This is a genomic window from Rheinheimera sp. EpRS3, from assembly GCF_001513785.1.
GTDB lineage: Bacteria > Pseudomonadota > Gammaproteobacteria > Enterobacterales > Alteromonadaceae > Alishewanella.
In genome coordinates this window covers 980,418-1,093,137 of record NZ_LNQS01000001.1, presented here as the reverse complement: position 1 = coordinate 1,093,137, position 112,720 = coordinate 980,418, and the positions used below count along the sequence as shown (strand labels likewise).

Sequence of the window (112,720 nt, the reverse complement as noted above, 5' to 3'; positions counted from 1 at the left end):
GTTTTCATACGACAGGAACCAGTCAAAGTTGTCATTCGGTTGCCACAAGGCACTAAAACGTGCAGCGGCTAAATCGGTAGAGCCGTATTTTTTGCCCATTGCAGAGCCCGGTGCCATATCCACCACGCCGTCAGATTTATCCACCGCAGCCGCTACACGGATAGCCAGTGTATCTGTCAGCGGTAAATTAACCATTGCGCGGGTGGCACGCCGATCGTAATTACCCAGAGTAAATTCGGCATTAGCTTCAAAGTAGTCCAGCTTAGGTTTGGCAGTGTGCAGGTTAACCACACCGCCGGTGGCGTTGCGGCCAAACAAGGTGCCTTGTGGCCCGCGCAGAATTTCAGCGCCTTCTAAATCAAACATCAGCGCTGATGCGCCCTGCGAACGGGCAGAATAAACGCCGTCAACGTGAAAGGCCACTGCCGGGTCGCCACTTTCAGTTTGATCCGACGAGCCGATACCGCGCAAGTACACCATAGGCGTATTTTGTGTGCCGTTTTGCGCAATATGCAAACTGGGTACCGTACCTTGTAAATCATCCAGTTGCAGTACGTGGTTATCATCAAGCGCATTTTGGTCAAAAGCGGTAACCGCCAGTGGTGTTTCACGGATAGTGGTTACCCGCTTAGTGGCTGTAACCTGGATAACTTCTATCGCCCGCGCTTCGCTACTGGTGCTTGGCGCTAGCTCAGTGCTTTGTGCATAGGCATTGCCTGCCCCTGCCGCGAGCATCGCAGCAGAGATCAGAAGATAGCTTTTTCTTAATTTATTAACAGGTCTTAAATTACTAACTGGTTTTAGTTTGCTGATTGGCATAATTGTTTCTCCCCCCGGAGTTATTGTCGTTACTGCAGCTCAAGCACTTACACAGGGCTCAGTTATTTTTATCAAACAAATGTTTGCGCTACCATTTAGCTGCAAGTTATGCAAAAAAAACCTACAACAGGCCAATTAAATACAGCAACTTATTGACGTAAGCATCGCCAAAACTGTCATTGACACAAAATGATTGCGCAACCATATTTCAATAATTGTGCTAAATTAGAGCGAAAGCAGGTGGCTTGTCAAGGAAAAAAGCCGCTATTGCACCAGCAACTGTCACACTACGCTGATAGCGGCTGCAGGATTACTGTGATAATGCAGTGTCTGAAGATAAAACTTTCAAAATAAACTCAATAGCTTGCGGTGACTGGTAAGAGTTATGTTGTGAGGCAACCACATATTCTGCCTGCGCTTGTGGTAAATGTGCACTGCTATAGGGCACCACGCTATCGTTCAGCGCCGGGCAACTGGCAAAATCAGCACAGCGACCCACGTTGTTATTACCGATCACGGAATACACCGGCACCTGCAGTGGTAGTAATGTTAGTTGCTGCACCAAAGGGTGCTTTGGCGATAGCACATCAACACTGTTCGGGCCAGAGCCGCTCATATAGCCGCGCATCGCCGGTTTAATATCGTCATTGGTTAACGCCAGCCACATCTTGCCAAACACGTTTTTCATTGTTACAGGCAGGGTTATCATCATCGATGCCAGCCGGCCAATCCAGCTATCGGCAGTAGCAGCACCGCGATGCGGCGTATCAATAAACACTACGCCTTTTACATAGGGTTTGGCGCTAAAGATAAAAATATCTTCCAAGGTGCGGCGGGTATCAGCGTCGACCCGCAGTTCAGCTGCTGGCCGGTAAAAAGTGGTATCCCACAACGCTGTACCGCTGTTTTGCATAAAGGTTTTACTGATAATACCACCCATGCTATGCCCCACCAGTACCATATTATTGGCGGCCACAGCCTGCAGATCAGGCGAAATATGCTGTAGTAAATCATCGGCATGTTTTCTTAAACGCATGGCGTTAAAAAACGGTGGCGGGCCGGAGGGATAAAATGCATGCCACACCTGATACCGTGCCGACAACTGCGGGTTAGAGAATATCGCCCAGCTTAAACGGCGCCATATTAACGGGCTGGAATTTAAACCGTGGATCATCAGGACAGGAATTTTATCTTCGCTTAGCGGCTCTAAAGCATAAATACCGAGCTTTTCCTCTACTTTGTCAGCATTAAACAGGCCAGTTTTTTCCAGTTGATCGATCACCGCTACTTCTACCAAACACAGAAGGGCCGAAGCGGGATCGTAGTTCAGCGCATACTGCTGCTGTGCTAACGGCCACTGTTGCTGCTGTTGCATATAAACGCCACGTAATGTCAGCACCGGCAACACCGGGTTGCTAAAATCCAGCTTAACGGGCATCACAGTAAGTGGCCGGAAAATGCCTTCCGGCGGAAAATAACGATCCCGTTCAGAGCCGGTATTTTCACGCTGTCCCACAACAGCAATGCCTAAGCCATTGTCCTGCTGGCGCAACATATAAGGGTCGTAGGCTTGCAGGTCAGCAGCCAGAAAAAACTGCTCAAACGCCAGGCCACTTTCATCCTTGTCTACCTGTAGTTTAAGCTGCAAATTTAACGGCCTGGTATCCTGCCCGGTTATGGCTGCCCTGACCAGCGGCATTAAAGCCCGGTTGTAGTAGCCCATGGCCTGTTGGCGCTGCTCAGCCGTCAGTGACTGTGCCAGCCAGCGCTCTGCACAACTTAGCTGCAACAAAAACAGCTGGTACCCCGGCGAGCGCTGTGTAGTAAGCTGCAGGCAGTAATCGGCCACGGCTTCATCAGCAACCTGATTTAAGCCTATATACTGATAGGCCAGAAAGCCGGTTACAGCTTCTTCCGGCAGCGGTGCAGGTTTTTTCCAGTAGATATATTTGCCCTGGCTGCAGCCTTGCAGTGCCACAACCAGCAGCAAAATTAACAGTTGTGATAAACGGTAACGCTGTAACATTATTACCCCTGAGATTTAAAAACAGGCTGAATTTCCGCTATGCTGTATTACTATAGCATTGTTATGTGTCAGGTTTTTTCAGTATGGAAAACTCATTTAAACACTTTGCCGGCCAGCTGGCTGAATTTATTAATGTCAGTCGCGATGGTTATGCCATTTTTTCTGCTGACGATATTCTGCTCTGTACTAATAAAGCCTTTATGGAAGTGTTTTTCCGCCCCGAAGCTGAACTGATTGGCCAAAGCTTTGCCGACATTATGCACACCGCCTTTCGCACGCAAAAAGGCCCGCGTATTGATGCCGACAATATCGACAACTGGCTCAGCCGGGTGCAGCAACTGCGCCGCATACGTGATTTTCGCCTGTTTGAAGTCGATTTAGTAGATGGCCGCTGGTTTTTGTTCTCAGAGCAAACCTTGCCTGGTGGCGAAATGCTGATACAAGCTAAAGACATTACCAAGCAAAAAATTGTTGAACAGCATTTAAACGAGCATACCCGCAAATTAACTGATTTAGCGCTCACCGACGAGCTGACACAAATTGCCAACCGGCGCAGTTTTGTTGCCTCGGTGCAAGCTGAAATTACCCGCTGTAGCCGCCAGCACAGTGCCATGGCGTTCTTTTTGCTGGATATCGACCACTTTAAACACGTGAACGACACCTACGGCCATCAGGCCGGTGACGAAGTACTGCGCCAGGTAGCCCGCTTAATAAAAAGCACCTTGCGCGAATACGATATTTTTGGCCGTATTGGCGGCGAGGAGTTTGGTATTTTTTTGGCACAAACCGATCGCGATACCGCTGTCGACGTCGCCGAGCGCCTGCGCCAGCAAATCGCTGATGAAAAACTGTATATTGATGGCAGGGAACTACGCATTACGCTGTCGGTCGGTATCGCGCTGGCGCGCAACAAAACCAGCTTTGAGCAGTTATACGCCGATGCCGATGCGGCGTTGTATCAGGCTAAACACAGTGGTCGTAATAAAGTTGTGGTAGCCGAGTACTGTGTTATTTTATAACCTCAGGCCGGTATACCGCTGTGAAATTTAAAATCAGCATCCGGCGAGCTGATAAGCTCCGCTTCAATTGCCGCAAAAAACGCGATGCGCTCACTGATATCCTGTCCGGCTATTTCTGTCGCTAGTGTCAGATAATCCTGATAGTGCCGGGCTTCGGAGCGCAGTAAAGAAATATAAAAATCGGCAATAGGCTTTGGCAAAAGCGGAGCTAACTTTGCAAAACGCTCACAGGAGCGCGCTTCAATAAAAGCACCGCAGATCAGCTTGTCTACCATTGCCTCTGGCTCATAGGTACGTACATGGCGCAGCAGCCCACGGGCATACCGGCTGGAGGTAATTTTTTCGTACTCAATCCCATTTGCAGCCATCACCTCCAACACCTGATAAAAATGATGCAGCTCTTCTTTGATCAGCAGCACCATTTTATCAATCAGATCCTGTGCGTAGCCGGAGTTAGCCTTAGGCAACATCGACTTTTTCAGGCTAAGCCCGGCCAGTGCTTTCCAGTCGCCGTGCTGACGGTAGGTAAAATCTTCATAGGGTTTAAGCCATTGCAGTAAAGCCTCACCACTTTGCTCATCGCTGGCGTAACGGCGGATCAGGTACATAGCTGATTGCGCCGCTTTTAATTCACAAATCAGGTGATCCTGCAACAGTAGCGGCAAGTTTTGTGGTTTAGCGGCCACCACCAGCCACTGTGCAGGGGTTTCACATTGCAAAAACTGTTTTACCGGGCTTAATAACTGCGTAATTTCGGCGCTGAGCATGCTGTTTGTTCGTCGTTCACAGATGGCGCGCATTATAGCGGATAGCCCTCTGGCTACCAAGCGATGATAGTTGCCGGAGCTGCTTGGTCAAATTTCAACCAGAATGCTTGACGAAGCGCATTATATTGGTCATAACTGATGTAACGGCTATTACAAATAGCCCGATAATACAGACGTAGTGACAAGGATAATAATTATGATATTGAATCACTTATGGGGACTGTATGCTCATCCGAAAGAAGAATGGCATACAATAGATGCACGACATGAAAGTTTTCGTTATAGCCTGATCCACATTCTGCTGGTTGCACTGATACCCTCTGTTTGCGCTTATTATTCCGCCGTATATCTGGGCTGGAGTATAGGTGTAGGTAACCGTATTATGCTAACCCCCGACAGCGCGCTGATGATGTCGGTAGCCATGTACATTGCACTTATTGCCGGTGTATTTGCACTGGCACTGCTGGCGCACTGGATGGCACATACCTTTGGCGCAGAACCCACTTACACCCAAACTCTGGAACTGGCTGCCTATACATCAACGCCGTTGTTTATGGTAGGTTTTGCCGGTTTGTATCCGGAGCTTTGGGTAGTAATGGTGATAGGCCTGATTGGTTTAGCTTATTCAGTATATTTGCTGTATGTCGGCGTACCCATACTGATGCATATCCCGGAAGAGCGTGGTTTTATCTACGCCAGTTCGGTGGTTACCTGTGGTTTGGTGCTGCTGGTGTGTATTCTTACTGCCACAGCAATATTGTGGAGTTCCGGCTTCGGCCCGGCATTTACGCATTAAACGGTTACTAAAGCAGAAACAACGAAGGGAGCTTAACGCTCCCTTTATGTTATGGCCCCTGCTTAACCTTCGTTATAGGTTTCCAGATTTGTTGCCATCGCTGCGCCGGATTTTTCCTTAGCGCCATCGCTGCGCATTTGGTCCAGCCGGTTCAGGTATTCCTGATCAATATCATTGGTAACGTAGTTACCGTCAAATACCGAGGTTTCAAAACGTTTAATTTCCGGGTTTTCCAGCCGTACAGCTTCAATCAGATCTGGCAGTGACTGAAAAATCAGGCCGTCAGCGCCAATAATATTGCAGATGCTTTCCACATCATGGCCATGTGCAATCAGCTCATTGGCCGATGGCATATCAATACCATACACATTAGGAAAGCGGATTTCCGGTGCCGCCGAGGCAAAATACACTTTTTTCGCACCGGCTTCACGTGCCATATCAATAATTTGCTGTGATGTCGTGCCCCGTACTATAGAGTCATCGACCAGCAGTACGTTTTTGCCTTTAAACTCCTGCTTAATGGCATTGAGTTTGCGTTTAACCGATTTTTTCCGCGCTTCCTGGCCAGGCATGATAAAGGTGCGGCCAATATAACGGTTTTTCACATAACCCTGACGGTATGGCAGGCCAAGCACAGTGGCTATTTGCAATGCCGCATCGTTACTGGTTTCAGGAATAGGAATAACCACATCAATATCCAGGTTAGCCCATTCGCGTTTTATCTTCTGCCCCAGCATAGTGCCCATCGCCACGCGGGAGGCATATACCGAAATATTGTCGATGGTTGAATCTGGCCGGGCAAAATAGACATATTCGAAAATACACGGCGTGTAGCTTGGGTTTTCAGCGCACTGAAAGCTGTGTAACTCGCCCTGCTCGGTGATATACACTGCTTCGCCCGGAGATACATCCCGCAGTACGGCAAAGCCGTCAGCATCCAGTGCAACGCTTTCAGATGCCACCATATACTCAGTGCCAAGATCCGTTTCGCGCTTACCCATCACTAACGGGCGGATACCGTTTGGATCGCGAAACGCCAGTAAACCGTGGCCGATAATCAGCGCCACAACAGCATAGCCACCTTTAACTTTGCGATGTACATTGGCTACAGCGCGGAAAATATGCTCAGCTTGCAACTCCATTACACCGCTATTGTGCAGCTCATGGGCCAGCACATTTAACAACACTTCAGAGTCAGATGTAGTGTTTACATGGCGGCGGGCCACCCGGAAAATATCTTCTTTAAGAATATGCGAGTTAGTCAGGTTGCCGTTGTGCGCCAGCGCTATGCCAAAGGGGCTATTGACATAAAACGGCTGAGCTTCAGCTGTACTCGAAGAACCCGCTGTCGGATAACGCACATGGCCAATACCAATATTTCCCGCCAGCCGTTGCATATGGCGGGCTTCAAACACATCTTTTACCAGCCCGTTCGCCTTGCGCAAGCGCAGCGTGTTGTGGTCAACGGTAACGATACCCGCAGCATCCTGCCCGCGATGCTGCAACACAGTTAAACCATCATAAAGTGCCTGATTAACCGGATATTTCCCAACGATACCAACAATACCACACATGGATTTTCTTCCTCGCCAGCGTTAAGGCTTTTGCATAAAACTGGAATGGTTCTGCAAATATTCGAAGAACCATTCAATAATAAAACCGAATTCAGGGATCAGAGTTGATTGCTGCCACCAGTCGGCACTTGCCACCGGGGTAAAAGCGTCCATAAAAAACAATACCGCGCTGACAACCAATACACCGCGCAGCGCGCCAAATACCAGGCCCAATACTCTGTCTGTGCCGGACAAACCGGTAGACTGCACCAGTTTGCCAATAAGAAAATTAACTAAAGCGCCAACAATCAGGCTGCAGATAAACAAAATAGCGATAGCACAGGCATTACGCAGGGTTTCATCCTGCATGGAGGTAAATAAACCGGCCAGATGGGGGTAATATTGGCTGGCAACAAAAAATGCCAGGATCCAGACAGCCAGTGAAATAGCTTCTTTAACAAAGCCACGTACCAAGCTGATAACTGCAGATAACGCTATGATTGCCAGAATGGCAAAATCAACCCAGACCATTTGCTACCAAAGGTTGTTTGATGACGGCGCGCATTCTACCAAAGACAGCGACTGCTTGGCTAATTATTTTCGGTTGGCTGATAACTCATTACTGATAACCGCTCAATGCCGGTTAATTGCTGCAGTTTAGGCAGTTGCTGCTCCAGCCGCTCTTTTCGCAGTTCCGGGCCTACCAGTACACTGGTCAGTTTTACGCCCTGCGCATTGCTGATATCGCGGGTAAAGGTAACAAAACCCGCCTGGCGTAATTTGGCTACCAACGCATTGGCATTTTGCGGTTTGCTGAAACTACCCACCCTTACCACCCAGCCAGCCTGAGCCAGCGCTTCATTCACCGGCCGTGTTGTTGCGGGTCTGTCTGCTGAAGGGGCTGTTACCTGAGTATAACGCTGCGACGGTAAGCCATTGTCATCTTTTGGTGTTTGCTCTTCGGTATCTAACGCAAGCTCATCCACCGGCTCAGGTGTTACCTCTGTGCGCGCCTGTTCAAATGCTTGCTGATCAAAAGCTTGCTGCTGTGGTACGCCTTTAAATTCAGGACGATTTGGGATGACTTTAAAATCGTCTTTCACAACCTGTTTTTCACCATCAAGTAAATCAGGCAGAAAAATGATACCGGCCAGTACCAGGATCACTGTACCGAGTAAACGATGTTTAAATGCGGGTGTCACTTTGCCTCCTGATGGCATGACAGCACTGCTGACACTGTAATAAACGAACCAAACACAACCAATAACTCATCATTTTGCAGCCCTTGCTGCAACTGCTGATAAGCGCTTTGCGTATCATCATGCAGTTGGGTTACCACACCATGCGGTGCCAGCACCTTATCAAGTTGCTCTGCAGTTGCGCCCCTTACCCCTTTGAGGCTGACAAGATGCCATTGTTCAAACAATGGCGTCAAGGGCAGCAATGTCTGCTCAATATCTTTATCTTTTAACATACCCACGAGCGCCAGTATACGCCGGAAACGTGGTTTAAGCAGCAGCAGTTGCTGGGCCAGGTAACGAGCCGACTGCGGATTGTGTGCTACATCGACAATAATAGCAGGCTGTTGTTGCAGCCATTGCATCCTGCCAGCCAGAGTCAGATTAGCCAAAACGCTGCTTAATTGCTGTGCTGAGGGCAGCATATTAAGCTGCTCCAGCACAGCCAGGCTACAGGCTGCATTTTGCACCGGCAACGCCGGTACCGGCAAGTTATCAAACTGCTGACTTACACCTTGCCACTGCCAACTTTCGCCCTGTTGCTGATAATCGTACTGGTAATGATAGTCGTGCTGTACCAATACCGTTTTACAAGCCAGCTCTGCCGCTTTATGCAATACAGATGGTGGCGGGTTAAGCTCACCAATAATGGCGATACCATCGGCTCTGAACACACCGGCTTTTTCACGGCCAATGCTGTCGCGATCATTACCCAGCCAGTCCTGATGATCCAAATCTATCGTGGTAATTACGCTGATATCCGGTGAAATAATATTGGTCGCGTCCAGCCGCCCGCCTAACCCGACTTCGATCAGGCAGTACTCTGGTTGCTGTTGTTGTAACAAACGAAATGCAACCAGCGTGGTAAATTCAAAATACGTCAGGGCAATGTCCTGGCGCAGAGCTTCAACAAAAGCAAAAGCACTGATCCAGTCAGCGTCAGCGACATCCTGGCCATTAATGCGTAAACGCTCGTTAAATTGCAGCAGATGCGGCGAGCTGTATACGCCAACCGTTTTGCCCTGCGCCAGCAGCAGTTGTTCAATACAGCAGGCGGTGGTGCCTTTGCCGTTAGTACCGGCGATAAGCACTTTTTTACCCGGCAGATGTTGCAGGTCAGCTCTGGCCGCAACAGCGTATACCCGATCCAACCCCAGCTCTATCTGGTGCACAGGATGGCTTTGCTCAATATAACAAAGCCAATCGGCCAGGCTTTGGCACGATTGGCTGTTCAGTACTGTTGTAGTTGACATAACACCTTAAGCGGCGTTGTGCTCCGATACCGGAGCAGGCAGCTGCATAAACTTCGCGACTAATCGCGCAATTGTATCGCGCATTTTGCGCCGGTCAACAATCATATCAATAGCACCGTGTTCCAGCAGGAATTCACTGCGCTGGAAACCTTCCGGCAGCTTTTCACGTACCGTTTGTTCAATAACCCGTGGGCCGGCAAAGCCGATTAATGCTTTGGGTTCGCCAATGTTTACGTCACCCAGCATAGCCAGGCTGGCCGATACACCGCCCATAGTCGGGTCGGTTAACACTGAAATATATGGCAGGCCGGCTTCGCTCATTTTTGCCAGTGCGGCGCTGGTTTTTGCCATCTGCATCAGAGAAAACAGTGCTTCCTGCATACGGGCACCACCGCTGGCAGAGAAACAAACAAAAGGTACTTTGTGCTGTAATGCGTGTTCAACACCGGCGACAAACTTGGCCCCCACGACTGACGCCATAGAGCCGCCCATAAACTCAAATTCAAATGATGCAGCGACAATCGGCATACCTTTTAAGGTGCCGTGCATTACAACCATGGCATCTTTTTCATTGGTGTCTTTTTGTGCTGCCGCAATACGATCTTTGTAGCGCTTGCTGTCTTTAAATTTGAGTAAATCCTGCGGTTCAAGCTCGGCTGCCAGCTCTTTAGTGGTGTTTGCATCGAAAAAGCTGGTTAAGCGTGAGCGGGCCGATACCCGCATATGATGATCACACTTGGGGCATACGCCAAGATTACGATCTAAATCTGCTTTATATAGTACGGCTTCACAGGATGTGCATTTGGTCCAGACACCTTCCGGGATATTTCGACGCGCGGAAGAAGAGGATGTTCTGGGCAGGATTTTTTCTAACCAACTCATAAATGTTTCCTATAGGTAACAGCACCGCGTACTCGCCATGCCGTAAATACGTTAAAAAACGCCGAAATTCAGTAAACCGGCGCTATTAAAGCACAAAACTGACGCTACATAATATAAAAAACTGGTCTTAGTAGTACAAGCCGCAAGGCAGTCAAATAGCCTTTAGTCTGGTAAAAACAGCGGACCGGTTACCGCCTTGGGTAAGGCAAAGTGCGCAGGATAATCTACATCTACCAGATAAAGCCCACCGGGTTTGGCCGTTGCTGCTGCCAGATTACGATCTTTGGCCGCCAATAGCTCAGCAATCCACTGTGGCGGGCGGTTCTTCATGCCGACTTCCAGCAAACTACCGGTAATATTACGTACCATATGATGCAAAAACGCATTGGCTTTAATATCCAGAATAATATAGTCGCCCTGCCTGCTAATACGTAAGTGATGCACATTACGAAACGGGCTGTGCGACTGGCATTGCATCGCCCGAAACGAGCTGAAATCCTGCTCACCCAGCAAATATTCGCCAGCCTGCTGCATCAAATCTGTATCCAGGCTTTGATGATAATGGCTTAAACCAGCGCGTAAAATGGCCGGGCGGAATTTATGGTTATAAATAATATAGCGGTAACGGCGGGCTGTGGCGCTAAAACGAGCATGAAAATCATCGGGTACTGCTTTGGCCCAACGCACTGCGATTGCATCAGGTAACTGGGCATTAGTCCCCATTACCCAGGCTTTATCATCGCGTACAGCAGTGGTATCAAAATGCACGACTTGCCCGGTGGCATGTACACCAGCATCAGTGCGTCCGGCACAAAACAATTCTACCGGCTGGTTGGCCACTTTAGACAGTGCCGTTTCCAGTTCCTGCTGTACGCTGTTTACTTCACGCTGACGCTGCCAGCCATAAAACCCAGACCCGTCGTACTCAATACCTAACGCAATGCGCATGCCATCCCCCTGTTAAACGGCGGCTATTATACCGCAACCGCCATTAATATGCAGTGTTGGCGGTTATTCGGCTTGCTTTAGTTTGGCCGCTTCGGTTTTAACATTATCCGGCGCGTCAGAGCCAAGAATGTCATCCAGTAATATAGCGGCGCTTTCTTTGTCATCAATTTCGATATAAGCCCGCACTAAGTCAAGCTTGGCTGCGTAGCCGTTATCTTCTCTGTCAACATCGCGCTGCTCATGCTCGCCGATAATATCGGCAAACTCGTCCAGCCCTACATCAACATTGAGCTTGTTAAACCGCTCCGGGTCCAGCTCTTGCTGGTCGGCACTGGCCAGCAACTTGTCAATTTCAACAAAATCGTCATCGGCAAAATCAAAATCTTCAACCACGGGTGCAGCTATTACATCAGTGTCATCTGTCAGGTTGAAATCTGCTACATCCTCTGCAGTAGCATCCGTCAGTTCAAGATTATCAGCCATCGCTTCCAGTTCGGTCATCAGTGTATCAAACTGTGCCTCTGGCAGCGGATCCAGCTCTATTTCAACAGCTTCGTCGGGCAGCGGCCCGTCAGGGTCGGACAACTCAAAAGCCGAGTCAAACTCACCTAGCAAATCATCATCAGCCATCTCCAGTTCAGGATATTGCTCAAGCATCTTGCTGGGGTTTTCTACCGATAATGCCGCCTCTGTCGGCCGGCTGACAGAAGTGTCATCCAGTGCCGTCAGATCAAGGTTCTGCAAGGTTTTATTTTCGGCCTTTAAGGCCTCAGCATCATCAATCAGCGCATCATCCAGCTCACTCAGCCCGCTATCTATTGCTGCAATATCAAGTGATGCAGTATCAAGTGGCGTCGCATCCAGTGGTGTAGTGTCAAGCTCGTCAGCCAGTTCGCTGTCCGGCTCTGATGGCAATGGCTCAAGCCCGATATCCTGCGGCGTAACGGTATTAGTAGTAGCATCTTCAGCTGCCACATCGTCAAGCGTGTCTACCTGGTCCAGCAGTTCACTCAATTCTGCATTTAACAGCGCTTCATCATCATCTGTCAGTTCATACTCTGGTATCACTTCAAGCTGCGCAGCTTCGCTTTCCGCTACCAGGCTTTCGGCAAACTCTTCCAGCTCTGAACTGTCAAAGCTTTGCTCTGGCTCTGCCAGCAGAGCGTCATCCAGGGTGATTTCTGCTTCAGTTGCAGCAACGCTGGTTTCAGTATCAGCCTCCGGTTCGGTTGGTGCCGGAGTCGGCCGTGCCAACGCTGCCAGCATATCCTGCTCTTGTCCGGCTAATTCAACCAGTTCGTCGTCTTCATCCAGTGCAACTTCTTCTATCAGATCATCAATATCAAATTCGTCAAACGTTTCTTCATCTGGCGTAATATCGCCGCCCATGTCCGGCTGAGTGCCAGGCTCGCTTAATATATCGTCCAGACCATCGTCGTTATCAGCCAGCTCAACAATAGCGTCGTCGTCATCATCTGCAGCAAAAAGGGCCGCCAAATCATTGTCAGACAAAATATTATCGGCATCAAATGTCTCATCCGGCTTTGTTGGCTGCTCTGTTGATTTGCTCTCTGCCGTTGGTAACAAACTGTCATCTTCAAAAGTCAGTGCATCGTCAAACTGCAACAGATCGCTGTCAGCACTGCTGTCTGCCGTTAATATGGTGTCATCTACAAAGGCATCTTCGAGCAGCGCATCATCAATTTCGAACAGGCTTTCATCCAAATCATCATTTTCTTCCAGCGGCGGCAGTGGTGAATGATAAGTAGGATCTGCCTGAGGTTCTGTGCGGGCTGCGTTAATGACTTCTTCAGTTTTTTGGCCGCGTTTTTTTACCCACATCAGCACACTGAACAACACCAGCAATGCCGGTATACAGGCGGCGAGGATCCAGCTTAGCGGGTTTTGCAGCAGGCTTTGCCAGTCAAAACTTTGCTCTGCCGCCACTTTTGCCGCGGCTTCTTCATCAGCTTTAGCTTGCAGCAGCTGTGCTTGTTGTTGCACTAGAAGCTCAATTTGCTGCTGAATTTCACTATCCTCACCCAGCTGTACTTTGAGCAATTCCAGTTCTTGCTGTAACTTGGTTAAACTGGTTTTTAGCTGCAAATTCTCCTGCACCATGGTTTCAACCAGTTGCGTTGAATCAGCAAACTGGCTGCGTAAGCCATCAAGCTGCTGGCGTTGCTGTTCATCCAACCGTTTTAACTCTGCCTGCCATTGCGGCGGTGTCGCACTGACAGCTGCACTTTCGGTACTTGCGGTAGCCACTGGCTTTGGCGCGGCAGCTTTTTGCCGCTGTGCCCAGATTTTGTCGTCCTGTTCGGCTTTTTGCCTGGCAATAGCAACATCAACCTGCTGAATTTCCTGCAGCGATGGCAGCACCAGAATTGCGCCGGGTTTTAAATGATTAAGATTATCCTCAAGAAAAGCATCAGGGTTTTTCAGGTATAGCGCGTACATCACCTGATACAGGCTGATATTGCCAGCAGGTTTAACCCGTTCAGCCACCCGCCATAAGGTGTCGGCCGGGCTTAACGGGCCAATTTGCTCAGCTGGTGCGACGGTATCGGAATTACGCGGCCCGCGGATTTGCGAAGGAGTAACCGCATCTGAACCTCGCGGCCCACGAATTTGGGTTGTATTTTCCTGTGCCTGCAAGGATGACGAAAAATTGACAAGCACAGTAATCAGTAAAACAAATAACCAAGGCATTAATGTCCCCTACCCCAAAATCAGGCGCATTTACAGAAGAAATCGGCAGCAGCTACAGTAATCTTTAGCGCTAACTGCAAACGACCTGCAAACACTGTTCCAACTATATGTGGTAACTAAATGCTGAAAATATAAAGCAAGGCGGCCATTCTGACCAGTGTTAAAAAAACGTAGTGAAACTAACCGGGCATAAAAAACAACAAGGCCCCATACGGGGCCTTCCATGCTGGGCCTTAATACAACTAGAGATAATCGCGGATCAGATGCTCTGCAATCTGAATGCTGTTTGTTGCGGCGCCTTTGCGGATATTATCTGCTACAACCCAAAGGTTTATACCATTTTCATGCGATAAATCCTGACGGATGCGGCCAACAAATACGTCATCTTTACCAGCCGCGCTACATACCTGGGTTGGGAAATCTGCATTGTTTTCCAGTAACACTACGCCAGGCGCTTCGGCCAGCAACGCTTTTACCTGCTCAACGCTGATGGGCATACGGGTTTCAATATGTACCGCTTCGGCATGACCGAAAAACACCGGTACCCGCACCGCAGTGGCGTTAACAGAAATGCTGTCGTCACCGAAAATCTTCTGCGTTTCCCAGTGCATTTTCATTTCTTCTTTGGTGTAGCCGTTATCCATAAACACATCAATTTGCGGGATCACGTTAAAAGCAATCTGCCGGGCAAACTTGCCGTCATCTTCTATCGGCCGGCCATTCATCAGCTGCGCGGCTTCACGGGCTAATGCTTCTACAGCGTCCTGGCCTGCACCACTTACCGACTGATAAGTTGCTACGTTAATACGGCTAATGCCCACAGCGTCATGAATTGGTTTTAACGCCACCAGCATCTGGATAGTGGAGCAATTGGGGTTGGCGATAATATTGCGGTTACGGTAATCGGCAATAGCGTGGGCGTTAACTTCTGGCACCACCAGAGGAATATCCGGCTCGTAACGGTAATGTGAGGTATTGTCGATCACCACACAACCGGCATCAGCAGCTTTGGGGGCATAAATTGCTGATACGCTGCCGCCGGCAGAAAACAAACCAATTTGCGCTTTTGACCAGTCGAAGGTTTCTGCGTCAATAACCTTAATCTTTTTGCCTTTGAACGTCACGGTACCACCAGCAGAGCGGCTGCTGGCTAATGGGAACAGTTCAGCAACCGGGAAGTCGCGCTGCTCCAGAATTTCGATTAAATGTTGTCCTACCAACCCTGTTGCACCTAAAACGGCAACATTATATTGCGAAGCCATGACAGTCCCTCTAGTTATTGTGCGAGGCTAAAACCTAATTGCGGCAAGTAGCCTGGTATCACCTTGCCACACAGTTGTAATGAGCTGAATTCACGCCGCGGCGGATACGACTTTCTCAGCCAGTCAAACCCGTTACGCTGCAGGTAATGGCGCAGTATTGCATCATCACGGCGCACATCATATAACAGTCTTGCCAAATTTTGGACATCTGGAAGCCCAAAATCTGCGCTAATTTGCAATTTTTCCATTGCTGGCACTGCAAGCAACTGGCTTAACTGCTGTTTTACCGGTTGGCCAAACAATTCACAGCAGCGCTGATATAACATTTCTGTACCGCGGGCTTTGCCTTCAACACTATGCCCGGCAATATGTGCGGTGGCGATATCAACATAAGGTAGCAACGCCGTAAGGATATCCGGCTCTTGCTCCCATACATCCAGCACTACCGCTCTTCTGTGGTCTGCACTACTCAGCTCGTTAAGTAATGCCTGATTATCAATCACAGCACCGCGCGACGCATTAATAACTGCGCAATGGGGCTTGAGCTGCTGCAATGTTTTAGCATTCAGTAAATGCCGGGTAGCAAAAGGCCCGTTGCTAATAAGCGGTGTATGAAAACTGATAATATCAGCTTGCTGACACAAGGCTGCAAAGTCGGTATGGGCAAAATCAGCCTCTTGCTGCACCCGTAGTGGATCGCACTGCAATACCTTGATATTAAGGGCCTGTAATGCCGTTACCAGCCGACGGCCAATATTGCCCACGCCAACTACGCCAATGGTTTTTTCAGTTAACTGCCACTGATATTTATCCGCCAGATACCACAGGCTGCTAAGCACATATTCGACCACAGATTGCGCATTACAGCCCGGCGCACTGGAAAAACTGATATTACGCTGTGCCAGATACGGCTGATCAATATGATCCATACCAATGGTGCCGGTACCGACAAAACGTAGTTTCGGGCACTGGCTTAGCAAAGCCGCATCAACCTGTGTTACCGAACGCACCAGCAAAATATCAGCCCCGGCCAGTTGTTCAGCCTTCACGGTACGGCCGTTAAACAAGCTGACATCACCAAACTGAGCAAAAAACGACTGCACCAGTGGCATGTTCTCATCAGCAAAAATGCGCATAAGGTTTTCCTGCAAATATTTTGCGCCAGAGTGTAACAAATAGCACAAAGCCAGCCTATCGAAACAGGCTGGCTTTATTGGATAAAAGGGTAAATTGTCGCGTTACGGCAGGGCTACTTCGAACGTAAAAGTAACAGATTCACGCACTTTATCCGCCAGCGCCGTAGCGGTATCGGCTGAATAAGACGCTTCAATTAAATAGCGCCCGGCATGCTCAGGGGTAAAGCTAAACTGGCCTTTATTGTCGGTTTCAAACTCAACCCGGCCAGCATCGTTACGATACAACTCACCTTCATAAGACAACACACCTTTTACGCCAGCTTGCGGTTTGCCGTCCAGATGAAACACAAATTGCAGTGCTTCTTCTGCTACCACATCAGCCGGGTGCGTATTGCTGCTGATTTCCAGCCCGGCGTTTTGTAGTTTCAGCACCGTTTGTGTCGGGCTGTTTACCGTAACATAAGCAAAATTGCGGCTGCGCATTTGTACTGTTTCTACTTTTGTGGCTCCGGCTGGCAGCTGTGCAGTGCGCTCCTGTTTATTTGCCATCAGACGTTTGCGCTCGCCGTTTAACTCATAGCTGGTGAAATAACGCAGCGGGTTGGCCATTTCCAGCCGGTAAGTGCCATCACCAGCTAGCTGCACATCCGCCATAGATTTGCGCTTACCCTGATATACGGTAGTCACGTCCTGCGCTTTGCCATCCGGGTTGTACAGTTTCAGGCTGGTTAAACCAATGCCTTTATCCGGTACAAATGTCATATTGGCAGCAGAGGCATCAACCGCTATCCAGCTGTCCTGCTTAGATAACACGTAGTGGCTGGGCACCAGCCATAATGTGTGGGCGCTGACACTGGCACTGACGCACAATGCCGACATAACTAACGCTGCTTTTTTTAACATTTTAATATTCCTTAATAGTCTGTTAATTCAGGTATTACTTAGCGCAGTATTGCGCTGATATCGCCAAGCTCACCGTCGGCGGCTATTTCAATAACGGCATTCTTCGCTGGCAGGGTAAATTCATGTTTTGCCAGGCTACGGCCCCCCTGTTCGCGGGCGGCTTCAACGAAAAGCGTATACTTACCGGCAGGCAGTGCGCCGCCGTCATCATTGTTACCATCCCAGTGCAAGGTGTAGCTGCCAGGTTTCTGGGTTGCACCGCTTACAGCATCAACCAAAGCCGTATTGCTGCGGCCAATTTTGCGCCAGAAACGGCGCAAATCTTTTAACCAGTCTGGTTTTTCTACCCAAAGGGCAATCAATTTTACCGGTTGCTGCTGCGCATCTTCGACCCACACAGCAACATAAGGCCGGTGGTATTGGCTGGTTTCTATTGCCGGCAACTCCAGCGTAATATCACTTTGTGCAGCCTGTAACGTAGCGTGCCCAAACAAGGCCGCTGCACATACACATAAACAAGCACCGGTTAACTTCATAATGTTCCCTCTGCAATACGCCAACACCGGCGTTAATGTAACGACAAGATATACGCAAACAAACTGATAAAAATGCCCAGCATCGCCAGGATATTGCCAATGCTGCGCCGTGAGGCTTGCTTGAGCATCAGATAAAACCCGGTCAGGGCAAAAATAATGCAGGCAACCGCCGTAAGATCAATCAGTAGCAGCCAGCTAAGGCCAGCATTACGGCCTTTATGCAAATCGTTCAGCAATGCCAGATAACCGTTAAACTCCAGTTCCAGCTCGGCCGTGTTAGCAGCAAAATCAACCACCACTGAGGCATACCCCGCCGGGCGCTTGAAATCCAGCTCCAACAAGCCATCATCAGTGTCGAACTGATAACTGAATACCGAAGCCTTCACCTGATGCTCATTGCTAAGCCAGTCCCTGAACTGCGAAGCAATAGCTTCTTGTTCGCTGTCTGACTGCGGTAAATCAGCGTATTGCAAGGCGTCAGGTAACGGCAGCAGTTGCTGACGGCTGCTTTTGCCTGCCGTGCTGTACAGGAGATCCGGGTGGTTCAGGGTGATACCGGTAATGGCAAAAAACAGCAGCAATACCAACACTAACATCGAGCTGTAGCTGTGCAGCAACCGCATAAATTTTGCCAGCACAGGGCCACGACCACGTTCTATCATTACAACACTACCGGTAAAAAAGTTACCGGCATAATACTGATAACAATTCGCATTTGCAACAAAAACCAAGACGTAAAAAAGGCGCATCTAAGCGCCTTAATATTGGTCAACGGTTTAACAAGATGTATTAATAACGGGCAAGAAACTCGGCGCGGGTGCGGCCATCATCTTTAAAAATACCGCCCAGTGCAGTGGTTTGCGTTTTGGAATTTACATCCATCACGCCACGCGATTTTACACAGTAATGCACAGCTTCCATCGTTACTGCTACATTTTTGGTTTGCAGCAAAGTTTGCAATGCCACCAAAACTTGTTGCGTTAAACGTTCCTGCACCTGCGGACGCTGGGCAAAAAATCGCACTATACGGTTAATTTTCGACAAGCCAATAATGCGTTTTTCCGGAATATAGGCCACCGTAGCATAACCATCAATAGTGACAAAATGATGCTCACAGGTACTGGTAAAGCTGATGTCCTTTACCTTAACCATTTCCTTTACCTGCATTTTATTGTCAATTAATGCAATTTTGGGAAAGTTAGCATAATTAAGACCGCCAAAAATCTCATCAACATACATTTTGGCAATCCGGTGCGGCGTTTCGCTTAAACTGTCATCGCGCAAATCCAGGCCCAGCGTGCTGACGACTTCTGCCATCAGGCTGTTTATCTTGTCGTACTTCTGATCGCGCGACAAACCATTGTCCAGCATCGGGGTTTCGAGCCCCAAAGCTTCTAACGCGCTTCTAACCAATACTGCTTCTTCTGATAACATAACTATATCCAAACCGGCTGTTAAACCAACAATACGTGCCGTCAAGGCCGATAGTTTAAGAGGAACGTCATTTTTTTGCCATTTTTATGATCAGCAAAGCCCTGCGACAAAGAAAACCGCAAGGCTTTAAACAACAGAATGGCTTATTGCACCAGTGACAGGGCTTCAAGTAACTCGCGTGGTTCCACTTCCGGGCCGTTTAAACTTTCGTCCCAGTTAGTGCCAATTAACACACCATCGTCGTACATTTCTTTTAACCAACCATCGCAAAATACGTCAAGCGGAATGGCTTCTGGCTTGTACACGGCCCATTCTTCAGAGCAATGCGCTTTGGCTGAGGCTTCATCTGACCAGAACGGCATTACGTCTGTATCTTCAAATTCTACCGATTCAACTACCAGCAGATCTTCACCGTCTGCTAATACATAAACCACACCATGGGTTTTAGCTTCTTCAACGAAACGTTGAAAACTTGGATCTTGCGCAAATTGACTCATATTCATTTCCACCCGGGGTAAAGTACTGGTTGCTATTAGACCAGAAAGCGCGGCGTAAAAGCGAGTTTTATCTTATACACCAAGAGCGCGCCTTTCCCTGCCCGGTGAAAATAACGTACAATTGCTGGCACTATTACCAGCAATGATAAGCAGATAAACCATGGCTCAATATATCTACTCAATGCATCGTGTGTCGAAGGTGGTTCCACCTAAGCGCACTATTTTAAAAGACATTTCTTTATCTTTCTTTCCTGGCGCCAAAATTGGCGTGCTGGGTTTAAATGGCTCGGGTAAATCTACCCTGCTACGCATTATGGCCGGAGTTGACAAAGAGTTTGAAGGCGAAGCCCGGCCACTGGCAGGCACTAAAATTGGTTACCTGCCGCAAGAACCGCAGTTGGATCCAAGCAAAACCGTGCGTGAGATTGTTGAAGAGGCCGTAAGCGACGTTAAAAATGCGCTAACCCGCTTAGACGAAGTTTACGCCGCCTATGCTGATGAAAACGCTGACTTTGATGCTCTGGCTCGTGAGCAAGGCGAGCTGGAAGCGTTAATTCAGGCCAAAGAAGGCCATAATCTCGACAATACGCTGGAGCGCGCTGCCGATGCACTGCGCCTGCCGCCGTGGGAAGCCAAAATCGAGCATTTGTCTGGTGGTGAACGCCGCCGCGTTGCTATTTGCCGCTTATTGTTAGAGCGCCCGGACATGCTATTGCTGGACGAACCGACCAACCACCTGGATGCCGAATCTGTTGCATGGCTGGAGCGCTTCCTGCACGATTACCCGGGCACAGTGGTCGCTATTACCCACGACCGTTATTTCCTTGATAACGTTGCCGGCTGGATTTTAGAGCTGGACCGTGGTTACGGTATCCCGTGGGAAGGTAATTACTCGTCCTGGCTGGAACAAAAAGATGCCCGTTTGCAACAGGAAGAAAAATCTGAAAACGCCCGCCAGCGCTCAATTAAGCAAGAACTGGAGTGGGTGCGCACTAACCCTAAAGGCCGTCATGCCAAGAGTAAAGCGCGGATGGCCCGCTTTGAAGAGCTGCAGAGCCAGGAATTTCAAAAGCGTAACGAAACTAACGAGCTGTTTATTCCGCCAGGGCCGCGTCTGGGCGACAAAGTGCTGGAAGTTAACCACCTGCGTAAATCTTTTGGCGATCGTTTATTAATCGAAGATTTAAGCTTTAGCATCCCCAAAGGCGCCATCGTTGGCATTATCGGCCCGAACGGTGCCGGTAAATCTACACTGTTTAAAATGATCAGTGGTGCAGAGCAGGCCGACTCCGGCGACATCAGCGTCGGTGATACGGTACAATTGGCCAGTGTTGATCAGTTCCGCGACAGCATGAACCCGAAAAACACCGTATGGCAGGAAATTTCCAACGGCCAGGATATGCTGCAAATTGGCAGTTTCCAGATCCCGAGCAGGGCTTATGTTGGCCGCTTTAACTTCAAAGGTAATGACCAGCAGAAATTTATCGGCGAGCTATCGGGCGGTGAACGTAACCGCGTGCATTTAGCCGCGCTGTTAAAAGCCGGTGGGAACATGTTGTTACTGGATGAGCCTACCAACGATCTGGACGTAGAAACACTGCGCGCGCTGGAAAATGCTCTGCTCGATTTCCCTGGCTGCGCTATGGTGATTTCGCACGACCGTTGGTTCCTTGACCGTATCGCCACGCATATTCTGGATTACCGTGATGAGGGCAAGGTGAATTTCTTTGAGGGCAATTACTCAGATTATGAAACCTGGTTAAAAGCCACCTATGGTGCAGATGCGCTGGAACCACACCGTATTAAATACAAAAAAATCTGATGCTTTGTAACGCCCGCCAAACAGCGGGCGTTTTTTATTGCAGCGGATGATAGGTCGATGACATGACCTGTTGATAAAGCGCAGTCGCAGCCACCTTGTGATGCGCCTGCTTTAGCCTTGTTACCAGCTCAGCCGATGTTTGTATATTGGCAGCCAGCCAGGTTTGCTGTGCCAATTCAGGAATTGCATAAACAAAACGGATGTACTCTTGCGGCAATTTCAGACTGGCCGCCATATCAGCCAATGCTGCGGGATCATCAATAACTAAATCTACCTTACCATTGAGCAATAATTGCCACGACTCAGTAATATCGGCAGCCAGTACCAATTGCTGCCCTATAGCAAAGCCATTGTTCATTAAAAAGTTGGCAGATAAATCATCGCGCTGAACGGCAATAGTTAATGTCTTAGCATCCTGCAGCTTTTCAATTTTAATATCGTTACGATGGCTTAGTGCAACAAAGCCAAACTGATATGCCGCAACAGTTCCAATCCAGTGAAACTCAGCCTCACGCTGTGCCGTGCGGGCCATATTGTAAATAAGTACATTAGGCAGGCTTCTGGCAATACGTAGTGAACGTGCCCAAGGATACATTTCAATCTGTGTTTCCAATTTGGCTTCTGTTAAAACTGCCTTGACCAGTGCCGTGCTAAGCCCCGCTACTTCTCCGTTCTGTATTGTCTGGTGGGGTGGCGACAGCTCGGTAACAACCCGCAATGGCGTAGCAGCGAAGATGGCACCACTTATACAGTACAGCAACACAAAACACAGACTTACTTTAACCACTTTAATGCTCTCAGAGGGGGCATGTCTGCAGTATAGACTATTGCAGTTTGGTGCCAAGCACCAGAGTGGCCGATAAAAAACCAACTAATTTTTAGTCAATTTCACCAGATCATGTTGGTGACATTTTAAAAAATGCAAATACAGAGCAAAAGAAATTAGCATAAAAATCATCTAAATCAATAGGATAACTTCACATTAAATTCTGGCATGCTGTTTGTAATGGTAAGAGTGTTGTTAACCCTAACCAAAGACAAAAAGGACGAAATGATGAAAACGTTAACTGCTCTTACCCTGGCTACTGTCATTACACTAGGTTTTGCTGCCCCGGCTCAGGCCAACAATATTACTGATAGCTTAACTGAGACTGTTACTAACCAGCTTGCAGAACTAGCTGGCAATATTAAACAGCAGGCAAAAGCGGCACTGGAAAAAACCGCGACAGAGCTGTTTTTTGCAACCGGCACTGAACAAGCTGAGCAATACGTTGTTAAAACAGCCGAGCAGACACCTGCCAGCAAAAAATAAGGCCGTCTTATGCAGTTAAGGAATATGCAGTTAAGTACTGAAACCGCTTACGCCAGTTGTATAGCGTAAGCGGCAAGATATTACTGCTCTGACCACACTGCTAACTCATTGCCATTTGGATCGGCAAAATGAAAACGGCGCCCACCAGGAAAAGTAAATACAGGTTTAACGATAGTACCGCCAGCGGCAAGTACCTTAGCTTCTGTCTGCTGCAAGTCTTTACTGTACAACACTACCAGTGCAGCACCGGTTGCCACGGTGGATTGTTTTGCTGAACGGTAAAAGCCGCCATCCAGGCCTGAATTAGCAAAAGCCACATAATCCGGCCCATAATCAGCAAACACCCAGCCAAATACCTGCCCGTAAAACTGCTTTGCTGCCGCTAAATTATTTGCCGGAAGCTCTACATAATTAATTTTTTCATGCCCACTCATTATTTAAGCTCCCAGTTCTCACCCATTTATACATTAATGTAATGCAAGCCATAAGCGCTAACAAGATACCAGAAACAGAAAAGCCACGCGGGTTGGCGACGCGTGGCTTTTCTGCTGTAAAACAGCCTGGTTTATTTACTTCTTACCAGCGAGCTGGTGTTGAGCGCCTGGCCCATTTTCGCCAGCAAGTGGTTAATACGGCGGATCAGCAAAGCACGGCCAACTGCATTGCTACGCTTACCAGTAACATTATGTTTATCTGCTGTAGTATCTAATGTTGTCATGCTTCACCTCAGTGTTTAGCTTTGCCTATATGCTGTACATTATGCCGACTTTTTGCACAAACGACGAACGAGATAAATTGCAGCAAATGCATTAGTAAAACTAATGCTTAAATAAACCAAAATTCATTGTATGTTCAAAAAAATGTCACTGAATGAAAAGCTAAAAAACCCTTACACATAGTTTTTATGCATATAAAATAGCAAACTATGCAGCAAGGTTACGCCATAATCCTAAACCAGGTTAGGCTGATAAGGCTTTAGCCAGAATAGCCACCGTATAACTTTGCTTAATTATTCTAATCAAAAAGTACGTCGCCAAAGCTGACTGATGCAAAAACGCAGCTTTTTAGGGTTTCTAGTAGGCTGTGGCTTTGTTATATGCTAAATTAGTTGAGAAAGGTTCTCATTTACATTTTGGAGTTTAGTATGAAAAAACTTTTATCTGCAACATTTGTCGCTGCTGCTCTGTTAAGTTCTGCGCTGGTTCAGGCCGATGAACGGCCAGATCATTATAAAGGTAAGCCTTCAGATACACTGGAACAAGCTGTAGCCAACTTCAGTGAATATAATCAAAAACTAAAAACCGTATTGGCAGGAGAGCTGACACCACTTGCCATGGTAGAAATTCACGAACTTACCTACACCATCGAAGTAGCGCTGGAAAAAATTCATGCTGAAACCGGCAAATTAAAAGACGTACTGGAAGAGGTGCACGTTGCTTCTGAGCATATGGATACAGCAACGGCTAAAGATCGCGGCGATGCCTATATTAAAGCAGCTCAAACACTGGTGAAGTAATTAAATAGCAAGCCCGGTTAACCCGGGCTTTATGCTTTAAAACGCTTGATTATTTTTTGGTAAGAATTTCTTCAGCATTAGCTGCTGCCCATTCATTCCAGGCATCTACTTTAGCATTAAAGTTTTCTACCGCTTGCGCTGTCGCATCAGCAATTAAACCATCAATTTGCTTAGCGTATTTTTTATCAACTTTAGTTACAGGAACTACGTCGATACCACGCTCCTGCAAGCCTTTCTTCATGGTATGAGTACGCAACAGCTGTAGCTGGCCGTTCTCAACATAAAAGTACTGGCTGTCTTTATTGATAGTTTTAAACTTAGGTTTGGTAGGACGCTTATCCGCTTTAGCCGGACCATCCTGCGTATCTGTGCTGATTAAATCATTATTTAATTTGTAGCCTAGTTGCTCCATCGTAAAGCCCTGAGCTTTAGCGAACTGTTCTAACTGGGTGATTAGCTCAACTTCTACCTGACGCTCAGCTAACACCGCGTTCAGAGTTTCAATAACGTCGGTTAGTTTAACTAGTGTTAGTTCTTTTGCTGCTTTCTTTAGTTCACGTTTATCTAATAAAATTGACATTGCCATCTCCTTTAATAATTCATCGCCAAAGGATAAGCAATTTATCTAATAAAATAAAGATATAAAAAACACTTAAACAACAAAAACAATATCATTCATTCAGCTTCAGTTAAGATTAAAGCAATATTGCCGGTTTTTTGTTCCATTAACAGGGTTTGTTGCTTTAATTATACATTCAATTTAAGCATATTTTCTACATTAGCGCTATGAAGATTAAACCTGCACGCCGTGATTCCAGTGCCTGAGGTGTTGCTAAAGAGAGGATATAGCAGCACTTAACTGACAACAGTGCTGCTCTATCTGGCCATTGCCAAAGCGAATATGCAGAATCAGCTAATAACGTATAGCCTCAGCTGCGGCCATATTTATCTTCAAACCGCACAATATCATCTTCTCCCAGATAACTGCCTGACTGCACTTCAATCAGCTCTAGAGGAATTTTGCCGGGATTCTCCAATGAATGGATCACACCTACCGGAATATAGGTTGATTCATTTTCAGTCACCAAAAACTCATTGTCACCATTACGTACTAACGCTGAGCCACTGACAACGACCCAGTGTTCTGCACGATGATGATGCATTTGTACTGACAGTTTAGCGCCGGGTTTTACCGTAATATGTTTAACCTGATAACGTGTGCCATTATCTACCGAATCATATTTGCCCCATGGCCTGAATACTTCCCGGTGCAGATCCACTTCAGTGCGGCCATAACTTTGTAATTTAGCTACGATGTTTTTCACACCCTGAATATGTGTTTTACTGGCCACCAGAACTGCATCTTTAGTTTCAACCACCACGACATCGTCAAGGCCAATAACAGCCACCAGACGCTCTTCAGCATTCACATAGCTGTTTTGGCATTGTTCCAGCAGTACATCGCCACGACACGCATTACCCTGCTCATCTTTGGCCATCACCTCCCACAATGCATCCCAGCTGCCGACATCACTCCAGCCGGCATCAAGCGCGACCATAGCGGTATTGGCTGACTTTTCCATCACGGCATAGTCAATCGAGTCAGACGGGCTGGCACAGAATGCCGCTTTATCAAGCCGGATAAAATCTAAATCTCTGGCGGCATTTGCTAGGGCTTGCTCAGCGGCACTGATAATAGCCGGAGCATATTGCTTTAATTCAGCAAGAAAGCTGCTGGCTTTAAACAAAAACATACCGCTGTTCCAGAAGTACTCTCCAGAGTCGACAAACTGCCTGGCGGTGGCTAAATCCGGCTTTTCAAAGAACTTGGCCACCGCGGCAACTTCGGCTGGTAGGGTACTGTCAGCAATATCGGCACGGCGAATATAACCATAACCGGTATGGGCACTGGTAGGCACTATGCCAAAAGTAACCAGTTTGCCTTGCCTGGCGGCCGGTGCTGCCAGTTCCACCGCACGATGAAATGCCGGAATATCTTTAATAGCATGGTCGGCCGCAAGCACCAGCAGCAGTGGATCGTCGCCATCTGCTATAGCCTGCATAGCGGCAACCGCTATTGCCGGGGCCGTATTGCGCCCTACCGGCTCCAGCATGATTGTTGGCTGGCCTGCACTGAGCTCGCGCAGCTGCTCTGCTACCATAAAGCGGTGATCTTCATTACAGATCACCATGGGCGCTTGTAAACCCGCCAGGCCTTTTAGCCGCAAAATCGTATTTTGCAGCATACTTTTATCATTTAGCAGTGGTAGAAATTGTTTTGGCTTTTTTGCCCGCGATAAGGGCCACAACCTTGTGCCTGAGCCACCTGACAGTATTACGGGGATCATTTTTGCTTCCTTTTTTTGAACTTAGCGTTATAAAACAACTTTTGCCACAGTATAGCGAGATTGCTTTCATTTCGTCAGCCGCTGGCATTAACTTAATCTGCATGGTAAGTTTTCGTGCAATACAGTTTAATTTCAGCTGGTCGGTGCTCTAAAAGCGGGTAAGATCGGCTATCTTGTCGCGATTTTTCTGATCAGGGTAGGTTTATGCCAGATTTTAAACAGCTGTTTGTCAATAATAGAAATTGGGCAGACCGGATTGAAAAAGAACAACCGGGATTTTTTAAACAGTTATCCGAGCAACAAGCACCGGAATATCTGTGGATTGGTTGCTCTGACAGCCGCGTACCAGCCAATGAAATTGTAGGCCTGTTACCAGGCGAGTTATTTGTGCACCGCAATGTGGCTAATCTGGTATTGCATTCTGATATGAATTGCTTATCAGTGCTGCAATACGCTATTGATATTCTTAAAGTAAAACATATTTTAGTGGTTGGCCATTATGGTTGTGGTGGTGTTAAAGCTGCGATGACCAAGCAACGGGTTGGCTTTGTCGATAACTGGCTGCGTAATGTTAAAGATGTTTACTCTATGCACCGCGACGAGCTGGAGCAAGTTGCCGACGACAGTGAGCGGTTAAACCGGCTGATTGAGCTAAACGTGATGGAACAAGTACGTAACCTGTGCCACACCAGTTTTGTCCAGGAGGCCTGGGAGCGTGGCCAGCCATTAACCATTCATGGCTGGGTATATAGCTTGCGCAATGGCCGGGTAAAAGATTTACGTGTCAGTCACTCCTGCGCCGATAAAATTGACGATATTTATACGCTGGATCTGGCCGACTGCCATATCAGCGAAAAATAGCTATTTAAAAATAATTTGTTGCTGCGCCACTGGCTTATAGGTGGCGCGGTGGCCCTCTACCCAGCTGCCATTTTGCAAATAGTTTGATTTCACATCCAAAGTACCGTCAGGCATTATCCGGCTGAATGATTTTACTTCCGTAATACCATTCTGGTTATTTTGCACTTTTTCCTGCGCAATAATTTCTCCTACCTGTGTATCAAAGGTCATGGTGCCATGAGTATAAAAACCGGCAGTGGTAAAGTAGTAATACGCCAGGCTTTGCTGATTTTCATCCCAGAAAATAAAAGATTCGCCACCATACTGGCCATCATTAATGGAATGCACCGTTTTTATTGCCTGGCCATTTAGCGCCCTGCTCCACAATGAACGGTCAATTACCTTGGCATCGGCTCCTGGTTGGCTTAAGTCGCCTTGCCAGTGCTGGTTAAGGTATGGCCTTAATGGTTCAAGCTTTGGATGAAGCGCGACTTGTTCAGCCGCACACAATGCAGAAACACACAGTAACAGCATACTTAAAAAGATACGGCTCATATTGTATTACTCAGAAATGACTGTCAGCCAAGTATCAGAGAAAAGCCTACCAATGTAAAACCCACCGTTTACAGGATCACGGTTTTGTTGCCATGCACAAACACTCTGTCTTCCACCACCAGCTGTAATGCTTTACTCAGTGCTGCTTTTTCTACATCACGCCCGGCCCGGGCCATATCAGCAGCACTGAAATTATGATCCACCGGCGCAACCATTTGCTGAATGATCGGGCCTTCATCTAAGTGATCATTTACAAAGTGTGCCGTAGCACCAATAATTTTCACGCCGCGCTCAAATGCCTGTTGGTAAGGGTTAGCGCCAATAAACGCCGGTAAAAAGCTGTGGTGAATATTAATAATTTTTTCCGGAAACTGCGCGACAAAAGCCGGAGTTAAAATACGCATAAACTTAGCCAGCACCAGATATTCCGGTTGGTAAGGTTTTATTACTTCCAGTAAGGCAGCTTCATGCTCGGTGCGGCTTAAACCTTTATGGCAAACATGATGATAAGGTAAATCAAAACGGGCAGCCAGTTGCTCCAGCTCGGGGTAATTTCCCACTACAGCAGCAATATCCAGTGCCAGCGAGCCATCAAATACCTTGATTAAAATATCCCCCAGGCAATGCGCTTCTTTTGTTACCAGCACCACTACCCGCTTGGCACGTTGGCTAACCAGGCTGCGCTCTGAGCCCTGAGGTAAGGCCCGGTCTAAATCAAACAAAAAGGTAGCATCGTTAAATACGCCTTCGAGTTCAGTGCGCATATAGAACCGGCCGCTTACGGGGTCAACATACTCGGTATTGCGGATAATATTCAGCTGGTGTTTGTAGCAAATATTGGTGATCTGCGCGATAAGGCCTTTGGAGTCGGGGCATTCCGTTAATAAAATTTTGCGTTCCATATCTCACATCTGTTGTTTTTTATTCCTGCTGTTGTTTTACCGCATCTTGACCTGCAGCGTCAAAGACATTTAGACGTCCTGCTCAACTTGTTGTTTCGACAAAAAACCGCATAATACCCGCAGTCGCGTTTGATCAGTAAAGCTTTGGAGTATATGGCGTCTTATCAGTTTAATGTGGTGGGTTATATTCAATCGCCCTACAAGCAAAAATTTGCTATTCCGCGCCAGCCGGGGTTGATTCCGGAAGCAACCGGCTATCTGGTACTGGAAAGCGATTACAGCGATGACGCCATTTTGCGCGGTATCGACAGCTTTAGCCATTTATGGCTGCTGTTTGTGTTTCATGAAACAGCCGATAAAGGCTGGTCACCGATGGTACGTCCGCCACGCCTGGGTGGTAATACCCGCAAAGGCGTGTTTGCTACCCGTGCTACTTTCAGGCCCAACCCGATAGGGCTATCCGTAGTAAAGCTGGAAGGCGTTGAGCGCAAAAACGGTAAACTGATGCTGAAACTAAGCGGCATAGACCTTCTTGATGGCACCCCGGTGGTGGATATTAAACCCTATTTGCCATACTCCGACGCACTGCCTGACGCCGCAGGTGGTTTTGCCGACGCGGCACCAGAAACAGCCATGACGGTTAGTTTTAGTGAAGCCGCCAGCACATTTTGCCAAAAGCAAACCCAATATCCTGATTTACAAGTATTTATAGATAAAGTGTTAAAGCAAGACCCAAGACCGTCTTATAAAAAACAGCGCGACGGTGAACAAAGTTATGGTATGACACTGTATAACTACAATATTAAATGGACCGTGAACGGAGAACATAACCATGTTACTGAAATCCATCAGCTACCTGAGTAGTGTGGCAGCTGCAGCAACCTGTGTTGCCGTATCCGCAACATCCCTGCCCGATTTACCCGAACCGGTAAGCAATAACGCCGTTGCCAGCACCTCTGTGCGCGGTAAAACCTATATTGCCAGCTTTATGGGACTGGGCCCGGGCAAACAGCATGGCGACATTCATAATAAAGTGTGGATGCACACTGTAGGTGAATTTAACTGGCAAAGCCTGCCAGCGGTGCCCAGCACGCAAAAAATCAATGGTCGTATTGCCGCCAGTGCAGTGGCGCTAAACAGTAACTTTTTTGTTTTTGGTGGCTTTAGCGTCAATGCTGATGGCAGCGAAAGAACAGCGGTAGACAGTTATCGTATTGACCCGATCACCAAGCGCTACACCAAACTAAACGATATGCCGGTGCCGGTAGATGACGCCGTGGCGTTAACCTATCAGAACCGTTATATCTATCTGATAAGCGGCTGGAGCGATCATGGCAGTGTCAATTTAGTCCAGGTATTTGATAATTTTACCCAGCGCTGGTCGCAAGCGACACCGTTTCCAGGCAAGCCAGTATTTGGTTTAGCAGCCGCTATGGCAGACAACCAAATGTTGGTATGTGATGGGGTAGTATTAGAGTATTACGCCGATAAAAAGCGTGAGTATAAAAGTGAACCGGCTTGCTATTTAGGCACTGTAGGTAGTAATGCTAACCAGATCGACTGGCGGGTTATTGAGCATCCAACCGGTACCGCACGGTATCGCATGGCGGGCATTAATACCAAAGTGGATGGTAAAGATATGCTGGTGTTTATCGGCGGCAGCACGAACCCATACAATTACAATGGCGTTGGCTATAACGGCACAGCCTCAGAGCCCGATAGTAAAGTGTGGGTATTTTCTCCCGGGGAAAAACGCTGGCTAACAGCAGCAGATACTACGCCGGTAATGGATTTAAGAAGCCTGATAGAGATAGATGGCGAGGTGTACTCTGTCGGTGGTATGACAAGTGGCCAACAGGTTAGCGGCAAGCTGATTAAACACCCGATAAAACTCCAATAGAATTGCCTGTGCCGCCTTGCTAGAATGGCGGCAATTTTTTCAGTACCCATACGGAATTACGATGCGCAGCAGTCAGTACTTACTATCCACCATCAAAGAAACCCCGGCCGATGCCGAAGTTATCAGCCACAAGTTAATGTTGCGCGCTGGCATGATCCGCCGTGTTGCATCGGGCATGTATACCTACTTACCCACCGGCGTGCGGGTGCTGCGTAAAGTAGAACAAATTGTGCGTGAAGAGATGAACAAAGCCGGCGCGATTGAAGTACTGATGCCGATGGTGCAACCGGCAGAGCTGTGGCAGGAGTCTGGTCGCTGGGACAAAATGGATGCCGAGCTGCTGCGCTTTAAAGACCGACACACCCGCGACTTTGTTCTTGGGCCAACGCATGAAGAAGTGATTACAGATCTGGTTCGCCGCGAAATTACCAGCTATAAACAGCTGCCACTGAACCTGTATCAAATTCAGACTAAATTCCGGGATGAGCGCCGGCCACGCTTTGGTGTGATGCGCGCGCGCGAGTTTTTAATGAAAGACGCTTACTCCTTTCATTTAAGCCAGGACAGCCTGCAGCAAACCTACAATGCAATGTATCAGGCTTATTGTAATATTTTCAGCCGCTTAGGGTTAGACTTCCGGCCGGTACTGGCCGACACCGGCGCTATTGGCGGCAGTATGTCACATGAATTCCATGTGCTGGCAGCCTCAGGTGAAGATGCTATCGCGTTTTCAGATGAAAGCGATTATGCCGCCAATATCGAAATGGCCGAAGCTTTAGCACCACAGGGCGAACGTGCAGCTGCTACACAGGCTTTAGCAGAAGTGGCTACGCCTAATGCAAAAACCGTGGCCGATGTCGCAGCCTTGTTACAGCAGGATATGGCGCTGGTAAGCAAAACCCTGATTGTTTACGCCGCTAAAGCCGATGATAAAGCGCCACAAACACTGGTAGCACTGGTACTGCGTGGCGATCACGAGCTAAACGAAATCAAAGCCGAAAAACTGCCACAGGTACAAAGCCCGCTGGTATTTGCCAGCGAGGAAGAAATCCGTGCTGCTATTGGCGCTGCCCCTGGCTCACTGGGCCCGGTTGGCATGCCCATTCCGGTTATTGTTGATCGCAGCGCCGCTCACCTGAGCGACTTTATCTGCGGTGCCAATAAAGACGGTTATCACTTAACCGGCGTAAACTGGGAGCGTGATATTAAAGATTACAGCGTGGCAGATTTACGCAATATCGTTGAAGGTGATGCCAGCCCGTGCGGCAAAGGTAAACTGGTGGTAAAACGCGGTATTGAAGTCGGCCATATCTTCCAGTTAGGCGATCGCTACTCACAAGCACTGAAAGCTGGCGTGTTGAATGAAGAAGGCAAACACCAGATCATGACTATGGGCTGTTATGGTGTGGGTGTGTCACGTATTATCGCCGCGGCTATTGAGCAAAATAACGATGAATACGGCATTATCTGGCCTGATGCCATAGCGCCGTTTCAAATTGCCTTAATACCAATGAATATGCATAAATCAGTGCGCATTGAAGAAGCCACAGTGCGTTTATATAACGAGCTGACGGCAGCGGGCTTTGAAGTGCTGTTCGACGACCGTAAAGAGCGCCCCGGCGTAATGTTTGCTGATATGGAGCTGATGGGTATTCCGCATAGCATCGTTGTTGGTGAGCGTAACCTCGACAACCAGCAGGTGGAATACAAAAACCGCCGTAGCGGTGAGAAAGAAATGCTCGACATCTCTGCCGTAGTTGAAGCCATGGCGCATAAACTGGCGAAATAAACGCTGGTGTAAAAACAGAAAAGGCAGCGAGTTCGCTGCCTTTTGTTTTTAAATGTTGGCTGATTTTACATCCATCCGCTGATGAATTATCGCTATCACATCAATGCCGGTATCACCCGGCAGATAAAACACCCGATGTTGCAATATGCTGAAACTAAAATAGCCGGCCCGGACATCCTCCCGTCTGTTACCAAGCCCGGGATTATGTGCTAATTGGTTAAGGCAGTGAAACAACTGAGACAGATAACGATCCGCTTGCGCCTTGCCCCACTGCTCTGCGCTATACAACCATATTTGCTCCAAATCATCTTTGGCATGTTGCCTAAGCTGATAGCGCCGTTTCATTTACCGTATTTCTGCTGTAACTCGGCGACAAAACGCTGCTCATCGAAGTTATCTATCACAGGGCTTAACTCGGCAGCTTCCAGCTTACGCCGTAGCTGTGCTAGCTTAATTTCATCTTCTTCCAGCAAGCGCAACCCGGCGCGTACGACTTCGCTAACAGACTGATAGCGCCCCTGCTTCACACGCTCAGCAACAAAGTGATCAAAATGCTCGCCAAGGGTTACTGATGTATTACGTGCCATAATGCCTCCAATAAATTGTATTAAATATTAATACATAATCAGACTCCGGCAAACTTAACGATTAAAAAAGGCAGCCGAAGCTGCCCTTGCTCATACATCTGTTTATTTAAAACAGCAGGTTTTTACCAAAGAAAATCGTCGATACCGTATTGACAAAAATCACCGCCAGGATCAGCGGGATAAAGGTACCCAGCGAGAAGTTAACGTATTTTTGCAGTAAGGAACCGGCAAAAGTGCTGTTACCTTGGCTGATTTCAGCGTCCAGATTATGCTTCTTCCAGCGGTAAATGACGAACAGGCATAACAGGAAACCATTAAGCGGCAGTATGGTTTCGTAGAAGATGTCATACACCAGATCGAAAAATGACTTATTCACGCCACCGTAGCTTAGCAGGTTGCTAAACATTTCAACCCGGCCAAATGATAAAGCCGAAATAACCGATAACAGTATCATTACGGCACCTAACGAATACAAGGCTGTACGCCGGCTTACGCCTTTACCGTCCATTAAACTGGCCACCGGCACTTCAATAATTGATACCAGGGATGTTAGTGCAGCAAAAAATACCAGTAGAAAGAAGAACCCGGCAATAAAGCTGGCACCGAAATAACCAATATCGGCCTGCATGGCTAAAAAGATTTTTGGTAAAAAGGTGAAAATCATACTGATGCTGGATTCAGACAAGGTACTTAACTGGATGTCAGGATTAAACGAAAATACTGCAGGCAAAATCAGTAAACCCGAACAGCACGCCACCAACACCGACAACCCCGCCACCATTTTACCGGCATGCACAATATTATTGTTTTTCTGAATGTACGAGCCGTAAGTAATTAAGATACCCATGGCCAGTGACAACGAGAAAAACGCCTGCGCCAGAGCACCGTTTAACACCTTGCCAGTCAGTTTATCGAACTCGGGGATCAGAAAGAACTTAACGCCCAGCATGGCGTTGTCCAGTGTCATTACGTAAATCACCAGCGCAATCAGCATTATAAACAGCATTGGCATTAATATACGTGATGCTTTTTCTATGCCTTGCTTTACGCCGCCTTGCAGAATTAAGAACGTCAGACCAATCACCACAACCATATAGACAAACAACTCATTGCTGTTAATAAACACACCAAAGCTGTCTGGCCCGGCAAGCTCGTTCAGTTGCCCCATGATCGATTTAGCCAGATAACCAAAAATCCATACCGTGATCACCAGATAAAACACGCCAATCATAAAAGGCGTAATAACTGACATCCAGCCAACAGTGCGCCAGGCACGGTTTTGGCCAATTTCAGTGTAGGCACCCAGCGGATTTTGTCGCGTATGACGGCCTAAGCTCATCTCGGCCAGCATGACCGGCAAGCAGATAAAGAAGACGAAAAAGGCATACATGATTAAAAAGGCGGCGCCGCCGTTTTTACTGGCCATCACCGGAAAGGCGACCAGATTACCAATACCTACGGCTGAACCGGCTGCTGCCAGCACAAAGCCCAGGCTTGAGCTGAATTGTTCACGTTTCATTGCTACGCGGACTCCCTGAATTTTTCTTATTAGAATACCGGGGCTTTGCCCGGTTATTGTTATAGCGCTCTGCATGCTAACAGGCTGTTGCAGCAAATCCTAGCCTGTACTGCTCCGATGCGTTCAATGTCGTTGGAACAACGTTCAGGATCTGCTAAGGTGCGCCAGTTAAAATCAGCGCTGCAGAAGGACTTTCCCATGTTTTATATGATTTACTCTGAAGATGTTGCCAGCAGTTTAGATAAGCGTTTGGCTACCCGCCCGGCACACCTGGCCCGTTTAGAGCAGCTAAAAGCTGAAGGCCGCCTGTTATTAGCCGGGCCTTTACCTTCCATTGACAGCCTGGACCCAGGCAGTGCAGGCTTTAGCGGCTCATTAGTGGTAGCAGAATTTGCGTCTTTAACGGATGCACAGCACTGGGCAGATGCCGATCCTTATCTGGCAGCAGGCGTTTACGCCCGGTCAACGGTTAAACCTTTTAAGAAAGTTCTGCCTTAAGGCCAACATTACAAGGAGACTGGTATGAGCCATATTTTACTAACCGGTGGTGCTGGCTATATTGGCAGCCACACCGCGCTGGAACTGCTGAACGCTGGTTATAAAGTGCTGAGCTTTGACAACTTCAGCAATAGCTCAGACGCGGCTTTACACCGGGTAGAGCAGCTTAGCGGCAAAAGTATTACCAGTATTACCGGTGATATCCGTGATGAGCAGGCACTGCGCCAGCTGTTTACCGACTACAAGATCAGCGCTGTAATACACTTTGCCGGATTAAAAGCGGTGGGTGAATCTACCCAGATACCGCTACATTATTACGACAACAATGTTGCCGGCACTGTTACCTTGTGCCGTGTTATGCGCGATTTTGCGGTGAAAAAACTGGTGTTTAGTTCATCTGCTACCGTATACGGCGATGCTAAACAAGTGCCCATCCCGGAAACAGCAGCGCGCTCAGCCACTAACCCTTATGGCCAGAGTAAGCTGATGATCGAGCATATTCTGGAAGATTTAGTTCGCGCCGAGCCCGACTGGGGCATTACCCTGTTACGTTACTTTAACCCGGTGGGGGCGCACGACAGCGGCCGTATCGGTGAAGACCCTAACGGTATTCCAAATAACCTGATGCCGTTTATCTCTCAGGTCGCCGTGGGTAAGCGCGACAAACTCAGTGTATTTGGTGATGACTATTCAACCCATGACGGCACCGGCGTGCGTGATTATATTCATGTAGTTGATTTGGCCCGCGGCCATGTTAAAGCGCTGCAGTATCTTGAACAGCATAATGGCATTGAAGCAATAAACCTCGGTACCGGCACCGGTTACAGTGTGCTGGATATGGTAAAAGCTTTTAGCCAGGTGAACAACGTAGCAGTGCCATACCAGATAGCGCCGCGCCGCGCCGGTGATATAGCGGTATGCTACGCCGAGCCAACTAAAGCTAAAATGCTGCTGGGTTGGCAGGCAGAAAAAACACTGGATGATATGGTCGGTGACAGCTGGCGCTGGCAGTCGGCTAACCCTAATGGCTATAAAGGCTAGCTGATTAGCCCAAGCTCCAGTGCCAGCAATACGGCCCGGGTGCGATCCCGCACTCCTAGTTTGGCAAGAATGGCTGAGCACTGGTTTTTTACTGTACCTTCCGATTTATAAAGCGCGGCGGCAATTTCTTTATTGCTGTAACCCGCCGCCATTAATTGCAGAATCTCTAACTCTTTATCACTTAGTGGTTCCAGTTGTACCGGCATAGTAAAGCTGGTTTTATTGCCACGCACGCTGCCCAGCAGGCGCTCAGTAATATTGGGCGCAAACCAGCTACCGCCAGCCGCTAAAGTGGCTATGGCCTGCACTAAGGTGTCCAGTGATACATCTTTTAATAAAAAGCCACGAGCACCCAGTGCAATACTTTTTAATACCAGCTCGTGTTCATCAAAAGTGGTAAGAATTAACACCGGGATGTTAATATCAGCCTGTTGTAAGGCAGCCAGTGTTTGCACCCCATTCATCACCGGCATTGATAAATCCAGCAAAACGACGTGGGGTTGTAGCGCTATACAGGCGTTCACTACACCAGAGCCATCTGCGCACTCACCCACAACTTCTACTTTGCCCGATAACGCCAGCAGGCTGGTTATGCCATCACGGATCAATTTCTGATCGTCTACCAACAAGACCTTATGCATTATCACCCTCAATATAAGGCAGCGTTATAGTAAGCTGAATGGCCTGCTGCTGTTTACCCAGTTGCAAGTGCCCGCCACACTCGGCCAGCCGCTCTTGCATACCTTTAATGCCATTGCCCGGCTGCCAGTGTGGCGCCAAACTGCCGTTATCATAAATAACCAGCTGTAACTGCTGCAGTTTTACACTGGCAATAAGATAGATCTGGCTGGCACCGCTATGCTTCAGGCTGTTACTGATAGCTTCTTGTACCATGCACAGTAAATGCTGTGCCTGATGTAAATCATTAAGCATAATGTCGGGTGGGATCTGCAGCTTTACTCCAAGCCGCTCTGGCAACAGAGCAAGCAACGGTGTTATTGCATCCAGCAAGGTGACACCGGCATACTGGCGCATGGTGCTTACCGCCTCTCTTACGTCTGAAAGCAATAGTTTTGCCAGTTGATGGCATTTATCCACCTGTATCTTGGCTTTGCCCTGCGTGATATGGCTGGCTACCTGCAGCTGGATGGTTAGCGCAGTTAAATGGTGCCCTACCACATCGTGCAAGTTACGGGCAATACGGGTGCGTTCACTCTGGCGTGAGGCAGCTTGTAGTAACTGCTGAGTTGCCTGCAGTTGCTGATGCTTTTGCTCCAGCTCTTCTTTGGCCTTTTCGGCATCGCGGGTGCTGCTTTGCACTAACACGGCAAACAGATGGAAACTGCCGTACAGCAAGGCAGTGATCCACACAGTATTGCCACTTTGCCAGGCAACGATAATAAACCAGCTCACCACAACGATTATCACAATCAGCATAGCCTGCACGGTACGCATCACAAAAGGCAGCATCGCCGCCCAGATCACGGTCAGAATCGGCAAAAATTCAAAATACCGCCCAGGTAACAGGCACAGCAGTGCAAATGCCAATAGTAGCTGTAGTATCAATAGTGGCGGGCCAAAACGGCCACGTAGGCCAAAGTCAGACTGTTCACGCGTAAGCACTATAAACAAGCCGCCGTAAATCAGAAACAACAAATGAATCAGCCACTGGCTTTGGCCGGGCTGAACCCTTTGCAAAATAAAAATACTGATGCCATACACCATTAGCCAGGTCAGGACACCCGCAAGCGCGGCAAAATCAAATTTTGTTTTCATAGCGTCATTATGCGCAGCTTCAAACCAACTGCAATAGGCCAAAAGTCATATTAAAAAGTCCTGACTTTTGGCACCTGTGCCGGGGTAGCTGCAGCGTTATGCTGCATCAACCAACCAAGGAGGATGACCATGTCACTTATTCATACCACACTGCTATATCTGCATATTGCGCTGGGTGCCGTTGCCTTGCTGCTATACTGGCTGCCGGTTATCGCCCGTAAAGGCAGTAAGCTGCATATTAACGCTGGCAAAGTGTTTTATTATCTTATGCTTATTGTTTCCGGCTCAGGCATAGTAATGAGTCTGATGGGTTTATATGACCCTGTCGGTATTTACACCGCCGGCAAGCAAATGACCGCTGCGCAAATTGAACGCATGTTGGTATGGCGTATTCCGCTATCGCAGTTTTTACTTCTGCTAAGCTTACTTACCTGGGTTACCGTACGCCATGCTATTGGCGTGCTGCATGCCAAAACCGATCGCAGTATGCTACGCCGCTGGTTTTATCAAGGCCCCGTGTTGGTATTGTTCCCGACAGCATTGTATGTGGCGTATCAGGGCATAACAGTGGGCATGCCGCTATTGGTCATTTTTGCTGTAGTCAGCCTGGTTACCGCCAGCACCATCAGCCTTTATGTCTATAAAAAAGAAATAAAACCGCGTGCCTGGATTATTGAACATTTTAGTAGCATGGTAGGTAGCGGCATTGCTGTTTACACCGCGTTTTTTGCTGCAGGTGGCCGCCGTATGCTGTCACAATGGCTACCCGAACAATGGCAACTGGTTAGCTGGCTGGCGGCACCCGTTATTGGTGTAACCGCCATGATCCTGCTTACCGGTTATTACAAGCGCAAATACAAAGTGCTGCCCAACAAGGCTTTACAACAGCATTGAAGCTGGCTTAATGTCCTGCTTAGCCCAACACAGGACAGCGCACAACATGACGATACAAAATGCCGCAGTACAAAATAAAGTGATCTGGATCACCGGCGCCTCCGGTGGTATTGGCGAGGCGCTGGCACGTGAGCTGGCAGCAGACGGCGCCAGACTTATTCTTAGTGCCCGCCGAAAATCAGAGCTGGAACGGGTGCGCGCCAGCTTAGCTAATAGCACTCAGCATTTGCTACTGCCGCTGGATATTACCGACAGTGCTGCCGTTACTTTAGCCCTTCACACCATAAAGCAGCAGATTGGCGGCCTGGACTGGTTAATTAATAATGCCGGCATCAGCCAGCGGGCACTGATTACAGATACCACAAGCGATACCGACCGCAAGCTGTTTGAGGTGGATTATTTTGCCCAGATTAATTTAACCCGTCAGGCATTACCGCTGCTATTGACCGACGGCAGTGGCAAGGTGGTATTTGTGTCGTCGGTTGCGGGCCTGGTTGGCACCCAATATCGCGGCAGTTATTCTGCTGCCAAAGCAGCCCTGCATTTATGGGCCAATAGCCTGCGCGCCGAAATGTTCCAACAAGGCTTAACTGTGGCCACTATCTTCCCAGGCTTTGTTAAAACCGACGTATCGCGCAATGCCCTAACCGGCGATGGCAGTGCTCTTGGCCAGATGGATGACGCCCAGGCCAATGCCATGAGCGCAGAAGCCTTTGCCGGACAAGCGGTAAAAGCGCTGCTAAAAGGTAAAAACTATATTGTGATAGGCGGCCTAAAAGAGCGCTTAGCCGCGCTGGCGTCCAGGCTATCGCCGGAGCTGCTGTATAAAATGATACGTAAAAGTAAGGTACGGTGAAACCTAACAACATACTTATACGGCCACCATCAAAAATTTGGAAAGATAAAATTAAATATTAATAAATAACCCATTTACAATAAAGCACCTATTATTTAGACTGCAAAAATAGGAATACTTAATAATAGAAGGAAATGTAGATGCTCAGAGTTATTGCAGCCTGCATGCTGATTACTATGCTTTCAGCTTGCTCAACAGTTACAGTTCATCCACAAAACACGGCGAAACTATCCTCTGAACCAACTTATAAAGATTCAAAACCTTTCTATTTGTGGGGCTTGATTGGTGAGCACCATGTCGATGTCAGTACTATTTGTAAAGGTGAAGAGCCTGCACAAATGCAAACTCAACAAACCTTTACTGACGGTTTACTGGGAGTTGTAACCCTTGGGATTTATCTGCCACATACAGCCAAAGTCTGGTGCTAACAAGGAGTCAGTTATGAATATAAAAGCAGGATTAACAGGCTTCGCATGTTTAGTAATCATGGCCTGTAGCACGATACATTTTGATCGAAATACCGCTTCGACAGCAGAAGCTAAAACCCACCAGCAATGGCACCACAATTTTGTTTTTGCTTTGTATGAAGGTAGTAAACCAGTGAATCTGGTCGAGATTTGTCCACAAAATAGCTGGCAATCAGTTAAAACTGAAGTATCCTTCCTCAATGTTTTAGCAGCAGTACCAGCGAATTATTTCGCTCCAATCTGGTATCCGCAGACCGTCGATATCAGTTGTGCTGTAGCTACTGACAATAGCTCAAATTGATATTGCCACATTAATTATCAGGTTCACACTAAACAAACAACAAGCGTTTCCTCATTCCATGTCGGAAAGCTTGTTGATTTTGATGTTTATGAATTAACCTCTGCCTTCGCGGCTGGGCTTTTTGCCGTTGGGCTGGCGTTGTGGTTTGCCCTTCGGTGCTGCCGGGCCTCTGCGCCCTGCTGGCTTGGCGCCATCCGGTTTTGCTGGCCGGGCTTCGGTTGGTTTGCGCTCTTTTGGCGCACGCTCCGGTGTTTTGGCGGCGATATCGTGCTTGCGCACGGCACGCTTCATGCTGGCCATACGGCGACGGCGTTCGTCTCTGTCTTCCGGTTTAACCAGCGTTGCCACTTCCGGCGCCAAGCTGACTAACTTGCGCAGGTAGTTTACGTCTTCCAGCGGGTATTCGGCATAGCCACCAGCAGGTAAGTGTTTTGGCAGCAGTAAATCGCCATAGCGCACCCGAATAAGGCGGCTGACTACCGCACCTTGCGATTCCCACATCCGGCGCACTTCACGGTTACGGCCTTCAGTTAGTACCACATGGAACCAGCGGTTAATGCCTTCGCCTGGCAGAGCTTTGATTTTTTTGAAGTTAGCTTTGCCGTCTTCCAACTCAACGCCGGTGCGCAGGCGCTGGATCATCGCATCGTTCACATCACCAAATACCCGTACGGCGTATTCACGCTCTACTTCAAATTTGGGGTGCATCAGGCGGTTGGCCAGTTCACCGTCAGTGGTAAACAGCAGTAAGCCTGAGGTATTAATATCGAGACGGCCAATGGCAATCCAGCGTGCGCCTTTAATATTCGGCAGGCGCGAGAATACAGTCGGCCGACCTTCCGGATCGGTGCGCGAACAAATTTCGCCTTCCGGCTTGTGATACGCCAGTACGCGGCAAATTTGCTCGGCTTCGCTGGCAATTTGTACCGGGTGGCCGTCTACCCGCACCTGTTGGGTGGGGCTGATACGGTCGCCTAACGTTGCCGGTTTACCATCTACGGTAACCCTGCCGCCGCTTATCCACTCTTCCATTTCGCGGCGTGAGCCTACGCCGGCGCGGGCCAATACTTTTTGTAGCTTTTCACTTGCGATTTTTTCACTCATTAGTGCATTTCTCCTGTCGTCACGACGGTGTCAGCCAGATCCAGGCTAATGGCCTGAAATTCCGGCAAAGGGGGTAACTGGTTTAAATGTTTTAAACCAAAGTAATCTAAAAATTCTTTTGTAGTGGCGTATAAACCCGGCCGGCCCGGTACTTCTTTATGGCCGACCACCTTAACCCAGTTACGATCGAGTAAGGTGCGCATAATCTGGCTGCTTACCGACACGCCACGGATATCTTCTATCTCACCACGGGTTATCGGTTGACGGTAGGCTATCAGCGCCAGGGTTTCCAGCACAGCACGCGAATAACGCGGCGAGCGCTCTGGCCAAAGCCTGGCTAAATAGTCACTCAGCTCCGGTTTGGTAATAAAACGATAGCCTGATGCCGTTTCACTTAAGGTAATACCGCGCCCGGCATAATCCTGCACCAACCGCGCTAAAGTATCAGCTAAACGCTTTTTGCTGACATTAAAGCCATCCAGCACTGTGCTTTGTAAATCATCGCTGTTAAGTGGCTTATCAGCAGCAAAAATAGCGGCCTCTACGAACTGCATTAACTGCACGTCATTAATTTTGCCGGCCATTATGCCTCACCTGCTTTAAGTTTGACATGAATTTGGCCGTAGGCTTCCACCTGAATAATGTCTACCAGCTTTTCTTTGGTCAGCTCCAGCATGGCTAAAAAGGTAACCACAACCCCTTCGCGGCCTTCTGTTACGTCAAAACAGCTGGAAAACGCCAGATAGCCATTGTGTTGGCTAAGCAAATCCAGAATACGGCTCATCCGTTCACGGGTAGATAAATGCTCGCGCTTAATATGATGATGCTGAAAGTCTTTCGCCCGTTTTACGATGTCTTTTAACGCCAGCGTAAGCTCGGCTAAATCGACCTCCGGTAAAATCAGCAGTGGCGCAAAGTTATCTGCCAACACCGCATTGGCAGTAAAATGATCACGCTCATCGCGTGGCAGGCTGTCCAGCTCTGTCGCGGCTTGCTTAAATACTTCGTATTCCTGCAAGCGGCGGATAAGCTCGGCGCGCGGATCGGCCTCTTCGTCTTCTACTTCACTGTGCCGCGGCAACAATAAGCGTGATTTAATCTCAGCCAGCATCGCTGCCATCACTAAATATTCCGCCGCCAGTTCAAAATTCATTCCCTGCATCAGGTCTATGTATTCCATATACTGCAGGGTAATTTCGTTTACCGGTAAATCGACAATATCAAACTTATGCTTGCGGATTAAATACAGCAGAAAATCCAGCGGGCCTTCAAAGGCATCAAGCAGAATTTCCAGCGCGTCTGGCGGAATATATAAATCTTCCGGCCGCTCCAGCACCGCCTCGCCACGTACAAATGCCAGCGGCAACGGCTGTTGTATGGTTAAGCTATCTGGCAGCAGATCTGTCAAGCTGGCGCGCTCTGGCAACGATTTTAGCGAAACGGAGCCGGGTCGCCACGGCCTTCGCGCAGTATCACCGGTTCATCATCCGATAAATCTATTACCGTGGTTGGCGCTTCACCAATCACGCCGCCGTGCATAATCAGGTCGACCTGTTTCTCCAGCCTGGCGCGCATTTCTTCCGGGTCGCTTTCAGCAAATTCTTCACCCGGCAAAATCAAACTGGTGCTAAGTAACGGCTCGCCTAATTCTTCCAACAGTGCCTGGGCAATTTTGTTTTCCGGAATACGCAGACCAATGGTTTTCTTTTTCTCGTTTAACAAACGTTTTGGTACTTCTTTGGTGCCGCGCAAAATAAAAGTATAAGCGCCGGGCGTATTGTTTTTAATTAAGCGAAAGGCGCTGTTTTCTACTTTGGCATACACTGATAACTCGGATAAATCGCGGCATAACAGCGTAAAGTTATGATCAACATTTACCTGCCGGATTTGTAAAATACGCTCCATAGCGTTTTTATCACCTACGTGACACCCCAGCGCATAGCCGCTGTCAGTGGGATAAATAACCACGCCGCCCTGCTGAATAATCTGCACCGCTTGTTTAAGTAAACGCAACTGCGGTGTTTCCGGGTGAATATGAAAAAATTGACTCATTGTTATTCTTCTTACAGTAAATTATTAGGTTAGCCAGGCTGCACAGTTGCGGCTGTCAGTGGCCAGTTAGCCCAAACCGGTATTACATCGTCGGTTAAATATAGATTTTTTCCAATGTCATTCCAAGTTGTGACCTGATGAAAGTCAGAGCCAACCGACGCCGTTAAGCCATGTAGCTGACACAGTGCCCACAGTTCACGTTTTTGCACCGGCGTTTGCTGCGGCGAGATGACCTCTATGGCATCACCACCGGCAGCGGCAAACTGTTCGGCCAGCCGCTTTACCCATTTCGTTGTCAGCTTATATTTCAGCGGGTGCGCCAGTACGGCCACACCGCCGGCATCGTGGATCCATGCAATGGCCTCTGCCATTTCAACCCAGTTATTCGGTACATAGCCAATTTTGCCTCGGCCTAAGTACTTCTTAAATACGCCATCCATCGAACTGGCTTTGCCAATACTGACCAGATGGCGGGCAAAATGGGTGCGGGTTAACGCCGCACCGTTAGCCAGCTCAAGCACTGCCGGCAATACGTCAGGAATTTGGCTTTTCTCTAAACGCCGCGCCATTTCCTCTGCGCGCACTAACCTTGCCTGCTGCTGCGTGCCTAGGCGCTGTAAAAACTGTGGGCAATCTGGGTTGATATTTAAGCCCACGATATGAATTTCCAGTTGCTGCCAGGCGGTAGAAATTTCCACACCGTTTATCAGTTGCAGCGGTAATTGCAGCTGCGTAATAGCGTGTTGTGCCGCAGCTAAACCGGCCACCGTATCATGGTCGGTAATGGCCAGCGCATCCACGCCCTTCTCCACTGCACGCACTACCAATTCGGCAGGCGATAATACACCGTCAGAGCACAGGGTATGGCTGTGTAAATCAATTTTCATCGGCACCTCAATATAAGCTGGCTATTGTCTCACAGCAGCGATATATCACAAAATAAACTGAACTTAGTTCGCAGGCCCGGCGTAAGTGATGGCGTGTTGTCAAATAAACGGAAATATTATGTTTGGCTGGTTAAAATCGGATCCGGTAAAAAAACTGCGTAAAGCCTATGATCAAAAACTGGAGCAGGCAATGCATGCTCAGCGCAACGGCGATATGCGCTTATATGCTGATTTAACTGCCGAAAGCGAGGATATTTGGCAGAAAATTCAACAACTGGAAAAAACGGTTAACTAACACAGCGTTAAAAACTGCGGCCATCCGGCCGCTTATACGTTTTTAATTCTGTGTTATAACAAATAAGCACTTGACGCCAGCTACCGTTTTGCGGTTTTATGTGTGGCATAACAAACGAGGTTACTAAAGCTAATGCAATTTATCACAACCCTTAACCTGACTAACTGGTGGTGGCACATTCCCAACGGGCGTGTGTAGGCGTTGTATTAGCTTTAATTACCGAAGCCCGTTTCCACAAGAAGCGGGCTTTTTTTATGTGCCTGCAAAACTGTGTGAACCGGCTGAATAAAAAATTGTTTGACTAAATTTATGAATCATAAGGAAAAAGTAAAACATGATTTTTAGCCATATCACCGATACGCCGGGTGAAGTCGCCAGTATCGCCATGCAGTTGCCGTACCACAGCGATGCGCTGTCGTGCTACCGGCAGCTTACGGCACAAAGCCCGTATTCGTTGTTGTTAGAATCAGCCGAGATAGACAGCAAAGATAACTTAAAAAGCCTGCTGCTGGTTGATGCGGCGCTGCGGATAGAATGCAACGACCAAACGGTAGTGGTTAAAGCCGTTAGCAACAATGGCGCTGTTTTATTACCCTATCTGGCGGATAAACTCAGCACTAATGCAACGGTTGAGCAAACTAAAGACCAACTGCGTATTACGTATCAGCGGCCGGCATTATTGCTCGAAGAGAGTGAGCGGCTGTTAGCTGCTAACCCTTTTAGTGTGCTGCGTACCTTGCAATCTGAGCTTAAGTGCCAAAGCGATGAGCCATTCGCGGTATTTTTAGGCGGTGTAATCGGCTATGACATGGTGGCCACCGTTGAGCAGTTGCCAGAAGTGCCAACAGCGGAAAACCAATGCCCGGATTATGTGTTTTATCTGGCAGAAACGCTGTTAGTGCTGGATCACCAAAGCGGCCAGAGCCGGCTGGTCGGCAACGTGTTTTGTGGTGAGCAAGCGCCAGCCAACTGCTTTGTTATTGGTAAACGACTGGAGCAACTAAAGCAGTTGCTGCAAACTCCCGCTGTTGCTACCACGCCTGCGGCGGCAATAAATACTGAGGTGCAGGTCGATATCAGCGATGCCGATTTTGTCGCGCAAGTGGAAAAACTAAAACAGCATATTGTTGCTGGTGATATTTTTCAGATAGTGCCCTCACGCTGTTTTCGCCTGCCCTGCCCGGATCCGCTGGCGGCCTATGCCCGGTTAAAGCAGCAAAACCCCAGCCCTTATATGTTTTACTTAACAGATACCGCCTTTACCTTATTTGGCGCTTCGCCCGAGTCGGCGCTTAAGTTTGATGCTAAAAGCCGTCAGGTAGAAATTTACCCTATTGCCGGTACGCGGCGGCGTGGTTTTAAAAGCGACGGTAGCATAGATCGCGACCTGGACAGCCGCATTGAGCTGGAACTGCGCCAGGATGAGAAAGAAAAAGCCGAGCATTTAATGCTGGTCGATTTAGCCCGTAACGATGTAGCCCGTATCAGCGTGCCCGGCAGCCGTTATGTAAAAGAGCTGCTAAAAGTAGACCGTTACTCTTATGTCATGCACTTAGTCTCCCGCGTGGTCGGCACCTTAAAGCCTGAACTTGACGCGCTGCATGCCTACCAGGCCTGCATGAATATGGGCACCTTGGTTGGCGCGCCCAAAGTAAAAGCCGCTGAGCTTATTCGTGGTGTCGAGGGCAAACGCCGTGGCAGCTATGGCGGCGCCGTCGGTTATTTAGCAGGTAACGGTGATTTTGACAGCTGCATTGTGATCCGCTCGGCCTATGTCGCAGATAACACGGCTTATATTCAGGCCGGTGCAGGCGTGGTATTTGATTCGATAGCGCAGGCGGAAGCCGATGAAACCCGCAGCAAAGCCCAGGCGGTAATCAACGCCATAGTATCAGCGCATAGCTGCACCATAGTATCAGCGCATAACAGTGCAGCGAGGAGTAACTGATGGCCGTTATTTATTTACTCGACAATATCGACTCCTTTACCTACAACCTGGTCGATGAATTTGCCCAACTGGGCTACACGGTAAAGCTGTATCGCAACACCGTACCAGCTGACTATATTTACCGGCAAATGCAAAGCGAAGCAGAACCGGTGTTACTGGTACTTTCGCCTGGCCCGGGCAGCCCTGGCCAGGCCGGCTCTATGCCGGCACTGCTAAAACTGTGTGAAGCACAATTTCCGGTACTGGGCATATGTTTAGGCCATCAGGCAATAGTGGAACATTTTGGCGGTGTGGTCGGCCGCGCCGGTGAAACCGTACATGGCAAAACTGCCGCGATAACGCTGCATGACCATCCGTTATTTGCCGAACTACCTAATCCGTTTCTGGTGGCACGCTATCACTCGTTAATGGCCACCGAAATGCCCAACGCCTTAACCTTACTGGCCAATGACCGGCATATTCCGATGGCGGTAATTAACGAGGACAAACGCATGCTGGGGTTTCAGTTTCACCCCGAGTCTATCTTAACCACGCTGGGTAAACCCTTGTTAAAACACAGCATTGATTATTTATTGCGAGGCTGAAAATGACAGATCCGATATTAGCGGCAGTACAGCACAGCCTGAGTGGCCTGCCACTGAGTTTCAGCCAGGCCGAGCAGTTTTTTAGCGCAGTGGTAAAAGGCGGCGTTGAGCCGGTTCACCTGACGGCGCTGTTGGTCGCACTGAAAATGCGCGGCGAAACTGCCGATGAAATTGCCGGTGCCGCCAGCGCATTGCGCTCAGCAGCCACAAAATTCCCACAGTCGCTTGCCGGCAGTATCGACTGCTGCGGCACCGGTGGTGATGGCAGCAATACCATTAATATTTCTACCACAGCGGCGATTGTTGGCGCGGCTATGGGCTTAAAAGTGGTAAAACACGGTAACCGCAGCGTGTCATCACGCTCTGGCTCAGCTGATCTGTTAGAGCAATTGGGTGTTAATATTCAAATGCCGCCACAGCAAGCCGCATATGCCCTTGAGCAAGCTAACTGCAGCTTCTTATTTGCACCGCAATACCATGCCGGTATTAAACATGCGATGCCGGTGCGCAATGCGCTAAAAAGCCGTACGCTGTTTAACCTGTTAGGTCCGCTGGTAAACCCGGCTGCACCGGATTATCAGCTGCTGGGCGTTTACGATGCGAAACTGTGCCGCGTGATGGCGCAGGCACTGCAGCAACTTGGCGTAAAACGCGCATGGGTGGTGCATGGTAGTGGTTGTGACGAGGTGGCACTGCACGGCACAACCTACGTGTGTGAGCTGAAAGACGGCAAGCTAAACGAGTTTAGCCTGACACCGGATGACTTTGGCGTGGCACTTACTCCGTTGTCAGCACTGGCCGGTGGCGAGCCGGCCGAAAACGCTGCCGCTACGCTGGCCATTTTGCAGGGCGAAGGCCAATACGCCCATAAAGCGGCAGTGGCGATAAATGTGGCGGCAATGCTAAAAATTGCCGGCATGGGCGATGATTTAAAAATAAACACCCAAGCGGTGCTGGAACTATTAAGCAGCAATAAGGCTTTTTCTACCCTGTCGCAATTTAAACAACTAAGCCAAATCAAGGAGCCGGCACATGGCTGAGCAGATGCCGAATGTACTGGCAAAAATTATTGAGCATAAGCGCAGCGAAGTGGTGCAACTTAAACAGCAGCAACCGCTGGCCGCTTTTATCAACGACGTAAAACCCACTGAACGTGACTTTCTGGCGGCACTTAAACAACAAGGCCCGCGTTTTATTCTGGAGTGTAAAAAAGCCTCCCCATCAAAAGGCCTTATTCGCGCTGATTTTAACCTGCAGCAATTAGCACAGGTATATGGCCAGTACGCCGATTGTATTTCCGTACTTACCGATGAAAAGTTCTTTCAGGGCAAGTATGAGTATTTGCGCACTATGCGTAGCCTGGTAGACAAACCGCTGCTGCATAAAGACTTTATTATTGACAGTTACCAAGTTTATTTAGGCCGCCACTGCGGCGCCGATGCGGTGTTGTTAATGCTGTCAGTGTTGAATGACGAGGAGTATCGCCAGCTTGCAGCTACAGCCGCAGAGCTTAATATGACAGTGCTGACCGAAGTCAGTAACGAGGAAGAAACCCTGCGCGCTGTCGCGCTTAATGCTGAGCTTATCGGCATTAATAACCGCGATTTACGTGACTTAAGCACTAACTTAGATACCAGCTTTAATCTGGCCAAACTGATCCCAGCGGGCAGAACGGTAGTATCAGAGTCCGGTATTTACACTAACCAGCAGGTGCGGCATTTAGCCAGGGTGGCCGATGCGTTTTTAGTTGGCAGCTCATTAATGGCGCAAGCTGATTTAACTGCAGCTACGCGCAAACTGGTGCTGGGCGAGCATAAAATCTGTGGCTTAACACGGCAGGAAGATGCAGCCGCCGCTTATGCAGCCGGTGCTTATTATGGCGGCTTAATTTTTTATCCGCCATCAGCGCGCAACGTTACGCCTGAGCAAGCCGCGTTAGTGCAACAAGCTGCGCCTCTGAATTATGTCGGCGTGTTTGTTAATGCAGAAGCTACTGAGGTGGCTAAGCTGGCGCATAGCTTAGCGCTTAGCGCCGTGCAATTACATGGTGAGGAAGATGACAGCTATATCGCGGCGCTAAAACCGCTGTTGCTAGCGGATTGCCAGATTTGGAAAGCCTACCGGGTAAAAGAGGCGCTGCCTGCATTTACCGCTCTTGCTGATCGTATTTTGCTCGATGCTTATCATCCTACACAGCATGGCGGCAGCGGTATCAGCTTTAACTGGGCTTTATTAACTGAACAAAAAGCCGCTCAGCCGATTATGCTGGCCGGCGGCTTAAACAGCGATAACTGTCTTGCTGCCGCCAGATTGCCGGTAGCCGGGCTCGATTTCAATTCAGGGCTGGAAACTGCGCCTGGCATCAAAGATGCTGCAAAAATCCGCTCAGCCTTTTCACAATTACGGGAGTTTCACTATGAGTGAGCTAAAGCTTAATCCTTACTTTGGCCAGTATGGCGGCATGTTTGTGCCGCAACTATTGGTACCGGCATTAAAACAACTGGAACAAGCCTATGTCGATGCCTTAGAAGACCCTGCCTTTCATGCCGAGTTTCAACAGCTGTTAACTGAATACGCTGGCCGGCCGACGCCGCTGACGCTGTGTCGCAATATTTCGCCGAATCCGTTGGTAAAAATTTACTTAAAACGCGAAGACTTACTGCACGGCGGCGCGCACAAAACCAATCAGGTATTGGGCCAGGCTCTGCTGACCAAACGCATGGGCAAAAAAGAAGTGATCGCCGAAACCGGTGCCGGCCAGCATGGTGTCGCCACGGCATTAGCCTGTGCGCTACTGGGGCTGAAGTGCCGCATATATATGGGCGCTAAAGATATCGAGCGCCAGCAACCGAATGTGTTTCGCATGAAACTGATGGGCGCGACCGTTATTCCGGTGACCAGTGGCAGCGGCACCTTAAAAGATGCGGTAAACGAAGCGATGCGCGACTGGTCGGCAACCTATGATACCACCCACTATATGCTGGGTACTGCTGCCGGCCCGCATCCGTTTCCGACCATAGTGCGGGATTTTCAGAAGATGATTGGCGAAGAAGCCAAGCAACAAATTTTGAAAGCCGAAGGTAAATTGCCTGATGCAGTGATCGCCTGTGTTGGCGGTGGCTCTAATGCCATTGGTATGTTCGCTGATTTCATTGCCGAGGAAGGCGTAAAACTGATTGGCGTGGAACCCGGCGGTAAAGGCATTAACACCCATCAGCACGGCGCAGCGCTGTCTACCGGCAGCTATGGCATTTTGCACGGTGCCTATACCGCAATTATGCAAACCACTGACGGCCAGATTGAAGAATCCTATTCAATCTCGGCTGGCCTCGACTACCCGGCTGTTGGCCCGCAGCATACACATTTACAGCAAACCGGTCGCGCCGAATACGTGGCAATAAATGACGATGAAGCCTTAGCCGCATTCCAGCAACTGGCCAAAAGTGAAGGTATTATTCCGGCTTTGGAAAGCTCGCACGCGCTGGCTTATGCGCTGAAACTGGCGGCACAGGCGACAGAGCCAACGGTATTGCTGGTGAACTTATCCGGCCGTGGCGATAAAGACTTAGCCCACGTACACAGCGTATTAGCAGGAGGCAGCCTATGAAGCGCTATCAGCAGATGTTTAACCGCTTAAGCAGCGAAGGCCGCGGTGCTTTTGTGCCTTTTGTGACTGTCGGCGACCCCACCGCAGAGTTATCGTTTGAGATCATTAAAACCCTGATAGACGCCGGTGCCGATGCCCTGGAGCTGGGTATTCCATTTTCCGACCCGATAGCCGATGGCCCGACGATTCAGGGCGCCAATATCCGCGCCCTTGCGGCGGGCGTAACCCCGGCCATCAGTTTTGATATTATCCATAAAATTCGTGCCTATCACGCCACCATTCCGATTGGTTTGTTGTTGTATTCCAATTTAGTTATGGCGCGTGGCATTGATGATTTTTATGCCAAAGCAGCTGCAGCCGGCGTGGATTCCGTATTAATTGCCGATGTGCCGCTGCACGAGAGCAAGCTGTTCCGCCAAAGTGCCGTTAAGCATGATATAGCACCGATTTTTATTGTGCCGCCAAATGTGGATGATGATGACCTGCGCCAGATTGCCTCTTATGGCCGCGGCTACACTTACCTGCTAAGCCGCGCCGGTGTAACCGGTGCTGAAACCGTGGCCACCATGCCAACCAGCGAACTGATTGCCCGTATTCGCAGCTATAACCCGGCGCCGCCACTACTGGGCTTTGGTATTTCTACCCCGGCGCATGTTAAAGATGCGATTCAAAGCGGTGCCGCCGGTGCTATCTCGGGCTCGGCCATTGTTAAGCTGATTGAGCAGCATCAAAACGAACCGGCCACCTTACTGGCGCAACTAAAACAGTTTGTCAGCAACATGAAAGCCGCTACCTGATACCGCCCCATCCCTTACACTAACAAACACGCCACCGCTTGCTGTGGCGTGTTTTTTTATTAAAGCTGTCGATTTTTGTTGCCCGACACCCGATAATAGCGGCTTTATGCTAAGCGGACCCCTTTTATGCAAATCAGCGATAACAGCGTAGTACAGTTTCATTACACCCTAACCGACGTAAGCAATGGCGCCAGTGTTGAACTTGAAAGCTCTAACGGCAGCCACCCGCTGCTGTATCTGCACGGCCACGAGCAAATGCTGCCCGCACTGGAACAGGCATTAAACGGCAAGGCGGCCGGTGATAAGCTGGAAGTTACGCTGACGCCAACCGAAGCCTATGGCGAGCGCGACGAAAATGCCATTCAAAGTATGCAGGTAAAACACCTGATGGGCGCAAAAAAATGGCAACCAGGTATGACAGCAGTAGTGCAAACCGAGCACGGTCAGCGCCAGGTAACCATTGTTAAGGTAGGCATGTTTAAAGCCGACGTGGATACCAACCACCCGCTGGCCGGCAAAGCGCTGAAATTCGCCGTTGAGATAGTATCAGTGCGCGAAGCTACCGGCGAAGAAATTGCCCATGGCCATGCCCATGGTGAAGGTGGCCATCACCACCACTAAGCTTGATACCTGCTGCACAACCGGCAGCTAAGCTTTTGTCGCTTAGTTTGCCGGTGTTACTTTAAGGAGTTACCTTAATCAGTTGGCCCTTGTCACTGTCGGTCAGTAAATACAACGCTCCATCCGGCCCGCTGCGTACATCACGAATACGTTGCTTCAGCTCACTAAACAGCACCTGTTCATGCACTACCTGCTGGTTTTCTATTTGCAGCCGGTACACGCTTTTTGCTGCCAGCGCGGCAACAAAAATATTGCACTGCCACTGCGGGAATAACTCACCACGATATAACGTCATGCCCGCCGGGGCGATAGACGGTGTCCAGCCCCAAACAGGTGCCTGCATGCCACTGAAAGCGGTATAAGGTGATACCCTGGCGCCGGTATAATCTATGCCTTTGGTGGCTACCGGCCAGCCATAATTTGCCCCGGCGCTAATAATATTTAACTCATCACCACCGCGCGGGCCATGCTCGTGGCTATAAAGTGTCTGGCTTGGCGCATCATAAAAAATGCCCTGCACATTACGATGCCCCAGGCTGTATATTTCAGCCGCATAACCAGGTTTATTCACAAAAGGGTTATCTTGCGGTACTGAACCATCGGTATTTAACCGCACAATTTTACCCAAATGATTAGCCGGGTTTTGTGCTTGCTCACGATAGTCAAATCCGTCGCCAAGGGTTAATACCAGGCTGTTATCGGGCAAAAAGGCAATACGGCCGCCAAAGTGTGCCGCACCGCTTTTTAGTGGCTGAGCCTGAAAAATACGCTTAATGTTGTTAAGGCCACTGGCAGTCAGTTCAGCGCTGGCAAGGCAGGTGTTGTTAGCTTTTAATGTGCCACAGGCATAGCTGAGCAGGATCTGATTATTAGCCGCAAAATCCGGGGCCAGTATTACATCTTGCAACCCAGCCTGTGATGCCTGCATTAGCTCGGGCAAGGCCGGTTGAATGCTAAAACGTTCACTGCCATCCGCCGCCAGGCGTTTTACTGTGCCGCTGCGCTCGGTAAGCAGCATATCGCCATCGGGCAAAAATACCAGCGCCCAGGGGTAATTCAGGTTATCAGCTAACACTTTTAGCTGATAAGGCTGGGCAGCATTTAGTACAGGTACGGCAAAAAGTAACGCCAGTAAAATAGCAAACTTAAGCATAAAACTTTCTCCGTTTTAGTAGCCACAAATAGCACAAGCTACCGGCACTGCTGCACAGCAACATGCTGATAGTACCGGCGCTGCTGCGGGTTGCTGCAATAAGCGTAGGCATAGGCGCTAAGGCATTGATAATCAGTAACATAACGAGCAGCAACACTGCGCCCAGCCCTGCCGCCAGCCAGTAACGCCGCAGTAGCGGTAAAAAATGCAGTAAAACAGCTACTGCCAGCAGGTTAACCAGAGCTATAGGTGTGTAAGTTAAGCTAAAGTGGGTTAAGTCAAACCAGATTGTGGCCGCAATATCACCGGCCGCTACACCACCGGTAAGCGCAGCTATAGCCGCCAGGTTAAAACCACTTTGTGTAATGCAAGCCAGCACAGTTGTCAGCAATACAGCCAGCAACAGGTAGCCCACCGGATGCCAACGCACAGATATCATTATATTTCCCTTTTCTAACACCAGTTTGAGGCTACCTTGTCAACACCAAGGTAACAAGATTAATTTTACCTTCAGCTTACTTATAGGGCGCAGAAGCTGCTAAAATCGGCTCATGCCTTTAATCAGGTAAACTGTTAACGTCGAATTGGCGTAATGTCAGTTCCTTCAGCCAAAAGAGCAGCTATCCTGTTATGCGTTATATCAATACCCCTAACTTCGATCATCAGCAAAGCGATAAAATCGGCATACTGTTAACCAACCTTGGTACCCCGGACGAACCCACACCCAAAGCACTGAAACGCTATTTAAAGCAGTTTTTATCTGACCCCCGCGTAGTAGAAGTGCCGCGCCTGCTGTGGTGGCTGATATTAAACGGCGTTATTTTGCAGTTCCGGCCGCGCCGCTCAGCCAAAGCTTATGCTACCGTATTTACCGAACAAGGCTCGCCGCTGCTGTTTCATACTCAGGCACAGCGCGATGCCGTTGCGGCACAACTTAAACAAGATGGCCTGAACGATGTTGTGGTTGAGTTCGCCATGCGTTATGGCAACCCAGGTTTTGATTCGGTATTAGATAAAATGTTTGCCCAAGGCGTGCGCAAACTGATTGTGCTGCCGCTGTACCCGCAATACTCGGCTTCTACTTCAGCATCTACCTTTGATGAGCTGGCACGTAACTTTATGCGCCGCCGCTGGTTGCCCGATTTGCGCTTTGTGTCACATTATCCGGATTACGCGCCCTTTATTGCCGCCGCTGCCGACAAAATTCGTCGCCATTGGCAGCAAAATGGCCAGGCCGATAAACTGATTTTGTCTTATCATGGCATCCCGAAACGCTATCTATTTAATGGCGATCCCTATCACTGTGAATGCTATAAAACCTCGCGCTTAATTGCTGAGCAACTGGGTCTGAACAAAGATCAGTATATGACCACCTTTCAGTCACGCTTTGGCCGTGAAGAATGGCTCAAGCCTTACACCGATGAAACATTAAAAGCGCTACCGGCACAAGGCGTAAAAAGTGTGCAAATTTTTTGCCCGGGCTTTTCGGCAGATTGCCTGGAAACCATTGAAGAAATTGGCGAAGAAAACAAAGAATACTTTTTGCATGCCGGAGGCCAGCGGTACGAATACATCGAGGCGCTAAATGCCGGGCCGCAACATATTAACGCGCTGTGTCAGCTAATTAAAGACAACCTGCATGGCTGGCAGGTTAGCGCAGATCCACAACGGGCATTGCGCGCCAGTAGCCTCAAATCAGAAAAATACGGAGACTAAACTGCTTGTATGAGCACCAGCAACGGTAATAAAACGCGGACTGAACCAACATTAAATGCACCACCGCTGCTAAACAGAATGAAGTTTGATAATGTGCGGGAAACGCCCTATGTTGCCCCACAGCAGCCGCCATTGCGTTTAACCCGCTGGTTATTGTTATTGGCCATTATATTGCTGGGTGTGGCGGCTTATCAGGAAAGCCGCAACCATTTTTACCAATCTACGTTTTGGCACTGGCTGGCGGGCAAACTAAGCTACCAGGTGGTTTCTGGCCCGTCAGAACAAATACGCTATGCTCAGGCAGGGCCTTTTGACCAGCGCTTTGGCTACAGTAAGCTGCCACAGTGGCATGAAAAACTGCAGCAAACCGGCTTCCATATCAGCCAGCAAAGCCAGTTTTCTGACAGCTTAAGACGCTACACCGACTATGGTTTTTACCCGCCGTATAATGAAAAAAGCCAAACCGGCCTGATCATTAACGGCTGCAAGCAAGAACAGCTGTATCAGGCCCAAGCCCCTGCCATGCAATTTGCAACCTTGCAGGAAATGGCGCCAATACTGGTAAAAAGCTTGCTGTTTGTTGAAGACAGAACCTTACTGACACCCGAGCACCCCCGGGCAAATCCGGTATTAAACTTACCACGGCTAGGTGCTGCGGTATGGTCACAGCTGCAGCGTGCAGCTGGCATTCCTGCGGCGGCTGCAGGTGGCAGTACTCTGGCGACCCAATTAGAAAAATATCGCCATAGCCCCCAAGGCCTTACATCAGATGTTGCTGATAAATTTCGCCAACTGGTATCCGCCAGTGTCCGTGCTTATCAGGCAGGGTTAGATACCCGCCAAGCCAGGCAGCGTATCGTACTGGACTACATTAATACTGTGCCGCTGGCAGCAACAGCAAGTTATGGTGAAGTACACGGTATGGCCGAAGGGCTCTATGCCTGGTTTGGTGCAGAGCCCAAACAGGTTAATCAGCTGCTGCGCCAGGACGGTCCCTACACCGATGCTCAAGGCCTGGCACTTAAGCAGGTAATGGCGTTAATTATTGCCCAGCGTCGGCCATCTTATTATTTGCTAAAAGGCCGTGCCGATCTGGATCAGCTAAGCACCCGCTATCTTAATTTGATGCAGCAACAGGGCATAGTACCTGCCGAACTTGCCACTAAAGCCATACAACAAAAGCTGAGCTTTAATGGCAAGGCCGCTCCGGCTGCTTTACCCGGCACAGACTTTAAAGCCACCACTATGGTACGTAGCCGGCTTAGCCAGTTACTGAACCAAAGCCTGTACCAGCTTGACCGGCTGGACCTAAGCAGCCAAACCACCATTCATAACGAGCTGCAACGCAGCATCAGCCAGCACTTGCATCAGCTAAATAACTACAATAGTGCTGAACAGGCAGGTCTGTTTGCAGATCGCTTGCTATCGCCCGGCCAGCAAAGCAAAGTGCGGTACAGCTTTACGCTATATCAAAGCACCGATAACGGTAATAAAGTGCGGGTGCAAACAGACAACACTGATCAACCCTTTGATATGAACGACTCCAGTAAACTGGAGTTGGGCTCAACTGCCAAACTGCGCGTACTGGTGAGCTATTTGCAAATAGTGGCAGAGCTGCACCGGCTTTATGCCGAAGAAAGCGCCGAAACATTACGTTTTCTTGATTTAGCGCCCCAGGATAACCTGACCAACTGGGCAGTTAGTTATTTAAGTGAGCACCCCGGGGCTAGCCTTGACACCATGCTACAGGCAGCGCTGCAACGCCAGTACAGCGCCAACCCAAGAGAAAGCTTTTATACCGGTGGCGGCTTGCACACCTTTAACAATTTTCGCAAGGAAGAAGACAAACTTAACCCTACTATTGCCGAATCACTGCAGCAATCTATTAACCTGCCTTTTGTACGCTTGTTGCAAGATATGGTGAATTACAGCATTTATCATGGCGAAAATAGCAGTTACCAACTGCTGGCAGACGATGATAATCCGCGCCGTGAGCAGTATCTGCGCCGGTTCGCCGACCGCGAAGGCACTACCTTTTTGCGCCGTTTCTGGCAAAAATATAAAGATAGTAACGCTGAGCAACGTTTACAGCTGTATATTGCCAGCAGCAGGCAAACTCCGGAGCGGCTGGCGGTGGCCTACTTATATATCAACCCGAACAGCACTCTGGCGCAGTTTAGCGAACTGATGCAACAACAATTTGCTGCCAGCGAAAAAGGCAACTGGCCAAAACTCTATGATAAATATCAGCCGGATGCCTTTAATTTGCCGGATCGGGCATATTTATCCAGAAGCCACCCGCTTGAATTATGGTTGCTGGCTTACCTGCAGCAAACACCTGATGCTAGTTTGCAAGATGCCATTGCCGATAGCAGTGCTACACGGCAGGAAGTGTATCAGTGGCTGTTTAAAACCCGCTTTCGCAGCGCACGGGATAATCGCATCCGTAACATGCTGGAAATTGAGGCATTCTGGGATTTACATCAGCGCTGGCAGCGCCTGGGTTACCCGTTTGACTATCTGGTGCCTTCACTGGCGACAGCGCTGGGCAGCTCTGGTGACAGACCGGCTGCACTTGCGGAGCTGATAGGTATTATTATCAATAATGGTAAGCGGGTACCCACCATCCGGATAGACAAGCTGGCATTTGCCACCGACACGCCATATCAGACCCATTTCGAGCGACCTTTACCACAGGCCCAGCAAGTGTTGGACGTGGAAGTAGCGGCTGCGGTCAGAACCGTATTGCAGCAAGTTGCAACCGACGGCACAGCCCGGCGTTTACAACCCGCTTATGCCGATGCCAAACTGGCCATAGGTGGCAAAACCGGCACCGGTGATAACCGTCTGGTGCAGCTAAATGCCAGAGGCCAGCATGTCAGCTCAAAAGCACTAAACCGCACTGCAACTTTTGCGTTTTATCTGGGGTATCAGCATTTTGGTGTACTTACCGCTTATGTGCCCGACGCCGATGCTGAGCAGTTTAGCTTTACTTCAGCCTTACCGTTGCAGGTAATGAACAGTATGGCACCGGTTCTGGTGCCCTATCTGACAGAAGCTGGTTGGTGTAATTAGCCGGTAACAACCTGATTTCGGCCAAGATGTTTAGCCTGGTACAACGCCATATCCGCACGGTGTAACCAGGCTTCCCAATCCTCTCCCGGTTGTAACTGGGCCACGCCTATAGAAGTGGTCAGGTGCGAGCCATCTGGCAACATCATGCACTGCTCAACGCCGGCCCGCAGTTTCTCTGCCAATCTGTTAAGATCTGCCGGCTTGGTATCTGCCACCAGCACAACAAACTCTTCACCACCGAACCGGAATACCTGGTCATGTGAGCGCAACATAGATTGCAGCACGGGGATTAGCTCAATCAGTTTTTGATCGCCAACCTTATGCCCATGGTTATCATTAATTTGTTTAAAATGATCCAAGTCGAGCAAAATAAGCCCGTACTGCCGGCCACTTTTAGTAAACTCATAAATGGCAACCGCAAGTTGATCATTTAACGTACGCCGGTTTGACGCCCCCGTTAAGCTGTCGGTTGTTGCAAGTCGTTTTAATTCCTGCCGTTGTACCTGAGCCCGATAAGCAAAAATAAAAGCAAACACGCTGGAAATGGTTGTCGTTACCATAAAAGACATCATCTGGAACTGGCTGTCAAAAACACTGCCTGGACGCAAAAAAGCATAACTTAGCAAGGCCAGTAACATAGCAACTAATAACACAAAGGCTTTAAGCGGAGACACCAGAAAGAATATAAACACCAAAAACGGATAGACCCAAAACAGGCCATCGACACCCAAATTAATGCATACCAGCACAGCACCAATACAAAACACTACCGCCATAAACAGGCCGGGCTTTACCGTATCGCCGCTACGCCAGGCCACACGGGTAGCGATAATGGAGCAGGTTACCATCAGTAAATCTGCAATGCCGACGACAATATTGCCGGTATACAGACGATACAGGCCATAAGGTGTGACACACAGCACAATCATAGCCCCGACCAGAGTTAACATAGCCAGATAAAAATCGCTTTTTAAACGCTCCAACACCGCTTGTATCCCCGTCCGTGCTAAATTATTTCTTATTAATATAGAAGCATCGTAGCTTATTCACTAACCAGAAAGCAAAATCACCTAACGGCGCTACCTTGCAGCTAGCGCAACAATGCTGCGCTTAACTGATTAAAATGATTGAAACTCCAATCTGCCTGAGCAGCAAAATGCTGGTTATATTGATTCAGATATAAGCAAGAGGCCATACCTGCGTTGGCAGCAGTTTGAATATCAAAAATATAATCACCAACATAAATCATCTGCTGTACAGGCAACTGCAATTCAGCAGCAAAACGCAACAAACCGGCCGGATCAGGCTTTGCCGCGCAGTCTTCCCGTGTCAGCACATGCTGAATAGGGATCTGCAACCGTTGTAACGTTAACTGAGTTGCTGCGCGCATATTTCGTGTCAGTAGCGCCAGCGGTATACCCGCTTTTATCAGTGCCTGTAAGCACTCTTCAGCGCCAGGCATCCAGCAGGCTTGTCTGGCACCGTTTAGCTCATGCTGGCAGATAATCTGCTCAATTCTGCTGCATTCAGCCGGGTCAGCCACCTGAGCCAATGTTTCCAGTAAAGGTGTGCCATGCGGCCAGCCGATATCGTCGCACATAGCGGCAAAATCTAAAGCGGAGTCAACCAGCGTGCCGTCAAGGTCAAACACTACTGCTTTTATATGTTGTAGCTGCAAGCCGAAGCTCCTTATCCCATATTAGTCATTTTGGTCAAAAGTTAGTGAAATCCATCTTTTGGCTGCTTTCGTCTAAACTTATGCCATTGTTTTTAAATGCATTAGCTTTGGCACACTTTCTGCCTGAATAATCATATCACTACATCATAAGGAAGAAAAAATGAGTATTTTGAGGTTACTGTTTAATATACTGTGGTTTGTGCTGGGTGGTTTTGTCATGGGTTTATTATGGTGGCTGGCAGGCCTGCTGTGTTTTATCAGTATTATTGGTATTCCCTTTGGTCGCAGCTGCTTTGTTATTGGCGAAATGGCGTTTTGGCCCTTTGGTCAGGATGCAGTAAACCGGCGCTATATTAACCGCTATGACGATATAGGTACCGGTACCATGGGTATACTTGGCAATATTATCTGGTTTTTGTTTTTTGGTATCTGGCTGGCTATCGGCCACCTTGGCCACGCGCTGGTATGCTTTGTCAGTATTATCGGCATACCTTTTGGCATACAGCATTTAAAACTGGCCATGCTATCGCTGGCGCCTATTGGCAAAACGGTTGTAGCACGCCACGCCATCTGATGCTAAAGCACGGATACACGTAGCGACAAATGGGCATAACTTATATGGCAAAACACCACTATCAGCGCATCTGGCAAACGGTAAAGCAAATTCCAGCCGGAAAAGTAGCCAGTTATGGCCAGATAGCAGATTTGGCAGGCCTCCCCGGCCGCGCCAGGTTAGTAGGTAAAGCATTGGGACATGCCCCAACCGAACTCGCAGTACCCTGGTATAGAGTACTGCGTAGTGATCGCAGCCTAGCGTTTCCACAAGGCTCAGCAACAGCCGAAGAGCAACGCCAGCATTTACTGGCAGAAGGTGTATTGATAAAACAGAACAGGGTAAGTAAGAACGATATCTGGCAGCCTGAATTGGCAGAATTACTATTTAACCTGCAGTACTAATATTAAACCCGGTTTAGCCGTTTCTTTGAACGCAGTAAGGCTTCCTGCTCAAACTCTTCCATGTATTCAGCTAAATCGCCTTTCCATTTTTCATCAGCTTCATCTGCTGCATCTTTAACTAAACCGACTTCAAGTTGATCACGTTGCACCAGCAGTTTATGCGCCCGGCTATGCATTTCCAGCTCAACCTCAGCCTGAATCTGACTTATTGAACGCAGTAATAACAATTTACGGTAAGCAAAAAACGCAAAGAAGTTGATGATTATAAGAATAAAAAAGTATAACCAATTCATCCCACAGCCAACCTTATATTTTTACTCTTAGTTTTCACATTCGCAACCCACAGCGCAACTATTACAGGTACTAAGATAACGTTAATAATCGGGATGCCGTACTGGTAAAGTACCTGGAAAATGTCAGTATTACTGACAAAGCGATCAAAAAATCTAATTGTCTGGATTGACGCTAAAGCCAAAAATGCAACGCCGACAATATTTGCAATACTGCTGACGTTCTGTCTCAATAAATTGTGAAATTTATAAAGTAAGAATATTGCTATACAATCGAAAAAGATAAACACGCCGTACCACAGAAACTTATAGAACACACCAGGCAAACTGGCTAATTGATAGAGCAACGGAGTTAAAGCAGTCATTGCTCCATTTGCAACAGCTAAAACCATCAGTGAGATAACTAAAGACGATACTTTTCGCTCAATAAACACTGAAAGAACAAATAATAAAAAATATGCCACAAATACCAGCTTACCAAGATCAAATAATATTGTCTCAACAGTGTCCCAGCTCATAGTGCCCCCTCCATAAGGTTAATTAGAATCACGTGTTGGGCGGCTCTATACCTTCACCATTGCCAGAAACTGTAACGGGTGGTTCAATGCCCTCACCGTTACCTGCAACCGTGTTAGGTGGCTCAATACCCTCACCATTACCAAGTGTTGTGACTGCTTCTTTCGCCAGCAATGCTTTTGCTTGCTCGCTAATTTGCACTGAATCGGTTGTTTTTACGGCAGGAGACGCTGCAGCCTGAGTATTTTGTTGTTTTAACGCGGCCGTGGCTGCTTTTTCCTGAGTATATAACTGCAACTGGGCGGTGTTGTTATTGCTGATATTATTTACTGACATGCTCTACCTCTTGTATTGAGTTGTATCTCAACCCCATACTAAGATCCATAGCAAAAGAACTCCAGCAAATTTACAGCCATTTATTTGACAAAAAAGTGATATTTACGCCAAAGATGTAACCTTAAGTAATTATCCGGCTTATATAAGGATGAAAGTGAATTATCTTGCCCATGCTGTATTAGCAAAACCCAATCTTTATTCACTTACCGGGAATTTGCTTGGTGATTTTTGTAAAGGTATGCCGCTGGACACTTTGCACCCGGATATCCGGGCAGGTTTACTTAACCACCGGGCTACAGACAGTTTTACTGATCAGCATCCGCAAGTCAGGCAACTAAAAACCCTGTTCTCTCCCACCCGGCGCCGCTTTGCCGGTATTGCACTGGACGTGTTATTTGATCACTTTCTTATAAGGCATTGGCAACAGTTTTACAGCACAACCTTCGCCGATTACAAACAACAACTTTATGTTGATTTAGCCGCTGCTGAACCGTTAATGCCTGTCGTTATGGCAAACACAATGCGCAGTGTGCGTACGCATGACTGGTTCAGTAGCTACCAGCAACTGCCGCAGTTAGGAATGGCATTAGACCGTATTGCCAGCCGAATAAGGTTTGCACATCAATTCGCCGGCATTATTGACGAAATTAAGCCGCAATATAGCGCAATGGAACAAGGCTTTTTACATTTTTATCCGCAGTTGCAGCAACATATACAGCAATTGGCGCTTGAAGCCTGAGCAATAACGCCACGCCACAAATACGTTTGATGTTATTCCAACAGATTTATCCCGCCATTAGTTGCGTTAAAAGCCTGCTATTGGCTAGACTAGCGCCCTGTTCGTTTTGATAGCTAAAAATACAGGAGCGCAATAATGGGCGCACAATGGAAAGCCAAACATAAAATGGATGCTGCCAACGCCAAAGGCCGCATTTTTACCAAGCTGGCAAAAGAGATTGCCGTTGCCGCGCGTAACGGCGCCGACCCGGATATGAATGCCAAACTACGCTCTGCCATTGAAGCGGCAAAAAAAGCCTCAATGCCAAAAGATACGCTGGAACGTGCTATTAAAAAAGGCGCTGGTTTGCTTGATGGCCCGGCAAACTATGAAACCGTCGTTTATGAAGGCTTTGCACCGCATCAGGTGCCGGTTATTGTTGAGTGCTTAACTGACAATAAAAACCGTAGCGCCATGAGTATCCGGCAATTATTCCGCAAAGGCCAACTGGCTACTTCCGGTGCAATATCCTGGGATTTTAAGCATTTAGGTCAGATTGAAGCTGAGCCTACCAATGCAGACGCCGATGCTGAACTGGCTGCCATCGAAGCCGGAGCACAGGATTTTGAAGCAGGTGACGATAACGAAGTGGTGTTTTTAACCGAAGCTACCGATTTAGATCTGGTGGCCAAAGCTCTGCCAGAATTTGGCTTTAGCGTACTGACAGCTAAACTGGTATACCGTGCCAATAACCCGGTATCACTGGATGATACGCAGCGCGCTGAAGTAGAAGCCTTTTTAGATGCTATTGATGCTGATGATGACGTACAAAACGTTTACGTTGGCTTAGCCGGCTAAATTACTTTCTCTGTTATCAGCTTCGCTAAAACAGCCATCCTGTCGGGTGGCTGTGTTGTTTTTACTGCACGCCTAACCAAATAATAAACGCCAGATACTGACTTTGCGCTGCTGATGATATTCTTTGCGCAGTGTATCCACCTTCTGCAAATGCAATTTGGCCTGTGCAACATCGTCCTGCGTAGCGGCCTGCCGGGCTAACTGAAGCTCTGCCAATACCTGCTGCAGGCCCTGTTTAAACTGCTCGGCTTTTTCCGGCTCAAAATCCGCCTGAGTCGACTGTTGTGTTAGGCTGATCAACTCATCCAGCACCGGCAGAAGTTGGCCGGCGCTTTGCGCGTCATATGCCTGCTTATACTGAAAGGCCATATTCTTCATGGTTTTTTCCAGATCAACCGACGCCATAGCCGACACAGAGTAAAACAACCAACACAGGCTAAAACACAGAATGCGCATCACACTATCTCAAAAAACAATAAGGTGGTTATTGTAGCGTAAAGCGCCCCACAGGCATATCTTGCTGTGGCCCGTGCACACGCACAATAGCAGGCCGTTAAAACCCAGCCGGGGCCTGCACCAGACGCGAAAATAACCAGACTGGTCTGACAGTACTTGTCGTTAGCCGTTAAACCTGTTGAGATAGTCACGGGAACCTGACATACGATAAGAGATAACAATAATGAAGCAAACACTCACTCCTTTAGCCTTATTTTGTGGCGCTGCTCTGTTAAGTGGCTGTGCTGCAACAGGCAATAACAGCGCAGCCTTACAAACCAGCACCGCGCAGCAACTGGCGCAGCAATATATTATTATCGACACCCATATTGATGTGCCCTACCGGCTGCATAAAGACTGGGAAGACGTTACTGTGGCAACCCAGCGTGGTGAATTTGATTATCCGCGGGCGCAAGCAGGCGGTTTAAATGCGCCCTTTATGTCTATTTATATCCCCGCCTCTTACGAGCGTAGCGGTGGCGGTTATCAGTTGGCAAACCAGCTGATTGACAGCATGGAAGCCCTGGCAGGCCGTGCACCGGATAAATTCGCCATGGCGTACAGCACAAAAAATGTACTTGAACAGTTTGGCAGTGGCAAAGTATCACTGGCGCTGGGCATGGAAAACGGCACGCCGATAAATGGTAAGCTGGAAAACCTGCAACATTTTTATCAGCGCGGCATCCGTTACATTACGCTGTCGCATTCTGAGAGTAACCATATTGCCGATTCCAGTTACGATTTACGCCGCCGCTGGAATGGCTTAAGCCCGTTCGGTAAAGAACTGGTAGTGGCAATGAACAATATTGGTATGATGATCGATATTTCGCATGTATCAGATGACGCTTTTTATCAGGCAGTTGAGATCAGTAAGGTGCCGGTTATCGCTTCACATTCGTCGCTGCGCAGTTATACCCCCGGGTTTGAGCGCAACATGGATGATGACATGATCAAAGCGCTGGCGAAAAACGGCGGCGTAGTACAAATTAACTTTGGCTCGTCTTTTGTTACCATGATGGCTAACCAATATGGCGCTCTGCGTAAAGCCGCAGCGGAACAAGCCGGTGTAGCCGATGATGATGCTTTTGAGTTAGCGTTTCGCAAAAAACATCCCTATCCGTTTGCGACCCTAGATACCGTACTGGACCATATTGATCATGTGGTAAAACTGGTCGGTATTGACTATGTTGGTATTGGCTCTGACTACGACGGCGTAGGTGATTCGCTACCGGTAGGCCTTAAGGATGTTGCCAGCTATCCAAATTTAATCAACGGCTTACTGCAGCGTGGCTATAGCAATGCCGATATCGAAAAAATTCTGTCGGGTAATTTCCTGCGCGTCTGGCGTGAAGTAGAGCAGTACGCGGCACAACAAAAAGCCGGTTAAACACCAGTTAAGCGCGGCAGAAGCCGCGCTTAACTGTCAGCTGTACACCCGCTTTTTATTGAGGTGATTTGTACCGATGCATTACTGAATAAGGCCTGCCAGCACGCCGATAGCACCACCAAATACCCCCCCCCACACCACCAGCCAACCTAAATGCTGGCGGATCATCTGTTGAATAATATCTTTTACCAATTCAGGGGTTAGCTCGTTTAAGCGCTGCTGCACTATAGTGTCAACCTGAGCTCGCATGCTTTGTAATTGCTCAGGCTGGTCCAGTTGTGCCAGCACCAGCTGGTTAAATTCATCTGTTTGCGATACCTCTACCAGTACACTTTTCAGCTTACCGATAAACGGCTCTTTTAACGGCAATAAGGCAGCGCTACCACCAAACATGCCCAGCATACCGCCAAATGATGATTGCTCTACTACTTTTAACAAGGAGTCAAAAGCAGGCGACAGATCGGTCTGTGCTATAACCGGTTCAAAATCAAATGCTTTACTGTGGCTTTGCTGTTTGTCTGCTAAAAAGCGTTCGATATTGTTGCTGCTGAAAAACTGTGTCATCACCAGTTGGTAAATACCTGTTTTAAACTGCTCAAACCGGGCGGGAATTACGCCAGAGCCATATAACAGCGGTACTTTCTCAAACAGCATATGCACCGCCAGCCAGTTGGTCAAAGCACCGGATAACGCAAATAAACCTACACTAAGTAAAAGTGGTTGCTGTAAATACCAACCTGCCAGCGTAATTGCTGCGGCTACCCCGTTAGTAACAACATTTTTATTCATGCCTGCCTCCCGCTGTTAATACATAAGCTTATGTGGCGCCGATTCTAATCAGCCAACCGCATCCGGGCAAGCGCCCTCTTCAGTACAAAGCCAAATAAGGCTATGCTACACCGGTTTGAGATCAGAGAAAATTAACATGCAGATTGTTGTCGCCTCAGCTAACCCGGCCAAAATAAACGCAGTACAGGATGCACTGCAGCAGGTATTTGAACATCAGCAAGTATGTGTCAGCGGGTATAATACTGCGTCTGGCGTAGCTAACCAGCCAATGAGCAGTGAAGAAACCTTACAAGGTGCGCTCAACCGGCAGCAGGCAGTTGCAGCTGCCGCGCCGGGAGCAGACTATTATGTTGCCATTGAAGCAGGTTTAGACGGCGACTGCAGCTTCGCCTGGATTGTTATTGCCCACCAGGGACGCATCAGTAAAACCCGCTCGGCCAGTTTACCCATTCCACCCGCTGCACTCATGGCATTGCAACAGGGCGAAGAGCTGGGTGATGTTATCGACCTTATGTTCGCGCAACATAATATTAAACAACAAGGTGGAGCCATTGCCATGTTAACCAACCATCTGCTGACGCGCTCAAGTGTGTATCAGCAAGCGATTATCCTGGCAATGATCCCGTTTATTCAGCCGCAGCTGTTTACTACTTAACCGTAAAAACTCAGTTGTAACCTAATACTGCACAGTGTGCGGTATCGGCATCACGACGGCTGGTTTTAACTTCTGCAGTGTCACTGTTGTCAGTCCATACCAGGCTCAATGCCTGACGTTCTTGCTGAGTTAAATCCACCGTTTTTTGCTGATTAAAGTAAAAACGTGGTTCTTGCTCATGATTCTGTTTAACTGCACTCATAGCAGACTCCTGTAGTGGGTATAAAAAGAGAGTACCCACTAACTTTATAAGCCTTAGCCTGAGCGCAGGCTGAACAATAAATTTATCTGCTACAGATACGCCCGGTTGAATGACTCTTTCGATTGCTGCAGATAACTGCGCGCCTTTTGGGCATGATTTTCCCAGATCTGTTTATCTGCGGCGTCGGTAAACGGGTTTTGACTGCTACTTACTGAGCGCTCGAAACGGTCATAGTGCGTTAGCATTGCTGAAGTGATCTGATTAAACTGATCTTTATAGCTTTGGGTATGATCCAATTGCTCTGAGGTTTTCAGCACAAAACGGATAAGCTCAGTATTATTACCCTCATCCAGATAGCTCTTCGCTTTTAGCGTAATATTCCCCGCCACCTCTTCCATGAGTTTCTGCCGTACCATTTCATCTTTGCTAAGCGCCCTGCTAATCGTTTCCTGAGAGCGCGCCATGCTGGCATGTTGTAAAGTGTCGCGCAGTTGTTTATCTAAATTACGCCGAAAGCCGTCAATACTCTTTTGAATATTCAGTAGTTCGGCATCCAGCGCAGCCACTTGCAGCAACTCTTTTTCCAGTTCAGCCAGAAAGCGCTCTGCATCCTGATAAATTTTCAGGCCGTTTTGCTCTGCAAATTTACGATCAGAGCGGCTTAACCCCGCATCGCTGTAATTCGATTTATCAAAACTGGATGCCAGAAAAGACTTAAACGGCTCAGCAAAAGCAGAGTAAGCCCCTGCGCTTACTACGTTCAGTGTGGCTGTCGCCAAATCACCAAACGGCTTTAACATAGAATTTAGCCGGGCTTGTTGCAGTGGTGTTGTTACACGTTTTGCATCATTAATAATGCTGCGAAAACTGGCATAAGCCATCGGGTTAGACATTTTATTACGCTCTGAGCTTGCCAGCGCCAGCGCAATACCGGAATGCAGTGCATTGGCGTACTCCAGATACTGGCGCTGCAAATCCAGCTGGGCGGCGTAATTAACTCCCAAGGTACGGAAAGACTCCGCCTGCAAAGCAATATTCTGATCCTGACGCAATTTGTCCAGAATACCACTAACAATACGCTGCTCATTCTTCTGTAAAGCGGTTGCCAGTAAAATGCGCTCTACCAGTACATCGTCTATATATACCACGCCATTTACTGCGTCTATATCCAGGCGTAGGTAGCGCTTAGCCGGTTCATCAATAGACACCCGGTGTGCTTTATAACTTACATCGCCACCGCTATGCTCTATCAGAGCAACCGGCTGCCACAACGCATTTAACGATGGCATATCCGACACCAGCACATGAATGCGGTATGCGGTTATATTCGAATCAGGCCGCACCCATAATTCCAGTACGCCCATCTCACCGATAGCATCTTTGCTAAATAACACACTGTTCCCAGACTTACACCGCAGCGCCGACTCCCCCGAGCGAGGTACACCAAGCAAGGCCCGGCAATCACCCAGTTGGCGCCAGCGCTCGCCATCGCTGTTTTCAAAGCCATCACTGAAAACCACAGCCGTCTGAGCTGAAACACCAGGCAGCCAGGCAGCAAGCAACAACGCAATCAAATTACGCATGAAAACTCCGAAACTGGAAGTAAGTATAAAACCACCGGATAGCGGCTTTTGGAAGTGCGGCTATTTTAACCGAATACTGCCCTGCTGCAATACTGCGTTAGTTAACACTGCTTAAAATACGATATCATCAAACTTTTAACACACTATCTGCCCCTACAAGTGAGTCGTTTAAATGTGGCTGAATGAAGAGCAAGTACTCGATGCTGCGATACGCACCTATCGGAAGACGGTTTTGCACTCTACTCCCCAGCATGTCGTTATCGATAATTTATTTGATAGCAACAAACTCGATGAAGTTGTCCGTGTTTTACAGCAAGAAAATTACTGGCAAACACAGAAACACACTTATTCTGCTTTATACGTCGATAGCGCTAAATGGCAAAAAGCCAGGAAAAAACACCGTTTTGTGCAACGGGATCTGTGGCAACGCCCTGCACCGGGTGCCGGCAGCAATATTGCGCTGGAGTTTTTAGCGTTTTTACGTGGTGATGAATTTATGTCTTTATTATCACGTATCTTTAAAGTGGCACTAACTGATATCAATGTCGCTAATCCCGATATTAACAGCAATTATTTTCGCTTAGGTGCAACCGACTTTGTTAATCAGCACGCTGATGACTCACCCGGCAGAGAAGTGTGTATGTTGTTGTATTTAAATAAAGACTGGCACCACAACAACGGTGGTGACTTGGTTTTTATGGGGAAGGATGAGAAACCGGTCAGTATAGCGCCATTGTATAACCGCTGCGTATTGTTCAACCCCGCCTCACCGGGCTCTGAGCATTGGGTAAAAGCGCTGACAACGGGAAATACACAACGATATCGCTATAACGTCACCAGTTGGTATTGGTCTGAGTAGAAGAGAGAAGGATTCACTCGACGCATAAATGACAATACTGACTAAATATGTTTCTGTGTCAGTATTCTCTGTTGTCAGGTGGTTTAAAGTAATACAAACAGGTAAAAATCAAATAAGCCCAAACTTTACCTGTGTTTCGCGCAAGAACACAAAAGTATCAATGCATCGAACGTCGAACTGCTTGCAAATGTTTGGGACTTTAACCTTTTTTGTTGCGTCGCTTAATTTGCTTTCATGAGTAACGACTGTCGCACCTGTCGTTCTCGCTTTTGCGATCAACCACGGATCGGCCTTTGCCAGAAATTGGTCTCTGTTTGCCGGGCTGAAATCCTGCGCCATAACAAATTGAACAATCTCGATAAAAGTGTTTTGTGTGGCTTCATCATCATTGGCGATAAATTGAGTTCCCCGGGCTTTCACCCAATCCGACAAATCATCGTTGCCATCTTTTAACTCACGCCCAATCATATCAATACTGCCGGCTACGCCGATGGCAAATTGTTGATCCAGCCAATCCCAGTAAGCGGGGCAGAATTCCATATCGTAATAGCGATTTTTAGCTTCGATGTAAGTATTAGCGTCCAATAAATAAATCAAAAGCCAAACTCCTGCGCAAATTTGGCGACATTTGCTGGCTTCATCCCCAGCATCCAGCCGGCATCCCTTAAGATCAGCTTGCCATTAAGGGCTTCACTAACGACAGCCCTGGAGAACAACTCACTGATTTGCGCCTTTCTCGTTTTATAAAAGCTTGGCCCGCCTTCCTTCTTTTCTCTGGCGTTATAGGCGTCATTTTGTGCTTGAATAAACGCAGCATATTCAGGTTGGCTAATAAGTTGTAATGTCAGTGCTTTTCGAGCCAAAGTCCAGGAGCTGACATGAAAATGGGCTTGCAGATCAGGTAAGTTTTGCTGCCAAGCCTCGGCGTCAGATCGCCACAGTTGCTTAAATTCATCAGTCGGCACTAATAGCTCGGCCGCCACAGCGTTGCAAAAACGCTCCTCGTCGCGATGGTTATTTGCTCCGGCATCAGACACTCCACTTTGCCCAATCCAGATATGACATAACTCATGGATCAGGGTGAACAACCGGGCGCCAGGTGCATCGGCATGATTAATAAAAATCAGCGGCGCGAACTCATCACAAAGGGCAAAACCACGAAATTCATCAACGTTAAAAGGCCGGGTATGATGTCCAAGGCTTGGTTGGCGCATGACCAGAATACCTAAACGCTCTATACGCTGAACCAAATCACGATAATACTCTTCCCATGTCCCTCTTTGTGGGTGTGGAGCAATTTGCAACTTGGCGCGAATATCTGCAACAACAGCTTCAACACCTTGCTGAATACGGTAGCTGCCAACGACAGCAACAGGTTGTAGTAATTGATTACGTGCGTAGTCCCGATACCAGTCCTGACACTCCAGCATGTTTTTTAGCAGATCAATCAGTTCAGCACTTGGACGGCGTAACTCTCCAGAACCAACAGTACGCAGATCAGGAATAGGTAAATTTTCGACCGGAGGTTGTGCCAGGAATAAGTAACCAAACGGAACATAGGCTTTTTCGGCAAACTTCATTGCCTGTACGAAGGTTAACTGCAGCTCTCCGACTTCCCATTGCGCCAGTTTTTTATCAGTAACGCCAAGCTTATGGGCGAATTCAGGCAAAGAGTAACCTGAACGCTCCCGCGCCCAAGTTAACATTGCAATATTCACCTTGGCCTTACTCATTTTTACTCCCGTAATTTATTGAGCGAGGTTAGCGATAAATGTTCAAAATTGCCAGAAAAACAGTAATACACCTGGCAATCTGAAATGTGCTTGCCAAACTACACTGATGTAATGCCATCCATGGCATTAGCCCTTCAGTTGGCTCGTCTAAGTAACAAATGAGTGAGCAGCAATTTGACGGCACTGCTGATTACAAAGAGCTACAGCATCTATTAACCGATATAGACAGCCTGCCGCCAGAACTAAGGGCAGACGTGTTTAATCACTTACCTGCCATGCTACAAAGCCTTGTGGCACTGTTTGAAGCAGAGTTAAAAGGCGTGGTGAAAAACCCCGGGCAGCATGCACAGCGCCTGATGATAAACCAGGCCAATTACCTGGGCGGCATTCAAACCTACACACCGCGCAATGACAAACTAAAAACCACGCTGCGCAATATCGCTATTTACAACGCGCATAACCGGGGCGCGTCAATCGAAAAGCTGCGGGTAGAACACCGGCTAACCGACGTGCAAATTTATGCAATAATAAAAGAACAAACACTGGCTGAGCGCACCCGTCGCCAGCTAAATCTGTTTTGACTTAATTCGTAATGAATGTATATTTTGGGGAATAGTTGAATTTATCAAAGGGGAAAGTCATGACATCAAATCAAAATAACAAAAAGCCTGCACCAGTTGTTCCATCAACTGGCGATAAAAAGTCTATCAACGAAAGTAACAATGGTAGAGGTGCGTTCTCGGATAACACAGTTACTAACACGACAGCTGCACCTGTTAGGCCAAGAAATACTGATTCCAATTCAGGCAACAAGCCTAAAAATGGATAAAGTTAAAACTCATGCATTATTTAGCTCTCCCCCATGAGTAAACCAAAGTATTGCGATCATACTGAATACGACACAATGAGTTTCGATGTGAGAAGATCGATACGTTATCATCTGGCTCGACAAGCATATTTTGAGGACTGGAGCAGGATAATAACAGGACTAAACATTTTATTAAGCTCTTCGGCAATAGTAAGCTTAACGTCAGAAAACCCAAAGCTTGCACCAGTGCTAATGTTATTACTAGCAGTTCTAAATACTGTAGATTTGGTTGTAGGTACATCGAAATCAGCATGGTTGCATAGAGACCTAAAAAACCAATTTATAGAGCTGGAGAAAGCGTTCTTCAGGGATGAGAGAATTACTCAAGCAGAACTCAACGAGGCAAAAAGCATAAGGCTATCAATTGAAGCCCTTGAGCCGCCTATATACAGAAATTTAGATTTGTATTGTCACAATGAGTTGGTTAACTCGATGCATTGGGACAGCGAAGAGGACAAGTTAAAAAATTTAGTGAAAATCGGTTGGTTTAGAAAGCGTCTAAGAAACTACATCAGAACTGTCAAATAATTAATTTAGTGGACTACATAGACAAGACTAAAGCCTTTCAACCGCCACCTTTATTTCCTCAGCGGAATACCTTAATCCTATCGATACGGTAACTGCCGACAAAAACGGTGAATTTAAACTGAAGGTTAATCGTTATAAAGATGTCGTTGTGATGGCGGACGGTAAAAGAGTTGTCGGTTTGGGCGAAGAAACATACGTTTGGTTGAAGATATACGAACCTAATTTATCGAGCTTTTCCGACAAGCTTGAGCTTAATAATCAAAGCGAAATTAGCAACACAACTATGGTAGGTTTACCAATCTAGTTTGTTTGTTCTTAGGAGTATTGGTATGGCAAAGGATGACGGTAAAACCCCCAAACTAAAGTTAAACTCTATAGCATGGATTGGCGTATTTGCTTTCGTTTGTTTTACTACGTTCGGTGCGTACTTAATTACGAAATCGGGTAATCTGGAACTTTCGAGTGCTGCATCCTTTGGAGATTATCTGGGCGGCACACTTAATCCAGTATTTGCGCTGCTTGGTATTTTCCTTCTGGCTATGACATTGCACCAGAACAATGTGGCACTTGAGCTTACAAGGGCCGAGTTAGAAAAATCAGCAGAACAGATGAAGTTGTCGGCAGACGCATTAAGCAAGCAAGAACAGCACATGAGACTTGAAAGTGCAGAAAAAACAATAATTTTTATATGCCAAGAAATCGAAAATATATATCACTTGGAGACTGGTAAGCGAGCTTTGACTCCAGAAGGGCTTTCGTCAAAAACTCTCCTTTCAGTTTCTAAAGATATTTTCTCTGCACTTGAAATCGGCCTTGCAAATGCAGCTATCAGAGCTTTTTTAGATTTTGAGGAAGGGTTTGATAGGGCCATTATCTTACTAATTCAATTAGCAAAACTTACTTTAGACAAAGAGCAAGCAGTTAAAGAACATTTACTAGTGATAATATCTTGCAAACTCGAGCTGGAATTTCTTTGGATTGCATATATTAAAACGTCGAATGCAGCAGTTAATGGCGATTATCTATACTCTAAAGAACAGCTAGAGCCAGTTTTGGCTCTCATGTTGGCTATATCAGAACTGGTTGAAGTCAGTATTTTAGAGCACCCTGTATATCTATGCTTATCTGAAAAGTAATTAGCAAAACGCTTTAATCCAGCCAGCCCCTAACCTAACGCGATACTGACAGCAGACCTTAGCTGTCTGTATCGCGCCCATGCAAACAACCGCACTTAACACCCATACCATAGATTTTCAGCATGCTGTTGCCTTTGTTCTGGCAAGGGAAGGCGGTTACGTTTGCCACGTCGATGATCCAGGCGGTGAAACCAATTTCGGTATATCGAAGAGGGCTTACCCGCGTGAAGATATTATTAATCCCGCTAAACAACGTGCTGATTTACTGCATCGTCTGAAGCATTAGCTTGTACTCACTGAACCAAACTGCCTTTTAAAAAGCTATTTAAGTGCCGATTAAACAGATTTAACCTTCTCAGAATAGTGCTGATAGCTTAAAAACAGCTTACACGGGCCTGATGTCATGTGAGGCGCTTTCGAGGCTACACCAATAGCTAAGTACAAACTTCCGCGACTAAATTCTCAAACTGCCCTGCGCAAATTCTCAAACTAATCGGGCAATTAAAAAGGCTCACTTTATTGCAGAGAGAGGGATTCACTCGTGCCATCCATGCCACTCGCCCTTCGGGTGGCAAAGCCATGCAAAACGGCTATCCTGCCGGTTTGTGCCAGCACCATCCATGGCCCTGGCCCTGCGGGCCGCACTAAAGTGCGTTCCAATTCTCTCCCGGCGAATTGGTCGAACTCAGGGGTCGAACCAAAACCTCGCTCACCGCGTTAAAATAAAAAACCCGAGCTTTTGGCAGCACCGAGGGATTGCCAGCACCATCCATGGCGCTGGCCCTGCGGGCCGCACTAAAGTGCGTCCAAATTCGCTCCCGGCGAATTTGTCGAACCGAAGGGTTCTCATCAAGTCCTCTGTCTCGACGCATAAATGAAAAAGGCCCACGCTTTTAGCGTGGGCCTTTTTCATTTATCTGGCGGAGAGAGAGGGATTCGAACCCTCGTTAGGGGTTAACCTAAACACACTTTCCAGGCGTGCGCCTTCAGCCACTCAGCCATCTCTCCGGAACTTGCGTTGCAAGCGCGGCTATACTAGGGAAATTCACCGCGCGCTGCAACTGTTATATGCAGTAGTACTTTGTTTATGCCTGCTTTTTATACATATCAACCGAAAAGCTGATTAAGCGTTACCTTTTACCTGCGTTTTCAGCTCTTTTGCAAAGTTCAGCATGCGGTTAAGTGGCACTAAGGCTTTTTCCCGCTGTGCGGCATCAACAAAGATCTCATGACCGTTAGTATCTGTCAGGGCCGCCTCAATCGCTTTTAAGCCATTCATTGCCATCCAGGGGCAATGGGCACAGCTGCGGCACGTGGCGCCGTTACCACCGGTTGGGGCTTCAATAAAGGTCTTGCCGGGCATCTGCTGCTGCATCTTATAAAAGATGCCCTTATCGGTGGCGACAATAAAGGTGTCGTTAGGCAGCGTCTGGCTGGCTTTAATCAGCTGACTGGTTGAACCTACTGCATCAGCAAGTTGCACTACGCTGTCAGGTGATTCAGGATGCACCAGCACAGCTGCATTGGGGTACTGTTTTTTCAGCTCAACCAGGGCATTAGCTTTAAATTCATCGTGTACGATACAAGCAGCGTTCCACAGCAACATGTCAGCACCGGTTTGCTTTTGCACCCAGGCGCCCAGGTGCTTATCTGGGCCCCAGAGAATCTTTTTACCCTGGCTGTCTAAATAGTCCACTACATCCAATGCAATCGATGATGTTACTACCCAGTCGGCGCGGGCCTTTACCGCCGCGGAGGTGTTGGCATACACCACTACTACGCGCTCAGGGTGAGCATCACAAAACGCCGAGAACGGCTCTGCCGGGCAGCCTAAGTCCAGTGAACAGGTGGCATCCAGCGTTGGCATCAATACAGTTTTATTCGGCGTAAGAATTTTGGCTGTTTCGCCCATAAACTTTACCCCGGCAACGATCAGTGTTTTCGCCGGATGTTCATTACCAAAACGGGCCATTTCTAAAGAGTCTGACACGCAGCCGCCGGTTTCTTCGGCCAGTGCCTGTATTTCCGGATCAGTATAATAATGCGCTACCAGCACGGCGTCTTTTTGCTGTAACAGGGTTTTGATACGGTCTTTATAGGCTTGCTTTTCGTCACCGCTTAGTGGCAGTGGCTTTTTCGGAAAGGCAAAGTCTTGCTCTGTGAAATACAACGTCTGTTCCATAGGGCTTACCTGCTGGCTTTAAAAGGCGGCTATTATAGCGCTGCGAATTGATAAAATACAGTATGGCGGCATGGTGGGTCATGATGGATTCGAACCATCGACCAACGGATTAAAAGTCCGCTGCTCTACCAGCTGAGCTAATGACCCATGCAGGAATAACAAAGAAGTGGTGGGCCATGATGAATTCGAATCATCGACCAACGGATTAAAAGTCCGCTGCTCTACCAGCTGAGCTAATGGCCCATTTCGATAGCAAAGTTTGCGCGGTTGGTGGGTCATGATGAATTCGAATCATCGACCAACGGATTAAAAGTCCGCTGCTCTACCAGCTGAGCTAATGACCCTAACCGCGGACGCATATCTTACTGATTTACGGCTTTTGTGCAACCAATAATTGTTAAAAACCACGCTGATGTCGTCTGACTGCTCAAAATGCCAGCGTTTGGAGGTATTAAAGCTTGCAGAAAAAACCCGGCCTAAGCCGGGTTTGTATTATTTAAGTGCGTTGATTCTATCCTGCGCCAGCTTCGCTGAAGTAGCGTTGGGCTGTTTTTCCAGCAACTGGCGGTAGTACCGCAGTGCTGCATTTTTGTCGTTCTCGCGCTCTGCCACTTGCCCTAATTTTAATAAGGCATCGGCCACTTTACCAGAATCCGGGAAGTTATTTACTACCCGCTCAAAATGCGTCTTCGCTTTAGCCAGTTCATTATTGTTAAATAACAACTGTCCCAGCCAATAGTGTGCGTTAGGCGCATAGCCTGAATCAGGGTAACTCTGAATAAAGCTTTCGAACTCAGGAATTGCTGCATCATAGCGGCGCTCTTTCAGTACCATATTTACCGCTTTATCGTAGGCTTCATTTTCAGAAACATCAGATGAATACACGGCAGCACCGGCAGCAGGTACTGGGGTGTTTGCTGGTATTGTCGGTATAGTGGCAGACGGCGTTGTCTGTATTGCGCTGACACGCCGGTCTATTTCCTGATAGATATCGCGCTGACGCTGCAGGATTTCTTCAAGCTGATACGTATGTGTTTCAGTTACTCCGCGCAGTTCGCTCACTTCGTCCAGCAACAGTTGTAACTGCTGTGCCATACGAAGCTGCGCTTCTGATCTTGCTTCAACAATGCGCTCAAGCGCAGCTAAGCGCTGTTCCATAGAACCCGCAGGCTGCGCCTGTTGAGTAGTGCTAATCGCAGATCGGTTGCGGTTAATATCAGTAACCGGCGCCGGGTTAGCAATAACACTGGCGTGAGCCAGTGTTATTGCGGTAAGCAGAGTATATTTCACTGTCATGCGTATCAATATCGTAATGAGTCTGGATTAGTAGACTAACACTGCACGACGGTTTTTAGCAAAGCCTGCTTCACCACGTGAAGTATCAGCTGGCTTTTCTTCACCGTAGCTAACAGTAGAGATTTGGCCGGCAGAAACACCCAGGTTTTGCAGATACTGTACTACAGATACAGCACGACGCTCGCCCAGAGCGATGTTGTATTCTGGTGTGCCGCGCTCGTCAGTGTGACCTTCTACAGTTACACGAACACTTGGGTTAGCCGTTAAGAAAGCACCGTGAGCTTGCAGCACTTCAATAAACTCAGGACGGATAGTCGCTGTATCGAAGTCGAAGTAAATGGTGTTTTCCTGACGCAGAGCTTCCAGCTTCTGGCGTAATTGTTCTGCAGGGCTTACTGCCTGCTCAACTGTTTCAACTTGCACAGTTTCCTGGCCAACACCTGAGGTATCTGCATCAGATGCGTCAGTTGAAGAAGTTGAGCTACAAGCAGCCATGGTCAGCACTGGTAATGCGATCAATAAACTTTTTAACACTTTATTTAATTTCATGATGTTGTCCTTAGTATTTAATGTAATAACGCTTTTTCTTTTATAAAAACGGCGACCACGACGGAGACTTAACTTGCCCTTCTACCGCCGGCAGACGCGCTTTAAAACGACCGTCCATAGAAACCAGTGCTAACACCTGCGAAGAACCATGGGTGGTACTATAAATAATCATAGAACCATTTGGCGCCACGCTGGGTGACTCGTCCAGATTTGTCTTTGTTAACACTTGCAAAAAACGGGTCTGACGATCCATTTTTGCAATGTGATACTGCCCTCTGGTGCGATTCACCATTACAACCGAATTTCCATCCGGAGTGTAAGAGCCCGCCAGGTTCATTTCACCTTCAAAGGTTAAACGTCTGGTCGCACCCGTTAACAAATTTACGCTATAAAGTTGCGGATTTCCACCTCGCTCCGAACTAAATAGCAGCTCCTTACCATCAGGTGCCCACGACGGTTCAGTGTCGATAGCACGATGATTTGTTACTCGCGTTAATGCCTTAGTGGCTACATCCATCACGTAGATTTCTGCATTACCGTCTTTCGACAGCACCAGGGCCAAACGCTTACCGTCCGGCGACCATGTTGGCGCACCGTTAATACCCGGTGTGCTGCTTAACATAGTACGACGTCCGCTATAAATATCCTGTACATAAATTTGCGACTGGCGCTTTTCAAATGTCACATAAGCCAGTTTAGTGCCATCAGGCGACCAGCTGGGCGACATTAATGGCTCTTTAGAGCGCAGCAGTACTTGTTCATTTGCACCATCGTAATCGGCAACAATTAACTGATAAGGAAACTGCTGGTTACGGTTTACCAATACATAGGCAATTTTAGTTAAAAATGCACCACGCTCACCGGTAAGCTTTTCATATACTATGTCACTGATACGGTGGGCATATTGGCGGAACTGGCTGCCATTGATAGTGGTTTCACGGCTATCAAGAATATGCGCCATGCTGCCGGTTAAACGCCCGGCATTTAGCGATTGCCGATCTGCGCTGTTGCTGCCTTTTAATACGTCAATCAGTTCAAAGCTAACGGTATAACGGTCAATACCAACTTCTGTAATCTGACCTATCACAATAGCCTCAACACCTTCACGCGCCCAGGCAGCGTAGTCAATTTGTGCTGACGTAGGTGGCCGTTGTGGCATTTTTATACTGGCCAGCGGGCTAAATTTGCCGCTGCGCATCAGATCGGCAGCAATAACTTCATCAATACGCTCTTTGGGTAAATTAGCGCCTTTAAAAGTAAATGGCAGTATTGCGATCGGCCTGGCAGAATCAATACCCTCGGTAATCACAATTTCTAATGATGCCTGAGCAACCGTGCTTAGCATCATCGACATAATAACAACTGCATTTCTGAACAATTTAAACATAATCAAAATTCTGGACTCACCGTTAAGTTAATATCTTTCAACTGGTTATACACATCTGGGTCTGGCGACACAGGTAAAGTACCAGCGCGGTTCACAGCCCGCACAGCGGCGTCACATACTGTTTTATCACCACTAATCACGCCAACGCTGGTAACAAAACCATTGCTCGCTAAGCGGATATTTATCCGGCATGAGCGGCCACGCATACTTTCATCGACCAGCAAGTTACGTTGCACTGCATCGCGGATCAATGCCGTATAGCGCTGTACTTCTGTTGCGGCCTGCCTTGCCCTCGCGGCTGAACGAGCCTGCGCTTCTTTTGCCATTTGTTCCTGCATGGCTCTTTCCTGCTCAGCGCGCTCTTTAGCTTCTGCAGCCTGGCGTGCCCGCTCTGCAGCGGCTTTTTCTGCGGCTTCCTGCTCAGCTTTACGTTTTTGCTCAGCAGCTTTGGCAGCATCTTCTGCTTTTTTCCGTTCCTGCTCTTTCGCTATTCTGGCTTGTTCAGCTTCGCGCGCCTTGGCAGCTTCCTGCTCCTGCTGCTTTTTCGCATCAGCAGCAGCGGCTTTAGACTTTTTCGCTTCTTCATCTGCCTGGCGTTTTTCCGCCGCTACCCGCTTTAAACGCGCCTCTTCTTCAGCGCGGTTTTTTTCGGCCTGCTGTGCCCGGCGTTCCAGATCACGAATACGTTTTTCTTCAGCTGCACGAGCGTTATCACGCTCTTGCTGCATTTGCTGCACCCGGTTATTTAATTGCTGTTCATCTATCGCAACGGCTTCAACCGGTGCTTTGCCTTCAGATTCCAGACTAACGTTCACCATCTCGGGCGTACTGGAAAAGTCAGCGCCAAAAACCAGCAATATCACTATAGCCAGATGCAGGCCAAGCGATTTTGCCAATTGTGGATCTATTGCAACAGCCATCTCAGTTTGAATCCACGTTATCTGTCATCAGTCCAACAGAGGGTGCACCAGCACCTTTAAGCACATTGATCAGGCGGATAACAGCATCATAACTAACTTTACGATCACCCTTTACTATCACTTGCGTACCCGGCTCTATTTTCAGCCAGCTGGCCACCTCAACAGTTAACTCAGCTGCCGTAAATGGCCCTTGCTGTTTACCGTCTTTCTCAAAATAGTACAAACCGTCCTGGTCTACCGTTGCCACAAGCGGCGTTTTACCGTCTTGCATCTGCTTTATCGGCTCTGCTGCTGACTTAGGCAATTCTACCTTCACGCCCTGAGTAATCAGCGGCGTTGTTACCATAAAAATCACCAGTAGCACCAACATAACATCGATATAAGGCACTACGTTTATTTCAGCCTTCAGACGACGTTTTTTACGAACATACATCAGGCAGCTTCTCCGCCGTTAGATACCGCCTGCCGGTGCAGAATGTTGGCAAACTCTTCAACAAAGTTGGCATAACTGCTCTCAAGCATCTCTACCTGATGAGAGAACTTGTTATAAGCAATTACTGCCGGAATAGCCGCAAATAAACCAATAGCCGTAGCAATAAGTGCTTCGGCAATACCCGGAGCTACCATTGCCAGCGTAGCTTGTTCTACAGCACCTAAGGCGATAAATGAGTTCATGATACCCCATACCGTGCCAAACAGACCGATATAAGGGCTGATAGAGCCAACAGTGGCTAAAAACGGCAAGTGCATTTCCAGCCGTTCTACCTCGCGGGACAAACCAACACGCATCGCACGCTGCGTACCTTCCATTACGGCTGCAGGTTGACGGCTATTCGTTTTATGCAACCGGGCAAACTCTTTAAAGCCAGCTTTAAACAGAGTTTCTAAACCATTGTTTGATGCTCTGGCACTGACTTCGTTATACAATTTAGCTAAATCGACACCTGACCAGAACTTATCTTCAAACTTCTTTGCTTCAACCACTGCTTCACTTAACGCTTTACGCCGGCGGAAAATCATAGTCCATGACATTACTGACATCGCCAGTAAAATCAGCATAACCAGTTGCACAACAAAACTGGCTTCGATCAACAAACTTAAAATAGAAATTTCACCTGCCACGCGCTAACACCTCTGAAACTTCGGCCGGAAAAGCCCTGGCCTTCATCTCCTGTAATGAAATACAGGCTACTTTAATATGCGCTGAACAGACCAAGTCTGCCGCACTATTATGAATACTTTGCTTAAAAACTATACTAGCTTGCTTTAAGGTACTGATTTGACTCGATACCGTCAATAATTCATTAAATCTAGCTGGCTTTTTGTTATCCATTAAAACTTGTGTAACAACAAAAGCGACATTATTTGACAATAACAAATCCTGCTCAATACTCAGTGCGCGCAACCACTCGGTGCGCGCTCGCTCAAAAAATTTTAAATAATTAGCATAATAAACTATTCCTCCGGCGTCGGTATCTTCATAGTACACACGCACAGGGAATGTAAAGACTGTTTCTGACATGAGCATTCGCTTTAATTACTGCATATGATAAGTAAGCCGGGACACTAACTCAATTGCCCGACAAGCAGAACGGCAACTATATTTTTCTTCATCAGCTACTTGTAATTTTCATTTGTTTCTGTTGACCCATATAATTTTATGAGGTTCCGTAAAAAATACATTTTTTATGCCTCATTTAACTCTATATGCCAGATACACTTAGCTCTACAACAACTATGAAAGCCTGATAAAAAGTAATGTGCTGTATCTTCCATGCTTAAGATTAACCCCACATGAACAGTGCGTTTGCAAGGATGCCTCTTTAGGGGGCGGTGAAATTTTACACTAAGCTGCCCCGAACAAGTATTAGTTTTTTTAATGCTCGCGTACTAAATTTTCTCGTTTGAAGTAATTACTCCAAATCCTTATTATTACACCTGTGTTCTGAGCTAGCGCAAGAGTGAGGCAAGAAGTTACCGCACTTTAGTGAAGATCATTTGGTAGCGAGATTTGTGTTCTTACCAAATTTTGTTGCTGTTTAAGCATGTTCCCTGGATTTTTTGAAGCACTCCTTCAACTTGTTGCCCGCTCCCTGAGCGGGCTTTTTTTTATCCACGTCCTGGCTCGCACTGCAGCGTTGTTGCCGACATTAAAGCGCAACACTCACATAGTCCACTATGCTCGTATTGCACTTTAACTTGTCGCCTAGCTGCAGCACCAGCCAGTTAGTGGATACTTTCCTTCAGCTTAATCTGTTTGCGGTAAGTCAAAGCCAAAGTGCTGATACGCCCGTGGCGAGGCAATACGGCCACGCGGGGTACGCTGAATAAAACCCTGCTGAATTAAAAACGGCTCGATGACATCTTCAATGGTATCTTTTTCTTCGCCAATGGCAGCGGCTAAGTTATCCAACCCCACCGGACCACCCATAAATTTTTCAATAATGGCCAAAATAAGTTTGCGGTCCATATAATCGAAGCCTTCGGCATCCACATCAACCATCAGCAGTGCTTGCGATGCAATCTCTACAGTTACCTCACCATTGGCTTTAACCTGGGCATAATCGCGGACACGGCGCAGCAAGCGGTTGGCAATACGGGGCGTGCCGCGTGAACGTCTGGCAATTTCAGCCGCGCCGGCTTCATCCAGCACTAAATTAAGAAAATGCGCCGAGCGCAGAATGATCTGCGTTAACTCTGACACTTTATAAAACTCCAGCCGCTGTACTATGCCAAAGCGGTCGCGCAGCGGTGACGTTAAAGCACCGGCACGGGTGGTAGCACCCACTAAGGTAAAAGGCGGTAAATCCAGCTTAATTGAGCGCGCCGCAGGGCCCTCGCCGATCATAATGTCCAACTGATAGTCTTCCATCGCCGGATAGAGAATTTCTTCCACCACCGGGCTTAAACGGTGGATCTCGTCAATAAACAGTACATCGTTTGGCTCAAGGTTGGTCAGTAGCGCCGCCAGGTCACCGGCTTTTTCCAGCACGGGGCCGGAGGTGGTTTTAATATTCACGCCCATTTCGTTGGCAACTATCATCGCCAGCGTGGTTTTACCCAAACCCGGCGGGCCGAAGATCAGCAGGTGGTCCAGCGGATCGCCTCTGCCGCGGGCGGCTTCGATAAAAATCGCCATCTGCTGACAGACATGCTCTTGCCCGGTGTAATCGGCCAGAGTTTTTGGCCTTATCGCGCGGTCAATTACCTCGTCTTCACGGGTGGCACTGGTTTGAATTAAACGATCAGCTTCTATCATGGTTTACATCATGCTCCGCAGCGCCGCTTTAATCAGCTGCTCACTGCTCATGCCGCTTTGTTTTACCTTTTGCACGGCTTTATCCGCCTGCAGCTGGCTGTAACCCAGCGATACCAGCGCGCTGGCAGCATCTTGCTCTGCACTTTGCTCCGGGCTGAAAATCGCTTCATCGTCCTGCAGCATTAAGCCATCGGTAATTGGCGTGTTAGGTGCTATGCCCCAATCTTTTAACCGATCGCGCATTTCTACCACTAAACGCTCTGCGGTTTTTTTGCCCACGCCGGGTAATTTCACCAGGGTGCTGACATCATCAAGTTGTACGCAGCGGACAAATTGCTGCGCGGTCATACCGGATAATATGGTCAGGGCGAGTTTGGGGCCTACACCGTTGGCTTTGATCAATTGGCGAAACAGCGCGCGCTCACTTTGATTAACAAAGCCATATAACAACTGGGCGTCTTCGCGCACAACGAAATGGGTATAGATAGTGGCTTCAACGCCGGTAGCCGGCAGCTGATAAAAACTGGTCAGCGGCAGCTGTACTTCATAGCCGACACCGGCTACTTCTATTAATAGATCCGGCGCCTGCTTTTCCAACAGAATACCGCGTAAACGTCCAATCATAAGGTCTGCTTATAGAATAAGGTGATAAATCCGCTTAGCGTAACCGGCCGCGCACGGTTTTGCGCGCCTGACCGGCCAAACTGATTAAACTCTGCTGAGTATGCCCATGACACAGGGCGACTGCAAGCGCATCGGCGGCGTCAGCCTGGGGGTTGGCCGGTAACTTTAATAAGGTGCGCACCATATGCTGTACCTGGGCTTTATCGGCCGCACCGGTGCCGACTACCGACTGTTTTACCTGGCGCGCTGAGTATTCATATACCTCAAGCCCGGCGTGTTTGGCCGCGACTATGGCCGCGCCACGTGCCTGGCCCAGCTTTAAGGCAGAGTCAGCATTACGCGCCATAAACACCTGCTCAATGGCAAAAATAGTCGGCTGGGTTTGGCTGATAATTTCGCTGACGCCGTTGAAAATATCCAGTAAGCGCTCGGGCAGTAAATCAGTAGTGGTCAGGCGGATACAGCCGCTGGCAACATACTCAAACTTCATGCCCACCTGGCGCACAACGCCGTAGCCGGTTAAACGGCTGCCCGGGTCAATGCCCAGAATAATATTCACTGTTGCGCCACGCTTAACTGTGCTCTGCCATCAGCTCGTCACTGATATCGGCATTGTGATACACGTTTTGCACATCGTCTGAGTCTTCCAATTGGTCGAGCATTTTAAAAAACGCTGCTACATGATCTGCATCGACTTCAGCACGGGTTGCAGGTATCAGGGTTACTTCGCTGCTATCCGGCATAAAACCAGCGGCTATCAGGGCGTCTTTCACATCATTAAACTGCTCAGTAGCGGTCAGTACTTCAAAGCTGCCATCATCATGACTGATAATATCCTCGGCACCGGCGTTTAGCGCGGCTTCCATCAGACTATCTTCATCCACGCCCGGGGCAAATATCAGTACGCCACGGCGGCTGAATAAATAGGCTACCGAACCACTGGTACCCAGGCTGCCACCGGCCTTGGTGAACGCATGGCGTACATCGGCCACGGTGCGCTTGTGGTTGTCGGTCATGGTTTCTACAATCACCGCTACGCCATTCGGGCCGTAGCCTTCATATACCAGCTCTTCGTAGTTTTCACCCTCGCTGGCACCGGCACCGCGTTTAATCGCGCGATCTATCGTATCGCGGGTCATATTTTCTGACAGGGCTTTATCCACCGCCAAACGCAGCCGCGGGTTGACAGTAACATCAGGGTTTAAGCGGGCAGCGACGGTTAGCTCGCGGATAATCTTGGTAAAAATTTTATTCTTTTTCGCATCCTGACGGGCTTTGCGATGCTTCATGTTCGCCCATTTACTATGGCCGGCCATCAGTTACTCCTTAGTTGTGGCAGCAAGATTGCTGCCACGGTATTGCAGGTAAAAATAGTAAAACTTATTCTGCTTTAGCTACCACGGCGATGCCAAGCTCTGCCAGCTGCGCCGGGTTAGCAGCGCCCGGGGCATCAGTCAACGGACAAGCAGCAGTGGCGGTTTTCGGGAACGCCATCACATCACGTATTGAAGTGGCGCCGGTCATCAGCATAACCAGACGGTCCAGGCCGAAAGCTAAACCGGCGTGCGGCGGCGTGCCGTATTTTAACGCTTCCAGTAAGAAACCAAACTTTTCGCTGGCTTCTTCATCGCTGATACCCAACAAGGTAAATACCTTAGCCTGGACGTCGGCGCTGTGAATACGCACCGAACCACCGCCTAACTCAGTGCCGTTTAACACCATATCGTAAGCGTTAGACAGCAGTTTACCCAGCTCAAGCTCGTTATTGGCAGTGTTTAAAAACGCCGCCGTATCCAGTGGCGAGGTAAAAGGGTGATGTACAGCAGAAAAACTGCCGTCGTCGTTTTCTTCAAACATCGGGAAGTCCACTACCCACAACGGTTTCCAGCCAGGCTGAGTAATGCCTAAGTCTTCACCCAGCTTTAAGCGCAGCGCGCCCATTGCTTCACACACCACTTTATAGCTATCGGCACCGAAGAAAATTAAATCGCCGTTGGCAGCACCAGTGCGGGCAATAATAGTGCTGATAATCTCCGGCGTTAAAAACTTCGCCACCGGCGATTGCACGCCATCCGCGCCTGAGGCAACATCATTCACCTTCATCCAGGCTAAGCCTTTGGCACCGTAAATGCCAACAAAGCTGGTGTAGTTATCGATATCTTTACGCGATACTTTTTCGGCAGCACCGGGTACTTTAAGGGCTACTACCCGGCCTTTGGCATCATTAGCCGGGCCGGAGAATACTTTAAATTCAACGTCTTTGAGTAAGTCGGCGACATCAACAAACTGCATCGGGTTACGTAAATCAGGTTTGTCTGAGCCATACAGCCGCATCGCTTCCCAATACTGCATGCGTGGCATCTTACCTAAATCGACACCCAGTAACTGATTAAACATTTGTACAACCATCTGCTCGGTCACTTCCATGACCTGCTCTGCGCTCATAAAAGAGGTTTCAATATCGATCTGGGTAAATTCCGGCTGGCGATCAGCCCGTAAATCTTCATCGCGGAAGCATTTTACAATTTGATAGTAGCGATCCAGGCCCGACATCATCAGTAGTTGTTTAAACAACTGCGGCGATTGCGGCAGGGCAAAAAACTCGCCTTTGTGGGTGCGGCTTGGTACTAAGTAGTCACGCGCGCCTTCGGGTGTAGCTTTAGTTAAAATGGGTGTTTCGACATCCATAAAGCCATGGCTGTCCATAAAGTTACGCACAAAGCTGGTGACTTTAGCGCGAAACTTTAATCGCTCACTCATCAGCGGCCGGCGCAGGTCAAGGTAGCGGTACTTTAAGCGCTGCTCTTCACTGTTGTTTTGGTTAGAGTCCAGCGGCAAAGGTGCAGCTTTATTGAGGATAATAAGTTCGCTGGCGTACACTTCTACCGCGCCGGTAGCCATATCTTTGTTAATTTGCGAGTCTGGTCGTGCCCGCACCTGGCCTTTGATTTGAATACAAAATTCATTGCGCAGTGTATAGGCAACGTCAAACAGGTCTTTTAAATCCGGGTCGCAGACCACCTGCACCATGCCTTCACGGTCACGCAAGTCTAAGAAAATCAAACCACCCAGATCGCGGCGCCGGTTAACCCAGCCGCATAAAGACACTTGTTGCCCAACATGTTGTGCGGTTAATAAACCACAATAATGGCTACGCATTAAACCTTCCTTCTACCTTGCTAATCAGCGGCACTAAAATGACGGCTAATTATATAGAAATGACGCCTAATGTCACTGCCCGCTTACGAAAACACCGATCGGGAAAAACAATACTGATTCTTGCCCTGCTGCTTAACCCGATACATCAGGCTATCGGCTACTTTCAGCAGTTTAGCACTGTCGGTACCATCATCAGGGTATACTGCAATGCCAATGCTGGCACCTACCTGAACTTCACCAACCGATAAGGTGACCGCTTGGCTTAACTGGTGTAGCATTTTCTCTGCAACTATAGCGGCATCTTCGCGGCTAAGCAGGCCGGTGAGCAACACAACAAATTCATCGCCGCCAAAGCGGGCAACGGTATCGCTTTTTCTGACAGCTTCTTTGAGCAGCAAAGCGAGTTTCAGCAGCAGTTCGTCGCCTACATCATGGCCATACAGATCGTTGACTTCTTTAAAGCCGTCCAGATCGATAAATAGCAGTGCCAGAATTTCATTGTGCCGGGCATGTTGTAATAAAGCCTGTTCTATCCGCTCTTTAATCAGGCCGCGGTTAGGTAACTGCGTTAAATCATCATGTGTGGCCATAAAACGCATTTTTTGTTCAGCCTGCCGGCGCAGGCGTACTTCTTTACGCAATGACAAATTCCAAAGCACAAAAAATGTCAACAGCACCAGCGCTGCGCCACCAATCTGCCACATCATGCGGTTAAACTGAGCTTTATTAATGCCCTGTGTTATCTGAAAACTAAACCACTTTTGATACAACTGTTGCCGTTCCGCTTGGCCAATGCTGCGCAGGCCCTTGTTCAGGATCTCTAATAGCGGCGGGTAATCGTTGCGTACAGCTATCAGTGAAGGATAAGACGGTAAATCATCCAGTACTTGTACACGCAGATACATGTAACCAGTCTGGCGCAGCATTTCACTGGCTGCCTCGACAGAGTCGATGACAAAATCGACCTCATGTTGCAGCAGCAAATCCAGAGCACGGCGCAAATCAACAACAGGCTTTACGTCAATTTGCGGATAAACGTCGTTAAGATGTTTAGCCAGTTGATAGTCTTTATAAATTGCTACCCGTTTACCATTCAGATCAGCCGTACTGAGTACGGTAGCCTCATCGCCCCGGCTGATAGTCGCCCACTGTATTGACCAGAACTCATCGCTAAATACCGCATAACTTTTACGATCTTCGCGCTGCGAAACGTTGGCAATAAGGTCGAGATTTTTCTGCTGCAGATCAGCCAGCATAACGTCGAACTGGCTGTAAACGGTGATATCAAAATCAATGTTCATCCGCTGGCTAAGCAAGTTAAACATATCCACGGTAACTCCGGCAGGATTGCCATTTTCGTCAACAAACTCCATCGGCGCCCAGTCGCTGAGCATACCAACACGCAACTTGCTATGGTTACTCAACCAGTCTGTTTCTTTTGCTGATAACGGCACTTTGTCGCGAAAAGCGGCAAAATAATGCTGCGATTTATCTGTGATCCAACGTTGTTCTGCCTGTTCCAGTGTATCAAGCTTAAGCGCAACAAAACCCTGTCGGATATGCTCTGCCAACTCAGGTTTATCTGCCCTGACCAGGCTGTACAACGGCGAGCTGACGCCGCTTGATTCAAGCTTGCTAAAACTATCCCACATGTTTAACTGCTGTAAACGCATTGGCATAGTGGCTGAAGCACCAAAAAAACCCAGTAAATATCCGCTTAAGGAGGCATCCAGCATCTCGTTCAGGGTGCGATACCTTACAAACGCTAATTGTGGATAACGCGCCTGCAACTCGGCTACATAGGGTGCATTTTCAAACACCCCCACTTTACCGGTGCTGCTGTCGTCTAAGTGCTTCAACTGTAATTTGGCCAGGCTGAAAAATTCTGAATTAAAGCTGTATAGCTGATGTGCATCCAGCAAATTGTCGGGCAGCCCCTTGTTGTCTGGAAAAGCCACCACCACATCAATCCGGCCTTTTTGCAAATTACTCAGATTATTAAACGAAGAGTCCGGTACAAAAGCGATTTTTGTGCCGGTTTGTTCAGACCACAGCTGCCACATATCAACAAACAGGCCCTGTGCCTCGCCCTGCAGCGACACATGCATATACGGCTGGTTATCAATAGACACGCCAAGCAGCAAGGTATCCTGCTGTGCCGGCACGCCCAGCCAGCGTCTTTCCAGCTCATCAATAAAACTACGGTTAAGCCGCGCGGTTGCATCTGCCAACTGCTGTGCCAGCGCATCATTGCCCGGCATAACCGCGAATGCCAACTCCATACGCCGTAGCGCAATACGCCGGTATAAAGGGAATTTGCGATTTAGTTCTTCATAACCCGGATATTGAGCCGACAGCCGGTCAAGGCCGGTAAAAGCGGCTACCTTGCCATCCAAGGCGGCTTGATATAAAGCCGTAACATTAGAAAAATACATAAAATTGCCTTGCGGCAGTTGCTGCTTTAAGGCTGACAAATGGCCGGTATTTTCTACCACGCCGATTACAAAGGGCTGTAAGTCAGTTAACGAGTTAACACCCATTAAATCGCGCATGACATAGATATTACTAAAGGCGTCGATATTCAGCTCTGTCAGCTTAAACATAGCACGGCGCTCTGGTGTGCTTGCCATGGCACCGTGCAGTTGCACCTCACCTTGCTGCAACAGCTTTAACGTGTCTGGCCAGTCGGCAGCAATAAAATCTATCTGGATATTTTCCTGCCGCGCCACTTCGCGCCAGTAATCTACCGCCAGGCCTGCCAGTTCACCTTCATTGTTGATAAACATATAAGGATAAGAGTCGGAACTTAATGCTACCTGCAGCCTGGAGGGCAAACCAGTTGCAGACACATCAAAGTGTACCAGCGAGAATATCAGCAACACAGCTAAGATAGATTTGCCAATCATTATGTTATGCTTCCCAGCTTTAGTCTGTTAGTTGTACGCCGCCTCAGGAGTAAGGTCAAGTCACCTATGTTATATCTCGGCTGCCCGGTATGGGCCAACCCCAAATGGAAAAATGCCATCTACACCAGAGATGCCAAAGCAACCGACTTTTTGCCGCAATATGCCCGTTATTTTAACAGTGCTGAAGGCAATACCACCTTCTATGCTGATCCTTCAGATGATACGTTACAACGCTGGCAGCAAGACACACCCGACCACTATCGCTTTGTGTTAAAAGTGCCGCAGCGCATCAGCCATCATGGCGGCGCAGACAGCCTGCAGCAGTTGCAAGACTGGCTTAAACGTATGGCAGTGCTTGGGCAGAAACTGGCACTGGTGCACCTGCAACTACCCGCCCGCACCGGTCCGGCCGACTTTAGCTATATCAGTACCCTGGTTGAACAGATTAGCCAGCAGTGCCGCTGTGCGCTGGAAGTACGCCATCCGGCCTTTTTTGACAAAGGCCAATATGAAATTCAACTGCACAAGATGCTGCAACATTATGGCGCTGAGCGCGTGGTTATTGACAGCAGAGCCTTATTCTCAGTACCGGCAACTACTCAGGCGTTAACAGATGCCCAGGCCAAGAAACCACGGGTGCCGGTGCATGCGATAAGCTTCAGTCAAACACCGGTGCTGCGCTTTATCGCTACCGATGATATGGCGCTAAACCGGCAGTTTTATCAGCCATGGTTAAGCAAAGTGCAGCAATGGCTGGATGAAGGCAAAAGCCCGTTTTGTTTTTTTCATACGCCGGATAACCATTTAGCGCCGCAGTTATGCCGCCAGTTTGCACAGGATTTAGCCTACCCTCACAGCTGTCTGGACCCCTGGCCTGGCGAGCAGCAATTCAGCTTGCTGTAGTTTTGCGGTATTTAAGGTAAAATAGCGCCACTTACACTGTTTCCTACCGACAAGTTTTTATGCAAAAAGATGCTATTTTCGCCGAACCACTGGCTCATATTCAGGATTTTCGCTTTGACGATCAGGTGGCAGATGTATTTCCTGACATGATCCAACGCTCTGTGCCGGGCTATCAAACGATTATTCAAACCATTGGCAAGCTTAGCGGCCGCTTTCAACAAGCCGACAGCAATTACTACGATCTCGGCTGTTCATTAGGCGCCGCCACCCTTGCGATGCGACGTAATATTACTGCAGCTAACAGCCGTATTATTGCGGTAGATAACAGCAGCGCCATGGTAGAACGTTGCGAGCGGCATTTGCAGGCGTTTCGTTCCGACATACCGGTTGAAGTAAAACTGGCTGATATTCGCCAGCAACCGATTGAACAGGCCGCCATAGTGGTGATTAACTTTACCTTGCAGTTTTTACCCAAAGAAGATCGCAACACCCTGATTAACCGCGTGTATCAGGGCTTAAAACCCGGTGGTTTATTGCTCCTGTCGGAAAAGTTTATCAACAACGACCAGCTGACAAACGACTTACTGGTGGAGTTACACCACGACTTTAAACGCGCCAACGGCTACAGCGAGCTGGAAATCAGCCAAAAACGCAGCGCGCTGGAAAATGTGATGAAACCCGACACTCTGCCGGAACACCAGCAACGCTTGCAGCAAGCCGGCTTTACCAGCCAAACCTTGTGGTTTCAGTGTTTTAATTTCTGCTCCATGGTCGCAATTAAATAAGGCCACTCTTAGATAAGGTTAGCTATGCTCGATTTCACGCCTTTTTACGCTCAACTGGCCAGTAATAAACTGCACAGCTGGTTACAGACGTTACCTGCGCAGCTGGCAGCCTGGAGCAAAGACGCTCTGCATGGCGACTTTAAACAGTGGCAAAAAGTAATTACTAATTTGCCGGCAACCAGGCCCACGCTTACTGAGCTGAAAAGCGCAGTGCAGTTTGGTACCGCAGACGATATCAGCAGCGGTGAAGTACAGCAGATCCGCTATTTGCTGCAGCAGTTAAAACCCTGGCGCAAAGGCCCGTTCAGGATCCATGGTATTGATATCGATACCGAATGGCGCTCTGACTTTAAATGGGACCGGGTACTGCCGCATATTGCTCCGCTGGCAAAGCGCACTGTACTGGATGTAGGCTGTGGCAGTGGTTATCACCTGTGGCGTATGCGCGGTGAAGGCGCAGACTTTGTCGTCGGCATAGACCCATCGCAGCTGTTTTATGCCCAGTTTCAGGCAATTAAACATTTTAATCCCGACCCGGCAGTTAATCTGATCCCGATTGGGATAGACGAGATGCCATCACTGAAACAGTTTGATACCGTATTCTCAATGGGCGTGTTGTACCACCGCCGCTCACCGCTGGATTTTCTGCAACAGCTGAAAAACCAACTGCGCCCGGGTGGCGAGTTGATCCTGGAGACCTTAGTGGTAGAAGGTGACGAACATACGGTATTAGTGCCCGGCGAGCGTTACGCCAAGATGCGCAATGTCTGGTTTATTCCCAGCGTTGCTGCGCTAACGCACTGGCTGCAAAGGTTAGGCTTTAGCAATGTGCGGCTGGTGGATCTAAACCGCACCAGCTTAGACGAGCAGCGCAAAACCGACTGGATGGAAAACGAAAGTTTAATTGATTTTCTCGATGCAACTGATCATAGTAAAACCATAGAAGGTTATCCGGCGCCGCTTCGGGCGGTGATCGTCGCCAACGTATAACGCCACAGGAGCGCACACCCGTTATGCCCTACCGTCCACGTTCAACTCTGGAGCAATGGCGCATTTTGCAAGCGGTGGTCGATGCCGGTGGCTATGCGCAGGCGGCAGAGCTGCTAAATAAAAGCCAGTCATCCCTGAACCATGCTGTAGCAAAATTGCAAACCCAGCTTGGTGTTGAGTTGCTGGAAGTACGCGGCCGCAAAGCCTATCTGACCGACGCCGGTGAAGTGATGCTGCGCCGCTCGCGGCTACTGACGCAGCAAGTGGAAGATTTGGAATTGCTGGCCGCCAATATCGACCAGGGTTGGGAACCGGAAATCCGTATTGCAGTAGAACTGGCCTACCCGCGACGCTATTTAAATGAAGCGCTGGCGGCGTTTTATCCGCTTAGCCGCGGCAGCCGCATCCAGCTTATCGATTGCGTTATTACCGGCACGGCAGAAATTATCCAGCAAAAACGTGCCGATCTGGTTATAGCCGCTTCGGCTGTGATTCCTAAAGGCTACCTGGGCGAACATTTATGCCATACCCGCTTTATTCCGCTAACCGGTAGCAATAATCCGTTAGCCACGGCAAGCCATATTGACCAAAATGAGCTGAGCCAACATTTGCAACTGGTGATCCGCGACACCGCACAGAAACCGCAGGAAAATATCGGTTGGCTGCGCGCGGAGCAACGCTGGACAGTAGATAACTTCTTTGAGGCGATAGAAATTTTGCAGCTGGGGTTAGGCTTTTGCTGGTTGCCGGATTTTATGGTGACAGACTATATTGCCCGTGGCACTCTGGTACAACTTAGCCTGAACCAAAGCAGCGAACGCATAGCAACCATATCGCTGGTAGCGCCCAAAGAAGAAACGCTTGGCCCCGGCAGTAAACAATTACGCCAGTTAATTCTGGCCGCTCATCAAAAATCCTGAGGCAATTATGCAACAACAAGAACTGAATAACTTAATGCAGGCCGCGGCCGCAGACGCGGTAAAATATGCCGCAGAAGAGCACCAATTAACGCTGGATCACAGCATAGACAGCCTGCAGCAAATTGATGTTCTGCTGGCAGAATTAAACAGCCGGGAACAAAAGCAGCGCCACTCAGCCGAGGTGGTGTTTACCTTATGTAACATTATCGGTGCTTATATTGGCGAGTTGTTTATCGCCAATGTTGGCGGCCACTGGCAACATGATCAGAGCGACAGCGAAGCGCCCTTTGTTTATATACGGTTGAACGATAAAGAATTTCCATTTGCTTCAGTGTGTTACCACAAGTTTACCCGCGACAACAGCATCAGTTTATATGACTATGTAAAGCAGGCAATGGCAAATGCTATGCAGTAAGGCTTTTGTCGGCGGCGTTAAGCAGGTAAAATGCCGCCAATTTTTAGCCTTTCCACTTTCAGTCATTCGAGGATTGCCGTGAGCGAGCAGAAAACATCGTTAAGCTACAAAGACGCCGGAGTTGATATTGACGCAGGTAATGCGTTGGTTGAACGTATTAAAGGCGCCGTCAAACGCACACGTCGCCCTGAAGTTATGGGTGGTTTAGGTGGCTTTGGCGCCCTGTGCCAAATTCCGGCCGGTTATAAAGAGCCGGTGCTGGTATCAGGCACTGACGGTGTAGGCACCAAGTTGCGCCTGGCGATGGATTTAAAACGCCATGATGGCGTTGGCATTGATCTGGTGGCCATGTGTGTTAACGACCTGGTGGTACAAGGTGCAGAGCCGCTGTTTTTCCTCGACTATTACGCCACCGGCAAACTGGATGTCGACACTGCCTCAGCAGTCGTTAACGGTATTGCTGAAGGCTGTTATCAGTCTGGCTGTGCGCTGGTTGGCGGCGAAACCGCAGAAATGCCAGGCATGTACCATGGTGAAGATTACGACATCGCCGGTTTCTGTGTCGGTGTAGTAGAAAAAGCCGATATTATCGATGGCAGTAAAGTACAACCGGGCGATCAATTAATCGCCGTGGCCTCTTCCGGCCCGCATTCCAACGGTTTTTCGTTAATCCGTAAAGTATTGGAAGTTAGCGGTCAGAACCCGGATACTATGCTGGAAGGCAAATCCCTGGCAGATCACCTGCTGGAGCCTACCCGCATTTATGTAAAAAACCTGCTTAACCTGTTTAAGCAAACCCCGGTACATGCGCTGTGTCATATCACCGGCGGCGGCTTTTGGGAAAATATTCCGCGTGTATTGCCGGAAAATACCAAAGCCGTTATTGACGGCACCAGCTGGCAGTGGCCGGCCATTTTCAACTGGCTGCAACAGCAGGGCAATATCAGCCGCCACGAAATGTACCGCACCTTTAACTGTGGTGTTGGCATGCTGGTAGTGGTACCACAGGACAAACTGCAACAGGCCATCAGCATACTGCGTGATGCCGGCGAAACTGTGTGGCACTTAGGTGAAATTCAGTCTGCAGCTGCAGGTGATGAGCTGGTTATTATTAACGAATAAGGCAACCGATGAAATCTATCGTAGTACTGATTTCCGGCAGCGGGTCAAACCTGCAGGCCATTATTGACGCCTGCAGCAGTGGTTTTATCCCTGGTAAAGTCAGTGCCGTGATTTCAAATAAAGCTAATGCCTACGGGCTGGTACGGGCCAGTGAAGCCGGTATCAGCACGCAGGTACTGAGCCATAAAAGTTACGCCAGCCGCGACAAATATGATTTGGCACTGGCTGATGCCATTGAGCAGCATAAACCTGACCTGGTGATATTAGCCGGCTTTATGCGTATTCTTACGCCGGCTTTTGTACAACATTTTAGTGGCCGCCTGCTTAATATTCACCCTTCGCTTTTACCCAAATATCAGGGCTTAACAACACACCAGCGAGCTATTGACGCCGGTGATAGTGAACATGGTTGTAGCGTGCATTTTGTTACCGAACAGCTTGATGGCGGCCCGGTTATTTTGCAGGCTAAAGTGCCGGTATTTGCCGATGATGACGCGCAAAGCCTTGCCGAGCGGGTACATGAACAGGAACACCGGATTTATCCGTTGGTTGTACGCTGGTTTTGCCAAAACCGTTTACAACAGCACTCAGATCAGGCATGGTTAGATGGCAATGTATTAGCAGCCAACGGTTATGCCAATGATGAAGACGAAGACTAGCTGGCGCTTATGGGCGCCTTTTGTTGTAATAACGACACTCTTTTGCAGCGCAACCGGTGCTGAAACCGTACCGTTAAGCAGTTTTAATGCCGATTACTTAGTGTATCGTGCAGGTAAACAACATGGTGAAGCCAACCGTTATTTAAAAAACACAGAACAAGGCTATCAACTGGGTTACAGCAGTGATATCAGCTGGATGATATTCTCTGATAAACGCCAGGAAATATCTGACTTTACCGTAACCGATGGTGCTATTCAGCCACTGCGTTATGTCATGACGCGCTCCGGCACTGGCCCAAACCGCTACTACGAGCTAAACCTCGACCCTGTTGCCAAAGTATTAAGTGAAGGCAAAGCGCGTAAGCCCAAAGCAACTGATTGGCAGAACGACTGGCTGGATCAGATAAGTTATCAGATGCAACTGGTACTGGATTTACGCGCCGGTAAAACCGAATTTACCTACAACGTGCTAAACCGGCACGGCGATAGCAAGCCTTATCACTATAAAGTGGTGGCCGAAGAAATGCTGCCGCTGCCTTATGGCAATATTAAAACCTTACGTATCGCCCGCATTGAAGAAAACAGCGACAAACAGATTTACGCCTGGGTAGCACCAGAGCTGGATTACATGCTGGTGCGCTTATGGCGCGGTGAAGACAATGTTGAGCAGTTCGACGTACAACTGCACAAACTGGATCTGACACCCTCAGTTCAGGCCAGCGGTTCGCCATAGCGAAACAGCTGGCTCTCCCCTGCTTGCATCTTATGCCACTGCTCATTATTGGTCAGTGGCCCGATAGCAATAATAGTGACCACATCATTGGGTGTGGTTTCACGGCTAAAATCAATATCCACATCAATATCCGACAGCCGGGCAATCCTGCAAGGTGCCCGCCCCGCTCTTTTAAGCCTTTAAAACTAAAACAAATATCCGTTGGCGCATTAGCCGACATACCAAGTAATTCACACATACGCGTCCTTAACTGAGTTAAAGTGCTGCGGCGAAATTGAGCCAAACGGCTATGCTTAAACGTAATAGCCTAAGAGTTGCGGCTAAAGTTGACAATCACTTTGTGCAACCACTGCTTTTAGGCTTGCAACTTTAGCCAAAGCGTTTTACTCTAACCGCATAGTGGTCAGACCTCTCATTGGGAGAAAAAAATGGAAGGGTTAGTTCTTTGTGCGGTACTTATCGCCGCAATTGGCGTACTGGCGTATAACCGCGCCAGCTTAACAATGTTTACCGCCGTTATCGCAGTAATACTGGCAACAGGTACTGCATTAGATGTTGTTGGCGCAGTAAGCTGGATAGTATTTTTACTGATTGCGCTGCCGCTGAATATTGCCGCAGTGCGCCAGCAATACCTTACTAAACCACTGCTGAAAGTGTACCGGAAAATCATGCCGGAAATGTCCAGCACTGAGAAAGAAGCTATCGACGCCGGTACAACCTGGTGGGAAGCTGACTTATTCCGTGGCAACCCGGACTGGCACAAAATGCATAACTTTCCGGTGCCGCGTTTAAGTGCCGAAGAGCAGGCCTTCCTTGATGGCCCGGTAGAAGAAGTGCTGGCCATAATGGATGACTGGCACACCACACATGAACGTGCTGATCTGACACCTGAAGTCTATCAGTATTTAAAAGACAAAGGCTTCTTCGCCATGATCATCAAAAAAGAATATGGTGGTCTGGAGTTTTCGGCTTATGCGCAATCTTGTGTGCTGCAAAAACTGACCAGCAAGAGCATGGTGCTATCCAGCATCGTTGGTGTACCTAATTCATTAGGCCCGGGCGAACTGCTGCAACACTACGGTACTGATGAGCAGAAAAAACATTACTTACCCCGCCTGGCCAAAGGCCTGGAAGTGCCTTGCTTTGCTCTAACCAGCCCGGAAGCCGGCTCAGACGCCGGTGCTATTCCTGATACCGGTATTATTTGTAAGGGCCAGTGGGAAGGCGAAGAAGTGATTGGTATGCGCCTGACCTGGGACAAACGCTATATCACGCTGGCCCCTATTGCGACTGTGCTGGGTTTAGCATTTAAACTGTATGACCCGGAAAAACTGCTGGGTGATAAAGAAGAGCTTGGCATTACCTGTGCGCTTATTCCTGTCAGCACTCCGGGTGTAAAAATTGGCCGCCGTCACTTTCCGCTAAATGTGCCGTTTCAAAACGGCCCTACCCAGGGTAAAGATATTTTTGTCCCGCTGGATTACATTATCGGTGGCGCAAAAATGGCCGGCCAGGGCTGGCGTATGCTGGTAGAGTGTTTGTCTGTTGGCCGTGCCATCACCCTGCCATCGAACAGCACCGGCGGTATTAAAGCCGTAGCTATGGCCACTGGCGCTTATGCCCGCATCCGTCGCCAGTTCAGATTGCCGATTGGTAAAATGGAAGGTGTGGAAGAAGCAATGGCCCGTATTGGTGGCTATGCCTATATGGCTGATGCGTCTACCACGATGTCGGTTGGCTCGATAGATTTAGGCGAGAAGCCATCAGTAATTTCAGCCATTACCAAATACCATATGACAGAGCGGATGCGTCAGGCCATCATTGATGCGATGGACATTCACGGTGGCAAGGGCATTTGTATGGGCCCTAACAACTATCTGGCGCGCGGTTATCAGGGTGCTCCGGTAGCCATTACAGTAGAAGGCGCTAATATTTTAACCCGTAATATGATTATTTACGGTCAGGGTGCTATTCGTTGCCACCCTTATGTACTGGCCGAATTGCAAGCTGCCCAGTTAGACGATCAGGGCGCAGCAGTAACAGCCTTTGATAAAGCGCTGTTTGGCCATATTGGCTTTGCTATCAGTAATTTCTTCCGTACCTTCTGGTTGTCATTAACCGGCGGTGCTTTTAGCAGCGCGCCTTATGGCGATGCAACTGCAAAATACTATAAGCAGATGAACCGCTTTAGTGCCGCATTAGCGCTGATGTCGGATGTTGCTATGGGTACTCTGGGTGGCGATTTAAAACGTCGCGAGCGTATCTCTGCCCGTCTGGGTGATATTTTAAGTATGTTGTATCTGACATCAGCAGTGTTAAAGCGCTACAACGACGAAGGTCGTAAAATTGACGATTTACCGCTGGTACAGTGGGCCTGTGAAGACAATCTGGCTAAAGCCCAGCTGGCACTGAATGAGCTGTTTGATAACTTCCCGAACCGTGTAATCGGTGTGGTATTAAAACGGGTGGTATTCCCGTGGGGCCGCACCTTACGCAAAGCGTCAGATGTTATTGAGCACAAAGTTGCCCGCATTATGCAAACACCGGGCGAAGCACGTTCACGCCTGGGCCACCATTTATACCTGAAAAACGAACCGTTAAATCAGTTAGGTTTAATGGAGCAGGCATTGCTGGATGTTCTGGCCGCTGAACCGGTGTTTGATAAGGTTACCCATGCTGCAGGTAAGCGTATGCCGTTCTATCGTCTGAATGAAGTTGCTGAGTTAGGTTTGCAGCTAAAAGTTATTAGCGAAGCCGAAGCAGAGCAGTTGCGGGTTGCAGAGCGTGGCCGTTTATTTGCCATTAATGTTGATGACTTTGACCCTGAGTATCTGGCTGCAGATAAAACTCTGACCCAGCAAGGTGCAGGTGCTGTAGAGAAAGATCAGGCTGCCTAAGTTAGTTTTTAACTAATAAAAAAACGCCGGTTTTCACGCCGGCGTTTTTATTTACAGCAATAAACTTAGTTAAAGTTCACCACTAATTCAGCTGAACAGCTGGCTGTGGCCTGCTGACAAATTTTATAGGTCACGCTTGGCGCTTCAGAACGGAAGTTATCGTTAATGCGCCCTGGCGCGGTTAAATCACGTACCGCTTCATTGTCACGATACAGAGTTAACCCTGTCGCATCGCCGCTCCAGTTCAGTTGTACTAAGCTCATGCCAAAACGGGCACGCACTGTGCGTAACAGTTCCAGGCTGGCGTCCAGTGGTGGTAAAGCCCCTGCCAAGTTAAACGATACGATTACCGGATCATGATCTGACGAGCGGTATGCATCAGCTGCATAGTAGTCTAGTTGCTGCTGGGGTGATTTAAACTCGATGTTATAATCCAGCGCTATCGGCTCGTCGGCGTTAATATTCCACTTAGTAGCATCTGCCAGATACTGCAACGCCATGTCATTAAGCAAGGCGTGATCCAGTGAACCCGATAAGCCAGAGAACACATAACCATGGCCAGGTACTTTGCCCAAGGCTTCAAACACGTTGATATAACCAGCCTCTGCCAGCGTAGTGATAGGATCTTCTTTGGCATAAGCGTTTAAGTCACCCATTACCACTGCCGGAATATCGGCAAAGTGCTCTGCAGCAAAAATACCGATTGCCTCAGCTGCACGGGTACGTGTCAGGTTGCAGTTACCCTGGCCATCGCCGGTATCCGGATCTGTAGCACCGCAAGACGAGCCTTTAGATTTTAAGTGGTTAACCATCACGGCAAACTCAGCGTTATTCTCTACCAGGTTAAAACGCTGTGCCAGCATAGGCCGGTTACTGCCATCATCAAACAAAGCCACGCCCTGGCCGTCTTTAGCTGAATTTACTGAATCAAGGATCAGCAGCTCGCCTGCAGGCTGCACCTGATCAGCACGGTAGATCAACCCTACCGCTATTTCATCTGTACCCACCGGGCCTGCTGCACTGACATATTGCCAGCTGCTGTTGCCTGAAGCTGCACGCAAACCCTGCACCAGATCAGCAATAGCTGAGGTGTCGCTGTAACCGTCATTTTCAATTTCCATCAGGCCAATAACGCTGACATCCATTGCCACCATAGCGGCGAGGATTTTAGCGCGCTGACGTTCAAACTCCAGCATACTGTCGGCACCGCGTGCCGTCGGGAAGCCACCTCCGGTGCCATTACCATTAAAGTAATTCAGCACGTTGAAGCTGGCAACTTTGATATTGCCGTCTGAGGCCAGTTCCGGTGCCGCCGGGCGGGGGTTGCTGTGAATAAAATTAACGCTTTGAGTTGGCATAATGCGGTATTCATTAAAACCATAATGCACAGTACCGGTAAGGTTAAGCACCGTATCACCGCTACGCACCACATTCGCCGCCGACAAACCACCCGTTGGATAAGGTACTGTAACCGGGTTTTGCGCAGTGCTGGCATCATCCAGCACAATTTTGTTCAGCGCATGCTCTGCCGCCAGTGCAATAGCATCGGCACCCGGTGCTACAACCTGAGTTGGCGTATAACGCCGGCCATTGGCTAATGTCAGCTCGCCAAAGCGGCCAAGGGTGAACGTATCGTTTACCATTAGTGGCTGCTCAAAGCTAACCAGCATGCCTTCTACGGCTTCAAGCTCGGTCAGGCTGCTAACCGGTAAACTAAACGGGGTCGGCGCAGGTAAGGGGCTACTGCCGCAATCAAGGCTGGCACTAACATTTGTCAGTTGGGTATGGCCGTTAAACTCAGCAACAGTTGCCTGTAAGCGCACACGCTGGCCCGGCGTTACATTAATATCTGTAGTGTTAACATAAACAAACACCCCTTCTGAGCTGGCCGGATCATTATCCTGCTCTGCAGCAAGGGCCTGAATATTGTAGCCGCGTAAACCTGGTAGCGTTTGCGTTACCACCGCCTCAACCTGCACCACTTCGCCCACCAGCGGGCTTGCCATGCCTGTGCCCTGAATAGCATAAATCGGCGTTGCTGCCTCACCACAAGCTAATATCGGTTCCGGCTCTGGATCAGGATCACCCGGGCCACCGCCTTCACCATTAAATAAGCCGATGTCACTGAAATCGTCCTGGGCAAAGCCCAGCCACTGCGCAGCCGGGTCAAAGCTGTCATTTGGGTTGGTATCATAACTAACAGCGGCACGGCGCAGCGTATCATTCGCGGTGGTAATACTACCTGAGCCCCAGGCAGAGCCTGGGTCAACACCTAACTGGCCTATTGAGTCCAGCACGACACCATTTTTACTCAATATAATAGTATCGTCACCATTCCACAGGCTTTGTGTTACCTGCAAATCTGTTAATGCTAATAACTCTGCTGCCGAGTCGTTATCGGCAATAACAAAGGTTGCCCCTGCAGCAATACTGCCAGTAAGATTAATAGTGGTGCCTGCGTTAGTATTGCCATTGAAATAGACCTGAATGCTGTAAGTATCTAATGCAATTGTATTATTGGTTGGGTTATACAACTCCAACGCTTTATTATTGCTTGAGCCTTCTACATATTCGGAAATAAACAATTCGGCATTTACTGCCGGTGCCAATAACATGGCGATAGTTGCTGATAGCGTCCTGATTTTCATGTGTTCTCCCTGGAGGTGTTATTAAGGACATCTGAATATAAAGCGCTTTTATGGCAGATTCATTAACTTTATCTGCTTAATTTCGCTTATTTTCTTACATCTAACCGTCAATAAAATTTACACAGCACTAACCAGCTGTTTTACATCAACATGTAAATTAAATAGACGTAAAGCCATCTAATTTTAAGGCACTACTTCCATCTGGCGTCAGGATCAGGTTTACTGTGTCAGACCCTAATTAACGGAGCCCGATATGTTTAAAGTGAACCAGTATTTTGATGGCAAAGTTGCCTCTATTGCCTTTCAGGGCGAACAGTTACCGGCAACAGTGGGTGTAATGGCACCGGGCGAATATGAGTTTGGTACCAGCAAGGATGAAGTGATGACAGTAATAAGCGGCGCACTTACCGTGTTACTGCCGGGAGCAAACGGCTGGCAAACCTTTAGCCGCGGCCAGCATTTTTCGGTGCCAGCCGACAGTAAGTTTCAGTTGCAGGTAGCGGTAGATACAGCGTACCTTTGCACCTATGCCTGATGAGGTAACAAGGATCAAATATGCGCGGTATGCGCTCTGCTGCTAAACAACCTGAACCCGCGAAAAGACCTGAAGCAACCAGCCTGAAACAGACACTGGCCATGTTATGGCCTTATCTGTGGCAATTTAAATACCGCGTATTGCTGGCTTTACTGGCATTAGTTGCCGCTAAAGCCGCCACCCTGCTAATGCCATTGGCACTGAAACACATTGTCGATGCACTCGATCAGGGCCAGCACAATTTGCTGGTTGTGCCTCTGGCTATGTTATTGCTGTATGGTGGCCTGCGCTTTGCCAGTGTGTTTTTTGGCGAAGTGCGCGACGCCCTGTTTGGCCGGGTAACCGAGCATGCCATGCGCAAGCTGGGCCTGCGGGTATTTCAGCATCTGCATAGTTTAGAGCTGGCGTTTCACCTGGACCGGCAAACCGGCGGTATTAGCCGTGATATTGAGCGCGGGACCAATGGCCTAAGTTTTTTAATGCGCTTTTTAATGTTTAATATCGCGCCAACCTTATTTGAAATTCTCGCGGTAGCGCTTATTTTCGCTACCCTGTTCTCGCCGCTTTACTCCGTTGTTACCGTGTTGGCAGTTGCGGTGTATATCTTTTTTACTGTGGTTATTACCGAGTGGCGCAACAAATACACCCGCGAAGCCAATCAGGCCGATAACACTACTAACAGCCGCGCCGTTGACAGCCTGCTGAACTATGAAACGGTAAAGTATTTTAATAACGAGCACTACGAGGCACAAACCTACGACAGCTTTCTGGCAAAGTGGGAGCAAGCCCGCTTAAAAAACCGCTTAAGCCTGCTGGCATTAAACTCGGGCCAGGCACTGATTATTGCCGCGGCTATTACTGCATTAATGTGGCTGGCAGCAGACGAAGTTGTCAGTAAACAGCTGACGCTGGGCGATTTAGTGATGGTTAACGCCTATATGATCCAATTGTTTTTACCGCTTAACTTTTTAGGTTTTGTTTACCGCGAAATCCGCAGGGCGTTAACGGATTTAGAAAATATGCTTGGCTTACTTAAGCGCAAACCAGACATTACCGACGCAGCGGATGCCACCACCTTGAAGCTTGCTAACGGCAGTATCCGTTTCCAGCAGGTCGATTTTGCTTACCAGAATGAACGCCCTATTTTGCAGCAGTTAAGTTTTACGGTACCACCCGGCAGCAAGGTTGCGATTGTGGGCGCCAGTGGCGCCGGTAAAAGCACTATCGCCCGGCTGCTATACCGCTTTTACCGTATCAGCGGCGGCAGTATCTGCATTGATGATCAGGATATCAGCACAGTTACACTGGACAGCCTGCGCCGCGCTATTGCCATAGTGCCGCAAGACACTGTGCTGTTTAACAGCAGCATACGCGACAATATCCGCTATGGCCGCCCCGATGCCAGCGAGCAGGAGGTTGAGCAAGCGATAGACTTAGCACACCTGCGCGGCTTTATTAACAGCCTGCCGCACGGCGATGCGACTCAGGTAGGCGAGCGCGGGCTAAAAGTATCTGGTGGCGAAAAGCAGCGTATAGCTATTGCCCGCGCTATTTTAAAGAAATCGCCGATTCTGGTATTTGATGAAGCCACTTCAGCGCTCGACTCAACGTCCGAGCAAGCCATATTACAAGCCATGCGCGAAGTAGCCCGTAATCATACCAGCGTGGTAATAGCACATCGGTTATCCACCATTACCGATGCCGACAATATTATTGTATTAAAACAAGGCCGGCTGGCAGAGCAAGGCAGCCACAACGAACTGCTGACCGCCAACGGTGAATATGCCCGCATGTGGCAGTTACAACAAAAACAACAAAGCTAATTGTAACTGCCAACAGGCTAGCGCTAATACTAGCGCTAATAATTATGCAGTTTTGGGCCCACTGATATAACGATATATCAATGCCCCTGCTATAGCGCCAACTATCGGAGCTAACCAGAATAACCACAACTGCGTTACGGCCCAGTCACCCACAAATACAGCAACTCCGGTGCTGCGCGCCGGGTTAACCGAGGTATTGGTTACCGGTATGCTGATCAGGTGAATAAGCGTTAAACACAGCCCTATCGCTATAGGCGCAAAGCCCTGCGGTGCACGTTTGTCGGTAGCGCCCATAATGACCACTAAAAACAGCATTGTCAGCACCACTTCCGTCACCAGTGCCGCCTGCATGCTGTAACCACCGGGTGAATGCGCGCCATAGCCATTGGAAGCAAAACCTGCCGATACATCAAAACCAGCTTTGCCGGTGGCAATGCAATACAGTACAGCACCAGCAGTTATAGCCCCCAACACCTGTGACACTATATAAGGTAACAACTGATTCGCCGCAAAGCGGCCACCGGCCCATAAACCAATTGATACCGCCGGGTTTAAATGACAACCCGAAATATGGCCAATGGCATAAGCCATGGTTAATACTGTTAAACCAAAAGCTAACGACACGCCGGCAAAACCGATCCCCAACTCCGGAAACGCCGCCGCCAATACAGCGCTGCCACACCCTCCCAGCACCAGCCAGAAAGTACCGATAAACTCCGCGACATAAGATCTCATAGTGTTTTTCCTTGTTTTAATTAACCAACTTCCAAATCACAAACAGTAAACCAGCACACCGCTACAACCTGATTACTGTCATACAACACATTGAAAATACTCTGAACACTGAGAAACAGCAAGATAGAAACAACTCAACGACATCGACTTATCGGCGCGAAACGTTAATGACAGATAAAGCAGTATTTCTTGCTGATGGACAAACAGACAGGCTGCTAATGCGGCCAGAATAGAGCCCTATTAACTCCGGGCAGGCACATAATTGTTAGTAATACATTTAACCCGCTTCAAGTAACCAGCTTTAGTAAGGACTTGAGAACCTGTTGGGTGGCTATTGATGAGTAAATCACCATTGCTCAGTAACCATGATGATCTTGGAGCACCAACTAAACCGTAAAACTTTTCGAGTTTAAATTCACCTTGGATAATATGAATGTCACCGACGTTTGAACCCATATGAGCTAAACCTGAAGTCACAGTCACACCAAATGGCATTTGATAAATATCTTCTACATTCATATCTGCAATGTGAGATACATTGCCATTCTCATCAATTAAAACCAGTTCACCGCCAAATTCACCATTGTTGCTACCGGCAACGGTATTAGAACCGATTGTAAATACCACATGAGGCTGTATAGTCTGATGTTCTATAGCAACCTTGTTGTCTGTATATGGCGAGCGGCGTGGAAACGACTTTTTATATTTACCTGTGTCTTTATCAACAAGCTCGAATAGCCACTGCCTTTGTTCGAAAGTCGTTTCACCCAGAATATCAAAGAAATATCTCACTTCAGCATCAGCTTCCGTTATTTCTGTTTCCACAGATCCTTTGAACATTTTTTTATAAGGGTATTCCAAACCATCATAGGTCCCGCACACGATTTCTTCAGAAAACTTAGCCGCCGCAGAAAAAGAGAGTAGTAAGGCAAGTATTGCTATACGTTTCACTTAAATGTCCTAGTATTGATAACGCTTCAAGAGCCTGTGCGGCTTGCCGCATCTGTGTTGCTTGGCTTGTTATGTGGTAACTTGGTTAAAGCTCTGATTTTAGAACCGATAATGGCAGAAAGCCCGATAATTAAAGCTGCTATTGGTAAATCTATAAACCATGTAGGGGAAACATAGAGCTCCCCCATTAATATAGAAACAACGGCAAAACCGAATAATTCAGATAACGAAACTACAGCTAACAAATGAAGCAAAGTCCGGCTGCTTTGGGTTCTAGCGTAGAAAGACAGAACCAGTAAACTCACCAAAATTAACGGGATGTACTGATAGATAAACAAATCCGATGGCGAAAGAATTGCCAGGTTTTCCACGCCGAAATACATCGTTGAAGCTATGCTCACTGAGGTTTTCACTAAGATGAGAATCAACGAATATTTAAGAATACTAAGAAAGTTCAAGATGGCTCCTTGCCACATAGCGCCCCGCGCATGCGCGCGAACTTGTGAGCATCGCAGGGGCCGTTGGCCCCGAATGACGCGGATTGTTAGGTGCAAACGAGCGTTGCAACATCATTAATGCCATTGCCTAACCCCTTTAGCTCCTGAATAAAGTTATCTAAAAGCACAGGCTCCGTTTTTAAGTACATTTTCGCCTCGCTTGCCTCTTCCCGCCCCTTGAACTCAAAGTACTCAGATTGCTGATGAGTTGCTATGTACAAAGCACCCGGCTTAGGAAAGTGAAGCCTCGCAGAAAAAGCACCATTGGCGTATTCACGGCCAAACGTACCAAGCAATATGTCTTTTAAACCACCGTAATAATGGGTTTTAAAGACATCAAGTGCATTAACTAACTCTAAAATTTGATGGTTACCCACATAAACTTTGTTAGTGAATACCGAGCGTCCGTTACAGACTGAAATTTTTAATTCAGTCACATCATCATCGAACCATACTTTTTCTATAGAAATCTCAGGTTTCAATGCTACTCCTTGCACCTAACATTTTATTATTGTGCATGCTCGTTTTCTCAATTCCTATAGAGGAAACGCACCTAGATAGTCCATTGAAAAAATAACTATAAATACTTGACCTTTATTATGACGGCCAGAAAAAACGAGCATGCATTATATTTTTGCGCCGCGCTGTATTAAGTACCTAATTTATAGGATGTCCATATATTCAGCAACCAGCTTATTAATGTTTGCCAGCACTAAAGTGCTATGGTGCATTTTTCGCCAACTGCTTAGCTTAGGTTGCAACCCAACAGGAGCTAACACCATGTATAACTATAAAAAATATCTGCTTACTACCCTTTTTACCATTCTTGCCAGTTGCAGCCTTATGCTGCAGGCAGCTTGTGTTGATGCGGTGGTGCTGGTGCATGGCAATACCGCCACGCCGGCAAGCTGGGATAACACTTATAACTACTTACTGACTAAAGGCTACAGCAGTAGCGATATTTACCGGCCGGACTGGGGCTCGAAAGGCTGCGCTGCCTGCAATGACCACAGCGGCAGTGAAGAAACACCGGTACGCAATGCGTTGCAACAGGCCTTAGCCAATTCCTGCACCGGCAAGATAGACGTTATCGGCCATTCAATGGGCGCCACCCTGGCAGCACAGCAAATAGACAAGCTGGCGATAGCGTCACAGGTAAACAGTTTTGTTGGTATTGCCGGCGCTTTTCGCGGCTTATTAAGTTGTGGTGTCTACCCGTACAATGTATGGAACTCGACGTGCGGCAGTGCGGGTTTATCGGTGTCGAGCCCGTTTCTTGACAGCTTATACGGTATCCGTTTTGCGCAGAAAGTGTATTCGATCAAAAGTTACAGCGATCAGGTGGTGTGTGCCACCGGCAGCTGCCTGGTATACGGTATTCACAGCAGCAGTATCTGGGGTGAAAATGCCAGCTATAACTACGTGCTGGGCCATTTTGGCCTGCAAACCGACACCGCGGCGCAGCAATACCAGCTGATTAAATAATGCTCTTAATCAGCCGGGCCGGTTTGCTTTTGCAGCCCCCTAACCTGCCAGCCACTGTTGCAATTGCAGCAGTGAGCTGACTTCATGCTTCGGCGTTATGCCTTGTGGCCGCGCGGCACCATGGCGGTTTAGCCAACAGGTATCTATACCGGCATTAATGCCACCTTGTATATCGGCATGCGGGTTATCACCGACCATTAAAATATGCTGTTTCGGCGGGTGGCCCATTAAGGCAAATGCATGGTTAAAAATATCAATATGAGGTTTGGCTACCCCCACCTGTTCAGAGATCACCAGCGGTGAAAATACATCGGCAAAACCGGTGCGTTCAAGGCGGATTTGCTGCAACTCAGTAAAACCGTTAGTAATAATACCCAGCTTAACCCGGCCTTTTAAAGCAGTTATCAGCTCAGTGGCCCCCGGCAGCGGGGTGCAAATATCCGCCATTGCCAGCATAAAGGCGCTGTTCAGCGCTGAAGCACTGGTATTAAGTTTGTCGGCCCAGGGGGTAAAACGGTTTACCTGCAGTTGCTGTGCGCTAATTTCGCCCTGCTGATATTGCTGCCACAGCGGCAGGTTAATTGATTGATAATACTGATATTCGTCAGAACTAAACTGATACTGCTGGCGGGAAAACATTAACTGCAACCCTTTGAAGGCATCAAAGTGAAACAACGTTTCGTCGGCATCAAATAAAATCCACTGGTAACGCACTAGTGCCCCCTAAGCAAAAAATAACGCCGTAGTTTACCAGCTTTACCGCTGGCTATACATGCTTTGGCACTTACCACTGGAGTTGTTACACCGGTTATAAACACTTACATTTTGTCGCTGGGCAGGCAGTGCTAACGAGGTTATTCTTGCGCTGTATCAAAGCACGCTGCATGGCAGTTATATAGTATGCCGGTTGCGTGGTACCTTTTGTTGTAATTGGCCGCTCAGAGTCCCAACCCTTTGAGCGGCCATTTTTTTAGCTGGGCTATGTTGCTGCAGTTGCAGCACTACCTGTTCACACAACTGATGGCTGCACAGCGCCGCCTGATTCATCGCCGGGTTAGTACCACCTTGTTGCAGCTGCGCCACAAAAGCCTGCAGCATGGTAACAAAACCGCGCTTATACAAGGTATTATGCCAGTCATTAAAGCCTAGTAACTGCTGCTGATTATCAGCGGCGTAATGCCCCTGCACCAGATTATCAATTTGCCAGTGCTGATTTGCACCAAAGTATTCCAGCCGCTCAAAACTATTACCGGCTATGCGATTCATTGATACAGAAAACGCCGCGCCCTGATATTGCCAGTGTACCTGCACACTAGCCAGTTGCTGGCCGGTATAACTGCCATATACCTGTGGTTTAAGCTGTGCCGGGTTTTGTACACCGCCAGCATAAAGCGCAAAATCCAGCAGATGAATAAAATCATCATAAATAAAAGTACGGCTATCCGCCGGCAGGTTATAGCGGTTTTTCTGATAGTGCAGTTGTATTGGCGGTGTGGCTAAAGCAGCCTGATACAAGGGTGCGTAACGGCGGTTAAAACCAACAAATAATGGCAGGTTTTGCTGCTGTGCCAGTGCCAGCAGTTGCTCACATTCAGCCAGGTTGTAACTGAGCGGTTTATCAATAAACACCGCGATACCGGCCTGCAATAATTGCGTGGCAACAGCAAAATGGCTGTCGGTGCTGCTGTGGATCATTACAGCGTCGGGCTTAGCAGCAATTAGCTGCGTAAGCTCTGTGTAGCCTTCTTTAATACGGTACTGCTGCATTAGCTGTTGCAACACAGCTGCCTGGCGGGTGCACAGCAGTGGTGTAATGCCTGGCATAGCCGCTATTAAGGGTAAATAGGCTTTTTGTGCTATATCGCCAAGCCCCAACAACGCTATTCTCATGCTGTAACCTTGTTTGTTTTGTCTGCCGCCAGATTACGCTAAAGCACCGTGCACAAACAAGTATCAGCTAAGATGCTGGCGGAAAAACGCCAACGTACGCTGCCACGCCAGCTCTGCCATCTCTTTGTTATAACGCGCAGTGGAATCGTTATGAAAGCCATGGTGAGATGCCGGATACAGTTCAATTTTGTAATTGACCTTGTGCTGCTTAAACAGCGCTTCAGCATCTGGCCACTGGTTATTCACCCGCTCGTCCAGCTCACCTAACTGCACCAGTAATGGCGCTTTGATCGCTGCTATCTTGTCAGCCGGAGGTGGCGAGCCGTAAAACGGCACTCCGGCATCTACCACATTTGGCAAATCTGCAGCTAAACGCCCCGTCATGGCGCCGCCAAAACAAAAACCCACTACGCCCAGCTTACCGCTGCCACCGTCAAGTTGCTTCAGCCATTGTGCTGCTGCGGCTAAATCGGCCACAATTTTTGCCGGTTCCAGCCGGCTTTGCATCTCACGGCCGGCATCATCGTTACCGGGATAACCACCCAGCGGCCAGAGCGCATCAGGGGCAAAAGCAATAAAACCGGCCTTCGCCAGGCGGCGGGCAACATCTTCAATATAAGGGTTTAAACCGCGGTTTTCGTGGATCACCAGCACAGTTGGCATTGCTGCAGCAGCATTTTTCGGTTTAACCAGATAACCCCGGCCTTCGCCGTGGCCCAGCGGCGAGGCAAATTTCTGATAGCTGGCAATAATATCGTCATCGTTAAACGATACCTGCTGTGCCAGCGCATAGTTGGGTAACATGCTGTTGATAAAAGTTGTTGCCAGTGCCGCATTTACTGCCAAACCGGCCATAGCAGTAAAAAAATCGCGCCGGCTTAGCATGCCGTGAGCGTATTTGTCATATAGCTTAAAGGCTTGGTCTGGCAGCTGGGTTGAAGGTTGTTGCGCTGGCTTTTTCATCCGTACACGTCTCTTTGCTGATTTGTTAAACAAGACTACGGTTTATAGCGCATAAAAGATCGGCTGTCTGTGCCAGCCGATCTTTTCAGTGGGTGTTTACAGCTGTTTTAACGGAATTTTTATGTAACTTACGCCGTTTTGCTCAGCACTTGGCAGTTGGCCACCACGAATGTTCACCTGTACCGCAGGATAAATTAACCGGGGTACCGCCAGGGTTTTGTCACGGGCTTCGCGTTTTTGCACAAACTCCTGCTCCGGCGTATCGGCTTTAACATGAATATTCTGCGCTTTTTGCTCCGCCACACTGGTTTGGTATTTTAACTCGCGGCCGTTGGGCTGATAGTCATGACACATCAAAATGTTAGTGTCGTCCGGTAACTGATAAATACGCTGAATGGAGCGGTACAAAATATGTGCATCGCCACCGGGAAAATCGCAGCGTGCGGTACCGGAATCGGGCATAAACAGTGAGTCACCTACAAATAAGTTGCCTGCAATCAAATAACTAACACTGTCGTTGGTATGGCCAGGGGTATTAATCACCTGCGCGGTTACACTGCCAATGCTAAAGCGCTCGTTATCGGCAAACAATTTGTCAAAATAGTCACCTTTGGCCAGCAATTGGTCGTCATTAAGGTTAAACACCAGTTTAAAGGTTTGCTGTACTTTACGAATGCCCTCACCTATTGCCACCGGTGCGCCGGTTTTAACATGCAAATAATGCGCTGCAGATAAATGATCGGCATGGGCATGGGTTTCTAAAATCCAGGCTATGGTAAGATTTTTGGCAGCAATATAGGCCAGTATATTGTCAGCGTCTGTCGTGCTAATCAGGCCGGCGGCAGCATCGTAGTTCAGCACCGGGTCAATAATGGCGGCAGCCTTAGTGCTGCTATCCGTGACTACATAGCTAAAAGTTGAACTGTCTTTATCGAAAAACATTTCAATATGCACGTTATTAGCAGCCATACCCACCTCGTAAATTAGAAATATCTAAATTTCATTGCAGCTTAGCGAAAACCACATTAGAATGCAATTCATGTTATAAGCATATTCCAATATGTTATATAGGACAAACACATTATGCTGGCCTTACTTGGTGCAATAGTAATTGGTTTAAGCCTGGGTCTGTTTGGCTCCGGCGGCTCTATACTGACTGTGCCGGTGTTGTTGTATCTGCTGCATATGCCGCCTCAGCTGGCTATAGCGTCTTCGCTGTTGATTGTAGCCGGTATCAGCTTGTTTGGCTCAGTGCGTAATGGCTTGCAACGGCTGATTAGCTGGCGTCATGTTATGTGGTTTGGTATTCCGGGAATGGCCGGTACTTATGGCGGCGCCTGGCTGGGCACTTTAGTC

General features: G+C 48.3%; 122 protein-coding genes and 4 tRNA genes (2 of these 126 only partly in view). 50 read left to right on the top strand and 76 right to left on the bottom strand.

Annotated features, from left to right (window positions below; genetic code table 11):
* Nucleotides 1–819: the 5' end (the start) of a TonB-dependent receptor gene (locus AR688_RS04845; RefSeq protein WP_068229868.1), read on the bottom strand. The gene continues 1,677 nt to the left of window position 1, outside the view; 819 of the gene's 2,496 nt are visible here — the first part of the coding sequence; the start codon lies at nt 817–819; its stop codon lies beyond the left edge, outside the window.
* A gap of 310 nt (nt 820–1,129) precedes the next feature.
* Entirely contained in the window at nt 1,130–2,845 is a 1,716-nt protein-coding gene (locus tag AR688_RS04840; RefSeq protein ID WP_068229865.1) for an esterase/lipase family protein, read from the bottom strand.
* An 83-nt stretch (nt 2,846–2,928) separates the two neighbouring features.
* Between AR688_RS04840 and AR688_RS04835 the strand changes: the two genes are divergently transcribed.
* Nucleotides 2,929–3,864 carry a GGDEF domain-containing protein gene (locus tag AR688_RS04835; protein WP_068229861.1) on the top strand — a complete coding sequence of 312 codons (936 nt, stop codon included), beginning with the start codon at nt 2,929–2,931 and terminating at the stop codon, nt 3,862–3,864.
* A gap of 2 nt (nt 3,865–3,866) precedes the next feature.
* Here AR688_RS04835 and miaE read toward each other — a convergent pair whose 3' ends face one another.
* Entirely contained in the window at nt 3,867–4,631 is a 765-nt protein-coding gene (gene miaE, locus AR688_RS04830; protein WP_068229858.1) for a tRNA isopentenyl-2-thiomethyl-A-37 hydroxylase MiaE, read from the bottom strand.
* A 196-nt stretch (nt 4,632–4,827) separates the two neighbouring features.
* On the opposite strand from miaE, the gene AR688_RS04825 reads away from it, so the two are divergent.
* Nucleotides 4,828–5,427 carry a Yip1 family protein gene (locus AR688_RS04825; RefSeq protein ID WP_068229855.1) on the top strand — a complete coding sequence of 200 codons (600 nt, stop codon included), beginning with the start codon at nt 4,828–4,830 and terminating at the stop codon, nt 5,425–5,427.
* A 62-nt stretch (nt 5,428–5,489) separates the two neighbouring features.
* Here the strand turns inward: AR688_RS04825 and purF are convergent, their stop codons facing one another.
* From purF to AR688_RS04755, 14 genes are all read right to left on the bottom strand, one after another.
* Nucleotides 5,490–7,001 carry an amidophosphoribosyltransferase gene (gene purF, locus AR688_RS04820; protein WP_068229849.1) on the bottom strand — a complete coding sequence of 504 codons (1,512 nt, stop codon included), beginning with the start codon at nt 6,999–7,001 and terminating at the stop codon, nt 5,490–5,492.
* Nucleotides 7,002–7,022: 21 nt separating this feature from the next.
* Nucleotides 7,023–7,511, bottom strand: a complete 489-nt coding sequence (locus AR688_RS04815; RefSeq protein ID WP_068229844.1) for a CvpA family protein — start codon at nt 7,509–7,511, stop codon at nt 7,023–7,025.
* Between the two features lie 59 nt (nt 7,512–7,570).
* Nucleotides 7,571–8,182, bottom strand: a complete 612-nt coding sequence (locus AR688_RS04810) for an SPOR domain-containing protein (RefSeq protein WP_068229842.1) — start codon at nt 8,180–8,182, stop codon at nt 7,571–7,573.
* On the bottom strand, nt 8,179–9,471 hold the full coding sequence (folC, locus tag AR688_RS04805) for a bifunctional tetrahydrofolate synthase/dihydrofolate synthase (RefSeq protein ID WP_068229839.1): 1,293 nt from the start codon (nt 9,469–9,471) through the stop codon (nt 8,179–8,181). The genes AR688_RS04810 and folC overlap by 4 nt, the downstream gene beginning before the upstream one ends.
* A 6-nt stretch (nt 9,472–9,477) precedes the next feature.
* Nucleotides 9,478–10,353 carry an acetyl-CoA carboxylase, carboxyltransferase subunit beta gene (accD, locus tag AR688_RS04800; protein WP_068229837.1) on the bottom strand — a complete coding sequence of 292 codons (876 nt, stop codon included), beginning with the start codon at nt 10,351–10,353 and terminating at the stop codon, nt 9,478–9,480.
* 162 nt (nt 10,354–10,515) lie between these two features.
* Nucleotides 10,516–11,301, bottom strand: coding sequence for a tRNA pseudouridine(38-40) synthase TruA (truA, locus tag AR688_RS04795; protein WP_068229832.1), 786 nt, complete (start codon nt 11,299–11,301; stop codon nt 10,516–10,518).
* A gap of 63 nt (nt 11,302–11,364) precedes the next feature.
* Nucleotides 11,365–14,013, bottom strand: a complete 2,649-nt coding sequence (locus tag AR688_RS04790) for a FimV/HubP family polar landmark protein (protein WP_068229829.1) — start codon at nt 14,011–14,013, stop codon at nt 11,365–11,367.
* Nucleotides 14,014–14,255: 242 nt separating this feature from the next.
* Nucleotides 14,256–15,275, bottom strand: coding sequence for an aspartate-semialdehyde dehydrogenase (locus AR688_RS04785; protein WP_068229826.1), 1,020 nt, complete (start codon nt 15,273–15,275; stop codon nt 14,256–14,258).
* Nucleotides 15,276–15,289: 14 nt separating this feature from the next.
* Nucleotides 15,290–16,411 (bottom strand): 4-phosphoerythronate dehydrogenase, encoded by a 1,122-nt coding sequence (locus AR688_RS04780; protein WP_068229822.1) that lies wholly within the window; start codon nt 16,409–16,411, stop codon nt 15,290–15,292.
* A 102-nt stretch (nt 16,412–16,513) separates the two neighbouring features.
* Nucleotides 16,514–17,314, bottom strand: coding sequence for a DUF4198 domain-containing protein (locus tag AR688_RS04775; RefSeq protein WP_197412109.1), 801 nt, complete (start codon nt 17,312–17,314; stop codon nt 16,514–16,516).
* A 38-nt stretch (nt 17,315–17,352) separates the two neighbouring features.
* Nucleotides 17,353–17,850 carry a DUF2271 domain-containing protein gene (locus AR688_RS04770; protein WP_068229816.1) on the bottom strand — a complete coding sequence of 166 codons (498 nt, stop codon included), beginning with the start codon at nt 17,848–17,850 and terminating at the stop codon, nt 17,353–17,355.
* A gap of 32 nt (nt 17,851–17,882) precedes the next feature.
* Nucleotides 17,883–18,599, bottom strand: coding sequence for a PepSY-associated TM helix domain-containing protein (locus AR688_RS04765; RefSeq protein ID WP_231731961.1), 717 nt, complete (start codon nt 18,597–18,599; stop codon nt 17,883–17,885).
* A 40-nt stretch (nt 18,600–18,639) separates the two neighbouring features.
* Complete coding sequence (folE, locus tag AR688_RS04760; protein WP_068231208.1) at nt 18,640–19,284, bottom strand: GTP cyclohydrolase I FolE; 645 nt, start codon at nt 19,282–19,284, stop codon at nt 18,640–18,642.
* A 143-nt stretch (nt 19,285–19,427) separates the two neighbouring features.
* A complete protein-coding gene (locus AR688_RS04755; protein WP_068229814.1) occupies nt 19,428–19,781 on the bottom strand; it encodes a DUF2750 domain-containing protein in 354 nt (117 codons plus the stop codon).
* A 160-nt stretch (nt 19,782–19,941) separates the two neighbouring features.
* Here AR688_RS04755 and ettA point away from each other — a divergent pair, with 160 nt between their 5' ends.
* Entirely contained in the window at nt 19,942–21,603 is a 1,662-nt protein-coding gene (ettA, locus tag AR688_RS04750; RefSeq protein ID WP_068229812.1) for an energy-dependent translational throttle protein EttA, read from the top strand.
* A gap of 34 nt (nt 21,604–21,637) precedes the next feature.
* Here the strand turns inward: ettA and AR688_RS04745 are convergent, their stop codons facing one another.
* A complete protein-coding gene (locus AR688_RS04745; RefSeq protein ID WP_082694674.1) occupies nt 21,638–22,390 on the bottom strand; it encodes a substrate-binding periplasmic protein in 753 nt (250 codons plus the stop codon).
* 267 nt (nt 22,391–22,657) lie between these two features.
* On the opposite strand from AR688_RS04745, the gene AR688_RS04740 reads away from it, so the two are divergent.
* On the top strand, nt 22,658–22,915 hold the full coding sequence (locus AR688_RS04740; protein ID WP_156420206.1) for a hypothetical protein: 258 nt from the start codon (nt 22,658–22,660) through the stop codon (nt 22,913–22,915).
* A gap of 80 nt (nt 22,916–22,995) precedes the next feature.
* Here AR688_RS04740 and AR688_RS04735 read toward each other — a convergent pair whose 3' ends face one another.
* Together AR688_RS04735 and AR688_RS20125 are read right to left on the bottom strand one after the other, a co-directional pair.
* Nucleotides 22,996–23,349: a VOC family protein gene (locus tag AR688_RS04735; RefSeq protein WP_068229807.1), complete on the bottom strand. Its 354-nt coding sequence runs from the start codon at nt 23,347–23,349 to the stop codon at nt 22,996–22,998.
* 131 nt (nt 23,350–23,480) lie between these two features.
* Nucleotides 23,481–23,633: a hypothetical protein gene (locus tag AR688_RS20125; RefSeq protein WP_156420205.1), complete on the bottom strand. Its 153-nt coding sequence runs from the start codon at nt 23,631–23,633 to the stop codon at nt 23,481–23,483.
* A 426-nt stretch (nt 23,634–24,059) separates the two neighbouring features.
* Between AR688_RS20125 and AR688_RS04725 the strand changes: the two genes are divergently transcribed.
* Nucleotides 24,060–24,431, top strand: coding sequence for a DUF6746 family protein (locus AR688_RS04725; protein WP_068229802.1), 372 nt, complete (start codon nt 24,060–24,062; stop codon nt 24,429–24,431).
* 49 nt (nt 24,432–24,480) lie between these two features.
* Here AR688_RS04725 and AR688_RS04720 read toward each other — a convergent pair whose 3' ends face one another.
* Both AR688_RS04720 and AR688_RS04715 read right to left on the bottom strand, forming a co-directional pair.
* Nucleotides 24,481–25,011: an H-NS family histone-like protein gene (locus tag AR688_RS04720; RefSeq protein WP_068229800.1), complete on the bottom strand. Its 531-nt coding sequence runs from the start codon at nt 25,009–25,011 to the stop codon at nt 24,481–24,483.
* Between the two features lie 349 nt (nt 25,012–25,360).
* Nucleotides 25,361–26,779 (bottom strand): mannose-1-phosphate guanylyltransferase/mannose-6-phosphate isomerase, encoded by a 1,419-nt coding sequence (locus AR688_RS04715; RefSeq protein ID WP_068229797.1) that lies wholly within the window; start codon nt 26,777–26,779, stop codon nt 25,361–25,363.
* 204 nt (nt 26,780–26,983) lie between these two features.
* On the opposite strand from AR688_RS04715, the gene can reads away from it, so the two are divergent.
* Nucleotides 26,984–27,640 carry a carbonate dehydratase gene (gene can, locus AR688_RS04710; RefSeq protein ID WP_068229795.1) on the top strand — a complete coding sequence of 219 codons (657 nt, stop codon included), beginning with the start codon at nt 26,984–26,986 and terminating at the stop codon, nt 27,638–27,640.
* Here the strand turns inward: can and AR688_RS04705 are convergent, their stop codons facing one another.
* Together AR688_RS04705 and purU are read right to left on the bottom strand one after the other, a co-directional pair.
* On the bottom strand, nt 27,641–28,174 hold the full coding sequence (locus tag AR688_RS04705; protein ID WP_068229793.1) for a hypothetical protein: 534 nt from the start codon (nt 28,172–28,174) through the stop codon (nt 27,641–27,643).
* Nucleotides 28,175–28,242: 68 nt separating this feature from the next.
* Entirely contained in the window at nt 28,243–29,076 is an 834-nt protein-coding gene (gene purU, locus AR688_RS04700) for a formyltetrahydrofolate deformylase (RefSeq protein ID WP_068229791.1), read from the bottom strand.
* Nucleotides 29,077–29,205: 129 nt separating this feature from the next.
* Here purU and tsaA point away from each other — a divergent pair, with 129 nt between their 5' ends.
* The 3 genes from tsaA to AR688_RS04685 all read left to right on the top strand — a co-directional run bounded on the left by tsaA (nt 29,206) and on the right by AR688_RS04685 (nt 32,765).
* Nucleotides 29,206–29,940, top strand: coding sequence for a tRNA (N6-threonylcarbamoyladenosine(37)-N6)-methyltransferase TrmO (gene tsaA, locus AR688_RS04695; RefSeq protein WP_231731960.1), 735 nt, complete (start codon nt 29,206–29,208; stop codon nt 29,938–29,940).
* Nucleotides 29,909–30,976 carry a Kelch repeat-containing protein gene (locus AR688_RS04690; protein WP_068229789.1) on the top strand — a complete coding sequence of 356 codons (1,068 nt, stop codon included), beginning with the start codon at nt 29,909–29,911 and terminating at the stop codon, nt 30,974–30,976. The genes tsaA and AR688_RS04690 overlap by 32 nt, the downstream gene beginning before the upstream one ends.
* 61 nt (nt 30,977–31,037) lie before the next feature.
* A complete protein-coding gene (locus AR688_RS04685) occupies nt 31,038–32,765 on the top strand; it encodes a proline--tRNA ligase (protein WP_068229786.1) in 1,728 nt (575 codons plus the stop codon).
* Nucleotides 32,766–32,813: 48 nt separating this feature from the next.
* Here AR688_RS04685 and AR688_RS04680 read toward each other — a convergent pair whose 3' ends face one another.
* From AR688_RS04680 to AR688_RS04670, 3 genes are all read right to left on the bottom strand, one after another.
* Nucleotides 32,814–33,110, bottom strand: a complete 297-nt coding sequence (locus AR688_RS04680; protein ID WP_068229785.1) for a type II toxin-antitoxin system RelE/ParE family toxin — start codon at nt 33,108–33,110, stop codon at nt 32,814–32,816.
* The gene (locus tag AR688_RS04675; protein WP_068229784.1) at nt 33,107–33,352 is read right to left on the bottom strand and encodes a type II toxin-antitoxin system ParD family antitoxin; all 246 of its coding nucleotides are present in this window, start codon (nt 33,350–33,352) and stop codon (nt 33,107–33,109) included. The genes AR688_RS04680 and AR688_RS04675 overlap by 4 nt, the downstream gene beginning before the upstream one ends.
* A gap of 106 nt (nt 33,353–33,458) precedes the next feature.
* Complete coding sequence (locus tag AR688_RS04670) at nt 33,459–34,871, bottom strand: sodium-dependent transporter (protein WP_068229781.1); 1,413 nt, start codon at nt 34,869–34,871, stop codon at nt 33,459–33,461.
* Nucleotides 34,872–35,069: 198 nt separating this feature from the next.
* Here AR688_RS04670 and AR688_RS04665 point away from each other — a divergent pair, with 198 nt between their 5' ends.
* Nucleotides 35,070–35,369: a YciI family protein gene (locus AR688_RS04665; RefSeq protein WP_068231199.1), complete on the top strand. Its 300-nt coding sequence runs from the start codon at nt 35,070–35,072 to the stop codon at nt 35,367–35,369.
* A 24-nt stretch (nt 35,370–35,393) separates the two neighbouring features.
* Nucleotides 35,394–36,410 (top strand): UDP-glucose 4-epimerase GalE, encoded by a 1,017-nt coding sequence (gene galE / locus AR688_RS04660; RefSeq protein ID WP_068229778.1) that lies wholly within the window; start codon nt 35,394–35,396, stop codon nt 36,408–36,410.
* Here the strand turns inward: galE and AR688_RS04655 are convergent.
* Nucleotides 36,407–37,051 (bottom strand): response regulator, encoded by a 645-nt coding sequence (locus AR688_RS04655; RefSeq protein ID WP_068229777.1) that lies wholly within the window; start codon nt 37,049–37,051, stop codon nt 36,407–36,409. The two genes, galE and AR688_RS04655, sit on opposite strands and share 4 nt — an antisense overlap.
* Complete coding sequence (locus AR688_RS04650; protein WP_068231196.1) at nt 37,044–38,186, bottom strand: sensor histidine kinase; 1,143 nt, start codon at nt 38,184–38,186, stop codon at nt 37,044–37,046. The genes AR688_RS04655 and AR688_RS04650 overlap by 8 nt, the downstream gene beginning before the upstream one ends.
* A gap of 129 nt (nt 38,187–38,315) precedes the next feature.
* Here AR688_RS04650 and AR688_RS04645 point away from each other — a divergent pair, with 129 nt between their 5' ends.
* The 4 genes from AR688_RS04645 to AR688_RS04630 all read left to right on the top strand — a co-directional run bounded on the left by AR688_RS04645 (nt 38,316) and on the right by AR688_RS04630 (nt 40,704).
* Nucleotides 38,316–39,080: a hypothetical protein gene (locus tag AR688_RS04645; RefSeq protein WP_068229776.1), complete on the top strand. Its 765-nt coding sequence runs from the start codon at nt 38,316–38,318 to the stop codon at nt 39,078–39,080.
* A 46-nt stretch (nt 39,081–39,126) separates the two neighbouring features.
* Nucleotides 39,127–39,936 (top strand): SDR family NAD(P)-dependent oxidoreductase, encoded by an 810-nt coding sequence (locus tag AR688_RS04640; RefSeq protein ID WP_068229773.1) that lies wholly within the window; start codon nt 39,127–39,129, stop codon nt 39,934–39,936.
* 140 nt (nt 39,937–40,076) lie between these two features.
* Complete coding sequence (locus tag AR688_RS04635) at nt 40,077–40,364, top strand: Bor family protein (RefSeq protein ID WP_068229770.1); 288 nt, start codon at nt 40,077–40,079, stop codon at nt 40,362–40,364.
* Between the two features lie 13 nt (nt 40,365–40,377).
* Complete coding sequence (locus AR688_RS04630) at nt 40,378–40,704, top strand: Bor/Iss family lipoprotein (protein ID WP_068229765.1); 327 nt, start codon at nt 40,378–40,380, stop codon at nt 40,702–40,704.
* A 93-nt stretch (nt 40,705–40,797) separates the two neighbouring features.
* Here AR688_RS04630 and rluB read toward each other — a convergent pair whose 3' ends face one another.
* Genes rluB through rnm form a run of 5 tightly spaced genes read right to left on the bottom strand, consistent with a single transcriptional unit; the run spans nt 40,798 to nt 44,747 of the window.
* A complete protein-coding gene (rluB, locus tag AR688_RS04625; protein WP_068229764.1) occupies nt 40,798–41,808 on the bottom strand; it encodes a 23S rRNA pseudouridine(2605) synthase RluB in 1,011 nt (336 codons plus the stop codon).
* The gene (scpB, locus tag AR688_RS04620) at nt 41,808–42,392 is read right to left on the bottom strand and encodes an SMC-Scp complex subunit ScpB (RefSeq protein WP_068229762.1); all 585 of its coding nucleotides are present in this window, start codon (nt 42,390–42,392) and stop codon (nt 41,808–41,810) included. Before scpB ends, rluB begins: the two co-directional genes overlap by 1 nt.
* A complete protein-coding gene (locus tag AR688_RS04615; RefSeq protein ID WP_068231193.1) occupies nt 42,392–43,216 on the bottom strand; it encodes a segregation and condensation protein A in 825 nt (274 codons plus the stop codon). Before AR688_RS04615 ends, scpB begins: the two co-directional genes overlap by 1 nt.
* 23 nt (nt 43,217–43,239) lie before the next feature.
* Nucleotides 43,240–43,860 carry an L-threonylcarbamoyladenylate synthase gene (locus tag AR688_RS04610; RefSeq protein WP_068229759.1) on the bottom strand — a complete coding sequence of 207 codons (621 nt, stop codon included), beginning with the start codon at nt 43,858–43,860 and terminating at the stop codon, nt 43,240–43,242.
* Between the two features lie 29 nt (nt 43,861–43,889).
* Nucleotides 43,890–44,747: an RNase RNM gene (rnm, locus tag AR688_RS04605; RefSeq protein WP_068229757.1), complete on the bottom strand. Its 858-nt coding sequence runs from the start codon at nt 44,745–44,747 to the stop codon at nt 43,890–43,892.
* 118 nt (nt 44,748–44,865) lie between these two features.
* On the opposite strand from rnm, the gene AR688_RS20120 reads away from it, so the two are divergent.
* The 8 genes from AR688_RS20120 (at nt 44,866) to AR688_RS04570 (ending at nt 52,599) form a co-directional block, all read left to right on the top strand.
* A complete protein-coding gene (locus AR688_RS20120; RefSeq protein WP_156420204.1) occupies nt 44,866–45,042 on the top strand; it encodes a DUF6435 family protein in 177 nt (58 codons plus the stop codon).
* Nucleotides 45,043–45,376: 334 nt separating this feature from the next.
* Nucleotides 45,377–46,990, top strand: a complete 1,614-nt coding sequence (locus AR688_RS04600; protein WP_068229755.1) for an anthranilate synthase component 1 — start codon at nt 45,377–45,379, stop codon at nt 46,988–46,990.
* On the top strand, nt 46,990–47,574 hold the full coding sequence (locus AR688_RS04595; protein WP_068229752.1) for an aminodeoxychorismate/anthranilate synthase component II: 585 nt from the start codon (nt 46,990–46,992) through the stop codon (nt 47,572–47,574). Before AR688_RS04600 ends, AR688_RS04595 begins: the two co-directional genes overlap by 1 nt.
* 2 nt (nt 47,575–47,576) lie before the next feature.
* Nucleotides 47,577–48,614 carry an anthranilate phosphoribosyltransferase gene (trpD, locus tag AR688_RS04590; RefSeq protein WP_068229749.1) on the top strand — a complete coding sequence of 346 codons (1,038 nt, stop codon included), beginning with the start codon at nt 47,577–47,579 and terminating at the stop codon, nt 48,612–48,614.
* Complete coding sequence (trpCF, locus tag AR688_RS04585; RefSeq protein WP_082694673.1) at nt 48,607–49,998, top strand: bifunctional indole-3-glycerol-phosphate synthase TrpC/phosphoribosylanthranilate isomerase TrpF; 1,392 nt, start codon at nt 48,607–48,609, stop codon at nt 49,996–49,998. Before trpD ends, trpCF begins: the two co-directional genes overlap by 8 nt.
* Nucleotides 49,991–51,181: a tryptophan synthase subunit beta gene (gene trpB, locus AR688_RS04580; protein WP_068229747.1), complete on the top strand. Its 1,191-nt coding sequence runs from the start codon at nt 49,991–49,993 to the stop codon at nt 51,179–51,181. Before trpCF ends, trpB begins: the two co-directional genes overlap by 8 nt.
* Nucleotides 51,178–51,978, top strand: a complete 801-nt coding sequence (trpA, locus tag AR688_RS04575) for a tryptophan synthase subunit alpha (RefSeq protein ID WP_068229744.1) — start codon at nt 51,178–51,180, stop codon at nt 51,976–51,978. The genes trpB and trpA overlap by 4 nt, the downstream gene beginning before the upstream one ends.
* A 126-nt stretch (nt 51,979–52,104) precedes the next feature.
* Nucleotides 52,105–52,599, top strand: coding sequence for an FKBP-type peptidyl-prolyl cis-trans isomerase (locus tag AR688_RS04570; RefSeq protein ID WP_068229741.1), 495 nt, complete (start codon nt 52,105–52,107; stop codon nt 52,597–52,599).
* Nucleotides 52,600–52,660: 61 nt separating this feature from the next.
* On the opposite strand, the gene AR688_RS04565 is transcribed toward AR688_RS04570, so the two are convergent.
* Together AR688_RS04565 and AR688_RS04560 are read right to left on the bottom strand one after the other, a co-directional pair.
* Complete coding sequence (locus AR688_RS04565; protein ID WP_068229738.1) at nt 52,661–53,752, bottom strand: PQQ-dependent sugar dehydrogenase; 1,092 nt, start codon at nt 53,750–53,752, stop codon at nt 52,661–52,663.
* Nucleotides 53,745–54,191, bottom strand: a complete 447-nt coding sequence (locus AR688_RS04560) for a hypothetical protein (protein WP_068229735.1) — start codon at nt 54,189–54,191, stop codon at nt 53,745–53,747. Before AR688_RS04560 ends, AR688_RS04565 begins: the two co-directional genes overlap by 8 nt.
* Before the next feature lie 191 nt (nt 54,192–54,382).
* Between AR688_RS04560 and hemH the strand changes: the two genes are divergently transcribed.
* Both hemH and AR688_RS04550 read left to right on the top strand, forming a co-directional pair.
* Complete coding sequence (gene hemH / locus AR688_RS04555) at nt 54,383–55,468, top strand: ferrochelatase (RefSeq protein ID WP_068229731.1); 1,086 nt, start codon at nt 54,383–54,385, stop codon at nt 55,466–55,468.
* A gap of 9 nt (nt 55,469–55,477) precedes the next feature.
* A complete protein-coding gene (locus tag AR688_RS04550) occupies nt 55,478–58,543 on the top strand; it encodes a transglycosylase domain-containing protein (RefSeq protein ID WP_068229728.1) in 3,066 nt (1,021 codons plus the stop codon).
* Here AR688_RS04550 and AR688_RS04545 read toward each other — a convergent pair.
* Both AR688_RS04545 and AR688_RS04540 read right to left on the bottom strand, forming a co-directional pair.
* On the bottom strand, nt 58,540–59,529 hold the full coding sequence (locus AR688_RS04545) for a GGDEF domain-containing protein (protein ID WP_068229725.1): 990 nt from the start codon (nt 59,527–59,529) through the stop codon (nt 58,540–58,542). The genes AR688_RS04550 and AR688_RS04545 overlap by 4 nt on opposite strands.
* A gap of 104 nt (nt 59,530–59,633) precedes the next feature.
* On the bottom strand, nt 59,634–60,221 hold the full coding sequence (locus tag AR688_RS04540) for an HAD family hydrolase (protein ID WP_068229723.1): 588 nt from the start codon (nt 60,219–60,221) through the stop codon (nt 59,634–59,636).
* Nucleotides 60,222–60,381: 160 nt separating this feature from the next.
* Here AR688_RS04540 and AR688_RS04535 point away from each other — a divergent pair, with 160 nt between their 5' ends.
* Both AR688_RS04535 and AR688_RS04530 read left to right on the top strand, forming a co-directional pair.
* The gene (locus AR688_RS04535) at nt 60,382–60,795 is read left to right on the top strand and encodes a YccF domain-containing protein (RefSeq protein WP_068229718.1); all 414 of its coding nucleotides are present in this window, start codon (nt 60,382–60,384) and stop codon (nt 60,793–60,795) included.
* A gap of 44 nt (nt 60,796–60,839) precedes the next feature.
* Nucleotides 60,840–61,178: an MGMT family protein gene (locus AR688_RS04530; RefSeq protein ID WP_068231187.1), complete on the top strand. Its 339-nt coding sequence runs from the start codon at nt 60,840–60,842 to the stop codon at nt 61,176–61,178.
* A 2-nt stretch (nt 61,179–61,180) separates the two neighbouring features.
* Here AR688_RS04530 and AR688_RS04525 read toward each other — a convergent pair whose 3' ends face one another.
* From AR688_RS04525 to AR688_RS04515, 3 genes are read right to left on the bottom strand one after another with little or no spacing between them, the layout of a single operon-like run.
* Nucleotides 61,181–61,471: a hypothetical protein gene (locus tag AR688_RS04525; RefSeq protein ID WP_068229712.1), complete on the bottom strand. Its 291-nt coding sequence runs from the start codon at nt 61,469–61,471 to the stop codon at nt 61,181–61,183.
* The gene (locus AR688_RS04520) at nt 61,468–61,986 is read right to left on the bottom strand and encodes a hypothetical protein (RefSeq protein ID WP_068229706.1); all 519 of its coding nucleotides are present in this window, start codon (nt 61,984–61,986) and stop codon (nt 61,468–61,470) included. The genes AR688_RS04525 and AR688_RS04520 overlap by 4 nt, the downstream gene beginning before the upstream one ends.
* A gap of 28 nt (nt 61,987–62,014) precedes the next feature.
* Nucleotides 62,015–62,320, bottom strand: a complete 306-nt coding sequence (locus AR688_RS04515; RefSeq protein ID WP_068229703.1) for a hypothetical protein — start codon at nt 62,318–62,320, stop codon at nt 62,015–62,017.
* 154 nt (nt 62,321–62,474) lie between these two features.
* Here AR688_RS04515 and AR688_RS04510 point away from each other — a divergent pair, with 154 nt between their 5' ends.
* Nucleotides 62,475–63,059, top strand: coding sequence for an acyl carrier protein phosphodiesterase (locus AR688_RS04510; RefSeq protein ID WP_068231184.1), 585 nt, complete (start codon nt 62,475–62,477; stop codon nt 63,057–63,059).
* A 135-nt stretch (nt 63,060–63,194) separates the two neighbouring features.
* Nucleotides 63,195–63,896, top strand: coding sequence for a YebC/PmpR family DNA-binding transcriptional regulator (locus AR688_RS04505; RefSeq protein WP_068229699.1), 702 nt, complete (start codon nt 63,195–63,197; stop codon nt 63,894–63,896).
* A gap of 72 nt (nt 63,897–63,968) precedes the next feature.
* Here AR688_RS04505 and AR688_RS04500 read toward each other — a convergent pair whose 3' ends face one another.
* Entirely contained in the window at nt 63,969–64,352 is a 384-nt protein-coding gene (locus AR688_RS04500; RefSeq protein ID WP_068229694.1) for a cytochrome b562, read from the bottom strand.
* Between the two features lie 223 nt (nt 64,353–64,575).
* Here AR688_RS04500 and AR688_RS04495 point away from each other — a divergent pair, with 223 nt between their 5' ends.
* Nucleotides 64,576–65,778: a dipeptidase gene (locus AR688_RS04495; RefSeq protein ID WP_068229693.1), complete on the top strand. Its 1,203-nt coding sequence runs from the start codon at nt 64,576–64,578 to the stop codon at nt 65,776–65,778.
* 81 nt (nt 65,779–65,859) lie between these two features.
* Here AR688_RS04495 and AR688_RS04490 read toward each other — a convergent pair whose 3' ends face one another.
* Complete coding sequence (locus tag AR688_RS04490) at nt 65,860–66,567, bottom strand: hypothetical protein (protein WP_068229684.1); 708 nt, start codon at nt 66,565–66,567, stop codon at nt 65,860–65,862.
* 136 nt (nt 66,568–66,703) lie between these two features.
* On the opposite strand from AR688_RS04490, the gene yjjX reads away from it, so the two are divergent.
* The gene (gene yjjX, locus AR688_RS04485; protein WP_068229681.1) at nt 66,704–67,222 is read left to right on the top strand and encodes an inosine/xanthosine triphosphatase; all 519 of its coding nucleotides are present in this window, start codon (nt 66,704–66,706) and stop codon (nt 67,220–67,222) included.
* A 10-nt stretch (nt 67,223–67,232) separates the two neighbouring features.
* Here yjjX and AR688_RS04480 read toward each other — a convergent pair whose 3' ends face one another.
* A complete protein-coding gene (locus AR688_RS04480; protein WP_068229678.1) occupies nt 67,233–67,424 on the bottom strand; it encodes a hypothetical protein in 192 nt (63 codons plus the stop codon).
* 89 nt (nt 67,425–67,513) lie between these two features.
* Nucleotides 67,514–69,007, bottom strand: coding sequence for a BAR domain-like protein A BdpA (gene bdpA, locus AR688_RS04475; protein ID WP_068229675.1), 1,494 nt, complete (start codon nt 69,005–69,007; stop codon nt 67,514–67,516).
* A 172-nt stretch (nt 69,008–69,179) separates the two neighbouring features.
* On the opposite strand from bdpA, the gene AR688_RS04470 reads away from it, so the two are divergent.
* The gene (locus AR688_RS04470) at nt 69,180–69,866 is read left to right on the top strand and encodes a 2OG-Fe(II) oxygenase (RefSeq protein WP_068229672.1); all 687 of its coding nucleotides are present in this window, start codon (nt 69,180–69,182) and stop codon (nt 69,864–69,866) included.
* Nucleotides 69,867–69,974: 108 nt separating this feature from the next.
* On the opposite strand, the gene AR688_RS04465 is transcribed toward AR688_RS04470, so the two are convergent.
* Together AR688_RS04465 and AR688_RS04460 are read right to left on the bottom strand one after the other, a co-directional pair.
* Complete coding sequence (locus AR688_RS04465; protein WP_068229670.1) at nt 69,975–70,463, bottom strand: DUF4411 family protein; 489 nt, start codon at nt 70,461–70,463, stop codon at nt 69,975–69,977.
* Nucleotides 70,460–71,599: an XRE family transcriptional regulator gene (locus tag AR688_RS04460; RefSeq protein ID WP_068229667.1), complete on the bottom strand. Its 1,140-nt coding sequence runs from the start codon at nt 71,597–71,599 to the stop codon at nt 70,460–70,462. The genes AR688_RS04465 and AR688_RS04460 overlap by 4 nt, the downstream gene beginning before the upstream one ends.
* 158 nt (nt 71,600–71,757) lie before the next feature.
* On the opposite strand from AR688_RS04460, the gene AR688_RS04455 reads away from it, so the two are divergent.
* The 5 genes from AR688_RS04455 to AR688_RS04440 all read left to right on the top strand — a co-directional run bounded on the left by AR688_RS04455 (nt 71,758) and on the right by AR688_RS04440 (nt 74,417).
* On the top strand, nt 71,758–72,180 hold the full coding sequence (locus AR688_RS04455) for a Mor transcription activator family protein (protein ID WP_068229664.1): 423 nt from the start codon (nt 71,758–71,760) through the stop codon (nt 72,178–72,180).
* 59 nt (nt 72,181–72,239) lie between these two features.
* Nucleotides 72,240–72,428 (top strand): hypothetical protein, encoded by a 189-nt coding sequence (locus AR688_RS20115; protein ID WP_156420203.1) that lies wholly within the window; start codon nt 72,240–72,242, stop codon nt 72,426–72,428.
* Between the two features lie 33 nt (nt 72,429–72,461).
* Nucleotides 72,462–72,995, top strand: coding sequence for a hypothetical protein (locus tag AR688_RS20110; protein WP_156420202.1), 534 nt, complete (start codon nt 72,462–72,464; stop codon nt 72,993–72,995).
* Between the two features lie 329 nt (nt 72,996–73,324).
* On the top strand, nt 73,325–74,131 hold the full coding sequence (locus tag AR688_RS04445) for a hypothetical protein (RefSeq protein ID WP_068229658.1): 807 nt from the start codon (nt 73,325–73,327) through the stop codon (nt 74,129–74,131).
* Between the two features lie 79 nt (nt 74,132–74,210).
* A complete protein-coding gene (locus AR688_RS04440; RefSeq protein ID WP_068229656.1) occupies nt 74,211–74,417 on the top strand; it encodes a glycosyl hydrolase 108 family protein in 207 nt (68 codons plus the stop codon).
* 632 nt (nt 74,418–75,049) lie between these two features.
* Here AR688_RS04440 and AR688_RS04430 read toward each other — a convergent pair.
* From AR688_RS04430 to AR688_RS04345, 18 genes are all read right to left on the bottom strand, one after another.
* A tRNA-Ser gene (locus AR688_RS04430) sits at nt 75,050–75,139 on the bottom strand.
* Between the two features lie 115 nt (nt 75,140–75,254).
* Nucleotides 75,255–76,313 carry a quinolinate synthase NadA gene (gene nadA, locus AR688_RS04425; protein ID WP_068229651.1) on the bottom strand — a complete coding sequence of 353 codons (1,059 nt, stop codon included), beginning with the start codon at nt 76,311–76,313 and terminating at the stop codon, nt 75,255–75,257.
* Between the two features lie 71 nt (nt 76,314–76,384).
* Nucleotides 76,385–76,460: transfer RNA gene (locus AR688_RS04420), tRNA-Lys, on the bottom strand.
* A 20-nt stretch (nt 76,461–76,480) separates the two neighbouring features.
* Nucleotides 76,481–76,556, bottom strand: a tRNA-Lys gene (locus tag AR688_RS04415).
* 25 nt (nt 76,557–76,581) lie between these two features.
* A tRNA-Lys gene (locus AR688_RS04410) sits at nt 76,582–76,657 on the bottom strand.
* 148 nt (nt 76,658–76,805) lie between these two features.
* Nucleotides 76,806–77,609 carry a tol-pal system protein YbgF gene (gene ybgF / locus AR688_RS04405; protein WP_068229648.1) on the bottom strand — a complete coding sequence of 268 codons (804 nt, stop codon included), beginning with the start codon at nt 77,607–77,609 and terminating at the stop codon, nt 76,806–76,808.
* Nucleotides 77,610–77,636: 27 nt separating this feature from the next.
* On the bottom strand, nt 77,637–78,158 hold the full coding sequence (pal, locus tag AR688_RS04400; RefSeq protein WP_068229646.1) for a peptidoglycan-associated lipoprotein Pal: 522 nt from the start codon (nt 78,156–78,158) through the stop codon (nt 77,637–77,639).
* A 40-nt stretch (nt 78,159–78,198) separates the two neighbouring features.
* Nucleotides 78,199–79,545 carry a Tol-Pal system beta propeller repeat protein TolB gene (tolB, locus tag AR688_RS04395; RefSeq protein ID WP_068229643.1) on the bottom strand — a complete coding sequence of 449 codons (1,347 nt, stop codon included), beginning with the start codon at nt 79,543–79,545 and terminating at the stop codon, nt 78,199–78,201.
* A 2-nt stretch (nt 79,546–79,547) separates the two neighbouring features.
* Nucleotides 79,548–80,465 carry a cell envelope integrity protein TolA gene (tolA, locus tag AR688_RS04390; RefSeq protein WP_068229642.1) on the bottom strand — a complete coding sequence of 306 codons (918 nt, stop codon included), beginning with the start codon at nt 80,463–80,465 and terminating at the stop codon, nt 79,548–79,550.
* A gap of 1 nt (nt 80,466) precedes the next feature.
* Entirely contained in the window at nt 80,467–80,898 is a 432-nt protein-coding gene (tolR, locus tag AR688_RS04385) for a protein TolR (RefSeq protein ID WP_068229639.1), read from the bottom strand.
* The gene (gene tolQ, locus AR688_RS04380) at nt 80,898–81,587 is read right to left on the bottom strand and encodes a protein TolQ (RefSeq protein WP_068229636.1); all 690 of its coding nucleotides are present in this window, start codon (nt 81,585–81,587) and stop codon (nt 80,898–80,900) included. The genes tolR and tolQ overlap by 1 nt, the downstream gene beginning before the upstream one ends.
* Entirely contained in the window at nt 81,577–81,987 is a 411-nt protein-coding gene (gene ybgC, locus AR688_RS04375) for a tol-pal system-associated acyl-CoA thioesterase (RefSeq protein ID WP_068229635.1), read from the bottom strand. The genes tolQ and ybgC overlap by 11 nt, the downstream gene beginning before the upstream one ends.
* 726 nt (nt 81,988–82,713) lie before the next feature.
* Nucleotides 82,714–83,724 (bottom strand): Holliday junction branch migration DNA helicase RuvB, encoded by a 1,011-nt coding sequence (gene ruvB, locus AR688_RS04370; protein WP_068229632.1) that lies wholly within the window; start codon nt 83,722–83,724, stop codon nt 82,714–82,716.
* A 3-nt stretch (nt 83,725–83,727) separates the two neighbouring features.
* Complete coding sequence (ruvA, locus tag AR688_RS04365; protein WP_068229629.1) at nt 83,728–84,348, bottom strand: Holliday junction branch migration protein RuvA; 621 nt, start codon at nt 84,346–84,348, stop codon at nt 83,728–83,730.
* Nucleotides 84,349–84,382: 34 nt separating this feature from the next.
* Nucleotides 84,383–84,907, bottom strand: coding sequence for a crossover junction endodeoxyribonuclease RuvC (gene ruvC, locus AR688_RS04360; protein ID WP_068229624.1), 525 nt, complete (start codon nt 84,905–84,907; stop codon nt 84,383–84,385).
* 13 nt (nt 84,908–84,920) lie between these two features.
* Complete coding sequence (locus AR688_RS04355) at nt 84,921–85,664, bottom strand: YebC/PmpR family DNA-binding transcriptional regulator (protein ID WP_068229621.1); 744 nt, start codon at nt 85,662–85,664, stop codon at nt 84,921–84,923.
* Between the two features lie 64 nt (nt 85,665–85,728).
* The gene (gene aspS, locus AR688_RS04350) at nt 85,729–87,507 is read right to left on the bottom strand and encodes an aspartate--tRNA ligase (RefSeq protein ID WP_068229618.1); all 1,779 of its coding nucleotides are present in this window, start codon (nt 87,505–87,507) and stop codon (nt 85,729–85,731) included.
* Between the two features lie 83 nt (nt 87,508–87,590).
* On the bottom strand, nt 87,591–90,413 hold the full coding sequence (locus AR688_RS04345) for a transporter substrate-binding domain-containing protein (RefSeq protein WP_068229616.1): 2,823 nt from the start codon (nt 90,411–90,413) through the stop codon (nt 87,591–87,593).
* A gap of 66 nt (nt 90,414–90,479) precedes the next feature.
* Between AR688_RS04345 and AR688_RS04340 the strand changes: the two genes are divergently transcribed.
* The 8 genes from AR688_RS04340 to AR688_RS04305 all read left to right on the top strand — a co-directional run bounded on the left by AR688_RS04340 (nt 90,480) and on the right by AR688_RS04305 (nt 96,940).
* Complete coding sequence (locus AR688_RS04340) at nt 90,480–91,316, top strand: DUF72 domain-containing protein (protein WP_068229613.1); 837 nt, start codon at nt 90,480–90,482, stop codon at nt 91,314–91,316.
* 59 nt (nt 91,317–91,375) lie between these two features.
* The gene (gene cmoA / locus AR688_RS04335) at nt 91,376–92,101 is read left to right on the top strand and encodes a carboxy-S-adenosyl-L-methionine synthase CmoA (protein WP_068229608.1); all 726 of its coding nucleotides are present in this window, start codon (nt 91,376–91,378) and stop codon (nt 92,099–92,101) included.
* A gap of 24 nt (nt 92,102–92,125) precedes the next feature.
* Nucleotides 92,126–93,091 carry a tRNA 5-methoxyuridine(34)/uridine 5-oxyacetic acid(34) synthase CmoB gene (cmoB, locus tag AR688_RS04330; protein ID WP_068229605.1) on the top strand — a complete coding sequence of 322 codons (966 nt, stop codon included), beginning with the start codon at nt 92,126–92,128 and terminating at the stop codon, nt 93,089–93,091.
* Nucleotides 93,092–93,114: 23 nt separating this feature from the next.
* Complete coding sequence (locus tag AR688_RS04325) at nt 93,115–94,011, top strand: LysR family transcriptional regulator (RefSeq protein WP_068229603.1); 897 nt, start codon at nt 93,115–93,117, stop codon at nt 94,009–94,011.
* 7 nt (nt 94,012–94,018) lie between these two features.
* Entirely contained in the window at nt 94,019–94,426 is a 408-nt protein-coding gene (locus AR688_RS04320; protein WP_068229600.1) for a hypothetical protein, read from the top strand.
* 78 nt (nt 94,427–94,504) lie between these two features.
* On the top strand, nt 94,505–95,548 hold the full coding sequence (gene purM, locus AR688_RS04315; RefSeq protein WP_068229598.1) for a phosphoribosylformylglycinamidine cyclo-ligase: 1,044 nt from the start codon (nt 94,505–94,507) through the stop codon (nt 95,546–95,548).
* Nucleotides 95,549–95,556: 8 nt separating this feature from the next.
* Nucleotides 95,557–96,207, top strand: coding sequence for a phosphoribosylglycinamide formyltransferase (gene purN, locus AR688_RS04310; protein WP_068229595.1), 651 nt, complete (start codon nt 95,557–95,559; stop codon nt 96,205–96,207).
* The gene (locus AR688_RS04305; RefSeq protein ID WP_231731954.1) at nt 96,188–96,940 is read left to right on the top strand and encodes a DUF3108 domain-containing protein; all 753 of its coding nucleotides are present in this window, start codon (nt 96,188–96,190) and stop codon (nt 96,938–96,940) included. The genes purN and AR688_RS04305 overlap by 20 nt, the downstream gene beginning before the upstream one ends.
* Here AR688_RS04305 and AR688_RS19845 read toward each other — a convergent pair.
* On the bottom strand, nt 96,919–97,056 hold the full coding sequence (locus tag AR688_RS19845) for a class II glutamine amidotransferase (RefSeq protein ID WP_231732013.1): 138 nt from the start codon (nt 97,054–97,056) through the stop codon (nt 96,919–96,921). The two genes, AR688_RS04305 and AR688_RS19845, sit on opposite strands and share 22 nt — an antisense overlap.
* On the bottom strand, nt 96,993–97,160 hold the full coding sequence (locus tag AR688_RS19840; RefSeq protein ID WP_231732012.1) for a class II glutamine amidotransferase: 168 nt from the start codon (nt 97,158–97,160) through the stop codon (nt 96,993–96,995). The genes AR688_RS19845 and AR688_RS19840 overlap by 64 nt, the downstream gene beginning before the upstream one ends.
* Nucleotides 97,161–97,368: 208 nt before the next feature.
* On the opposite strand from AR688_RS19840, the gene fadE reads away from it, so the two are divergent.
* Entirely contained in the window at nt 97,369–99,837 is a 2,469-nt protein-coding gene (gene fadE / locus AR688_RS04300) for an acyl-CoA dehydrogenase FadE (protein WP_068229589.1), read from the top strand.
* A 65-nt stretch (nt 99,838–99,902) separates the two neighbouring features.
* On the opposite strand, the gene AR688_RS04295 is transcribed toward fadE, so the two are convergent.
* A complete protein-coding gene (locus AR688_RS04295) occupies nt 99,903–102,485 on the bottom strand; it encodes an ExeM/NucH family extracellular endonuclease (protein ID WP_068229586.1) in 2,583 nt (860 codons plus the stop codon).
* Nucleotides 102,486–102,738: 253 nt separating this feature from the next.
* On the opposite strand from AR688_RS04295, the gene ppnP reads away from it, so the two are divergent.
* Together ppnP and AR688_RS04285 are read left to right on the top strand one after the other, a co-directional pair.
* A complete protein-coding gene (gene ppnP / locus AR688_RS04290; protein ID WP_068229583.1) occupies nt 102,739–103,020 on the top strand; it encodes a pyrimidine/purine nucleoside phosphorylase in 282 nt (93 codons plus the stop codon).
* 20 nt (nt 103,021–103,040) lie between these two features.
* Nucleotides 103,041–104,843 carry an ABCB family ABC transporter ATP-binding protein/permease gene (locus AR688_RS04285; RefSeq protein WP_068229581.1) on the top strand — a complete coding sequence of 601 codons (1,803 nt, stop codon included), beginning with the start codon at nt 103,041–103,043 and terminating at the stop codon, nt 104,841–104,843.
* Nucleotides 104,844–104,885: 42 nt separating this feature from the next.
* On the opposite strand, the gene aqpZ is transcribed toward AR688_RS04285, so the two are convergent.
* The 4 genes from aqpZ to AR688_RS04265 all read right to left on the bottom strand — a co-directional run bounded on the left by aqpZ (nt 104,886) and on the right by AR688_RS04265 (nt 107,508).
* On the bottom strand, nt 104,886–105,578 hold the full coding sequence (gene aqpZ / locus AR688_RS04280; protein ID WP_068229579.1) for an aquaporin Z: 693 nt from the start codon (nt 105,576–105,578) through the stop codon (nt 104,886–104,888).
* 240 nt (nt 105,579–105,818) lie between these two features.
* Nucleotides 105,819–106,529, bottom strand: coding sequence for a hypothetical protein (locus AR688_RS04275; RefSeq protein ID WP_068229577.1), 711 nt, complete (start codon nt 106,527–106,529; stop codon nt 105,819–105,821).
* A 26-nt stretch (nt 106,530–106,555) separates the two neighbouring features.
* The gene (locus tag AR688_RS04270) at nt 106,556–106,987 is read right to left on the bottom strand and encodes a hypothetical protein (protein WP_197412104.1); all 432 of its coding nucleotides are present in this window, start codon (nt 106,985–106,987) and stop codon (nt 106,556–106,558) included.
* An 86-nt stretch (nt 106,988–107,073) separates the two neighbouring features.
* Nucleotides 107,074–107,508 carry a hypothetical protein gene (locus AR688_RS04265; RefSeq protein WP_068229571.1) on the bottom strand — a complete coding sequence of 145 codons (435 nt, stop codon included), beginning with the start codon at nt 107,506–107,508 and terminating at the stop codon, nt 107,074–107,076.
* A gap of 298 nt (nt 107,509–107,806) precedes the next feature.
* On the opposite strand from AR688_RS04265, the gene AR688_RS04260 reads away from it, so the two are divergent.
* On the top strand, nt 107,807–108,511 hold the full coding sequence (locus AR688_RS04260; RefSeq protein WP_068229567.1) for an esterase/lipase family protein: 705 nt from the start codon (nt 107,807–107,809) through the stop codon (nt 108,509–108,511).
* A gap of 39 nt (nt 108,512–108,550) precedes the next feature.
* Here AR688_RS04260 and yjjG read toward each other — a convergent pair whose 3' ends face one another.
* The 4 genes from yjjG to AR688_RS04240 form a co-directional block, all read right to left on the bottom strand.
* Complete coding sequence (gene yjjG, locus AR688_RS04255) at nt 108,551–109,225, bottom strand: pyrimidine 5'-nucleotidase (protein ID WP_068229565.1); 675 nt, start codon at nt 109,223–109,225, stop codon at nt 108,551–108,553.
* 177 nt (nt 109,226–109,402) lie between these two features.
* Entirely contained in the window at nt 109,403–110,401 is a 999-nt protein-coding gene (locus AR688_RS04250) for a Gfo/Idh/MocA family protein (RefSeq protein ID WP_068229563.1), read from the bottom strand.
* A 63-nt stretch (nt 110,402–110,464) separates the two neighbouring features.
* Nucleotides 110,465–111,364 (bottom strand): dienelactone hydrolase family protein, encoded by a 900-nt coding sequence (locus tag AR688_RS04245; protein ID WP_068229556.1) that lies wholly within the window; start codon nt 111,362–111,364, stop codon nt 110,465–110,467.
* Nucleotides 111,365–111,460: 96 nt separating this feature from the next.
* Nucleotides 111,461–112,333, bottom strand: coding sequence for an MBL fold metallo-hydrolase (locus AR688_RS04240; RefSeq protein WP_068229553.1), 873 nt, complete (start codon nt 112,331–112,333; stop codon nt 111,461–111,463).
* 114 nt (nt 112,334–112,447) lie between these two features.
* On the opposite strand from AR688_RS04240, the gene AR688_RS04235 reads away from it, so the two are divergent.
* A protein-coding gene (locus AR688_RS04235; protein ID WP_068229550.1) for a sulfite exporter TauE/SafE family protein crosses the window boundary here: on the top strand, nt 112,448–112,720 show its beginning. It continues 477 nt past the right edge of the window; only the first 273 of its 750 coding nucleotides appear in the window; its start codon is at nt 112,448–112,450; its stop codon lies beyond the right edge, outside the window.

What these genes read in the sequence shown, in the direction of transcription:
- AR688_RS04840 (WP_068229865.1), bottom strand. Translation starts at nt 2,845, where the DNA reads ATGTTACAGCGTTACCGTTTATCACAACTGTTAATTTTGCTGCTGGTT.
- AR688_RS04835 (WP_068229861.1), top strand. Translation starts at nt 2,929, where the DNA reads ATGGAAAACTCATTTAAACACTTTGCCGGCCAGCTGGCTGAATTTATT.
- miaE (WP_068229858.1), bottom strand. Translation starts at nt 4,631, where the DNA reads ATGCTCAGCGCCGAAATTACGCAGTTATTAAGCCCGGTAAAACAGTTT.
- AR688_RS04825 (WP_068229855.1), top strand. Translation starts at nt 4,828, where the DNA reads ATGATATTGAATCACTTATGGGGACTGTATGCTCATCCGAAAGAAGAA.
- purF (WP_068229849.1), bottom strand. Translation starts at nt 7,001, where the DNA reads ATGTGTGGTATTGTTGGTATCGTTGGGAAATATCCGGTTAATCAGGCA.
- AR688_RS04815 (WP_068229844.1), bottom strand. Translation starts at nt 7,511, where the DNA reads ATGGTCTGGGTTGATTTTGCCATTCTGGCAATCATAGCGTTATCTGCA.
- folC (WP_068229839.1), bottom strand. Translation starts at nt 9,471, where the DNA reads ATGTCAACTACAACAGTACTGAACAGCCAATCGTGCCAAAGCCTGGCC.
- accD (WP_068229837.1), bottom strand. Translation starts at nt 10,353, where the DNA reads ATGAGTTGGTTAGAAAAAATCCTGCCCAGAACATCCTCTTCTTCCGCG.
- truA (WP_068229832.1), bottom strand. Translation starts at nt 11,301, where the DNA reads ATGCGCATTGCGTTAGGTATTGAGTACGACGGGTCTGGGTTTTATGGC.
- AR688_RS04790 (WP_068229829.1), bottom strand. Translation starts at nt 14,013, where the DNA reads ATGCCTTGGTTATTTGTTTTACTGATTACTGTGCTTGTCAATTTTTCG.
- AR688_RS04785 (WP_068229826.1), bottom strand. Translation starts at nt 15,275, where the DNA reads ATGGCTTCGCAATATAATGTTGCCGTTTTAGGTGCAACAGGGTTGGTA.
- AR688_RS04780 (WP_068229822.1), bottom strand. Translation starts at nt 16,411, where the DNA reads ATGCGCATTTTTGCTGATGAGAACATGCCACTGGTGCAGTCGTTTTTT.
- AR688_RS04775 (WP_197412109.1), bottom strand. Translation starts at nt 17,314, where the DNA reads ATGTTAAAAAAAGCAGCGTTAGTTATGTCGGCATTGTGCGTCAGTGCC.
- AR688_RS04770 (WP_068229816.1), bottom strand. Translation starts at nt 17,850, where the DNA reads ATGAAGTTAACCGGTGCTTGTTTATGTGTATGTGCAGCGGCCTTGTTT.
- AR688_RS04765 (WP_231731961.1), bottom strand. Translation starts at nt 18,599, where the DNA reads ATGCGCCTTTTTTACGTCTTGGTTTTTGTTGCAAATGCGAATTGTTAT.
- folE (WP_068231208.1), bottom strand. Translation starts at nt 19,284, where the DNA reads ATGTTATCAGAAGAAGCAGTATTGGTTAGAAGCGCGTTAGAAGCTTTG.
- AR688_RS04755 (WP_068229814.1), bottom strand. Translation starts at nt 19,781, where the DNA reads ATGAGTCAATTTGCGCAAGATCCAAGTTTTCAACGTTTCGTTGAAGAA.
- ettA (WP_068229812.1), top strand. Translation starts at nt 19,942, where the DNA reads ATGGCTCAATATATCTACTCAATGCATCGTGTGTCGAAGGTGGTTCCA.
- AR688_RS04740 (WP_156420206.1), top strand. Translation starts at nt 22,658, where the DNA reads ATGAAAACGTTAACTGCTCTTACCCTGGCTACTGTCATTACACTAGGT.
- AR688_RS04735 (WP_068229807.1), bottom strand. Translation starts at nt 23,349, where the DNA reads ATGAGTGGGCATGAAAAAATTAATTATGTAGAGCTTCCGGCAAATAAT.
- AR688_RS20125 (WP_156420205.1), bottom strand. Translation starts at nt 23,633, where the DNA reads ATGACAACATTAGATACTACAGCAGATAAACATAATGTTACTGGTAAG.
- AR688_RS04725 (WP_068229802.1), top strand. Translation starts at nt 24,060, where the DNA reads ATGAAAAAACTTTTATCTGCAACATTTGTCGCTGCTGCTCTGTTAAGT.
- AR688_RS04720 (WP_068229800.1), bottom strand. Translation starts at nt 25,011, where the DNA reads ATGTCAATTTTATTAGATAAACGTGAACTAAAGAAAGCAGCAAAAGAA.
- AR688_RS04715 (WP_068229797.1), bottom strand. Translation starts at nt 26,779, where the DNA reads ATGATCCCCGTAATACTGTCAGGTGGCTCAGGCACAAGGTTGTGGCCC.
- can (WP_068229795.1), top strand. Translation starts at nt 26,984, where the DNA reads ATGCCAGATTTTAAACAGCTGTTTGTCAATAATAGAAATTGGGCAGAC.
- AR688_RS04705 (WP_068229793.1), bottom strand. Translation starts at nt 28,174, where the DNA reads ATGAGCCGTATCTTTTTAAGTATGCTGTTACTGTGTGTTTCTGCATTG.
- purU (WP_068229791.1), bottom strand. Translation starts at nt 29,076, where the DNA reads ATGGAACGCAAAATTTTATTAACGGAATGCCCCGACTCCAAAGGCCTT.
- AR688_RS04690 (WP_068229789.1), top strand. Translation starts at nt 29,909, where the DNA reads ATGTTACTGAAATCCATCAGCTACCTGAGTAGTGTGGCAGCTGCAGCA.
- AR688_RS04685 (WP_068229786.1), top strand. Translation starts at nt 31,038, where the DNA reads ATGCGCAGCAGTCAGTACTTACTATCCACCATCAAAGAAACCCCGGCC.
- AR688_RS04680 (WP_068229785.1), bottom strand. Translation starts at nt 33,110, where the DNA reads ATGAAACGGCGCTATCAGCTTAGGCAACATGCCAAAGATGATTTGGAG.
- AR688_RS04675 (WP_068229784.1), bottom strand. Translation starts at nt 33,352, where the DNA reads ATGGCACGTAATACATCAGTAACCCTTGGCGAGCATTTTGATCACTTT.
- AR688_RS04670 (WP_068229781.1), bottom strand. Translation starts at nt 34,871, where the DNA reads ATGAAACGTGAACAATTCAGCTCAAGCCTGGGCTTTGTGCTGGCAGCA.
- AR688_RS04665 (WP_068231199.1), top strand. Translation starts at nt 35,070, where the DNA reads ATGTTTTATATGATTTACTCTGAAGATGTTGCCAGCAGTTTAGATAAG.
- galE (WP_068229778.1), top strand. Translation starts at nt 35,394, where the DNA reads ATGAGCCATATTTTACTAACCGGTGGTGCTGGCTATATTGGCAGCCAC.
- AR688_RS04655 (WP_068229777.1), bottom strand. Translation starts at nt 37,051, where the DNA reads ATGCATAAGGTCTTGTTGGTAGACGATCAGAAATTGATCCGTGATGGC.
- AR688_RS04650 (WP_068231196.1), bottom strand. Translation starts at nt 38,186, where the DNA reads ATGAAAACAAAATTTGATTTTGCCGCGCTTGCGGGTGTCCTGACCTGG.
- AR688_RS04645 (WP_068229776.1), top strand. Translation starts at nt 38,316, where the DNA reads ATGTCACTTATTCATACCACACTGCTATATCTGCATATTGCGCTGGGT.
- AR688_RS04640 (WP_068229773.1), top strand. Translation starts at nt 39,127, where the DNA reads ATGACGATACAAAATGCCGCAGTACAAAATAAAGTGATCTGGATCACC.
- AR688_RS04635 (WP_068229770.1), top strand. Translation starts at nt 40,077, where the DNA reads ATGCTCAGAGTTATTGCAGCCTGCATGCTGATTACTATGCTTTCAGCT.
- AR688_RS04630 (WP_068229765.1), top strand. Translation starts at nt 40,378, where the DNA reads ATGAATATAAAAGCAGGATTAACAGGCTTCGCATGTTTAGTAATCATG.
- rluB (WP_068229764.1), bottom strand. Translation starts at nt 41,808, where the DNA reads ATGAGTGAAAAAATCGCAAGTGAAAAGCTACAAAAAGTATTGGCCCGC.
- scpB (WP_068229762.1), bottom strand. Translation starts at nt 42,392, where the DNA reads ATGGCCGGCAAAATTAATGACGTGCAGTTAATGCAGTTCGTAGAGGCC.
- AR688_RS04610 (WP_068229759.1), bottom strand. Translation starts at nt 43,860, where the DNA reads ATGAGTCAATTTTTTCATATTCACCCGGAAACACCGCAGTTGCGTTTA.
- rnm (WP_068229757.1), bottom strand. Translation starts at nt 44,747, where the DNA reads ATGAAAATTGATTTACACAGCCATACCCTGTGCTCTGACGGTGTATTA.
- AR688_RS20120 (WP_156420204.1), top strand. Translation starts at nt 44,866, where the DNA reads ATGTTTGGCTGGTTAAAATCGGATCCGGTAAAAAAACTGCGTAAAGCC.
- AR688_RS04600 (WP_068229755.1), top strand. Translation starts at nt 45,377, where the DNA reads ATGATTTTTAGCCATATCACCGATACGCCGGGTGAAGTCGCCAGTATC.
- AR688_RS04595 (WP_068229752.1), top strand. Translation starts at nt 46,990, where the DNA reads ATGGCCGTTATTTATTTACTCGACAATATCGACTCCTTTACCTACAAC.
- trpD (WP_068229749.1), top strand. Translation starts at nt 47,577, where the DNA reads ATGACAGATCCGATATTAGCGGCAGTACAGCACAGCCTGAGTGGCCTG.
- trpCF (WP_082694673.1), top strand. Translation starts at nt 48,607, where the DNA reads ATGGCTGAGCAGATGCCGAATGTACTGGCAAAAATTATTGAGCATAAG.
- trpB (WP_068229747.1), top strand. Translation starts at nt 49,991, where the DNA reads ATGAGTGAGCTAAAGCTTAATCCTTACTTTGGCCAGTATGGCGGCATG.
- trpA (WP_068229744.1), top strand. Translation starts at nt 51,178, where the DNA reads ATGAAGCGCTATCAGCAGATGTTTAACCGCTTAAGCAGCGAAGGCCGC.
- AR688_RS04570 (WP_068229741.1), top strand. Translation starts at nt 52,105, where the DNA reads ATGCAAATCAGCGATAACAGCGTAGTACAGTTTCATTACACCCTAACC.
- AR688_RS04565 (WP_068229738.1), bottom strand. Translation starts at nt 53,752, where the DNA reads ATGCTTAAGTTTGCTATTTTACTGGCGTTACTTTTTGCCGTACCTGTA.
- AR688_RS04560 (WP_068229735.1), bottom strand. Translation starts at nt 54,191, where the DNA reads ATGATATCTGTGCGTTGGCATCCGGTGGGCTACCTGTTGCTGGCTGTA.
- hemH (WP_068229731.1), top strand. Translation starts at nt 54,383, where the DNA reads ATGCGTTATATCAATACCCCTAACTTCGATCATCAGCAAAGCGATAAA.
- AR688_RS04550 (WP_068229728.1), top strand. Translation starts at nt 55,478, where the DNA reads ATGAGCACCAGCAACGGTAATAAAACGCGGACTGAACCAACATTAAAT.
- AR688_RS04535 (WP_068229718.1), top strand. Translation starts at nt 60,382, where the DNA reads ATGAGTATTTTGAGGTTACTGTTTAATATACTGTGGTTTGTGCTGGGT.
- AR688_RS04530 (WP_068231187.1), top strand. Translation starts at nt 60,840, where the DNA reads ATGGCAAAACACCACTATCAGCGCATCTGGCAAACGGTAAAGCAAATT.
- AR688_RS04525 (WP_068229712.1), bottom strand. Translation starts at nt 61,471, where the DNA reads ATGAATTGGTTATACTTTTTTATTCTTATAATCATCAACTTCTTTGCG.
- AR688_RS04520 (WP_068229706.1), bottom strand. Translation starts at nt 61,986, where the DNA reads ATGAGCTGGGACACTGTTGAGACAATATTATTTGATCTTGGTAAGCTG.
- AR688_RS04515 (WP_068229703.1), bottom strand. Translation starts at nt 62,320, where the DNA reads ATGTCAGTAAATAATATCAGCAATAACAACACCGCCCAGTTGCAGTTA.
- AR688_RS04505 (WP_068229699.1), top strand. Translation starts at nt 63,195, where the DNA reads ATGGGCGCACAATGGAAAGCCAAACATAAAATGGATGCTGCCAACGCC.
- AR688_RS04500 (WP_068229694.1), bottom strand. Translation starts at nt 64,352, where the DNA reads ATGCGCATTCTGTGTTTTAGCCTGTGTTGGTTGTTTTACTCTGTGTCG.
- AR688_RS04495 (WP_068229693.1), top strand. Translation starts at nt 64,576, where the DNA reads ATGAAGCAAACACTCACTCCTTTAGCCTTATTTTGTGGCGCTGCTCTG.
- AR688_RS04490 (WP_068229684.1), bottom strand. Translation starts at nt 66,567, where the DNA reads ATGAATAAAAATGTTGTTACTAACGGGGTAGCCGCAGCAATTACGCTG.
- yjjX (WP_068229681.1), top strand. Translation starts at nt 66,704, where the DNA reads ATGCAGATTGTTGTCGCCTCAGCTAACCCGGCCAAAATAAACGCAGTA.
- AR688_RS04480 (WP_068229678.1), bottom strand. Translation starts at nt 67,424, where the DNA reads ATGAGTGCAGTTAAACAGAATCATGAGCAAGAACCACGTTTTTACTTT.
- bdpA (WP_068229675.1), bottom strand. Translation starts at nt 69,007, where the DNA reads ATGCGTAATTTGATTGCGTTGTTGCTTGCTGCCTGGCTGCCTGGTGTT.
- AR688_RS04470 (WP_068229672.1), top strand. Translation starts at nt 69,180, where the DNA reads ATGTGGCTGAATGAAGAGCAAGTACTCGATGCTGCGATACGCACCTAT.
- AR688_RS04460 (WP_068229667.1), bottom strand. Translation starts at nt 71,599, where the DNA reads ATGAGTAAGGCCAAGGTGAATATTGCAATGTTAACTTGGGCGCGGGAG.
- AR688_RS04455 (WP_068229664.1), top strand. Translation starts at nt 71,758, where the DNA reads ATGAGTGAGCAGCAATTTGACGGCACTGCTGATTACAAAGAGCTACAG.
- AR688_RS20115 (WP_156420203.1), top strand. Translation starts at nt 72,240, where the DNA reads ATGACATCAAATCAAAATAACAAAAAGCCTGCACCAGTTGTTCCATCA.
- AR688_RS20110 (WP_156420202.1), top strand. Translation starts at nt 72,462, where the DNA reads ATGAGTAAACCAAAGTATTGCGATCATACTGAATACGACACAATGAGT.
- AR688_RS04445 (WP_068229658.1), top strand. Translation starts at nt 73,325, where the DNA reads ATGGCAAAGGATGACGGTAAAACCCCCAAACTAAAGTTAAACTCTATA.
- AR688_RS04440 (WP_068229656.1), top strand. Translation starts at nt 74,211, where the DNA reads ATGCAAACAACCGCACTTAACACCCATACCATAGATTTTCAGCATGCT.
- nadA (WP_068229651.1), bottom strand. Translation starts at nt 76,313, where the DNA reads ATGGAACAGACGTTGTATTTCACAGAGCAAGACTTTGCCTTTCCGAAA.
- ybgF (WP_068229648.1), bottom strand. Translation starts at nt 77,609, where the DNA reads ATGACAGTGAAATATACTCTGCTTACCGCAATAACACTGGCTCACGCC.
- pal (WP_068229646.1), bottom strand. Translation starts at nt 78,158, where the DNA reads ATGAAATTAAATAAAGTGTTAAAAAGTTTATTGATCGCATTACCAGTG.
- tolB (WP_068229643.1), bottom strand. Translation starts at nt 79,545, where the DNA reads ATGTTTAAATTGTTCAGAAATGCAGTTGTTATTATGTCGATGATGCTA.
- tolA (WP_068229642.1), bottom strand. Translation starts at nt 80,465, where the DNA reads ATGGCTGTTGCAATAGATCCACAATTGGCAAAATCGCTTGGCCTGCAT.
- tolR (WP_068229639.1), bottom strand. Translation starts at nt 80,898, where the DNA reads ATGTATGTTCGTAAAAAACGTCGTCTGAAGGCTGAAATAAACGTAGTG.
- ybgC (WP_068229635.1), bottom strand. Translation starts at nt 81,987, where the DNA reads ATGTCAGAAACAGTCTTTACATTCCCTGTGCGTGTGTACTATGAAGAT.
- ruvB (WP_068229632.1), bottom strand. Translation starts at nt 83,724, where the DNA reads ATGATAGAAGCTGATCGTTTAATTCAAACCAGTGCCACCCGTGAAGAC.
- ruvA (WP_068229629.1), bottom strand. Translation starts at nt 84,348, where the DNA reads ATGATTGGACGTTTACGCGGTATTCTGTTGGAAAAGCAGGCGCCGGAT.
- AR688_RS04355 (WP_068229621.1), bottom strand. Translation starts at nt 85,664, where the DNA reads ATGGCCGGCCATAGTAAATGGGCGAACATGAAGCATCGCAAAGCCCGT.
- aspS (WP_068229618.1), bottom strand. Translation starts at nt 87,507, where the DNA reads ATGCGTAGCCATTATTGTGGTTTATTAACCGCACAACATGTTGGGCAA.
- AR688_RS04345 (WP_068229616.1), bottom strand. Translation starts at nt 90,413, where the DNA reads ATGATTGGCAAATCTATCTTAGCTGTGTTGCTGATATTCTCGCTGGTA.
- AR688_RS04340 (WP_068229613.1), top strand. Translation starts at nt 90,480, where the DNA reads ATGTTATATCTCGGCTGCCCGGTATGGGCCAACCCCAAATGGAAAAAT.
- cmoA (WP_068229608.1), top strand. Translation starts at nt 91,376, where the DNA reads ATGCAAAAAGATGCTATTTTCGCCGAACCACTGGCTCATATTCAGGAT.
- cmoB (WP_068229605.1), top strand. Translation starts at nt 92,126, where the DNA reads ATGCTCGATTTCACGCCTTTTTACGCTCAACTGGCCAGTAATAAACTG.
- AR688_RS04325 (WP_068229603.1), top strand. Translation starts at nt 93,115, where the DNA reads ATGCCCTACCGTCCACGTTCAACTCTGGAGCAATGGCGCATTTTGCAA.
- AR688_RS04320 (WP_068229600.1), top strand. Translation starts at nt 94,019, where the DNA reads ATGCAACAACAAGAACTGAATAACTTAATGCAGGCCGCGGCCGCAGAC.
- purN (WP_068229595.1), top strand. Translation starts at nt 95,557, where the DNA reads ATGAAATCTATCGTAGTACTGATTTCCGGCAGCGGGTCAAACCTGCAG.
- AR688_RS04305 (WP_231731954.1), top strand. Translation starts at nt 96,188, where the DNA reads ATGATGAAGACGAAGACTAGCTGGCGCTTATGGGCGCCTTTTGTTGTA.
- AR688_RS19840 (WP_231732012.1), bottom strand. Translation starts at nt 97,160, where the DNA reads ATGTCGGCTAATGCGCCAACGGATATTTGTTTTAGTTTTAAAGGCTTA.
- fadE (WP_068229589.1), top strand. Translation starts at nt 97,369, where the DNA reads ATGGAAGGGTTAGTTCTTTGTGCGGTACTTATCGCCGCAATTGGCGTA.
- AR688_RS04295 (WP_068229586.1), bottom strand. Translation starts at nt 102,485, where the DNA reads ATGAAAATCAGGACGCTATCAGCAACTATCGCCATGTTATTGGCACCG.
- ppnP (WP_068229583.1), top strand. Translation starts at nt 102,739, where the DNA reads ATGTTTAAAGTGAACCAGTATTTTGATGGCAAAGTTGCCTCTATTGCC.
- AR688_RS04285 (WP_068229581.1), top strand. Translation starts at nt 103,041, where the DNA reads ATGCGCGGTATGCGCTCTGCTGCTAAACAACCTGAACCCGCGAAAAGA.
- aqpZ (WP_068229579.1), bottom strand. Translation starts at nt 105,578, where the DNA reads ATGAGATCTTATGTCGCGGAGTTTATCGGTACTTTCTGGCTGGTGCTG.
- AR688_RS04260 (WP_068229567.1), top strand. Translation starts at nt 107,807, where the DNA reads ATGTATAACTATAAAAAATATCTGCTTACTACCCTTTTTACCATTCTT.
- AR688_RS04250 (WP_068229563.1), bottom strand. Translation starts at nt 110,401, where the DNA reads ATGAGAATAGCGTTGTTGGGGCTTGGCGATATAGCACAAAAAGCCTAT.
- AR688_RS04245 (WP_068229556.1), bottom strand. Translation starts at nt 111,364, where the DNA reads ATGAAAAAGCCAGCGCAACAACCTTCAACCCAGCTGCCAGACCAAGCC.
- AR688_RS04240 (WP_068229553.1), bottom strand. Translation starts at nt 112,333, where the DNA reads ATGGCTGCTAATAACGTGCATATTGAAATGTTTTTCGATAAAGACAGT.